Genomic DNA, 94,175 nt, shown 5'->3' on the forward strand with positions numbered 1-94,175 from the left:
TTCTTGCGGGTCAGTAGCTCCTGCGAATTGATGATGATCCGCCCCGCCGACGGTTGTTCCAGATGGTTGATACAGCGCAGAAAGGTACTTTTCCCGGACCCGGAAGAGCCGATGATGCTGATCACATCACCCGCTCTGGCCTTGAGCGAAACACCCTTGAGCACTTCGTGGCTGCCGTAGTTTTTATGGACATCTTCAACGATCAATTTATACATGCGTGCAAGTCCGATGATTCAGGGTGTGGTTCAGTGCGTGCGAGGATTAAGGTAGGCCAGCCAACGCAGTTCACCGCGCCGAAACAGCCAGATCAGGAAAAATGCGCTGACGGCATACAGCACCCCGGCAATGCCGAATGCGCTGAACGAGGCGTAGGTCGCCGAGTTCACGTCGCGGGCAATTTTCAATAAATCGGGCACCGTGGCGGTAAACGCCACCGAGGTTGAGTGCAACATCAGAATCACTTCATTGCTGAAAAACGGCAGTGCCCGGCGCAACGCCGACGGTAAGACAATTCGGCGATAGAGCGTAAACCGACTCATCCCATAGGCGCGGGCAGCCTCGATTTCGCCGTAGGGTGTCGCCCTGATCGAGCCGGCAAAAATCTCGGTCATGTAGGCACAGGTATTGAGACCGAACGCAAGCACCGTGCAGTTGAAGCCGTCGCGGAAAAATGCATTGAGAAAGTCCTGGGACCGAACCACGTGCAGGCTGTACACCCCGGTGTAGAAGAACAGCAGCTGGATGTACAACGGGGTTCCGCGAAACACATAGGTGTAACACCAGACCGGTAAACGGAGCAGCGGATTGCGGCTGACGCGGGCAATCGACAACGGCACCGCGAGCAGGAAGCCGATCACCACCGACAGAATCAACAGCCACAAGGTCACTGCCAACCCGGAAAAATGCGGTCCATCACTCCACAGGTAGGCCTGCCAGTAGTCTTCGAAAATGCTGGTCATGGCGCAACCTTCCTGACACCCACCGAATAACGGTGTTCAAGCCACAGCAACACCCCGTTGGACACCGTGGTGATAGCCAAGTAGATCAGGCCGCCCACCAGCGTGAAATAAAAGAACTGCATCGAACCCTTGCCCGCATCCTGGGTGGCCTTGACCACGTCGGTCAGGCCGATAATCGAGACCAGCGCCGTGGACTTGATCAACACCTGCCAGTTATTGCCTATACCCGGCAAGGCATGTCGCAGCATTTGCGGGAACAACACCTTGCGAAAGGTTTTCCCCCGGCTCATGCCGTAGGCCCGTGCCGCTTCCAGCTGGCCAGCCGGAACGGCCTGGAAGGCACCGCGAAACGTCTCGGTAAAGTACGCCCCGTAAATGAAGGACAAGGTCACGACACCGGCCAGAAACGGGTCGATGTCGATCTGACTGAACCCCAGCCAATCGGTCATTCGGTTGAGCAGCATCTGCAGACTGAAGAACAGCAGCAACATGATCACAAGGTCCGGCATGCTGCGGATCACCGTGGTGTAACCCGTGGCCAGAGCCCGCAGTAAACGGTTGGAGGACAATTTGGAACTGGCGCCAACCAGGCCCGCCAGGACCGCGATCAACAATGACCACAGCGCCAGTTTGATTGTGGCCAGAGTGCCCAGCAGGATTTGCGGGCCAAAGCCTTCCAGAAGCATTTCACTCTCCTTGTTCTTATTAGGTTGAGGTGAAGGGGTGGCTCAAACAGAGCGGTCTGGTCGACCACCCTGCCCAACGTTGTGAGGGGGCGTTATTTCGCGCCGTAGACGTCGAAATCGAAGTACTTTTTGTTGATTCGCGCGTAAGTGCCGTTGGCCAGAATGGTCGCCAGTGCCTTGTTCAAGTCGTCGCGCAACTCGACATCGCTCTTGCGCAAGCCGATGCCATCACCGACGCCGAAAAAGCGCGGGTCATCCAGGGTCGCGCCGGCAAACTCAAAATCCTTGCCCGGCACTGTGCCCAGGAAGCCGTAACTGGCTTGAATAGCACCCTGCAACGAGGCATCAAGTCGGCCCACCACCAGGTCGGCGTACACCTGGTCCTGATTCTGATAGGACAACACCTCCACTCCTTTCTTCCCCCAGACGGCTTTGGCATACGCTTCCTGGGTCGAGCCCTGCTCCACACCAATGCGTTTGCCCTTGAGCGATTCAAAGGTCGGCAATAGACCCGACCCACGCTTGACCACCAGCCGTGCCGGCGCATTGGAGACCTTGTCGGTAAACGCAATCTGCTCAAGACGCTTGGGCGTCACGGTCATCGACGACGCCACTGCGTCGAACTTGCGCGCCAGCAGTGCCGGGATCATCCCGTCCCAGCTGCTTTCAACCCAGACACAACGGGCTTTCAGTTCTGCGCACAGTGCTTCGGCGATGTCGACCCCGAAGCCGGTCAGGGTGCCGTCCTGATTTTTGTATTCCAGCGGCGGGTACGTAGGGTCGACCCCCAGCTTCAAAACTTTGCCAGACCAGTCGGCCGCGCCAACCAGACCGGATGCCGTCAAGCAAACCAGTGAAACAGCAGCAATCATCTTGTTCATTGTTATTTTCCTCTTCAGACCGCAGACGTTCTTTGTACAGACTGACGCTCGGCAATACGGCGTCTCAACTCAGAAAACGTTCGACCAGCTTGACCCAGTAACTCGCCCCGATCGGCAGGCAGGCATCATTGAAGTCATAACCGGGGTTGTGCAGCAGGCACCCGCTCTCCCCGTCGCCGTTGCCGATCACCAGATAGCTGCCGGGGCATTTCTCCAGGATGAAGGCGAAGTCTTCACTGGCAGTAAAGGGCCGCAGGTTATCGATCAGTTGCCCTTCCCCCAGCCACTCCCGTGCGACCTCCCGGGCGAATGCGGTGGACTCGGGATGGTTGATCAACACGGAATGACAATGCTGATAATCGATTTCGGCCCGGGCACCGAAACTGGCGGCCTGACCGTTGACCAACTCGGTGATTCTGACTTCGAGCAACTGGCGAATCTCGGGGGTCAATGCGCGAACGCTCAGGCTCATCTGTGCGCTGGACGGGATGACATTCGAGGCACTTCCAGCATGAATGGAACCCACCGTGATGATCGCCACGTCCTGCGGGTTGACGTTGCGCGAGACGATGCTTTGCAATGCAATGACGATCGACGAGCAAACCACCACCGGATCGACCGCTTTGTGCGGCACCGCCCCATGGCCGCCGTTACCGATGATGTTGATCGTCACGGTGTCGGCAGACGCCATGAACGGTCCGCTGTAAAAACCCAGGTGCCCGGCGGGGTAGCCCGGCACGTTATGCATGGCGAAGATCGCGTCACAGGGGAACCGTTCGAGCAGGCCTTCTTCCAGCATTTTCCTGGCGCCGCCCAGCCCTTCTTCGGCCGGTTGGAAAATCAGTTGCAAAGTACCCTTGAACGCCCGGGTCTGCGCCAGGTGCCTGGCGGCCGTCAACAGGGTGGCCGTATGACCGTCATGGCCGCAAGCATGCATGACGCCGTCGATCCGGCTGGCGTAGGGTAAACCGGTGGTCTCCTGAATCGGCAGTGCGTCCATGTCGGCGCGCAGACCGATGGACCGGCCCTCACCATTTTTCAAGGTGCCGACGACGCCTGTCTTGCCGACACCGGTGCTGACCTGGAAACCCCACTGGCTCAAACATGCGGCCACCCGCTCGCTGGTAGCGAACTCTTCAAAACCCAGTTCGGGATGTGCGTGAAGGCTGTGACGCAACGCGATCATTTCATCCTGCATCGCTGCAATACCAGGCAAGACATGGCCGGTGTTCATTATTGTATTCCCTCGAAATGACCTGAGCGGTCGCTGAGCAGGATCTTAGGGAACGGAGTCTGGGCTGGGGAGGCCCAGTTTGGTTATGATGACAACCATAAGTTGTCACCAAGGTGAGCAGATGAAACTGCATCAACTACAAGCACTGATTGCCAGCGCTGAAACCGGCAGTATCCGGGCGGCGGCGCGTTCGCTGGAGATTTCCCAGGCGGCCGTGACCAAAGCGCTGCGAGAATTGGAAACCGCTCAGCAGTTACCGCTGTTCACCCGAACGCCCAGCGGGCTGAATTTCACCGAATACGGAAAGGTATTGCTGACACACGCCCGCCTCGTGATCAAGCAACTCGAACATGCGCAAACCGAACTCGATCACATGCGCGGCAAGGCTCAGGGACGGCTCTGTGTAGGGATCACGCCCTGGATAGCCCTGACCTTCCTGCCTGAAGTGGTCCTGGCCTTTCGTGAGCGCATGCCGCAAATCCGCCTGGAGTTGTTCGAAAGCCTGATGGCCGTGGCCCAGCCGCTATTGCGCGACGGCAGCATGGATTTTGCGATCGGCCAACTTCACCCTGCGCAATCAACGCAGGAGTTCGCCTGCGAAACGCTGCTCGATTACCAGACCTCGGTGTTGGTGCGCCAGGGCCATGCCCGGCAGAGCGCTCGATCGATCCATGAACTGCTGGAGGAAAACTGGACGCTGAACTACGCACCCGACGGACACGACGGGCTGATGCAGGAGCTGTTCTGGCAACATGGCGCACAAATCAATGAAAACCGTATCGTTCGCGCCCACTCACTGGCGATTCTGCAGATGATGGTCGAGCAGGCCGACATGTGCACCTGGGGGCCGTCCATCGTCAGTATTGCCCCACCCTTCCTCGGTCGAGTGGTGTCCCTGGACCTGGCCGAGCAGTTCGAGCCCAGACATCTGAGCATCGTGACACGCCGCAATGGAGCGCTGAGCAACCCTGCGCTGTGCTTCACCGATTGCCTGTTGCAGGTGATTCGGCGCCATGCACGTTCGGCGAAGAAGGAAGATCGGCAACTGTTTGAAACGCTGCGGTTGCTGGTTTGATTAGCGCCTCGGCTGCGAAACCGCAGCCGGCGGCAGCTGTTTTTGCCGTGCTCATCTCTACAAAGGAGATGAATGCGGACATACAGGGGCTGCCGCCAGCTGCGATCTTTTTCGGTCAGCGATCCAAGCCGCCGATGGTTGCAAGGCAAGCGCTGCCACCCTGCCTGGGCAGGAACACCTCGGCCAGCATGCAGCGCGCGCTGCCGCCACCGATACGCTCGATGGTGTCGATGTTCACCGGCAACGGCGTAGTGTGAGCTTCGATCAAGCGACGCTGATTGGCGTCCAGTGATTGCCAGGCTGTGCGCGACATCACCAGCAGCGGCTCGCCCGCTGCGCTGTGCACTTCCAGCATGTTGCCGGCAAAGGACTCCAACTGCTCCCAGTTCAAGGCGATGACCTGTTTGCCGCTGGTTTCGAGCCGTTCACGCAGCGCCGTACGTTCACCCGAATGGGGCAAGGACGCCAGGCAAGCCACCGCCAGGCGGGTGCCAACACTCATCATCACATTGGTGTGATAAATCGCCACGCCCTGGCGATCCACCGCGTTGAACGCACAGAGTTCATAGCCCAAATGGGTGACCAACTGATCCAGGGCCTGGGTGTGGGTGCGTGTGGAATACCCGGCGTAGCAAATCCGCTGTTGCCGATCCAGGACCATGCTGCCGGTGCCCTCCAGGAAAACCTCCTGCTCTTCGAGGCTGGACAGGTCTAGCAACTGCTCGACCCGGTATTCGCCCAGCAGCCCGTCGAGTACACCTTTGTCCCGCTCCAGTCGCCGGTTGTGGCCCTGCATCGGATACAGCACCAGAGTGCCATCCGGGTGGCTGCTCCACCAGTTGTTGGGGAAGATCGAGTCCGGGGTATGGGGCGCTTCCCGATCGTTATGCACCAGGACTTCAACGCCGTGCCGACGCAACGCGGCGACATAGCCATCGAACTCGGCAAGGGCCTTGAGTTGAACGTCTTCAGCAACGGTTGCCGGACGCTGGAAGCGGTTGTTCGCCGCCGTGTCCTGATTGAAGGAGAAACGTGTCGGGCGAATCATTAAAACCGTATTGGTGGTTTGCATGGGCACAGACTCAATGAGGGTCGAGAGAGGCTCATTGTCTGTTTCGAGGTGGGAAAAACCCGGTTGATAACAGCTGTTGCGCTGATGAAAACGGCTGAAGATTCTGACCCCTTCAGCCGATTCGGTGAACAACACAAAGCAAGCCCGCTCCCACGGTTTTTATCCGTTTGATGCTTACTCCATCGTGGTCTTGACCATCGCCAGTTCCGGGTGGCTGACCAGTTTGTCGATGTGCAAATCCGGGTCGTCAAACCAGACTTCGGTCAACACCCGGTAATGTTCCATATCACGGCAGCGCATGCGCAGGCTGTAGTCGAACGCACCGCTGATCAGACGACATTCCAGCACCTGCGGGCAGGCGCGGACTTTGGCCTCGAAGGCCTTTTGCGCCGCGCGTCCGCTCTGGTTCGACAACGCCACCAACACGAGCAATGACAATCCCGGCGTCAGTTTCTTCTCGTCGAGAATCGCTCCATAACCGCGAATGACCCCAAGCTGTTCCAGCTTGCGCACCCGCTCCAGGCACGGCCTGGGGGTCAGGTGTACGCGCTCGGACAGCTTTTGATAGGTGATGCGCCCTTCGTGGCGCAACACTTCAATGATTGCCTGATCGATACGATCAAGCACGATCGACAGATCGCGGATATCCGCCATGTACGCCTTGCCTCACTTCAAACGACCCGATAGAAATTGCTGCAAACGTTCACTGTTTGGCCGGTCGAGTATCGTAGCATCCCCCTGCTCCTCCACACGCCCCTGATGCAGGAACAACACCTGGCTGGAGACCTGCCGGGCAAAGCCCATTTCGTGGGTCACCATCAACATGGTCCGGCCTTCTTCCGCCAGCGCCTGAATCACCTTCAGGACTTCACCGACCAGTTCTGGGTCGAGCGCCGAGGTGGGCTCGTCGAACAACAGGATTTCGGGTTCCACCGCCAGGGCCCGGGCAATCGCCACCCGCTGTTGCTGCCCGCCGGACAGAAACGCCGGGTACTGATCGGCCACCCGTTGCGGCAGGCCGACTTTGTCCAGATAGGCCCGAGCGCTCTCTTCGGCGGCCTTGCGACTCATGCCCAGGACTCGACACGGCGCCAGCACGATGTTCTCCAGTACGGTCAGGTGGCTCCACAGGTTGAAATGCTGGAAGACCATCGCCAGTCGCGTGCGCAAACGCTGCAACTGCTTCGGATTGGCAACACGCATGCCGCCAACGCCCTGACGGGTGAGGACTCGCTCGCCATCCAGAGCAATGGCGCCTTCGTCCGCCCGTTCCAGAAAGTTGATGCAGCGCAGCATGGTGCTTTTGCCCGATCCGCTGGCGCCGATCATGCTCACGACGTCCCCTGCCCTCGCGTTTAACGAGACGCCCTTGAGTACTTCGTTGTCACCAAAACGTTTATACAGATTTTCAACGGTGAGTTTGTACATGCGAATACTCCTGAAGCGGCACACTTATCGGCGCCACTCTGGATAAAGAATGGAAGTCAGTGGGCCGGGCCCAGAAAGCTCAGCCAGCGTTTCTCAGCCAGGCGGAACGCACCGACCAGCCCGAACGACAGCACGAGGTACAGCAGGCCCGCGATACCGAAAGCCTGAAACGTCATGAAAGTCGCGGCGTTGGCATCCCGGGCGATTTTCAGGATGTCCGGGATGGTTGCGGTGAACGCCACCGAAGTCGCGTGCAACATCAGGATCACTTCGTTGCTGTAGTACGGCAGCGCGCGGCGCAGCGCCGAGGGCAGGATCAGTTGCAGATACAGGCGCCAGCCACTCAGGCCATAGGCATGAGCCGCTTCGATTTCACCGTAGGGAATGCTGCGGATCGCGCCGGCGAAAATTTCCACGGTGTAGGCACAGGTGTTGAGCGTGAACGCCAGCAAGGTGCAATTCATGGCGTCGCGGAAAAACGCTTCGAGCAATGGCTGCGAACGAACCACCGCAATGCCGTAGATCCCGCTGTAGCAAATCAGCAACTGGATATACAACGGCGTGCCGCGAAAGATGTAGGTGAACAGCTGAACCGGCCAACGCAAGACGCCCCAGCGCGAGACGCGCAAGATCGCCAGGGGCAATGACAGGCAAAAACCCATGGCAATACTCGCCACCAGCAGCCACAGGGTCATCGCCAACCCGGTGAGGGTCTCACCGTCGCTGAACAGAAAGGGTTTCCAGTATTCGGCAATCAACTCGATCATCGCGCCATCCCCCGTACACCTTGGTTGTAGCGCCGTTCCAGCACACGCAAAACGTAGTTCGAAGCACTGGTGATCAGCAGGTAAAGCGCGGCGGCCAGCAGCAGGAAATCAAGCATATTGAACGTGCTTTTGCCGGCCTCCTGCGCGACTTTGACCAGGTCCGACAAACCGATGATCGATACCAGCGCCGTGGCCTTGAGCAGCACCAGCCAGTTGTTGCCAAGACTCGGCAAGGCAAAACGCATCATTTGCGGGAACACCACGAAACGAAAGCGCTGCCAACGGCTCAGGCCAAAGCACGCCGCGGCTTCCTGTTGACCGCGCGGCACACTCAGAATCGCCCCGCGAAAGGTCTCGGTGAAATACGCCCCATAGATAAAACCAAGGGTGATGATGCCGGCCACGAATGGGTCGATTTCCATGTAGGGCCAGCCCATGGCCTCGGTCAGGGCGCTGAGCCAGCCTTGCAAGCTGTAGAAAATCAGCAGCATCAACACCAGGTCGGGCACGCCACGGATCAGTGTCGTGTAAAAGGTCGCCGGGAGATTCAACAGCTTCAGCGGCGACAGTTTGGCCGCCGCGCCGAGCAGCCCCAGCGCCATGCTCACCAAAAGCGCGAGTGCCGACAATTTGAGGGTGACCCAGGTGCCGTGCAGCAACAAAGGGCCATAGCCTTGCAGGGCCGAAAGATCGAGCCCCAGAATATTCAGGAAGGAGTTCACGCCAGTCACCTGTCTTGATGCGCCCCGGTTGCTGCGATACAACGACTGGGGCACGAGGATCAGTTGTTGTAGAGGTCCAGATCACCGAAGTGTTTCTGCTGGATCTGCGCGTAGATGCCCTTGTCGTGCAGGGCCTTGATGGCGGCGTTGAGCATGCCTTTGAGTTCTTCGTTGTCCTTGCGCACACCAATGGCGATTTCCGACGGCACCAACGGGTCGCTGATGCCTTCACTGTTGTGGAAGTCCGCCCCTTGTGGCGAGATCAGGAAACTCATCTGTGCTTGCAGCTTGTCCTGGATCGACGCGTCGAGACGGCCAAATACCAGGTCGGCATAGACCTGATCCTGATTCTGATAGGCCCGCAGCTTCACCCCGCCTGGCCCCAGTTTGGCCTTGGCGTAGGTTTCCTGAATCGTGCCCTGCATGTAACCGATGGTTTTTCCACGCAGCGATTCGGCGGTAGGCAGCAGTCCGGAGTCTTTGCGGGTGACGATGGCGGTCGGACCTGCGTACAGGCGATCGGTAAAGTCGATCTGTTTTTTGCGCGCGTCGGTAACGGTCATCGAAGATTCGATGGCATCGAACTTACCGGCCTTGAGCCCCGGAATCAGCCCGTCGAAATCATTGCTGACCCACACGCAGGTCAGCTTCAGCTCGGCACATATCGCATTGCCCAGGTCCACGCCGAAGCCCTGAACCCCGCCATCGGCCGTGGTGGATTCAAAGGGTGGGTAGCTTGGGTTGACGCCAAATCGCAGCTCCTTCCATTCCTTGGCACTGGCGCCCGTGGTGCAGCAAAGCAACGCGAGTGCCGGCAAAGTCAGCCATTTGATGTTCATGTTCTAGAGTCCCGGATTATTTGGATTTATAGCGATCCGGCGCTTGCGTCGGTCCGCACGTTATTGACAGGGGCAGAGAGTCGATGCGGTCTTCACCGCAGCCGTTTTTGTTGTTGTTTTCGACTGGAAGGTGCCAGTCGTCGGAGTTGCACTCCATCTCAGACAGCGATCAACAAACGCTTGAAATGGACCGTCAGAATGCCAATTGCCGGGAGGGTGCTGGTGTCGTAACCCCACGTTCAAACAGCGTGCCTGTGCTGAACGAAGGGCTTTCACAGCCGATTCTGTCGCCCACTGTGTCCCCACATAAAAGGGAGCGGCACAAGACATGTGCTTGTCTTTGAGGCCTTCATTACCTGCATGACGATGCTTCGTAAAGCACATCGCGCTTGAGCCGTGCGAGCGAGATGCGAGTGGTCACGGTCACCCAGCCGATTCCGCTGTGCGCTCTGTGTTTTTCGACTTCTCTCGCTGTGTCCAGGGTCAGTATTGGCCGAAATCTTCTCTTCATTGCCTCGACAATAAGTCCGTTGCAAACACATGGACCGCCTCCTGAGTCTCAGCCACCAAAGCGAAAGGCAGTCCAGACCGGCACACAATAAAACGCCCAAAGGAACCCAATATGACCCGTTACATTGACGTCAATGATCTGAGCCGTCTCGTCCAGGAAAAAGGCTTGCCTCGTTGCCTGATCGAAATGGCCGAGTACATCCGTCAAGACTACGTACGCTGGCCGGATTTCGAAAAGTGCGCGCGCCTGGCGAACCACTCACCCGAGGGCGTCATTGAGCTTATGCCTGTGTCTGATGCCTCGCTCTATGCCTTCAAGTATGTCAACGGGCATCCGAAGAACACGCACAATGGCATGCTGACGGTCATGGCGTTTGGTGCACTGGGAGACGTCGATACCGGCAAGCCTGTTTTACTGAGTGAAATGACGCTGACTACCGCCATTCGCACCGCGGCCACTTCTGCACTCGCCGCCCGCTACCTCGCCCGACCGGACAGTCGCCGAATGGCACTTATCGGCAACGGTTCACAGAGCGAATTCCAGGCCCTGGCATTTCATACACTGCTTGGCATTACTGAAATCAGCCTCTACGACATTGATCCTGCCGCGACGGCGAAGCTGGTAGCCAACCTGCGGGCCTACCCCGCCATACAGGTGAGCGTTGCAAAAACTGTCGCAGAAGCGGTACGTGGCGCCGATATAGTGACCACGGTCACGGCTGACAAGGCCTACGCAACGATTTTGACGCCTGAGATGATCGAGCCCGGGATGCACCTCAATGCAGTGGGCGGCGACTGCCCCGGCAAGACCGAACTGCACCGGGACATCGTCGAGCGTGCGCGAGTCATGGTTGAGTACGAACCACAAAGCCGCATTGAAGGCGAAATTCAGCAGATGCCCGCCGACTCACCGGTTATCGAGTTCTGGAAAGTCATCAATGGTCAGACCCAAGGTCGCCAGCATGCCGAGGAAGTCACCTTGTTCGACTCGGTCGGTTTCGCCATCGAGGACTACTCCGCCTTGCGCTATGTGCTGGATGTAGCAAGAACGCTCAACATTGGCAGCGACATTCAGCTGGTACCAGAGCTGCAAGATCCCAAGAACCTGTTCTCGTTGCTGCAGCCTTCAGCAACTGACGATGTAAGGCTTCGCGCTTAACTGCACTCGACACTTCAAAGCGTTTACCTGGCGGCCCCCCTCGGCTGCCAGGCGGATCCCCGATTTTTAGTGTTTTTACAGCGCCATCCGCTGCGCGAGCCACCCGGTTCACTGCGGACTCGCCACCTGAGTGATCGTCAACAAACCGTTATTTCTCCGAAACTTCTCATAACCGTTAATCAGCTTTATCTGTTTTTTGACGCTTCCCCGATACGCGGTCACAACTTTTTCGCTCCGTTGGGTCATAGAACGGTAGCTGTCGATTGAATGTTGGCATCTACCAAGGTTTTCGCCTGATACGGAGATAAACTCATGATTTTCAATGTACAAAATTTTGGCGCCAAAGGAGATGGCGTCACCGACGATACGGCGGCGATACAAAATGCAATTGATGCGGCGGCCGCTGCAGGCGGGGGGCAGGTGTACATGCCGACCGGAACTTACATCGTTTCGGGAGGTGAGGAACCCTCCGACGGCTGCCTGATGCTCAAGAGCAATGTCTACTTGTACGGCGACGGCATGGGCGCAACCACCGTCAAGGTGGCTGACGGCTCCGACACCAAGATTACCGGAGTCATCCGCTCCGCCTATGGCGAGCAAACCCACGACTTCGGTGTCAGCAACCTCACCATCGACGGCAACCGTGACAACACCACGGGCAAGATCGACGGTTGGTTCAACGGCTACATTCCAGGTGAAACGGGCTACGACTCCAACGTCACCCTCGACAGCGTCGAGATCAAGGATTGCTCCGGGTACGGTTTCGACCCCCACGAGCAGACCGTGAACATGGTCATCAGGAACAGCGTGTCCCACGGCAACGGCCTGGACGGTTTCGTTGCCGACTTTCTCAGCGACAGCACCTTCGAAAACAACGTTGCCTACGACAACGACCGGCACGGTTTCAACATCGTTACCAGCACCCACGACTTCACGCTCACCAATAACGTTGCCTACAACAACGGCGGCACTGGCATCGTCGTGCAGCGCGGCAGCGAGGACATCCCCTCCCCCAGCAACATCACCATCACCGGTGGCGAGGTGTACGGCAACGGCGCCGAAGGGGTGCTGATCAAACTGTCCAGCGAGGTGATCGTCAGCAGCGTCGACATTCACGACAACGCCAGCGCCGGGATCCGCATCTACGGCAGCAACCACGTCGAGATCATCGACAACACGCTCAACAACAATTCCCTGGGCAGCCCCGTACCGGAGATCATCATCCAGTCCTACGACGACACCCTGGGCGTGTCCGGCAGGTACTTCAACGGCAGCGATAACACCATCCAGGGCAACCTCATCACCGGCAGCGACCTGTCGACCTATGGCGTTGCAGAGCGCAATGAAGACGGCACTGATCGTAACGCCATTATTGGCAACACCATCAGTCACACCAGCAACGGTGCCACGCTGGTCTATGGCGACGGCAGCTACGTCAGCGCCACGGTGCCGATGACCACCGTGCAAGGCACAGCTGGCAATGACACCTTGCTGGGCAGCGCCGCCAGCGAGATTTTCTACGGCGTTGCCGGCAACGACACCATCAATGGCGGGGCCGGTGGCGACATTCTGGTGGGTGGTGCAGGCATCGACAAACTTACCGGCGGTACCGGCGCCGATACGTTCCGTTTCGCCGCTCAGTCCGACAGCTACCGCAACGCAACCACAAGCTTTGATGACACCATCACCGACTTCGACGTCACCCAGGACAAGATCGACCTCGCCGGCCTCGGCTTCACAGGCATAGGCAATGGCCGTGACGGCACCCTGCAGGTCAGCTACAGCGCCAGCAACGACCGCACCTACATCAAGGACTACGATGCAGACGCCAGCGGCAATCGTTTCGAGTTGATCCTCTCGGGCAACCTCGCCAGCACCCTGACGGCCAATAACTTCATCTTTAATCGGGTAATCACCGGCACCAGCGGCAGCGACTCGCTGTTGGGCAGCGATTCGGCCGACACCGTCCTCGGCCTGGCGGGCAACGACAGCCTCAGTGGCGGCGCGGGCGACGACAAGCTCGACGGCGGTGCCGGCATGGACACCCTCACCGGCGGTGCCGGGGCAGACACGTTCGTGTTTTCCAATCGCCTGGACAGTTACCGCAACTACAACACCGGCGGTGTCAACTTTGGCGATCTGATCACCGATTTCGATTTCACCACCGACAAGATCGACCTCTCGGCCATGGGTTTCACCGGCCTGGGGGATGGCAAGAACAACACCGTGTACGTGGTGCTCAACAGTGCCGGCACCAAGACTTACATCAAGTCCCTGACTGCCGACGCCAATGGCAACCGCTTCGAGGTGGCACTGGACGGCAACTACCTCGACAAGCTGACCAGCGCCAACTTCGTCTTCGCCACATCGTCACCGACCAACCAGGCGCCGGTGCTGACCACGCCGCTGCTGGATCAGAACGCCACCGAAAACACCCTGTTCAGCTACGTGGTGCCGGCCACCAGCTTCACCGATCCGGACAATGACAGCCTGAGTTACACCGCCACCCTGGCCGACGGCAGCGCCCTGCCCGCGTGGCTGAGCTTCAACGACACCAACTTGACCTTCACCGGCACGCCGACCAGCACCGCGTCCGGCAATTACAACCTGCTGGTCAAGGCCACTGACCCGGCCGGTGCATCGGTCAGCGATAGCTTCGTCCTGGTAGTGGCCGATGCGCCCGCCAACACCGTCACCGGCACCAACAATGCCGAAACCCTCAACGGCACGGCGGGTCCCGACCTGATCCTCGGCCTCGGTGGCAACGACACGATCAAGGCCGGCACCGGCGCGGACATTGTCGACGGCGGCGCCGGACGCGACTCACTGTACGGCGGCGATGGTGCCGACACCTTTCGCTACACCAACGTGCTCGACAGCTACCGTGACTACGACACCGGCGGTGTTACGGCCACCGACACGATTTATGACTTCACCGTCGGCGTCGACAAGATCGATGTTTCGGGCCTGGGCTATTTCGGCCTCGGCGATGGCAGCAATGGCACGTTGTACATCACCCTTAACGCGGCCGGCGACAAGACCTACATCAAGTCCGCGGAAGCGGATGCCGATGGCAACCGTTTTGAAATCGCGCTCATCGGCAACTACCTCAACACCCTGACCGCCAGCGACTTCGTGTTCGGCGAGAGCACCCGGCAGGACATCCTCTATCTACCCACCCTCGGCCAATCCAATGCGCGCCTGTTGCGCATGACGGAGGACGACAATCAGTCCGGCACCTCGATGCTGGTCAACGACCTGAACCGCTACACCCCCTATGACGTGCGCAGCCAGTTCACCGATGCCGATGGCAACGGCATCGACATCGCGGTGGGCGGCAGCACGGTCACCGGCCTGTCGACGCTCAGCGCCGCGGAACTCGAGTTGTGCTGGTGGCTGACCGACACCAACCAACCCGGGGCTGCGCTGTTGCGCGCCGAGACGCTGCTGCGCGACCAACTCACAGAGCTGCAATCGATCAATAACGTCACCATGGGCATCATTTGGGGCCAGGGCGAGGAAGCTGCCCTGGAGATCGCCCGAGCCACGGACAAAGCTGCAGCATCAGCGGCGTACAAGGACGCGACCCTGAAGGTGTTTGATTACCTGCATGCCCAGTTGGGCAACTTCAACGTTTACATGTTGGAAACCGGTCACTACGAGCAGGACGCGGCGCGTGCCCGTGGTTATTCGCAAGAGAAGATTGCCTCCATCGTCGAGGGGGCTGGCTATGTCCGCGCCGCCCAGGAAGCCATCGCCGCCGAGCGGGCCGACGTCAAGCTAGCGGTGGACTACACCGACCTCCCCTTGCGCCACGAAGTCGATCCGCTGACGTATCCCGACGACGTCTGGCACCTGCACGAGGAGTCGGCGGAGATCGTCGGTCAGCGTTTGGCCGACTACATTGCCGGTGACCTTGGCTATCAGGGCAACCCCAACGACAACAACAGCGTGCAGGACATTTTCGACAACGCCCGGAACATGATTTCCGGTACCGACCAGGCGGATACCCTGGTAGGCAGTTCGGGCAACGACACACTGGATGGCGACCTGGGCGCCGACACCATGACCGGTGGCAATGGCAACGATATCTATGTGGTCGACAACGCGTTCGACCGCGTGGTGGAGACCAGCGCCTCGACCTCGCAGATCGATACGGTGCAGACCTCGCTCAGTTGGACCCTGGGTGCCAATCTCGAGAACCTGGTGCTCACCGGCGTGTCGGACATCAACGGTACCGGCAATGAGTGGCACAACTTCCTTACCGGTAATGCCGCCAATAACGTGCTCGACGGTGCCGCAGGGGCCGACAGCATGAGCGGCGGCGATGGCAACGACACCTATTATGTCGACAACGCCAATGACACCGTGATCGAGACCAACAGCAATGCGGCGCCTGGAGGAGTCGACAGCGTGCACAGCAGCCTGGCGGCCTTTACCCTCAGCAATAACGTTGAACATCTGTATGTCGATAGCACTGGCGCCGCCAATGGCACGGGCAACGCGTTGGACAACACGCTGTTCGCCGGAACCGGCAACAACGTGCTGGACGGACGCGATGGCAATGACACGGTGTCTTTTGAGCGCGCCCTGTCCGGCGTTACCGTAAACCTTTCGACGTCGGCGCAACAAAACACCACGGGTTCCGGGCTCGACACCTTGAAATTCTGCGAAAACCTGACGGGAAGCGCCTACGCCGACAGTCTCTCGGGCAACAACGCCGCGAACGTTCTGAACGGTGGTGCCGGCAACGATTCGTTGGTGGGCGGTTCGGGCGACGACCGGCTGATCGGCGGTACAGGCACCGATAACCTCATCGGAGGCACTGGCGCGGATACCTTCGCGTTCAGTGCGCTGTCGGACATGGGCGTCGGGGCTTTGCGCGATGTGGTCAACGGTTTCAAGAGCGCCGAGGGCGATCTTCTGGATTTCACCGGCCTGGACGCCAACCCGCTGACCGCAACCGTCGACGCCTTCACCTTCATCGGCAGCAATGCCTTCGACCCTGCTGACGCCACCGGTCAACTGCGCTTTGCCAATGGCATTCTCCAGGGCAGTGTCAACGCCGACGCTACCCCCGAGTTCGAAATCCAACTGGTGGGTGTTCAGGAACTGAACAGCAGCGATTTCACAGCCTTGGGTTAAGCCCACTCCCTGCAGGAGCGGGTTCGCCCTGATGCCGATCAGACGAGGGTGATACTGAACCTTCAGGCGTAAACGATCAGATGCGCAAGTGCCGGCGGACTGCTGCGCATCGATCAAGCTGTCGTACCCACCGGCTTCCCTGCTGCGACCATTTCACAGGCTGAGTTGCGTGCGCTACGGCGCATAAGCACTGTATGCGCCTGGGGTGGGTGTGATGCACATGCGCAGGCCAATTGCTGGCAACCCATGGATCTATACCTCTTGCGCACTTAAACTTTGAGCCTCTCGCCCTCCTCGCCGATTGTTGAACGGGTTTCATGACTGAGCAAGCCAAGTACCATCACGTGTCCGAAGTACCAGGCCTGGTGCTGGGGTCCGCACGTTTTGCGGATGTCGGCTTCGATCGCCATTACCACCTCGATTTCCACATTGGTTTTGTCACCGAAGGCATTCAGCGTCATCGTGCGAAAGGCGAGTCGTTTCTTTTGGGGCCGGGAAGTGTTGCCCTGATGCCGCCGGGTGAAATACACGACGGTGTATCCGAGGGCGGCGGCGCTTATACGCTCAAGACATTCCGTCTATCCCAGGCGCTGGTCGCGAGCCTGGCCGAGGAGATCAGCGGTCAACCGAAAGAGCTTGAATTGACCGGTGTGTTGCTCGAAGACACGGGGCTTGCCGGCAAGCTGCGCGGGTTGCACGATGCAATGCAGCAAGCCATTGGCCCCGGCAGCCTCGCGGTGCAGACGCAATGGTTCACCCTCCTTGAACACCTGTTGAGCCAGTCACGGGCGATCAAGCCCGAAACGATTACCGGCTCGCTATCACCCCTGCAATGGTCTCGCGTCAGGGACTATTGTTTCAGCCACATCGATGAGCGAATCACCCTCGATGATCTCGCCGGACTATGTGGGCTGGGGCGTTTCCCGTTTCTCAAGCAGTTCAAGCGGACCATCGGCATGACGCCCCACGCATGGCTGCTTCGCCTGCGTCTCGAACGGGCGTGTGGCCTGCTGTCTGGCAGCGCGCAACCGATCATCGATGTCGCCCACGCCGTCGGCTTCTACGATCAAAGCCATTTCAACCGCGCCTTTCGGCAAGCATTCGGCGTCGCGCCATCGCGCTACAGGACTTAGGCCGTCGACCATCGGCGAGCGTCAATTTTTTACAAGCGCAACAACCGTCCCCCTCCATAGGATGCGCCAATCCGGGCGAAACACCTTCGCCTGCGCAGCCGAGAACTGGATGATGAACGGTGAAACAAGCAGACCGCCCGCGCTGGGTTTTTCAAGTGACAACATCGCCGGTGCATCGCCGGAGGTGGCACAAGCCCTCGTCAACCACAGTTCGGGCCAGGCGGGTCCCTATGGCACCGACGAGTTGACGACACAGGTCAAGCGCAAGTTCTGCGAGATTTTCGAGCGCGACGTGGAGGTCTTTCTCGTGCCCACCGGCACCGCCGCCAACGCCCTGTGCCTGAGTGCGATGACACCACCCTGGGGCAACATCTACTGCCACCCGGCCAGCCATATCAACAACGATGAATGCGGCGCGCCCGAGTTCTTTTCCAACGGCGCGAAGCTGATGACCGTCGACGGCCCGGCGGCCAAGCTGGATATCGTCCGATTGCGCGAGCGGACTCGCGAAAAAGTCGGCGACGTACACACGACCCAGCCCGCCTGCGTCAGCATCACTCAGGCCACTGAAGTCGGCAGCATCTACACCCTGGATGAAATCGCAGCCATTGGTGACGTCTGCAAGTCCTCTTCCCTGGGATTGCATATGGATGGATCGCGCTTTGCCAACGCCCTGGTGTCGCTTGGCTGCTCCCCGGCCGAGATGACGTGGAAGGCCGGCGTGGATGCCCTGTCGTTCGGTGCCACCAAGAACGGCGTGCTGGCGGCGGAAGCGATCGTCCTGTTCAACACCTCCCACGCCACCGAGATGAGTTACCGCCGCAAGCGTGCAGGCCATCTCTCTTCCAAGATGCGTTTTCTGTCGGCGCAGATCGATGCGTACCTGAACGACGATCTCTGGCTGCGCAATGCACGCAAGGCCAACGCTGCCGCCCAGCGCCTGGCGCAAGGGCTTGATGGCCTGGCTGGTGTCGAGGTGCTCGGCGGCACCGAGGCGAATATCCTGTTCTGCCGGCTGGACTCGGCAATGATCGATGCGCTGCTGAAGGCCGGTTTCGGGTTCTACCATGATCGCTGGGGACCGAATGTCGTTCGCTTTGTCACCTCGTTCGCGACCACCGCCGAGGATGTCGATCACCTGTTGAACCAGGTAAGGCTAGCTGCTGACCGCACACAAGAACGATAGTCGATGGCGGGTGGCGGCTGTGCTCGCTCTGGTTTCAATGAGCAGCCGCCACTACAGCGCTCGGCTTCTACATCTGGCGAAAAAGAATCATGCCGGCGTGATAGAGAATCCCGTCACGGAACTCCCCATCAGCCGTGAAGCCGGTGTCATCGACGTACTCGATGTGGTCACCTTCCAGCCAATATCGACCCTGATAGGCACTCGCCTGCCGGCCCCGGGCCTCATCGTATCGACCACCCGGCAAAAGCTCATGGCGAATGAGCCCGTCAGCCGTGACCCACATACCGACGTACTTGTCCTGATCTGCGGATTTTTTAGCTGTCATGTTCAAGTCCTCGATTCAGAACGGGCTGGCCGTTGGACGGACAATCAGTTCACTGACATCCACATCAGCAGGCTGCTCGATGGCGTAAGCGATAGCGCGAGCAACGGCCATTGCAGGGATGGCGATCTTGCGGAACTCGCGCATCTCGGCCCGCCCGCCTTCATCGGAAATGCTCTCGGCCAACTCAGACTCGGTCACACCGGGCGAAATCACCGTGACACGAATGTTCCCGCCGACCTCCTGACGCAATCCTTCCGAGATGGCGCGCACTGCAAACTTGGTCGCGCAATAGACCGATGCCGTGGGGCTCACGGTGTAGGCGCCAATCGATGCGATATTGATGAACTGGCCTGATTGCTGTTTTTGCATCAGCGGTAAACCGGCCGCGATACCATGCAAGACACCGCGAATATTGACGTCGATCATCTGATCCCATTCGCAGACTTTCAGTGCCTCGAGTTTCGACAGTGGCATCACCCCGGCGTTATTGACCATCACATCGACCCGGCCATGCAGGTCCAGGGCAAAATCGACAAACCCTTGAACATCGGCTCGCCGGGTGACATCCAATGCCTGGAAATGGGCGCTTCCACCGCTGGCGTTGATCTCGGCGCAAAGTATTTCGAGACGCTCCGTACGACGTGCGCCGAGCACGACATGCGCGCCCTTGCTGGCTAGCAGACGCGCCGTCGCTTCGCCTATACCGCTGCTCGCGCCGGTGATCAGAACGACTTTTTTCGAGATGTTCGACATGACCCTGATTCCTCACTTGAGTGCCTGGTGACGCGAGAGCGGTGTCTCGCTGCCAGTCCAGAGTAGGGATAACGCCGGGCGGCCAGTTAGTCAGATCCTTCTGACAACTTGCCTGATCCTGTCGGGAATGACTGGCGACAACTTACTTCGCTGTATCGAGGACAAGCCTGCCCCGTAAGTGGCGGGCCATGCTTTTCTCGATCGCGACTTTCGCCTCGCTCAACGGGTAGGTTTCTACATCGACGGTAAGGTGTCCCTTGTCGAACAGTTCGGCGATGAGCGAGAGCTGCCGGCCATCCGAACGGGTGGCAAAGTTCGCGGGGGTCACGCCGTAGTCGTTGGCCAGCGACATGTTTGGGGCGCTCACCGGCGATACCAGCACACCGTTTCTTTTCAGTACCGCAAACGAACGGGATTGCGTTTCGCCGCCCACCAGGTCCAGTACCACATCGAGGCCGGACACCAACTCCTCGAAAGCCTGGGTCCTGTAGTCAATGGTGTAATCCGCACCGATTTCCTTCAGGTAGGCATGATGGTGTGCCGAGGCCGTTGCGTAGACTTCAGCGCCCAGGTACTTGGCAATCTGCACGGCCATGCTGCCCACGCCTCCGGCCGCGGCATGGATCAACACTTTCTGGCGACGTTGCACGCCAGCGTGTTCGGTCAGCGCCTGCCAGGCCGTCAGGGCCGTTGCCGGGACAGCGCCAGCCTGCAAGGCACTGAGGGATTTTGGTTTGATCGCCAGTTTGGAAACCTGGGCAACCGCTTTGGTCGCGTAACCGCCGACGATGTTGATGAAGCCAAACACTTCATCACCGATGTTGAATTCAGTGACGCCCTCCCCCAGAGCGACGACGGTGCCGGCCACCTCAACGCCCGGGGTAAAAGGCAGCGGCAACGGGATGAACGCTTTCATGGCGCCGGACAGGATCTTCCAGTCAATCGGGTTGACCCCGGCGCCAGCGACATCGATCAGCACCTCACCAACACCGGCGACAGGGTCTGCAATCTCTTCCAGGCGTAAAACTTCAGGACTGCCGTACTCGTACACGCGCAGGGCTTTCATGGAGGCCTCGATAATCGAATAGAAGGGACAAAACATTTGCGCTGCGAGGGCGCGGGCCCTGCGCAGCGCGGGGGATCAACGACGGCGAGCGTCGAGGCTGAAGCGACCGGCACCGAAGGCCACGACCTGCAACAGGCCACCGGCCATCGCGATGTTCTTGAAGAAGTGGATGAACTGGTTCTGATCGCCCAGTGCGTTATGGAACGCCAGTGCAGTGAACACGCTGAACACGGCCAGTACAGCGGCGACGGTGCGGGTACGGTAACCGGCGATCAATGCCAGGCCACCGCCGATCTCTACAATGATCGCCACCGCCAGCGCCAATTGTGGAAAGGGAAGCCCGACCGAACCGATGTAGCCGACCATCATTGCCGGAGCGGCGAGTTTCGAAAAACCGGAAAGGATGAAGATTGCGCTGAGCAGTACGCGGCCGATCAACGAGGCCGAGGCTTGGGTCACATCGGATCGGCTCTGTTCAGAGGTGCTTGTTTGAGCGATGTTTGCAGAGGTCGTCATGGGGTATTTCCTTCAGTTGGCTTCGATTCGACAGGAACCGCCTTGGTGAGGAAATGTTGCCCTGCATCAGCTAATCTGAATAGCCGACTAATTTAGATTATTAGATTCGATTTTTTAGAAAAGAATACCCACCCAACCGGTAAAGGAGAGATCAATCGTGCAATTATTCCGAGTGACGTCTGGATCAAGGAAACAGGCATGATCTCTGACCCGGGAACACCGACACTGGACCAACTGCGGGTGTTCCTGACGGTCGTGGAAGTCGGCAGTTTCGCGGCGGCCGCCAGAAAACTTCATCGCGCCACTTCGGTTGTCAGTTACTCGATCGCCAACCTTGAAATGCAGCTCGGGGTGTCGCTGTTCGATCGCCAGACGACCCGCAAACCCCAGCTCACCGATGCCGGCCGCACGGTGTTGGCCGAAGCCAGGACCATCGCCAACGGTGTTCATGGATTACGCGCCAAAGTGAAGGGCCTGCTCCAGGGGCTTGAAGCCGAAGTTCATGTGGTACTCGATGTCATGCTACCCCCCGAGCGCGTAGTCGATGCACTCAAGTCCTTTCGCGAAGAGTTCCCGACCGTTGCCCTGCACTTGCACATGGAAGCCCTCGGCGCCGTCACTGAACTGGTGATCAACCGTGGCGCGATCATCGGCGTCAGTGGTCCCATGAACGAGGGCATCGACGGTATTGAAAGGATGGGGGTCGGCAGCGTCGAGTTGATACCAGTGGCGGCCCCGAATCATCCGCTGGCTTCAAGCGACGCGAATGTTCCGGGTGCCGGACGAGAGCACACGCAACTGGTGCTGTCCGACCGTTCGGTGCTGACCAAGGACAAGGACTTCGCCGTGCTCAGTAACCGCACCTGGCGCCTGGCGGACCTGGGCGCCAAGCACATGCTGCTGCGTGAAGGCATCGGTTGGGGGAACATGCCAGCCCCGATGGTCCGGGAAGACCTGGAGAGCGGCCGACTCGTGCAACTGAACATACCGGAATATAAAAGCGGGATTTATACCTTCGACGTCATCTACCGCACGGATTTGCCGCCGGGGCCGGCTGCGAGGTGGTTGATTGACCGCTTCGTTCAACAATGCTCAGCACAGGAGACATCCGCTTGAACCTGGAACCAGAATGCATCTCGAGCCGCCCGCGATGAAAATCGGCGTCATCTCCGACACCCACGGCTTGCTCCGCCCCGAAGCCATTGCCGCCCTGCAAGGCTGTGATCGCATCCTTCACGCGGGTGACATCGGTAGCAAGGCGATCCTCGACCAATTGGCCACGATCGCGCCGGTGGATGCGGTGCGGGGCAACAATGACCTGGACGCATCCTGGGCGCGGGAGTTGCCCGATTGTCTGCGCCTGGAGTTCAACGGCTGGACGGTGCTGCTGGTGCATGACATCGCCGACGTGGCGGCCGATCTTGATAGCCGCATCAAGCTGGTGATCACCGGTCATTCGCACAAACCGTGCATCGACTGGCGCGGTGAACGGCTATTCCTGAATCCCGGCAGTGCCGGCCGCCGACGCTTCAAGTTGCCTGTCACCCTGGCGTTGCTTGAAGTGGTTGACCAGTCAATCGAACCGCGACTGGTATCGCTGCTCGACTGAGTCGCCCTCAACCGTTCGATTCACGACTTGCCGGCAACCACCCTCACTCTGTGGCAGTCGGACGGTCCAAGTTTTTGGCCGCTCGAGGAGCGAACTTCAATCGGCATCAGGGATTGGCCGTACTCATTGTCCAACAGCACTGAACGCGTCTCGTCCCCCGTGAACAGAAACCGTTCGCCCCACTGCCTCATACTGACCACCACAGGAAAGAACTCACGTCCTTTCTCCGTCAAGACGTATTCGTTGTAGGCACTTCCATCCGACGCCGGTTGAACCTCGAATACACCGACCTCAACCAACGTCTTCAGGCGCGATGCCAGAATGTTCCTGGCCACCCCCAGGCTTTTTTGAAATTCGCTGAATCGGCGAATGTCGTCAAACGCGTCGCGAATGATCATGAGCGACCAACGATCCCCGATGGCTTCCAGTGTTCGTGCTACCGGGCATTCGCTGCTTTGCGATAAAGGGTCTACGACCATCGTTTCTACCTTTTGGATAACGACTGCCAAGCCCGTCGACTGGTCTTGAGCAATGTGGTTGCAATATGAAACCTGATTCGATAACAATGAATCAAGTTGCTAATTGAAACCAGTTTAGCGCCACGGAGGCTCATGTGAAAGCAGATACCGATTCAGCCACCCATCCTTTCCTCGCGCAGGCTTCAGGGCTTTCTGCGCAACTCACGTTTTTATTTTCTGTCACCTGCGCGCTTGCCGTCGCCAACGTCTACTTCGCACAACCCTTACTCGATTCAATGGCCCGCAGCCTGGATGTTGCCCCATCAAAGATCGGGTTTGTGGTGACGGCGACTCAGGTCGGTTACGCGCTGGGGTTGCTGTTCATCGTCCCTTTGGGCGACTTGTTAAACCGTAAAGGGCTGATTCTGACGCAAATGCTGCTGTCTGCGATTGCGCTGGCGGGAGTCGGCGCCGCACAGCAATGGCTGACCCTGCTGGGGGCCATGATCGTTGTGGGTTTGCTGGCAGTGATGGTTCAAGTGCTGGTGGCCTGCACCGCTGCGCTGGCAACGCCGTCACAACGTGGTCAGGCCGTGGGAACCGTCACCAGTGGCATTGTCCTGGGCATTCTTCTGGCGCGCTTCACGTCCGGGCTGATCGCCGATCTGGCGGGTTGGCGCGCCGTGTATTTCGTTTCCTCGGGATTGATGCTCACCCTCGCGGCGGTGTTCTGGAAAGTATTGCCTGCGGCAGTGACGCCACGCAGTCGATACACCTATCCGACACTCATCTGCTCACTCTTCAAGCTATTGATGACCGAACCGGTATTGCGAATCAGGGGCCTGCTGGCCTTGCTGATCTTCGCCGTTTTTTCCGTATTTTGGACATCCATGGTGCTGCCGTTGAGCGCCCCACCGCTGTCGCTTTCGCACACGGTCATCGGCCTGTTTGGCCTGGCGGGCGTTGCCGGCGCCCTTGCAGCCAGAAGATCCGGGCGCTGGGCCGACCAGGGTTTGGGGCAACGCGTCACCGGTATTTCGCTGGCGATCCTGACGCTGTCCTGGCTGCCCATCGCCTTTGCACAGTCGTCACTGATCGCGCTGGCTTGTGGAGCGGTCTTGCTCGACTTCGCTGTGCAGGCCGTACACGTCACCAACCAGAGCCAGATTTTCGCCGCACGGCCCGATGCCCAAAGCCGCATGGTCGGCGCCTACATGTGCTTTTACTCGGTGGGCAGCGCGTTGGGTGCCGCCGCCGCGACGCAGGTTTATGCGCTATGGGGGTGGATTGCCGTCAGCTTGCTGGGCGCAACGATCAGTGTGACGGCCCTGGTGCTGTGGTTGTTCACCTTCCAACTGTCAACGGGTCCCAAAGCCGACCTCGCGCCTGAGTCAAGCATCGACCTGCAACTCACGCAGAAGAAACCCCAGTGAATCCGGGGCTGCGCAATGACTTTTTGCCGAGCGTTGTTCATCCCACGACATCGCATCATCGGTGCAGAAGTCTCCAACACACTCCATGCTCAACTCGCTATCGAGTAGTCCAAGCGGAATCCAGTAGTAAGGCGTTTCGCGAAGAACATTAGGCACGGTCGAGCCACATCGGGAGCAAAAGTCATTTCTGTACCCGCTGGGTTTGCGCCACCCCGTGATCGTCCCTTGCCCTTGCTCCCACCGAAAATCGCGAGCGTTGACCAGCGTGGCAAGATTATGGCCGACCCCGGTTTGCTTGCGGCACAGGGTGCAATGGCAGCGATAGAAAAATCGGGGTTCAACCGCCAGGGAAAAACGTACCGCCCCGCAAAGACATTGCCCTGATGTCATGAGTATCTCCCTTGAAAAATGCTTCATCCGTATTTGCCGGTCAACGGGTTGGTATTGGAAAAGGGGGGCCGTCCTGTTACTGGCCCCTTATTGCCATGTCGGCTTGGCAAAATGATAACTTTGGGCTTCTCCTGCCCCTATTTCACGCAGTTCCCCACTAGCCCCCCCTGCATTTCAATGACGTTGAACCTATCAGTCGTCGTTGTCATCGCGATCACGGTAGCGACGGTGATCGCGATCATAGTCCCTGCGATCATAACCACGACGATCATCGTCACGGTCATAACCTTGATCATCGTCCCCTCTCTGGTCGTAGCCACGTCGATGGTCATGATCGTGATATCGCCCGTACCGCTCTCCGTCATCCCAGTGCGGGCCGCACCCCCCCAACAAGACGGCGCTGGAAATGGCCACGATGAAGATTACTGCGCGATTCATATGAACGTCCTAAACGTCGGAAGTATGGAAGGGTCATGGCTGCTCGAAACCTTCGTCCGGGCAGTGTTCAGACATAACTATGACCATTCGGTAACCCAATGATTCCGCTGAAAAATGCAAACAAGTGATAGCCACTGCCCCATCGAATGCCCGCCGAGACAGCCCGGGCCTGTCATCAATAGCCAAGGGGCTGTCGTCGAATGAAAAGCGCCCCTGATAAGGGGGCTATCTAATGGCAGTACTGAAAAAGTCTCTGGTGATGAGTCGACGTAAGCGACTGCTGCGCCTGAGTCACGAGTTGCCTGGTACGCCAGGCAGGAGAATAACAATATGAAATTCGTGAAAAGTCTTCTGGCTGCTGTACCCCTCATGGCACTGGCCATCGATGCCCGTGCCTATGTATCGAGCCAGGAAGCCGCCCGGCTGGGCACCAGCCTGACGTGGGTGGGAGCCGAAAAGGCCGGTAATGCCGACGGTTCCATTCCGCCCTACAACGGTGGCCTGACCACTGCGCCGCCCGGTTTCAAGACCGGCGACAGCATGCGCCCGGACCCCTTCGCAGGTGAAAGACCGTTACTGGTGATCAACGGCAAGAACGTCGAAACTTACAAAGGCCTGCTGACCGCCACCACTGTAGCGTTGGCCAAGCGCTACCCCGACTTTCGCGTCGATGTCTATCCGACCCACCGCACGGCATCGCTGCCACAGGCGGTACTGGACAACAGCCGCCGAAATGCCACCAACGCCAGGTCCCTCAACGGCGGGATCGCCATCGACAATGTGATGCCCGGGGTGCCCTTCCCGATTCCGCAATCCGGTGCCGAAGCGATGTGGAATTTTCTCCTGCGCTACCAGGGCGTCAACATCCACTCCAAGTACGACTCGTGGAGCGTCGACACGGCGGGCGTACCGAGCCTGGCGGTCACCGGCGAGGCATTCGTCTCCTTCCCGATCTACGAGAACCTGTCGAAACCGTTCAACAGCTCCGACATCTACTATCAGTTGAAGCTGTCCTATACCGGACCTGCGCGCCGAGCCGGCGAGTCGATCATGCTCAAGAACGCGACCAACCCGGCGGAGTTCCCTGGCCGCGCCTGGCAGTACATGCCTGCCCAGCGCCGCGTCAAACAGATCTCGATCCTGGCCTACGACACCCCCAACCCCGGTACTGCCCGTGCGCTCGAACTGTACGACTGGACGCTGGTGGGCAAGCAGGAAATGATCGTGCCCTACAACACTTACAAACTCACCTACGCTCGCGCTGCCAAGTCGCTGACCACGCCTAACTTCATTTCCCCGGACTTCGTACGCTGGGAAAAGCACCGGGTCTACGTCGTGGAGGGCAACCTCAAGCCGGGGGCGAAGCACATCTATCAGAAGCGCCGCTTCTACCTGGATGAAGACACCTGGGCAGCGGTGGCCTCCGATCAGTACGACACCAGTGGCCAGCTATACCGCGGCTCCTTCGCGTTCTTCAGCCAGAGCTACGACCAGCAGGTCCCGGACGCCACCCCTTTCATGACTTACGACCTGTCCAAAGGCACCTACAACATCAATGGCGTGGTGGGCCCCCATGGCGGCATCCGCTACATCGAGCCGCTATCGACGGCGCAGTGGGTGCCAGAGTCCATGGCGGGTGCCGGTATCCGTTAGGTCCGCGGCGAAGCAACTCCCGATCATGCATGACCGATGAATAGCAAAGCCCCCAAGATTCAACGGAACCGAGGGCTTGAGATGTCGGGTGAATGTTTTTGTGCAGATTGCGAGGATTAGCCAGCGGCCAATTGTAATCGCTGGCGAGTGCTTGAAATGGATCGATTGCAGGCCAACTGAATCACTCCGGAAATTGCAGATGCAAATGACCGACTGCTTCACGCCTTTCGAGACGGCAGAAATCGTCCCGAAGTGGCCGGTCAAATGTAGCGAGGGGGATCTGGCCATTCAAAGCCGCGAAGCGGCTTCGACTTGAAGGAAGGGGGCGACCACGTCTACGCGGTCCGACCTGAATCAGCTCTCAGAGGCGATCGTTGACTCGTCACTGGTTTGCGCAGCCAGCTTCAATCGGTCCGCTTTACAAATGTATTTTGGCTTGCTCTTCGGTGCCAGTTTGGCACTGGCCTTTTTGGCCTTAGCCTTGAACAGTTGCTTTAGTTTCTTTTGACGGTTCATGTTGTTCTACTCAGCCTGTAATTCTTGAATGATATCAGCTTGAGACATTTAACCGATTCAACGTTGCTGTTCCACGATCCTGAGCCAGGGCCAGCGAGCCTGATAACTTCTCGCCTTCTGATCGAACAGCTCTGGCTTGAGATTCTTTGGGTTGATTCGAAGTAGTCCGAGCTCGGTGTCGGCCAGGCCGTTGGGCGCATAGACCTCGCCCGTTTCGATATCCAGACCAATGCAGGTGCCGGCAATCAGGTAGCGATCTATCCCGTCTTTAGCTGACTGAAGCCTTGGATAATCCCCGCCAAAGCGCTGGCGGTACCACAGGTGGACGCGAGCCTGATTCTTGATCTCAATGTTCACGTCGAGGTCCTGGAACAGACGCTGACCTGATTCGATGACCTCATTCTCAGCTTCCCATGACAGGTCATCATCGAAGTAAAAGACGTCGTAATCCTTCACGCCCCACTCCGGCGGGCGCTGTGCCTGTTGATTCCAGACGGCCTGGAACAGGCAGCCGGCCGTTAGCATGCATTGGTTCAAACCGAGCTCCGGCAAACGAGCGGAAATCTCTGCGTTTACCGGATTGGTCATTGCGATCCTGACCAGGCTTTCGACAGTCAATGTCATCTTCATCCCTTCTGATTCATCTAATCCCGGCGATCGACAATACCCTCAACGCTTTTCAAATTTGCAAAAAAGTCGCCCTTTTTTCTCCCTCTGCCAATCTGGCGCGAATCATGCCTGATGCAATGGCCTGAAGTCGGTACTGACTATGTGGGTGACACTTTTGAAGCGAACCACCTCAGTGCCTGCCCCGATAATCGATAGCTTACTGACGAACTGTCGAGGTCAAGCATGACGAACGCAACTACGGAACAAGTCAGCCCACAAACACTGAGAAGAGTGATTGTGGCTGCCGGCATCGGCAATTTCGTCGAGTGGTTCGACTTTGCCGTGTATGGCTTTTTGGCTACGACCATCGCCCAGCAATTCTTCCCCAGCGGCGATGCCAGTGCCGCGCTGCTCAAGACCTTTGCGGTATTCGCCGTGGCCTTTGCGTTTAGGCCCCTTGGAGGGATTTTCTTCGGCATGCTGGGCGACAGGATCGGCCGCAAGCGCACCCTCGCGATGACCATCCTGTTGATGGCCGGAGCAACGACCCTGATCGGTCTGCTGCCCACTTATGCGGCAATCGGGGTCATGGCGCCGATTCTTCTGTCCCTGATCCGTTGCGCCCAAGGCTTTTCCGCCGGGGGAGAATACGCAGGTGCCTGTGCCTACCTGATGGAACATGCGCCGAGTGACAAGCGCGCCTGGTACGGCAGCTTCATTCCGGTGTCGACATTTTCCGCCTTCGCCGCGGCCGCCGTGGTGGCCTACGCGCTCGAGGCGTCATTGTCGGCCGAAGCAATGGGAAGCTGGGGTTGGCGCCTGCCGTTCCTGATTGCCGCGCCCCTGGGCCTGGTGGGGCTTTACCTGCGTTGGAAGCTCGATGAGACACCGGCATTCCAGGCGGTGACTCAGGAACATGCGGTCGCACATTCTCCCCTCAAGGAAACCTTGCGCAACCATGGTGCGGCGATCTGTTGCCTGGGCGCTTTTGTGTCACTCACGGCACTTTCGTTTTATATGTTCACCACCTACTTCGCGACCTATCTGCAAGTCGCCGGAGGCCTGAGTCGCGCAACAGCCTTGCTGGTTTCACTGATTGCATTGCTGTTCGCTGCGGCGATCTGCCCGCTGGCCGGACTGTATTCGGACCGGGTCGGGCGTCGAGTCACGGTGATGACCGCATGCGCGCTGTTGATCCTGGTCGTGTATCCATCGTTTCTGATGGCCAGCTCCGGTTCGTTCGCCGCGTCCATCGTCGGCGTCATGCTTCTGGCGATTGGGGCGGTGTTGTGTGGCGTGGTAACCGCAGCCTTGCTCTCGGAAACCTTCCCTACCCGTACTCGGTACACCGCCTCGGCGATCACCTACAACATGGCGTACACCCTTTTCGGCGGCACCGCTCCGCTGGTGGCAACGTGGCTGATCAGCACCACCGGCAGCAACCTGTCGCCAGCGTTCTATCTGATTGCGATTGCATTGCTCGCATTGGCGGGCGGGCTGGCATTATCGGAGACTTCAAGGATTTCCCTGCATGACGTTGCGACGCAGGAGAAAGCCGAGGGCGTGGGCGCGTCCGCCTGAAAACACGAAACAAGCCGGCCAGCCGTCACGTGAGCGAGGTTTCCCCAAGCGGCCGTTGACTGGCCGTCAAAACCCTGCACAATTGCCGGCTTTTTTCGCGACAGGACGTCACTCATGCAACGGATTGTAATTCTAGGCAATGCCGGTAGCGGCAAATCCACCCTCGCCCGCGCCCTTGGCAAGCGTCTGGGCCTGCCCGTGGTGCACCTCGACACCTTGTTCTGGGAGCCCGGCTGGTTAGAACCCGACGCGGAGCAATTCCGCGCGCGGGTCAGCGCCGCGGTTGCAGAGGATACCTGGATTTGTGAAGGCAACTATGCCCGGCGCACCTTTGACCTTCGCCTGCCCCGGGCCGACCTGATCATCTGGCTCGATACGCCGCGACTGACCTGCTTCGCCCGAGTGATCATGCGCAGCGTCAGCAAGCGCCCTCGCCCTGACCTGGCAGCCGGTTGCCCAGAGAAGCTCGACCGGGCGTTCCTGACCTTTCTGAACTTTGTGTGGAATTTCGATCAGGGTTACCGCCCCGGTATCGAGGCGGTGCGCCTGACCACAGGCCCGCGGATTCCTGTGGTGCATTTGTGCAATAGCCAGCAGATTGCCGCCTTTCTCCATGGCTTGCCCGCAATGCCAGGCACCTGCCCTGTATAGAGGGCGCATGATTTCACATTGATATCGCCGACTTGTCATGAAATGAAAAGAAATTGTCGTCGAATGAATGGTCGATAGCCTCCCCCGTCCATAAATTCCTCTTCGGGCCCGCGCGTTGAATCCCCGATCTGACGCCTGGCCCGGCTGGCGCAATGCCTGGGCGCATTTCTGATTTATATGCTCAACATAATAATAATCCGAGGGGTCGCATTGTATGCGTGTGAATTTACCCGTAACCGAGCATGAAAGAGTTTTCCCCACCGAACAGCGATTGATCTCCACCACCGATCTGGATAGCCGAATCACATACTGCAACGACGCCTTTGTTGCCATCAGCGGTTTCACCTACGACGAACTGGTGGGTCAGACCCATAACCTGGTTCGACACCCCGATATGCCTCCCGGGGTATTCGTGCATATGTGGCACACCATCAAGCAAGGCAAACCCTGGATGGGTATTGTGAAAAACCGCTCGAAGAATGGTGATTTCTATTGGGTCAGTGCCTACGTCACGCCCATCTATGAAAACGGACGCATGAGTGGCTACGAGTCGGTCCGCTCGGTGCCCAGCCGTGACCAGGTCCGCCGAGCATCAGCGCTCTATTCCAGGATGCGGGCCGGCAAGCCGATCGTTGCGCGCAGCGCGCGGATTTTCCGGCCACTGCGACAGGGGTGGCCATTATTGATGGCTGGCGGGGTTTCACTGCTCGGTATTCAGTGGCTATCGACAACCGCGGCACAAGGGGTCCTGATCGCGAGCCTTGGAGTTGCCTGGTACCTGATCGAGTCCCGAAATCGCAAGGCCATCGAGCGTACGCTGGCCGAGCATCCGAAAGCCTTTTCCGATCCGTTGGTCGCCCTCACCTACAGCGATAACCACGGCCCCCAGGGGCAACTGGACATGGCCATGGTCAGTGAGGAAGCGCGCCTGCAGACAGCCCTGAGCCGGCTCGTCGATGCCGGGGTCAATGTCAAGGCCAAGGCGGCGCAATCATCCGAGCTCTCAGGTTCCCAGGCACAGTCGCTTGATCGTCAGCGCAGTGAAACCGATCAGTCTGCCGCCGCCATTTCACAGATGGCCGCCACCATTCAGGAAGTCACGCAGAACGTCATCAGCACCGCACATGCCGCGTCGGAGGCTGACCAGTTGACCCGTGACGGTAGTGAGTTGGCCCGGCAAAGCCTGAGCGCCATGAAAACCATGCATGAGGCGGTCAACGAGATTGGCCAGGCGGTCGATGCATTGGCGAGCGAAACGCAATCGATCGGCAGTGTCGTGGATGTCATCACCTCCATTGCCGAACAGACCAACCTGCTGGCGCTCAATGCGGCCATCGAGGCGGCCCGGGCAGGTGAGCAAGGTCGCGGTTTTGCAGTGGTTGCCGACGAGGTGCGCTCCCTTGCACAACGCACCCGCACCTCCACCGAACAGATCCACGGCATCATCGCTTCACTGTATGCCGGTGCCGATCGCGCCGTATCAACGGCCAATCGTGGCGAGCAGATTTCCCGCGAAAGCATGCAAAGTGTCGAGGCGGTGCAGTCGGCGTTGGTTGGCATCAGCCAGGCCGTCACCCGGATAACCGGCATGAGCCAGCAGATGGCCTCGGCGTCTGAAGAACAAAGTCATGTGGCTGAAGATATCAATCAGCAGATCACCCGTATTGCCCAACTGTGCGACCACAGTGCCGGGCAGGCCATGCAAGGCGCCGCGATCAGCCAGGATCTGGAAGTCATGGCCGATTATCTGCACAGCCTGGCCGAACGTTTCAGCCGATAGCCATCAGTGCCTGTTGACCATCTTGCATCCGGACAACAGGCAGCCATCGGCCAGAAGCACTCATTCAATATCGGACTCTGCTTTACCAGACTCGGTAAGGGCGATTTAGCGTGCCGTGACATTGCGCCCCCACAAAATCTTTCAGTGGAAAACAGCGACGCGTCCCTCAACGCCACTATCGCCATCACCTTTAACCTGGCTTGTGGCTCCTATGTCAGTAACAGGTCGAAAGACAAGGAAATGATGCAGGCCAGAGATGCCGCCGAACTATTCGGCCAGGAAGTAAACAGCTCCTCTGGCTCTGTAAAATGGACTTGGGTAATACAGCCGTTCGCGATCGTTTGGACTCGGCAGACAGAGTTGGAATCACTGATTCACCCTGCATGAAAATCCATCATGACATGTTATGACATCGTTCAAAAACGGACTTTGGTCAACAAATACGGGGTTAAAAGGACGAATGGTCGAAAGGCGTCAAGCGTGGGGAATTGCCGGGAGTTTGCAGCCACTACAGGCTTTTCAGGCAGGCGCGTTCGTCGCGCTAAGGTGAACTTCACTTACTCAACGTGTCACATTAGGTCCCCGTCCAGCGAACTTCAATGGAGGTACAGCCTTATGAGCATGGCCACAATTGTCAGTGCCGTGATTTCCAGTCTCGCACCCAGTGTCTTTGACCAGAACAACCTGCAAGAACCCGGCGCACATGTTTCAGCCGTCGATTACCACTACGGTATGGACATCGATGTGAAACAGGTACTGCAGCGTACCGATACATCCGACAAGACCGGCGTAGTACCAGTGACTGTGGTCTACCTGGACAGCCAGGGTGAGCTTCACAAGATCCGTTTCCTCGAATGGGGTGCAAGCCCTGCCAGCCCCACCAGCATTGCCTGATCCGCTCGTCGATCGGATTCCGGGCCTCACCGCCCCCCAGAAGCGGAAGTTAAACCTCCCATGCACTCAGTGCGATTGAGGTTTTTTGTTACTTGAAAATGGACATGATCGAATGACTAAAAAGTTCATTCGAGAAACTCACTTTTATCTTGGTGGCTTAATGTCGCAAGATTAATTGATAACAATTGCTGGATCTAAATGGCAGTCAGCAACGGTAAGTTTCAATCAAATCGTGCATAGAGCCAAGTTGATTCACTATTGAAACCAAGAGGTCACCATGGAACTTAGTATGTTCTCTTCGTCCACCGTGGAATACGTGCGTTTAGGCGTTGTATATTTTCATCTTATCGCCTGCTGTGTGGCAATCGGGCTGGTCTTGACCAGTGACATTGCGATGGTCAAGCAACTCCTGAAGGGAGATGCGTCAGGCCACCACGATGACGCACACATGGAAAGCCTTCAAAAAACCGTAGTGCTTGCACTTGTAGCGCTCTGGATTACGGGCATTGGTATTGTCGGGATCGATTATGCCGGCAAGGGGATGGAATATTTCCTCAATCCAAAATTGCAAGCCAAAATCGGCATAGTTGTGCTGTTGACCTTTAACGGTTTCCTGTTGCATAGCGCTGTATTGCCGGCGCTGAAAAAAGCCGGTTCGTTACTCAAACTCTCCTTCAGCTTGCGCATGCTGGCGCTGTTCTCCGGCGCCCTCTCTGGCGTGTCGTGGTTCTATGCCGCCATGCTGGGTGTTGGTCGTCCGCTGGCCTGGAAGTATTCGCTGGTGGAGTTGCTGGCAGCCTATCCGGTACTCATCGTCGGTGGTTTCGGGGCGATGGTACTGCTCACTACCTGGGCAAAAAGCAGAGACGCTGAAGCGCGTAGGGAGCAAGGCACCTGGTCACCAGGAAATGCCGCCCTGGCTGGATGGTGAGACAAGGAAGTTCAGCTTTAGCCAATAAAACCCATTTTTAGCAGTTCGTAAAATGTCACTTGAGGATACCCAAATGAAATCCATGAAAGCCCTTTTCGTAATCGCCGCTCTGACCGCTTCTTCTCTGGCGATGGCCACAGGTGGTGGTGACAAGACGTTCAATCGCATGGAGTCGGCCCGGAAAGTCTCGATGGAGGCCTTCCAGGTTGCACAGAAACAGAAGGCTGAAGCCGCTGTCGCTGAAAGCAAAGCCAAGGCTGCCAATCACACCAACAGCTGATCGATGTAGCCTGCCCCCCCGGCTGACAGAAATGTGCAGCCTCAAGCCTCGCCAGCAGCACCCAAGGTGCTGCTGGCGCCGGTTTAACCGAGATCCCTTGGACCCACGCTTATGCCAGCCTCGCAAACCCGCCCCTCACCCGCGCCGTTGCTCAAACCGGGAGAGACGGTGGTCTTGTTCGACGGTGTCTGCAAGCTATGCAATGGCTGGGTGAGATTCTTGATTCGCCATGACCGCCAGCGGCGCGTGCGGTTGGCGGCGGTTCAGTCACCCGAGGGGCAGGCTCTGCTCGCATGGGCAGGTTTGCCTCTGGATCAGTTCCACACCATGGCGGTGATCCGCGACCGACAGTACTGGGAGCGTTCGCAAGCATATTTCGAAGTCATTGCCCAGTTGCCCGCACGCTGGCACCCCGTGCTTCTGTTGCGAATCTTTCCTCGCACGCTTCTGGATTGGGCATACGACCGCATTGCGCTTAATCGTTATCGGCTCTTCGGGAAATACGACACATGCCTGTTGCCGGATCCTGATCATGAACAGCGCTTTTTGAAAGCCCCCCTATGAACGCCCTCACGCGCATGAACCGGAACCGGCCATCCCTTCAGAAAACCATCCCCTCAAACAAACGCCCGACAATGCCGGGCGCCTGTTCTTCAGGTCTGTACTCAGAAGCGATAGTTGGTGCTCAGTTCCAGCGTCCGTGGGGCGCCCGGTGTGATCAGATCCACTGAGCCATGCGCCGAAGCGTAATAGTCCTTGTCGAAAACGTTGCGCAGACGCAGGGCCATGTCCCATTTCGGCTCGTTGTACAGCAGCGCGGCGTCCACGGTTGTGTAAGCCGGCATGACCACATTGTTATCCAGCGCGGTATAGCGATCATCGACATAGTTGGCCCCCATGCCCACACGCCAGGTTTGCGTCAGCGAACGCACCAACCACAGGTTGGCGCTGTGGCGCGGCGTCAGGGTGGGCACCTGCCCTTCGTTGGCGACCCCGTTGGTAAAGCTGTTGGACTTGGTGATTTCGGCATCCAGAAAGGCGTAACCGGCATAGACCTGCCATTTGTCACTCAACTGCCCGCTGGCGGTCAGCTCAAGACCGTCGGTGCGCTGCTCACCCGCAAGCACCAGTTTGGTCGGGTTCGCCGGATCGCTGGTTTTCATATTGGTGCGTTCCAGACGGAACAGCGCCGCGGTCAACGCCAGGCGATTGTCGAGCAGGTCCCACTTGCCGCCGATCTCGAAGTTGGTGGTTTCCTCTGGCTCAAGATCCTGGTTCGTCGTGCTCAGGGCGAACATCTCGGCGGAGGGTTGGTAGGAACGGCTCACCGAGACGTAATAGGACTGCACTTGATCAGGCTGGTAGACCAGACCGACTCGCGGGCTCCAGGTCGTATCGGTGCGGGACAGCTCGCTGTGCGTCAGGTCATCGGCGTACTCCTGGTCGAACACGTCGTAACGTACACCCAGCAGTGCCTTCCACTGTGGCGCCAGTTCGATCAGGTCCTGTATGTAGAAGCCGGCGGTGTCCTGGGTGTTGGTACCCTTGGCGGTTTGCCGATTGGCCTGGAACGGCACGTCGACCAAGGCATCGCGGTACACCGGCACCCTGGCCACATTGGATTGGCTGAATACGGACTGGTCCTTGACCTGGCGCCCCAGTTCCACACCATAGAGCAGGTTATGGTTCATCCCGGCAAGCACGGTGCGCTGCTTGAGTTCGGTCTGGTTGAACCACCCGTCCTCCTTGCGCTGCACGTTGCCACGATTGAGTTTTACCAGCAGTTCACCATTGGGAGCAGTGACGAAACGTGTCGGGCTGGAGTCAGCGAGTGTGTTGTTGCGATCCAGGTCGTAGTGGTAGTAACGACTGGTATTGCTCAGGCTGAAATCGTCGTTGATCCGGTAGTCGACACCCGCCGTGAACGAAAACACTTCGCTGCGGGTGTAGTCATCATCCGGGTCGGCGGCACCGAAGCGCTTGTCGCGGTCCACATCGACCGGTCGATCGCCTCGTGCCGGGATGCCGAAGTCAATCAGGCGCTTGTCATACAGATAGGTAGCACCCAGGTCCAGTTCCAGATCATCCGAGAGCTTGAAGTAGGCCGAAGGCGCGATGGCCTTGCGGTCGATGTAGCCGTCATCCCGGTAGGTGTCACTGTTCTCCAGCGCGCCTGTCACACGAAAGGCTTTATTGCCTTGCTGCTGATCGGCCCAACCGGCATCGAACTGAGTGCGTTTTTCGCCCTCGCTGTCGACACTGACGCCGACCTCCTGCTTGGGTGCGAAGTTGGGTGTCTTGCTGATGCTGTTGATCAGCCCCCCCGAAGAGCCTCGGCCATAAAGCACCGCAGCCGGCCCCTTGATCACTTCCACCCGCTCGACGTTGGACAGATCCCGAAAGTACAGCGCATCGTCGCGGATGCCGTCGACATACATGTCGCCAATGGCACTGAAACCACGGATGGTGACCTGATCGCGCTGACCGTCACCATTGGACAGGCCGATACCAGGGACGTTCTTCAGCACGTCCTCCATCGACCGCGCCCCCTGATCCTTGATGACGCTCTGGGGAATCACATTGACGGTTTGCGGGATATCCCGTAGAGGGGCGTCGATCTTCAGCGCGCTCCTGCTCTCGGTCGACATGTAGTTCTGCTCGCTGTACTCACTGTTCACAGCAGTTGCCGGTAGGGTTAGAGCAGACTCCGTTTCTGCCTGTAAATCAGGTACAACCAGAACACCCAGCAACGACAGAGAGGCTGGGTAAATGCGCGATCGAGCCACTATGGACACCTTTGTTTAAATTATCGCGCGAATAATAACGATTATCCTTTGTAAGTAAATACATATCATTCCTATATACAGTTCAGAACGATCGTCTCAATTTCATGGTTGGTCGACAGAAGCGGTAGTGCAATGCCGTATTCGGCAGCCAGATTATTGTGACGCTGACGCCGCGGTGGATGACTTATCCGGCCCCCCTCGATACCCTTTCGCACCCCGGTGCCTGACGGTAATTCAGGCCAAACCACACTTCATCCAGACGAACCAAAAATGAAATCCTCCGCAGGTTTGCTGTTGTCAGGTATCGAGCTGGACCGTGCCAGTTCCATCCCCTTGTACCGCCAACTCTACTTGCAGATTCGCAAACAGATCCTCAGTGGCAGGATTCAGGGAGGCGTGCGCCTGCCCTCCACCCGGACCCTGAGCAAGGAACTGCAGTTGTCGCGAATCAGCATTCTCAATGCGTTCGATCAACTGATTGCCGAAGGTTTTCTGACGTCGAGGACCGGGGCCGGGACCTATGTCGGCCATGAATGGGAAAGCCGCGGTATTGAAGACGATGAACACAAGCGTCAGCCTCCGCGCCTGTCCGACCTGAGCCAGTCCATGCTGTCATTGCGCAGCGATCATTTTCGCGGCGTTTCCTATGCGGACTGGGCGACCGGGAGCCCGACCTCGTTCCTGCCCAGCCACAGCGCCTACGATGCATTCCCGCAATCGGTCTGGAAGCGGCTGTTGAACCGCCACCTGCACAAGCCGACCAAGGCCATGCTTGGTTATGGCGAACTCCAGGGATTGCTGGCCCTGCGCGAGGCGATTGCCGAGTACGTCTTCGATGCCCGTGGCATCGATTGCAGTGCCGATCAGGTGGTCATCGTGTCCGGCGCCCAGCAAGCCTTCAACCTGCTGGGCATGCTGTTGCTCAATCCGCAGGACAGTTTCTGGATGGAAGATCCGGGGCATATCGCGGCGCGCATTGCGCTCCAGGCCCAAGGTGGTCAGGTCGTGCCGTTGCGTATCGACGAACAGGGGATCGATGTCCGGCAAGGCCTGGCTTTGTGTCCTGACGCCCGCCTGGTGTTTACCACGCCTTCCCGTCAGCATCCCTTGGGCGTCACCATGAGTTATGGGCGACGCCAGGAACTCATCGACTGGGCCGCCCAGAATCAAAGCTGGATCATCGAGGACGACTGCGACAGTGAATTTCGCTACAACGGTCGCCCCCTGCCGGCACTCTATGCCATGGACCAATGGGCCCGGGTCATCTACGCCGGAACCTTCAGCAAAGTGCTCTTCCCCTCGCTGCGACTGGGTTACGTGATACTGCCGAACGCCTTGATCGAACCCTTCTGCACCCTGCGGGCGGTCATGGATCGCAGCCCGCCCACGCTGCTACAGGCCGCCACGGCGGACTTCATGCGCGAAGGCCACTTTCTCGGCCATATTCGTCGAATGCGCGCCCTGTACCAGGCTCGCCAGCAGGCACTGGTCGAACAACTCCAGAAACGGCTGGGCTCTTTCTTCAGGATCACGCCGGTGGAAGCCGGCATGCACCTGATCGCCTGGTTACCCGCGCATCTCGATGACGACGCCCTGGCCAGGGAACTCGGCCAGCATGACATTCATACCTATCCCCTGAGTGACTACTGCGTCGAACATGTCTTGCCACCGGCGCTGTTGATCGGCTTTGCCAGCACCCCCGAGGACCAGGCCCAGGCGCGCGTCGAAGCACTGGCCCAGGCCCTGGACAAAATGGGCTACCTGCAACCGGCCACTTGACCCAAGGCAAGTGGTCTTATGATTTAACTGATAATGGATCTATCGAGAGTTCCTGACTGGCGCGATAAAGGCTGCGCCGGTAGACCCGGTGTCTGAACCAGGAACGACTCGAATGAACAATAAGATCCAGGAACGATTCAACGCCTTGCTCAGCCATAAGGCTGTCGAGGCCGGAGCTCCCCCCGTACTGACTGAGGCACTGGCCCGCCAGTTGCTCGACCGACTGGCGCAATTGCGCCTGTTTGCCCACGCCTACCCCTTGCTGACCAACCTGACCCACGGCCGTGTCACCCCTGGCGACCTGCTGGATTTTGCCTATCGCCACGAACTGCAGGGCCTGAGCCTGCACCTGCTCGACGGTGAGGAAAACAGCCTCAGTCAAATGACCGCCGCGCAACTTCAGGCGTTTGCAGACAAGGCCAATGCGCTGGGGCTGGACGTGCATCTGGAAATCAGCAGCACGCTGAAAAAAGATGTCGATCAAGTGATCGCCATTGCCAAGGCGCTGGGTACCCGCAACATCCGTGTCTACTCACGCTACGAAGGGGCGCTGTCCCGGGTCATGGACGTGATCGAGTCAGACCTGCACTACCTCGCGCAACAGGCAGACGAGCACGATCTGTTCTTCGACTTCGAACAGCATGAAGAACTCAAGAGCGCCGAAATCGCGCAACTGCTGGACCGGCTGAACCACCCTCGCCTGCACGCGCTGTTCGACTTCGGCAACATGATCAATGCCTGCGAGCAGCCCCTGGCGGCACTGCGCACCCTGGCGCCGCACATACGCCAGACCCACCTCAAGGGTGTGCGCATCGTGCCTGAACAAAACGGCTTCGGGCATTACGGCGTGCTGCAAGGCTGTGACGAAGATGACCTGCCCAACGCACGCATGTTGTTCGAATTGCTGATGCTCGGCGAATCAACCCCGCAAGTGATCGCCTTCATTCTGGAGCAGGAAAACCACTACGTCGCCCCGTCGTTCCGCCAGCTCGACGAAGCCGCCGATCCGTTCATTGCATACAGGGAAATGAGTGAAACAGCGCTGCCGGAAGGCTTCTCGCTGGAGCGAATGCTGGTCGATGAGCACCGTTGGGCAAACAACCAGGTCGCCTACATACGGGGTCTGCTGGCCGAGTTCCGCACTCTGGCCGAGCTGACCCTGGCCCATTGCGCTAACGCCTGAACCTGACGTGCCGACCGGCACTGCCTACCCAATAACGCCTGGAGAACAATAATGACATCCCATGACAAGGCCAAATGGCTCAGATTCCTGATTCTCATCCTCGGTGGCGGCACCATCTACAAGCTGGCGAATCTCAAAGACGCCTTCTACATCCCCATGCAAGAATTCATGGGGCTGTCCCACACTGAAATCGGCGTGCTGCTGAGCGCCAACGCCATCATCGCCACCGCGCTGTTCGTGGTGGGCGGCATGCTTGCCGACCGGTACGACACGCGCAAGCTGATCCCTCTTGGCTTGATTGGTACCGGCGGCCTCGGGCTTTACCTGGCGACCTTCCCGCCCTTCAGCAATCTGCTGGTGGTGTTCTGCCTGCTGGCCGTGTGTGCCGACTGCCTCTTTTGGCCTTCGCTGCTCAAAGCCATCCGCAACCTGGGCGACGATAAGGAACAGGGTCGCCTGTTCGGCCTGCTCGAAGGCGGGCGTGGCGTCATCGATACCCTGGTCGCCTTCTCTGCGCTGGGCGTCTTCGTCGCCATGGGCTCCGGTGAAAACGGTCTGAAATCGGCGATCCTGTTCTACTCGGTCATCGACATTCTTGCCGGGACCCTGACCTGGCTGCTGCTCAAGAGCGGCAAGACCCAGTCTACCGCCAAGCCGAAAAACGGGTTGTCGAACCTGTTCGAGGCCATCAAGGTGCCAGGCATCTGGCTAGTCAGCCTCAACGTGTTCATGGTCTACATCGTGTACTGCGGCCTGACCTATTTCATTCCCTACCTCAAGGAAATGTACGAGCTGCCCGTGGCCCTGGTGGGCGCCTACGGCATCATCAACCAGTACTTCCTCAAGATCCTGGGCGGCCCTGCCGGTGGCTTCATTGCCGACAAACAGTTCAAGAGTTCCAGCCGCTATCTGAAGTGGGCATTCGTGGCGTTGTTGCCGCTGATGGGTGTCATCATGCTCATTCCGAAAAGCCCGGATTTCATCTACGCAGGCATGGCGGCCACCCTCTCCTTCGCGCTGATTGTCTTTTCCATGCGCGGCGTGTTCTGGGCCCCCATGGGTGAAGTCGGCATTCCCCAGCACATCACCGGTTCAGCCTTCGGGATCGGTTGCCTGATCGGCTACGCGCCCGGCATGTTCGCCTACGTCATCTATGGCGCCATCCTTGACCACTTCCCGGGTCAGCAGGGCTACAACTACGTGTTCTCGTTGATGAGCGTATTGGCCATTATCGGGTTCATGGTGTCCAGCCTGCTGTATCAAGCGGTCCGCAAAAACGCCACGATCACTGGCAAAGTCAGCGCCGCGCAAGCCTGAACATAGATGGTGCATGCAGCGCTGCCCAGGGCGGCGCTCTTGTCCGGTGCCACCACACCCTGCATGTTGATTTGCTGCACAGTTACCAGCCCCACTAGAGCCACTTGCTATAGCCCGAGTTACCGGAGGCAGTAGCTGTCCGTGAAGCGATACCTGTTCGACGGTGGTAATGACATGTTCATTTTTTGTAGTAAACGCTAGCGTCGTCGAGTTTCAAATTCGCGGGTACCGCCCGCTTCGCCGTATCGGATCCGGCTGGCAGGCTGATCGACAGGGGTACGCTTTGCGTGACATTGGCCATACGGGTGATTTCCACCTGCAGCTGATCCTTGCCGAGCAGGTAGTCGGCCAGCTTCTGGGAAAACGGCCAGTAGTTCAGATCGGCTGTCAGGGTCAGCGGCCCGACGGCGTCGGCCGGCACCAGAAAGGAGAACTCCCCGATATCGTAGCCCTTGGGCAGAATGCGGTTGTCCGAGAGAATTTGCGTGGCATTCCAGACCTCGACGTCCAACGGGTTGCCGTCCTTGTCGCCTATGTGCACTTTAAAGTTTCGCGTGTTGACCTCGGTCTTGCCGTCCTTGATCGAACCCAGGCGATAGACCTCGCGACCACTGGCATCCTGCACCCGGAAATCGATCCACATCTCCCGACCCTCGGGAAAGCCGGTCGGCAGTTTGTGCCCGGCGCCAACGTTGGTCACTTTGACGGCTACCGAGGTGTATTGCCCGGGGGGCACGGTTGCCGGTACTTGCTGGAACTTTATTTCCCCGGCGCGCGCGAGCATGTCGCGTGCGCGTTGCGCGCCCTCCTCTTGACCAAGATGCTTGAGCATCGTCGCGTTGGCTCCGCTGAACCAATGCGAGGCGACCTCCTTACGGTCCGGCCCCATGATCGCGGCCTTGCCCGCAAAGCCCGGCATGTGGCAACTCTGGCAGGTCACATTGTTAAGGCTGTAGGTGCTCTCCTGCCATTCGTCATAAGTGCGCTCCACCGCCACGCTGCTGAACGGGTGCGTGACGTTGTGGCAGGTGCCGCAAAAGTCCGAGCGCGTGTGCAGAGCGGAATACACGGTGTCGTGATAAGGCGAAACGGCATCCTTGCGCGGGCCGAACTTGGTCGGTTTGCCGTGCGCTCGCGGGCTCAGAACATAGGCGCCGTTATCGAGGCCCGTGCGGGCACTGATGTTGTGGCAGGTGTCACAATCGACCCCGGGCATCGGATGATTCTTCGCACTGTCTTCAATCGAGGAGCGGTTGACTTGCGAAGTGATCTGCCCGGTGGTCAGACCGATCGGGGTATGGCAGCCGGTGCAGAAGTTATCGACCTTGCCCTCGGTGGCCGCACTCGCACGCTTGAGCAAGGCCCGATAGATGGGCTCATCCCAGGCCTGGGACATCATCGACGAGCGCCACTGCCTGTAGATCTCCGTATGGCAAGCGCCACAGACCTGGGCATTGTCGAAGTCCTTCACATTCAAGACCAGGTTGCCGGTGGTATTGGCCCGATGCGGAAAGAACGGCATCGCGCCAATCACATGCATGAGCCTGGAGCGTGCCGGCTCCAGCCACTTCTCATTGTTTTGATTGTCATTGCCCAGAGGTTCGTCAGCCACCACCAGCGTTACCGTCAGCAGGCAGGTTAGAAAGCACAACCGGTGCAGCGCTACCTGCGAACACGTATGTCTGGAGTGGCTCATAAGCATTTCCCCTGGACGGTTGCAGAGGATGACCGCAGTACTTCTATTGAGTAAGCCCGGTATTGAGAAGCCAGGGCTACTTCGTGATGCAAACCGATGGCTACAGGCAATCACCCAATGGAGTACAGACAGCTCCACAGCATCCCGGCCCTGCACCTTGCATGAACGGGACAAGCTCACTCAGCAATTACTCTGCCAGCGTTGTATAAAATAGGCGCGGTGACCTGAAAGATCCGCAAACATTGGCCAGCGCTTGAAGTAACCGGCTAATGAAGATGCGAATACTACTGAGCAATAGCCCCCATTAGTGGGGGCTCACTCCGAATCGGGGGGGTGTCAGACGGGAGGGTCAGGGTTTCTCTGCGGGGTGCACCTCGCAAATCCGGGGCCACTCACTTTACGCGATACGAATTACTCTCTGTCCTTGGTCGACCGAATGAGATTGCCCCGTAACTTCACAATGGCCTTCTGCATCTGCACGAACTCGTCGGGATCAAGACCGGTTTGCGGGAAGCCGTCTTCGGTGAGACCTTCGCGCAGTGTTCGCCCCTCTTTGGTCAGATTGATCCGCACCTGGCGTTCGTCTTCCGGGTCGCGCTGGCGCACTAAATAACCCATCGCTTCCAACTTCTTCAGGATCGGCGTGAGGGTATTGGATTCGAGAAACAGCTTTTCGCCGAGGCTGCCAACGGTCTGGTTGTCTTCCTCCCACAGCGCAACGAGGGTGATGTATTGCGTATAGGTCAGGCCGAGCCGTTCGAGCATCGGCTTGTAGGCCTTGCCGAAGGCCAGGTTGGTGGAATAGACCGCAAAACACAGGAAGTCGGTGAGTTTGAGATCCAGGGCGGATGTCTTGTCGGTGTTTTTCATGGGCGTTCTCCTGGCTCAATCTTGCGAGACCGAAACTATACGTCGTACGCGATGGTATCGGAAGAACGTATAAACGCCGACGGCGAACACACCGGGAAATCCCCGGTGAGTTCGCCGTGTAGTGGGTTATGCCGTCAGGACGTTGATGTCGACGTCAATATTGCCGCGTGTGGCCTTGGAGTAAGGGCAGATTGCATCGGCGTTGTGGGCCAACTCGGTCGCCACCCCCTGGTCCAGCCCCGGCACTCGCAAGGTCAGTCGGGCCTGGAGGAAGTAAGCCGCGCCGGTCTGGCCCAAGTCCACTTCAATGTCGACGGCGGTGTCTGTCGGCAGTGTCACTTTCATCTGTTGGGCGACCAGCCCCACCGCTGCGATGTAGCAGGCCGACCACGCTCCGGCGAACAGTTGCTCGGCTTTCGGGTGCGGCTGGACGGCAGTGAGCACGTGTGCCGGTGTATCGCTGCCGGGGGACGACAGCACGATATCGAGGTCGCCGTTATGACCGCGCGAGGTGTTGCCCGCGCTGTTACGGATAGTGTGGGTCTTGCCGGTTACCAGTACTTTTTCGATCTTGCTCATGGGGACTTCCTCAGGATTTTCTATTTCATGCGATTAGATCGCATGCGATGCTAGATATTTAAAACACACAACGTTCATCAATTGACGTGTGCAATGATCCAGTTGTTGCCGTTTTGGCCATTGGAAGCGTGAGTGGTTGAGATAAACATTGTGCGGCGGCTTCCGGCGTTCATGGCTGAGTCTCCAAACGGCAGGGGTTGTTATCACATCTCATCGCTTTCGATCTGATCGCATGCGATGTATTGATACTCAACCAAAGCCCCAATGATGTCAAAGTTTATTTTGTGTCTTGGCGATGAGCGGTAGACGCAAGATCAATCTCGCTATCCTCTCCCTTGCGGAAAGGATGATGGGCTTCTTACCGTCCCGCCCTCCGGAGCCCCTGGTTACGCGCATCGGATCGCTTTCACGCATGACGATCAACGCTTTGGTGCTGAAATGAAATGGACGTTTTTCACTCGAAAAAAAACCGGCCATTCGAGCCGGTTCTTTGATTTCCTGAGCCCCACACGCAAAAAACCCCCTCACAAGGAGGGGGTCTGATGTTTGAAAGGTTCAGACGGGTTCACCCGTCTTTTCCTGGAATCTCGTCAGTTCAGCGCAGCGCAGGAATTCCCGCAAACATCCAGGTAGATTCCTGAACCGGCGTTGCTGCGTTGCGTTTACGCGCCCACTGAGTCAGCGCCACCATCATCGCGAAGCCGAGCACGATCAACACCGGATAGGCCATCAGCAACTCGGTGAGCGAATACTTCCAGGCCAGCGGTCGGCCGACACCGAGCATGGCGGCATACAACCAGGACACGCCCGACAGTGCACCAGAGAACAGAGCAAACATTCGTACATTGACCTGAAGATCAAGCAGCGAGCCGGCCTTCAACATTGCAGGCAATACATAGCGGTGCAACAGCATGCCGTTGAACGTCAGCAACAATACAATAATAACTTTTGCTTGAAGCTTTGGATTGGCAAAATAGGTCATGCCTTTTTCAAGGTAATCAATGCCTATTACCGCAGCTCCCGTGACCCACAAGAATATCAACGCATTGGCAACAGACTTCTGAAGACTGGCCATATGTTCATTATCGTGCCCCGACGACACACGACCTTTCAATAAGTCCTTTACCATTGCCGCATCGCTGGCAAACACCAGACCAATAGCTACGCAGCAAGCCAACAGGTGAATGTACACTACGCCTAAACGCAAAAACTCCATGGATTCTTTCTGGCCGATCAGGCCCATAATTGTACTAATATCCAAGATTACATCTCCACTTATTGCGGCAGTGCAAATTGACCATGCCCCAGGCATGCGAATTAATTAATTAATTAATTAATTGCGCCTGCACGATCAAGTTCGCATTGATTGAATCGGCTAAATAATTTGGTATTACAAGAGAGAGCGACTCGCCCAGCAAGTCAGTGATGACGGCATACTATCACTCCAGGTCTCAGGTAAAAAAATCCCCATGCGCATTCCATTCAATGCAGATGAGGTATACGTCCATTTTATTAGTGAGTGCAGCGCGAACTATCAAAGGATCCGCCTGCCGGTAGATCAGAGCGAAGCATATCAAAATCGTTCACTTTTTGAGCAGTACGCTCGACAAACGGTACTAAATCCAACACCTTGAGGTACCTGTCCTCCTGGCTGAAACCTGCATGGCTACAACGCTGAATCGATTCACTTGGCATGCCGAAAAAAAACCTCTATTGCGCTGAACTTTCGTCGCCAGACCCGACCAATGGCGAAAATTGCCTACTGGTCACCGGCAAGTTCGAGTCGCCTGAAGGGGCCGTCGACGCGTCTCGCTCGACTCAGCCACACCCACGCTGTATCGAGGTTCTTTTTGAGCGGTGCCCCGGGCTTGCTCAAGCCAGCAATTCGGTGATCCACCGGGCCTGCCGAGCGATATCCTGCACCGTCTCTTCGGGCACGGCGTGCTGCTCCAGGGCAAAGTGGCTCAGGGTCTTCTGTTTCTGGAGCAACTTGCGCTGCCACTTGACCAGGAACGCCGGGCTGCGGGCCTGCATCTGCAACGGGCCGAAGTACAGCTCCTGGGCGGTGTAGATCACCGGCCCTGCGCGTTCGGCGACGATGATTTCGTAGTCGAAACGATTTTCTCGCAGCACTTCCTCGCAGAGGATGCGATAGCCATTGTCCATCAGCCATTGGCGCAGTGGCTGCTCGCCGCCGTTGGGCTGCAGGATCAGGCGCTCCTGACCGCTCAGGTACGCCTTGCCACTGTCGAGGATGTCGCGGATGGTTTCGCCGCCCATACCGCAGATGCTGACCGCTGTAATCCCGTCTCCCGGCTCGATTGCCGCCAGGCCGTTGGCCAGGCGCACGGTGACTTGCGAGTCCAGGCCGTTCTCGCGCACGGTGCGGTTGGCCGCGTGGAACGGCGTCAACGCCACCTCGCCGGCCACCGCCGCCGCAATGGCGCCGCGGCGCATCAAGGCCACCGGCAGGTAGCCGTGATCCGAGCCGATATCGGCCAGGCGCGCACCGGCTGGCACATAGGCGGCAACGCGCTCCAGGCGCATGGACAATGTCTGTTCGTTCAACTGCGGCCCCTTTTCACCACTAACGTCCGGCGACTTGGGCCGGATCGGGGCGTGATTCTGTCGAGCAATGCCGTGCATTTCAAATTTATGTGACCAGGGTCATGGCCCTTTTCACGCAATCACTTGCGCATACACCGATCTGTCGACGTTGCCACCGGAGAGAATCACCCCCACCCTTCTTCCCGACATGGCTTCACGCTCCGAGATGAGCGCTGCCAACGCCGACGCACCGGCCCCTTCGGCAAGGTTATGGGTATCGGTGTAATACACGCGCATGGCTTCGGCGATCTGGTCATCGCTGACCGATACGATCCGCGCAGCACCTGCCGCGTAGACGGCAAAGGCTTCAGGAATCGGCTTGCGCACGGCAAGGCCGTCGGCAAAAGTGTTGGCCGAAGCGGTTTCACGAATTGCACCAGCGTCAAACGATAGCTGTGCAGCCGCCGCCTCAGTGGAAACCACGCCAACCACTTCAGTTTCCAGACCCAGCGCATCGCGGGCGGCGATCACCCCGCAAATCCCCGATCCACAGCCAATCGGTACATAAACGGTATCCAGGTCCGGCGCTGCGTTGAACAGCTCCAGCGCATAAGTGGCGACGCCTTTGACCAGCTCGGTGTGAAACGGCGGAACCAGGAACAGGTCCTGCGTGTGCGCCAGACGGGCCGCCTCTTCACGGGCATCATCGAAATCGCGGCCATATTCGACCACTTCAGCCCCAAAGCCGCGCATGGCGTTGTTCTTTTCTACCGAGTTACCTTCCGGCACGACGATCAACGCCTGCAAACCCAGTGTGCGAGCCGCCAGTGCCAGGCTCTGGCCATGGTTGCCGCGGGTAGCGCTGACAATGCCCTTCGCGCCCGGGTGCTCGCGCTTGAGCCAGTGCATGAACGTGATACCGCCACGCACTTTGAAGGCACCGGTAGGCGTGTGATTTTCGTGCTTGACCCACACCGTGCAACCCAACCGCTGAGCCAGCAAGGGCCAGGGGTACTGGGCTGTGGCGGGCATCACCTGGTAAACGTGGCGAGCGGCTTGTTCGATATCGTCGCGAGTCAGTGTGTGCATCGGTTATCTCCCGGGGATTTCGCCCAGTCTGCACACGGGTGCCGTATTGTGCCTTTCAAAAAACTGACCTGACTTTTGTCCCCCCTCTTCACTACTATGGTGTCCATGAGTCATCGAAATCGCCCGCCGCCACCACGCTTGTCCGAACCGGTCCGTCGTATCGTGGCCGGCCCTTGGGCGATCGAATTGCTCCCCGGCTGCGCCTACGCGACCCGCTATGTCGCGACCCAGGCGGGAATCGGCTTCGCCTTCGACAGCCAGCGAGGCCTGCACGCCATCGGCAGCGACCGAATACGCCCCTTCGATGCCGTGCCCAACGGCCTGGCGTTCGTCCCCGTCGGGTGTGACGTGTTGTCCGAATCCCCCCAGGGCGGCGAATACTTGCGGGTGATTCGCACCGATGGCATGGCGTTGATGGGGGATCGTGCCTTCAACAATCGCATCGACCGGCAGGCCACCGCTCTCGCGTGGCGTATGCGCGCCGCGCTGTTGCGGTCCTCTGTGGAGGACGATTGGGAGGCCTGGGCACTGGCATTGTCCGAACGGGTGACGGGTAGCGAAGCTGTGTCGACAACACCCAATGGCTCGATAACCGGCAGCCGAATGCGCTTGCTCGATGAGTTCATTGATGCAGGCCTCGAAGCCCCGTTGAGCGTACCGGCGATGGCGGACCTGCTTGGATTGTCCGAAGGGTACTTCATGCGGGCCTTCAAAAACGCCACCGGCAAAAGCCCGCACAGCTACCTTATCGACCGACGCGTCGCCAAGGCCCGTGCCCTGATGCGCGATTCGACCGTCACCCTGACGGAAATCGCCTATGCCTGTGGTTTCAATTCCCAGGCGCACATGGCGACCACCTTCAAGCAACGTCTTGGAGTGAGTCCGGCGCAGCTGCGTCAGTCTTTGGGGTTAGAGCAGATTGACAGCGAATCCCACGCCACAGCTGACCTGCTCGGCATGGCCAAAAGAAACTGAGGAACCCAGGGAATCGAACGGTGTCGCAGCGGTCCAACACGCGGCAGCACAATGGGCGCAAGACGCCCAACATATTGCCTGCCGACCGCCATTGCCCATGGGAGAACCCATTGCCAGCTATTTTTTTGCGTCAAGTTTTCCGGTTAGCGATCGTGCTCTTTTGCGCTGGCACCTCGTCCTCCGTTTTCGCCTGCCCGGCCGGGCAGTATCAGGTCTGCATGGTCGCTTGTTTTTGTGCTCCAGGTTCCGAAGAGGAAGCTGGAACGATCTTCGACGACATGAACCAGATGGCGGCCTCTGGATTGCAGAACTGGATTGTGCAATCGCGCAACACCGCGGCAACCGGCGATATCCAGCCAATCCCGCTGAATATCCGGGCCCAGCTCGAACCCTACTATGACATTCAAGTGCTCGATTCGGCTCGCTACAAGGTAGGCGATGATGTGGAGCTGAACGCCGCACACACCATGCTGCAGAATCCCGATGTACGTGCGGTCACCCTTATCGACATCATCGTCTTTCGAAATCCCGAAGATGCACTTAACGATGTCGCGCTGTGGGCGCATGAGTTGAAGCACGTGCAGCAGTACCAGCAATGGGGCGATCGCGAGTTCGCCACTCGTTATACCCGTGATTACGAAGCCGTCGAGGCGCCGGCCTACGAGATTCAAGCCCAGGTAGCCAGAACGCTACGAGCCAGCCAGGCTCGGGCAGAATCGCCTCGGCTTCCTTGAGTTCAAAAGGTCAAGCCTGGTCAGGTCAACATCGAAAGGTGGCACCGCCCCTTCTCATGCCGATTGTCTGCGCCAGGTGCCGGGGGATGTGCCGAATTGGCGCTTGAATGCGCGACTGAACGCGGCTTCGGAGTCGTAGCCAACGGCAAAGCCGATTTGCGCCACATTGCCGCGACCTTCGCGCAACTGTTGAGCCGCCACGTGCATGCGCCACAGCGTCAGGTATTGCATCGGCGGCTGTCCGACCAATACCGTGAAGCGCTCGGCGAACACCGAGCGCGACATGCCCACTTCAAGCGCCAGGGCTTCTGCCGTCCAGCCTTCGGTTGGACGGGCATGCAATAGCGCCAGTGCGCGCCCGATATGCGGGTCCCGCAACCCCGCCAGCCACCCACGCCGCTCAGCGGGAAGGCTGGCGACATACTGGCCGACGGCTTCGACAAATAGCAGCTCCGATAACTTGGCGATGACCGTTGTCGAGCCGACGCGGCCCGCCGCGATTTCACTGACAGCAAAACGAAAGGAGCTTTCGATCCAGGTACCCGAAGCCGTCGCGCGCAAATCCAGCTTCAATAAGGAAGGCAACGACGAAAGCAACGGACTGAAGGGTGTTTCTGAACCGAGGAACCCGCACAGCAACTGCGTGGCCTCGCCGCCCTCGCCGTACTTGATCCGTGATATGCCGCCGACTTCTGGCGGCTGGATGACTTCTCTGGCTGGCATGGGCGCAATGCTCAGGTCGCTGCCAAAAGAATGTGCGTCGTTGCGAGGAAGCAAAACGAGTTCGCCTGCCCCAACCTCGATGGCGGCACCACCGTCGATTTGAATTTGCATGCGCCCAGCGGCGACAAAGTGCGACGCAATGATGTGTCGAGGTGCCGCCAGGAACGGCTTGCAATCATCCGCCGAGACTCTGCCGTTGATGCACCAGGGCGCAGTGAGTTCCGCCTCGAGGAAGACCCCTCCAGACAGCCGAATCACACGCAACACATCAGAAAGCGCATCCAACACTTGACCGCCCTCCTTTCCGGAGTCCGGAGCAGGTTTTCAGGCGCACCGGTCATTCACCGCCTGAACTGCGACGCCTAGATTAGCACCAACGCGGAATCAGCGATCGAAACTGTCCCCAGAGGCTTCACCCAAGGTCATTGGCTCCGACGTCAACCGAAATTGCCCCATTCAAACGCCACCAGGGCAGCAGGAGATCCATATGAACAGCGTCGTTACCCTACCCGGCTCAGCGTCAGTCAACACCGCCCGTTATGCGCAAATGGTCAGGTCATCGAAAAAGTCCGAATGGCAGATCGATCGCGATCTGCTTCAGGACCGCAGTTTCGACTATTCGCGCAAATTCCTCCCCGACGGACTGTCGCAGGTCGACCGCCTGACCTTTCTCGATGCGGACCAGGCGCGCCTGCTCAGTCAGATACAGGGCCGGACCTATGCGTACATCTTTGGCCTGGTCGAGCGTTTTATCAGTGCCAAGATGCTCGATCAGGGGCGGGCCCATGTATTTGACGATCAACTGGCCCTTGAAGCGCTGGTGCGTTTTTCCAACGACGAGATCAAGCACCAGGAGTTGTTCCGGCGTATGGAGACGATGATGAGTTCGAAATTGCCAGCGGGATATCGTCAGGTTGCCGATCCAAACGAGGTGGCGCGCGCGGTACTAGCGGCCAGTACCTGGTCGGTGCTTGCACTGACCTGTCACATCGAGCTGTTTGTTCAGGCGCACTACGTGCAAAGCATCGCCCCGCGCGAGGAGCTGTGCCCGTTGTTCAAGGATGTCTTCAAATTCCACTGGAAGGATGAAAGCCGGCACGTCGTACTCGATGAACTGGAATGGCGGGACGAGCACGCGAAACTCTCGTCGGCCGAGCACGACCAGGCAGTGAATGACCTGATTGCGCTGGTAGCGGCCGTCGACGCAATCCTGCAGGCACAATCGGCAGCCGATGCCGATTACTTCATCAGTCATGCTTCACGATCGTTCAGTGTCGAAGAGACCGTGCAAATCAAGACCTGCGTGCTGAGCGCCTACCGCTGGCAATACATTATCTCGGGCGCACGGCATCCTCACTTCGGCCGACTGCTGACGCAAATGACAACGCCAGCACAGATGTCCAGGATTCAGACCGCTCTGGCCCCAATCATGAGCAATTGACCGACAGCGCGACTGACTGCTCGTCGGTCGCACTGCGCGATGACGTGCTGATAATGAACCATTGAGGAAGGCGACCATGACGATACCGATGTGGATGCTGCTGGGGTTTGCGACCTGGACCTTGCTGCTATTAATGGCAACCGTCGGGGTTTATCGCTGGGTCGCAATCCTGTTCTCGAGTGTTCCGATCGCCTCTTTCCGAAGCGATCGGCTCGAAGGCGAAGATTGGTATCGCCGCGGGACAAGGGCCCACGCCAACTGTGTGGAAAACCTGCCTGTGTTTGGCGTCATCGTGTTCGTGATTACAGCCCTTGATGTCAACGGCGCCGCAGTGAACTACTTGTCCACACTCGTCCTGATCGCCCGCGTGTGCCAGTCATTGGTTCACGTCTCCCATGAGCAAACCAATGCGTTCGTGGCAGTTCGGTTTGCCTTCTTTAGCGTTCAGTTGGTGTGTTTTCTCGCGCTCATTGTAATAGCCGCTTGTTATGGCAGATGACCAGTTGCCCGCTAATCCTCGAATCGCCCCGTGCCGTCTCGATCGCGCTCGTAGTGTCGGGTGAGTGCAAACGCCGGCAACCAGGCCTCGCGCCGCACAGTCCAGCTCTCGTAGGTTGGCGTCAACTGGTCAGGGGCATCCAGAGATCCGAGGTTCACCTCGACTTCGTCTGCGCTGCGTGAGAACACCGACGAACCGCACTGCGGACAGAAGTGCCGCCCGGCGTAATCACGCGTTTTGCCCTCGATTGTCACGGCATCCTGATGAAATATCGCGGACGCATGGAACAACGCCCCATGGTGCTTGCGGCAGTCGAGACAGTGACAAACACCAACCCGGAACGGGCGACCCGACGCGACAAAACGCACTTTTCCGCACAAACAACCGCCGGTGAACCGGTCCATGCGGTGCCTCCTTCAGACCGTCCGAAACGGCGTATCAGCGTGGAAACAGGAACGTCACGGCGGCACCAAAATCGGCGCTGCTAAAGGATCAGCGTAGGCAACTGTCATCGATGTGCAATTTTCCTGACCGTGTGTTTAACAGTTTTTGAGAGTTATTGATTCGGATTATCCCCCCGCTACAGGCAGCATTCGGCCCGCATTGACCGGCGTGCAAGCACCTGCTTTGCGTAACCGACTGGCAAATACCAGCGCCTGAAAACAAGGCGACCGGACCAATGCCCGGGGCCAGGTCGGAACCCGAATGACAACTTTCATCACTTGAGAACCAAACATATGGGCATGTCGAATAAATGGATTGCGGGTATTGCTTTGAGCTGTGTATTTCAGGTCGGCTGTGTCTCGAAAGTCGCGCAGCAAGAGCAATACTCGGGTTTCCTGGGCAATTACCAGGGCCTGGAGGAGCAAACTACGCCGAGTGAGCAGAAAGTATTGCGCTGGGTATCGCCAGGGTTCGATCCACGCGCGTATTCCACAGTAGTGTTCAGGCAGATGGAACTGTATCCATCGCCGCAGCCGACCGCGCGCGTCAGCCTGAAAACCCTGCAAGACCTGCAATTGATGGCCAGCAACAGCGTCAAGACCGCCGTTGCCCGCCGCTACGCGATCGTCCCTTATCCACAGTTGGCGCCAACCAATTCACGTTCGCTGATCCTGCAGGCGGCGATCACTCACGTCAGCGCCAACAACGAAGGCATGCACTGGTATGAAGTCGTACCAATCGGGGCCATTGTCGGAGCGACACAAGCAGCCACCGGGCACCGGGACCAGACCGCCGAGATGTACATCGAAGCCAACCTGATCGACGCCAAAACCGGTTTGCCGGTAGCGAAGATCGTGCGCAAGGTGTTCGGCGAGACCATCAAGAATGCCAAGCAGCCGATTGTTGCCAATGACTTCAAGGTTGCACTCAAAGGCATGTCAGACGATATGCAGGCCCTGCTCCTCAAGCACTGACGTTCAAGCGAACCCCATCGCAAGCGTGAAAGTGCCTGCTGTCCACCGGCATTGGATGGCATCACAAGCAGACCGGCATGGGGTTTCAACGTGGCGCCATGTCGCGTTTTCCCTCTGACAAACCGTTAGCCGTGCCGACGCCTGACGCGAGACTCGATGATGAAAATTCTGGCCCATATCCTGGCGATGCTGATGCTGTTGCTGAGCACCAGCGCCCTGGCGGCAACCGTGATTCCCCTCAAAGGTCAGACCTCCCAGACCATCCAGCAGGACACCAGTGCCTGCCAATCCCAGGCCAACGCGCAGCATCCGGTGCAAAGCACCGTACCCTCCGGTGGCCGGGCCAAGGGCGCCGCTACCGCTGCGGTAGCCGGTGCCACGGCGGCGGAAGTTCGGGGCCGCCAACATGAAAACGTCTATGACCAGATCGACGACGATACCCGCCAAGACTATCGCCAGAACCAGGCACGCAGTGCCGCGGCTGCCGGCGTTGTCGTAGGGGGCGCCAGGCAACGCCAGGCGCGTCGTGAGAATCTGAGTGAGAGCGAACAAAACGTCACCGCCAACAACTCCGTCTACAGCAGCTGCCTGCAACAACGTGGCTACGATGTTTTGCCTTGATCGTCGATGAAAACGGCGTGAAGAACCAAAAAAAACGCCCCGAGCCCTTCATGAAAGGACTCGGGGCAAAGTCGTAGAACGAGAGGTGAGGATCGTTGACGCCGCGACAAACAAACCGTGAACACGCAACGTTCCTCGAGATCCATTTAAATCGGTAACGTCCCCGGTTAAAAGCTAATAAGAATCAAAAATAATCTTTCACAAGCCAAGTGCACAAGAACACCATCATTGATTTGTATCCTGATTGTTCAGGCTCAAACAAAAGCCTGGCGGAGCAGCGAGGTTAGTTCATTGAGGTGTGCCCCCGCGCAACCCCCACCTGCCCTAGCTTGCAGTTTTCGGATAGCGCAGTTGATCCATTCCAAGCATTATTCATGGCGTCCAAATCGAAAACCATGGGTCATCCAGCAATGCTTTTCCTTTGTATGATTAAATGGATACCTCTGACAGACTGGGCTGTTTGCCGAACTGCACGCCTCTGAAACGAGCCAATCCAGCATCGTAAATGCAACACACAGTGCACCTTCCGCTGGGCCCTCATCTTCGTTCACTTCCCAGACCAGAATGTACCGAGCCAAATCCGGCCCCTATACTCAGGCCAGCATCGCCTGAACGGAAGATTTCTATGAGCTACACCTTCAAATTGAAAAATAGCGCCGTCGCGGTATTCGACCCGAACAGCGCCATGCTTTCCATTACAACCCCCCACGGAGATGTACAGAATTCCACGCTAGGTAGAGCTGAGTCGCGCCTGTTGGACCTGCTGCTCATGGAGCCAGGTGTCACTAAAAGCCGCGATGAAATCATCGACTACACCTGGAATGACCGCGTGGTTGCCTCCGGCAGTTTGAATCAAACAGTTTTCTCACTACGCAATATTCTCAACGACAGCCGAGATCACGAGATCTTGATGACTGTTCCTCGACGAGGATATTGCTTCAACCGGCAATGTGTCGTCGATGCAGAAGCAGATGTACCGGCAGCCCGGGAGGAAACAACGCAGCCCCCCGCCCCCATCCCTGGACAACTACCGCCGGCTGGTAGTGACGGGCTGCTTGAACCCTCAGGTAAAACCACTGAATCCGCGCGCATTACAAAAGCTCAACTGATCGCTTATATCGTTACCCTGGCAATCGTTGTCTTTACTATTTTTCAATTCGACTTCGACGCGCCAAAAATTGAAATTTCCAGTGTCGACAAGAATGGACTGGTCATACACGCCGTGGGCAGTGATCTTGCCGAGGCGCAAGCGCTTATGGAGTTGTCGGCCAAACAAACCGAGCAGCTGCCACCAAACCTGAAGGGCCAGGTCTGGATCAACCTGTATAAAGCCAATTATTCCGTTTCGTGCATCCGTCAGGATCTAAGCACTGCAAATCTACAATTGAACAGCAGCGAAAGGGACCTCGCCTTGATGATTCGTCAATGTTTGGAAGTCACTTTATGAAATTTGAAATTTCGCAAGCCGTTCACTGGCCTGTTATAGGCTTGATCAATGCACTGTGCATTTTCTCTTTCGTTTACTCTCCTTCGCACTACATGGAAAATATCAGTTACCAGACAAAATCCCGACAGTGGCTGGAAGATCTCAACCAACTCAACACTGAAGAATACCTCACTATCGGGCATGGCAGGCTCACAGGGACCACGCTGGAAAGCCTGAATGGGAAAATCCGCAACGCGACCATCTCAGCGAATATAATCGGAGAAAGCAATAAGCACGTCGAGATCAAAGTCAGCAACATCAAGCTCAGCCAGGATAATGAACTTTTCGCCATTGAAAAGACCCCTGACTTGTTCTTTAGACGTCAATACGTCTTGCAAGAAGGCGCCATTCTAAACTACGAGTTGATCCCGACCCCAGATAAAAATGCGGTGTGTTTTTACATTCATGAACTTGGCCGTTTGCGCTGCATGAGCCATTAATCGGCCTCCCGAACAGGCTCGACACCCGCCTGGCAAAGGTTCACATCAAAAAACCTCAAACAAAAATAATACTTATTGATTTGAATCAAACGTCTTCCCCGCCAAAAATCTCTCCTCGATAATCTTTGGAATCGAGCCCGCTTGATTCTCGTCCGGGACAATGCCCTACAGGGGGAATCAAGTGAACGCCATGCATTTTCTGCGAGCCCAGAAATCAACGACTTTCAGATTCATGGGGATCTTGTTTCTGTCTACCTTTCCACTTTATTCGTTGGCGCACGACGAGCACTCCGTCGAAAGCACGACCATTGAATATTATGAAGTTGAAACAAGCCCGGATGACAGCCAAAAACTATCGCATCTGAAAATTTACAGTGAGAATGAGTATCATACAGACGAGCAGAGCAGTGATTCTACTCTCCCCGGCCAACCACAAAGTGACACAGGCATGAGCTACGCCAGTTCGCTCATACTTCTTTGAGGAGCGTCGTATTCACCGGGGCAAGTTCTGACTGGCCTCTTCTGACGACCTGGAAAATATGAGTTATTGACTTTGGCAGGCACCATCGAAGTGAGATTATTTGCAGCCCAAGTCGTGGCAGAGATGCAGCTGACATTCTGCGCTGCCTGAATACACTGTTAATAAGGAATCGCCTCGATGCTACTGAAAAACTTCGTCACCGTGTCGTTTGGTTTATTGCTTTCTCTCAAGGCCATGGCCGACGACAAGGGTGTCTACAGTGCCAAATTGACGAGTGTCGAAACCAACAAAAAGGCCCCATCTACTGTGAAAACTGGCTATCAGGTAAAAAACGGTTATCGTGTCGACGACTTTTACGCCTTTACAGCAGCAGCCATTGACCCGATGAAACCCCAATCGCAGATCTTCAGTTCGAAAATCGATCCGCGCAAGGTTCAACACATGGACGACTCACCGCTGGACAGCAAGTACGCATTTTCGGCGGAACTGGAACTGATCCGGGGACTCTGACAATCCGTTCAAAGCCAATGGCAATGGGGTCGATCTCACCGACAGCAAGAACGCCTAATCGCGTATCTTCTCCATAACTGCCCGTCAGGCTTGATCCTTATCATTTAACAGATGAGCCTTCAATTTCATGAGTATCGCACCGCCCGACGAGATCTTTCATTTGTCCTCTGCCTTGCCGAGCCAACTGAACAGAACAATAGGCAAATGGGAAATCAGCCTTATTCCGACCGAGCATGAAGCGCGCATTCGGCAACACAAACTCTTTCACAGTCCGCAATTGCAGTGCAGTCGCCTTGAGTTCGACTCATCCGTGACGCTGGTCAGTTCTGTCCCTGCCGGATTCGTAACATTCGCCATCTCCCAGGCACCGATTGGCCGCCCCGTCGTAAACAACCAAAAACTACGGCCTGACGAAGTCATCGTACTGCACAGTGATGAATCGGTGCATTACACCTGCGAACCGAATGAAACACTTTTCACCATCACCACGACACTGGAAAACTATGAGCGGTGCCGTCAAAATCACTCTGTCATAGATATCCTTGCAAACAGAACACAACACAGCTTCCAAGCTGAAAACTTTCAATTCATACAATCGGCCATTCAAGCTATCAGCGCTTGCTGTGTCGACATCAACGACGCTGCTCCAACACAGCGTAGCGAATCAGAGGGTTCGGCGATTGAAAGTGCGGTACTCGCTTCTCTGTTACAGTCGTTGACGCCTGCTGGCCGCTTCATTCGCAAAGTCCCGACAAGAAGAAAGGTGGCGATACAAGCCATACAGTACATCCATGAAAACACAAAAAAAACGCTCACTATAAAGTCGCTGGTAAGGCAACTGGAAACCACCACACGCACTTTGCATTTTGGCTTTATTGAAACGTTCGGGATATCGCCAATCGCCTACATCAGAAACTTGAGACTCGCAAGCGCCCGTCGCGACCTGATCAATAAAACGTGGCCTACCGTCACAGAAACCGCGATGTTTTGGAACTTTCACCATCTGGGCCGGTTTTCCAAGGCGTATCAACTGGCTTACGGAGAGACACCGTCGGAAACGGCCAAGCGCAACTCAGCCAGGCCAAGGAACACGACCTCATCTGTTTACAACCAGGTCGTCGGGGATAGAAATTATCGTTAACAGGCGGTTATCAAAGCCGAGAAAATGATGATTAATGACTTTCCTTGATCAACCACAAGTACCCAAAATTGCTTATTTGCCTATACAAGGAGATAAGCATGCATCATCGAATAAACACACTGCCACTCAAGCAGAAAATCGCACTGTGTATTACCGTCTATGCCAGCGGCATCTTGTTGGCATGGGTAATTGATTGGTACTGAAGTTGCTTAATCCGTGACTACAGAAAGCACAGTGAATTAATGACACCTCGGAGTTTTTCGATGGTTGCCGCATATAAAGCGTTACTTGGAAGGTATACCGTCACTGTATGTCTGATTGCAGCAGCAGGTTGGGCCGCATGGTTCTGTGCTGGAGGGCTGGCGGATCAATTAGTAGCACGGAAGTTGAATAACGTTTATGCCGATCTGCGGGCTGCTCAAGTGGAGCCCAATGCGCAGATCGACAAAGTACTGGAAACCCTCGGCAATCTCGATCGCTCGGGTCAGGAATGCTCCGTAGAGCAATACTCACAGTTGGCTGATCTGGTCAAGAATCTGCGATTTGTTGATCAAGCGGCCATCCAGTTGCCCAATGGCAAGATCTGTTCCTCCTACGGACAAGCACCTCCACCGATACTGGCCGATAGCGACAAGCGCAAGTTTTCCGTTGGAAAGCGAACCTACTGGGTGGATGCTGGCCACACGGTTTCTGCGGACTCCGATTTTATCATTGTGTCGGAACAGTCGACCTACGTCTGGGCAAACAAGAAGATCCTGCTCGACAACTTGAAGTTTCCCAAGTCCATGCAACTGGACCTCATCGGCCCCGGCGGCGCAGTGCCCATTGCTTCTACGGGCCAAAAACCGCTGACGATGCAGAAACCGTTCCACCTGGAGGAACTGGTTACTTCGGCAGACAAGGTCCTCATCGCCTTTGCGGGCAACCGAAATGAACTGATCTCTGTCATTTCTCTTCCATTGAGCTACCTGACAAGTCTCAAATTCAAATTATTCATTGGCCTTGTGTGCGTGTTCGCAGCGCTGTCTTTGCTCGCATGGTGTGCCCAACGGCATTACACCTCTACCGCCGTACGGCTTCGCAATGCCCTGAAAGCCAACAGGCTGGATGTTCATTACCAGCCTATCGTCAACCTGACGACGGGCTATCTGGTGGGCGCTGAATCACTTTCTCGCTGGAACGACAACGGTACCCAAGTGCCTGCGGATGTTTTCATTGCGGTGGCGGAAAAATCTGACTTGATCCGCGTACTTACACGTTCGGTGATTCGACAAGTGGCAGAGGATTACAGCACCTACCTTTGGGCGTGCAAGGACTTCTACATTACGGTCAATCTTTGCTCCCAGGATATCCAGGACCCAAGTTTTCCAGACTACGTAGCCAGCGTGCTGGCAACCTACAACATGCCAGTGTCTGCCATGGCTTTTGAAATCACCGAAAGGACCCTGATCGATCAGAAGCCTGCCGCCCTGCAATTGCGAAGGCTTCGTGCGTGCGGACATCGCATTGCCGTGGACGACTTCGGTATCGGCTATTCCAACCTTTCGCTCCTCGATTCAGTGCCTTTCGACATTCTGAAATTAGATCGCTCATTCATCGCCGACGACAAGATCGCGGCCAAGGATGCCTTGTGGCGCCACATTGCCCGGTTGGCCAGGTCGTTGAGACTCAAAGTCGTGGCCGAAGGTGTCGAGACTCAGGAGCAACTGCCGCATCTGGTCTCGGAGGGGGTTCTATTGGCGCAAGGCTGGTTGTTCTCCAAAGCGCTGCCAATTCAAGCATTGGCAAGACGCTACTTTCAATGTCCGGAAAACGTCCCGCCCTACGACTCAAAAATATCAATCAATGATTTTTATTAACCCTTCATGGCCCCTCAAATGCTCGCCGAACCCTAACACCAGACAAACCTGAACAAGGACTCCACCACCCATGCTACTTCGAAACCTTGGCTTCGCTTCACTGCTATCGCTGCTGTCTTTTCAGGCGCTCGCTGATGACAAAGGTTTATATCTTGGAGCTGGCGTAAGCAGCATACAGACCGACGAATCCAGATTGGACGACGACGACACCAGCTACAAGGTTTATGCCGGGTATCGCGTCAATAGCTACCTGGCCTTCGAGGGGGCTTACGTCGACCTGGGTCAATTCAAGGACAAGAATGTCGATTTCGATGGTAAATCGGCTCAGGCTGCCGCCCATGTCGGCTTTCCGCTGGGCGATCGGTTGCGGGTATTCGGCAGTGTCGGTGCCCACGCCTGGGACGCCGACGGCAATGCCACCGACGACGATACCGGGGTTGACCTGACCTACGGCCTCGGCGTCGAGTTCGATGTCTTTCGCAACATCGGCCTGCGCGCTGAATACGAAGTCCTGGAGGTCGGAGAGATCGACCTGAATCAGACGACTGCATCCGCCTATATGCTTTTCTGACACCGCTACAACTGAGCGGCCTCCCCCGGGTCGCTCATCGCACCCTGCACAATGTTCGTCCTCGCACTACCTGCCCCCATCCCTGCCATTACTTCAAGGTTTCCTTCGATTCCTGCGCAGGTGCCATGTACCACTTGTCCCTGGGCACCCATTTCTCCTGTTGCGGATCGCCCAAATAGTGCGGCGACATGATCTGCACACCGTACTCGTTGAACACATCCTGGATGTTGGCGTGGAGCATGCTCAGCAGCACGGCGCGCGGTCGAGGCTGGCTGGGTATGGCCTGGGCCACCAACCGGTATTCCGGGTAGAAGTCCGACAATGCCGTCTGAAACACCTGCGGCGGTGGGGTTTCGAGGACGCCGGGCGTGCGTCTGGCGGCTTCCAGCAACATCCCTTCGACCTGCCGCCAAGGGGTGTCATAACCGATGGTGACTACGGTATCGACCACATAACCGGGGCCTTGTACGACCCGTGAGTAGTTCTTGGTGACCGTGCCGGTGATCATCGAGTTGGGCAGGGTCAGCACTTCGCCCAGGCCGGTACGAATGCTTGTGGTGAACATGCCCAGTTCAGTGACCGTCCCTTCGTGCTCGCCAATGCGCACGAACTCACCAGGACGCAGGGTTCGGGTGTACGTCAGGATCAATCCGGCCGCCGCCTGCCCGACGACGCTGGAAGCACCCAGGGAGATCATCAGGCCGACCAGCACCGACAAGCCTTTGAACGCATCGGTACCCGCACCCGGCAAGTAGGGATAAGCCATGGCCAGGGCAAACAACCAGATCGCCAGCGAAGTCAGGCGCTGAGTCGGTTTCAGGGTTTCGTGGTTCAGCCAGTTGAAGGTGCCGGGCGTGGCCATGCGGCGCAGTATCCGGCGAGAGAACGCTGTCGCGCCACGCGCAATGAAAAAGATCGCCAGCGCCACGCCGAGCCCGGGGATGGCCCCTAGAATCCCTTGCAGCAAATAGTCGGCGACTTCCAGCAGATAGTTGTTAAGGCTTTCACCCCAAGGCCGGGTATAGGGAAACCGCGACAGGACAAACCCCAACCACTCGTAAGAGAGCAGCAGCACGATGCCCCAGCGCAGCAACTCCAGCACGCGGCTGACCAATGGATAAAGGAAGTTGGCGTCGATCAGCGGAACCTTTCCGACTTTCAGCGCCTGGGTGTGCCGATGCATCAGTTCAGGCAGTTTCTGCAGCACTCTGCGCCGCAGGTACGACATGCCGAACAGCAGCGCGATATAGATGCCGGTGGCCAGCAACGCAGCGACGACGGCACGCAGGATCAACTGCAAGCTACGGGCTTCCCGGGTTTCGGCCACGACCTGGCGCAGCCTGTCGGCCGCGGCTTCGGCGGCCAGTTGCACCGAGTCGAATTCGGTCTCGTCGACATCCGTGGGCGAAACGATAAAAGCACGGCGAGCTCCCAGCAGCACCATGTAGCTTTTCATGATCGGGTCGAGGGTGACATTGAGGTCGTCGGCGTCATCCAGCGCCTCACCGATCACCGCTTTCGCCCGTTTGACCCGCGAGGCCGGGGCTTCACCGAGGATGGTCGCGCGAAACACCATGATGCTGCGGTTGGCCACTTTCAATTCAACGGGAGCATCGACCACTTTCGGTGCGTCTTCGGCCCACAGTTGCACCGACCAAAACATCCCGAAAACAGTAACCAATACAGCGAGCAGCCTGCTCCGCATGTGTCAGATCCTTACGTCACGAAATTCAAATCCAGAGTACGTAACGCAGCGTAGTTCACCGATGAACGGTTGTCAGATTGCAGCTACAGGCCGTTTCCTTATCCGTCCGTCTTCTTGAAACAGCAGCTCAATCCCCGGAAATTGTGCTCTTGACCGAATTCTCGAAACACTGAAAATCCCTCTGGAAGCGAGCCTGCTCGCGATAGCGGTGGGTCAGACACCGGGATGTCGAATGTACCGCCGCCATCGCGAGCAAGCTCACTCCCACAATGTGTTCCATACCTGATTCAAGGATTGACCTGATAACCCTTGCCCTGCAAACAGCTGGTGTAAGCCGTCGTGGTATTCGCCTGCGTGGTTTTCGATTGCTCCCGGCGTTCCTGACGCTGGCGTGAACCACCGACAACCATACCGGCCGCCGCCGTCTCCTTGGCGCGGTTCTGGCGATAGTCCTGTTTCCTGTCATCGTCGACACGATCATAAGCGTCGTCATGCTGATTACCGCGCACCTGGGCAGCCGTCGCGCCAGCGGCCGCCCCCACAGCAGCCCCCTTGATCCTCCCGCCGGAAGGCGTGGAAGCCGTCGAGGCGCTCTGGCTGGCGGCGATGCTGTTGCATTCGTTGATGTCGGCCTGGGTTTGTTGCGAACTTTGCCCTTTCATCGGCACCACCGATTGCGCCCAACCCGGGGCACTCAAAATCGACAATGCGATACATAGGCTGACCGGTGAAAATCGTTTCATGATGATCTCCGACAGGCTTGCCACAACGGGCAAGCCTTTGGGTCGACTGGCGGGCGGCAAGCGGCGCCATGCGTCGCCTGCCGATCGGGTGGAGTAACTGAAAAGTGTAGTTCAACGGCCCCGCACAGAAGGACTTCCGAACAAGCGGTGGTAGTTGTGTAGGAGCGAGCCTGCTCGCGATGGCGGTGTATCAGGCACATAAATGTCGAATGTACGGCCGATATCGCGAGCAGGCTCGCTCCTACAGGTCTATTGGTGATCTGCGGATGTGCGGTTACTCAGCCGGATCGAGCCGATCCAGCGCCCGATTCACTGCCAATACCAAACGAGGGGTGGTGGCCATACGCAGGTTGGTAGACCGGTCCAGGAACCCGGCGCATCCGAAGACGCCCTATGCATCGCCACCATTAAGCAGAGACAAAATACTCTGCAAAGCGTGGTGCTCTGCGCCTAGATAACCGGGCTACCAAACCCGATCGCTGTTGTTTTCCAGCGACCGGCAAACGATAGAACCCGGCTCCAAGACGCACAAGCCGGCGGATTCTGGCGTAGCTGTAGGCAATGACGCAAGCCGTCGTAGCTTGCTGGAAGTAACGCTGACAGCCGTTAAACAGATCCGGAACAGCAGGCTGCAGAATATCTGGCACACACCAAAAACCTGTGGGAGCGAGCTTGCTCGCGATGGCATAAGTGCAACCTACGCAATTTTCTGCCCCCTTCCTATCAGTTCTGCTAGTACCCACCGAAAGCAACTGAGCCCAAACTCAGGCATTCACGTCCCTGAGAGTAGGAGTCACCATGTCTTCCCCTCAAAAAGTCCTGAATTGCCGTTATCGCTATGATCCACTGGATCGCCTCACCAGCCACAATCTGTCCGATACCCCGGAACGTCATCGCTTCTACTGCAAAAGCCGTCTGGCCACCGAGGTACAGGGTGCCATCGGACACTCCATTGTCCAGCAGGGTGGCTGGCTGCTGGCGCAGCAACAGCGTCAGGACGGCGGGCTCGATACCACCCTGCTAGCCACGGACCTGCAACGCTCGGTGCTGAACACGCTCAAGAGCGGCCAACAACGACAACCCATCGCCTATTCCCCCTGCGGCCATCGCCCCGCCGAAAGCGGTTTGTCCAGTTTGCTGGGGTTCAATGGCGAACGGCCAGACCCGGTGACCGGGCATTATTTGTTGGGTAATGGGTATCGGGCTTTTAATCCGGTATTGATGCGATTCAATAGTCCGGATAGTTTTAGTCCATTTGGGAAGGGAGGATTGAATGCATATACATATTGTTTGGGAGATCCTGTAAATCAAGGCGACCCAGATGGACAATCGCCATCAGTTTTCTTCAAAGCATTATTCACACGAAAAATAAAAATAGGTGGCTACACAGAAAAGATACGACCAGAAATATCGATCTGGCAGGCAATGCGTGCTAAAAGGGAAATGAAATCAATAACAAAAAAACTCGACGCGAACAAAAAACTACTGAACAAAACCTTTAAAACTGATATGGATAATGCCTACGCTCCACCTCCAGAACCACGACAAAGATCCTTGCAAAGTATTGCGGCAGACGCTATCAATTCATATGACAAAATAGACTCCAACGAGATACCAAGCTCAATAAAGAAAATCATAGAGAGCGAAGCCAAATTTCAAAAATCAAAGACTGATACCATTCAACAATTCTATGAAGAAGTCAGTGATTTTCACGGCCACCTGGATTTAAGAACACTTGATTGGGCCGCTTCAAATGGGAGTTACGTTAATATAGGACGAGACCACAACCAACTCATAAAACTAGCGAAAAACTATCAGCAACGCATATCAGCCATACGACTAGAACAAACCACATTGGACAACAGGAAAGGATCGATTAGAGCTCAAAACTTCCGTTAATGGTACAGGTACGCCGGTCACTCCAGAGCCCATCGAATTGCTCTCACACAGAGGAACAATCGATGGGTATTGTTTTAATCAGACACTGGAAGTTGCTATCTACATTAGCGGATGGAGTTGTTCATCGAACTGCGACAGTTTCGGAAACACCAGCGGCTGATCATCGCTCAGATGCTGCAGTCGCTGCCCGTAATCCACCAGAAACTGCTGGCGCGCCTCGTCACTGATGTACGGCACATGCCAGGCCACGAACGGCTCCAGCACATCGAACCCGACGTAAGCCAGGGTGCCACGCAGAATCGGCCGCAGCATGTCCTCCAGCGGGCCGTGAATCGCGCCTTCGCCGAACATGTGTTCACGCCCGCCCAGGGTCACGGTTACCAGCGCTTTCTTGCCGGCCAGACCACCCTGATCGTAGAAACGCTTGCCGCCATAGCAGATGCCCGACACCAGCACCCGGTCGATCCAGCCCTTGAGCATGGCCGGGGTGGAGAACCAGAAGATCGGGAAGTTGAGGATCAGCAGGTCGGCCCACAGCAGTTTGTCCAGCTCAGCCTGGATATCCGCCGCCAGCGACTGGCTTTTCACGCCCAGGCGTTGCTCCAGGGCATAGACCAGGTATTCGGGGTTTTCCCGATTCGAGAAGTCCGCGTCGCTGGCCACCGGGTTCCAGTTCATTTTGTACAGGTCGCTGACCTGCACTTCGTGGCCCTGGGCTTCAAGCGTGGCGACAGCCTGGTCCCGCAGGGCGGCGGTGAAGGATTGCGGCTCCGGGTGAGCGTGGACGATCAGTACTTTCATGGTGGTTCCTTAGACTTGTTCCAGCGTATCGGTTGAAGGTGTGGAAGCGCGCGTGGCCAGCAACCGGTCGAGCCAGTCGGGATCCATTTGCGGTTCGGAAGAAAACAGCAGCCCGGTGTAGTCCTGATGCGGCGGGGTGAAGATCTGGCTGCGCGAGCCGTGGTCCACCACCCTGCCCCGTTGCATCACCAATACCTCATCGGCGATCGCCCGCACAGTAGCAACATCATGGGTGATGAACAGATAGCCGACACCCAGTTGCTGCTGGATGCGGTTGAGCAATTTCAGTACGCCTTCAGCCACCAGTTGGTCGAGGGCCGAGGTCACTTCATCGCAGATGATCAGTTGCGGCTCGGCCGCCAGGGCCCTGGCGATGCAGATGCGTTGCTTCTGCCCGCCGGACAGCTCCCGGGGCTGACGATCCATGAAGGTCGCGGGGTCGAGCTCGATCATCTCCAGCAGTTCGGCAACCCGGGCGCGCATGGCTTTACCCTTGAGGCCAAGATAAAACGTCAGCGGCCGGCCGATAATGTCGACGATGCGCTGGCGCGGATTCAGCGCGGTGTCGGGGATCTGGTAGATCATCTGGATGCGCCGCAGTTGCTCCTTGCTGCGTTGGCGAAAGTCCGCCGGCAAGGGTTCACCGTCGTACAGCACCTGGCCGTAGGTCGGTGGCAGCAAACCGGTGATCAACCGCGCGGTGGAGCTTTTGCCACTGCCAGACTCGCCGATCACCGCCAGGGTCTGACCACGGTAGAGCTTGAGGGAAACGTCGTGCAGCACCGGTTGCTGGCCATAACTGGCGCAACTGTTGCGCAGTTCCAACAGCGGTTGTTCCTGCTGCGGACAGGCCTTGGGTTCGGTGCGAAAACTGCGCACCGCCCACAACGACTTGGTGTAGTCCTCCTGCGGGTCACCGAGCATCTGCCGGGTTTCGGCCTCTTCCACCAGCTTGCCGTGACGCAGCACCATGATGCGGTCGGCCATCTGCGCCACCACCGCCAGGTCGTGGCTGATGTAGATCGCCGCGCTGCCATAGGTCGCGACCGCGTCACGAATGGCTGCCAGCACCTCGATCTGGGTGGTGACGTCCAGCGCGGTGGTCGGTTCGTCGAAGATGATCAGGTCCGGATGGCAGGCCATCGCCATGGCGGTCATGACCCGCTGCAACTGGCCGCCGGAGACCTGATGCGGATAGCGCTGGCCGATGGTTTCGGGATTGGGCAAGCGCAGTACCCGGTACAACTCCACCGCCTCGCGCATGGCCTGCTCGCGGCTCATGCCGCCGTTTTTCACAGCGGTTTCGACGTGCTGGTCGATCAGGCGATGGGCCGGGTTGAACGAGGCTGCCGCGCTCTGTGCCACATAGGCAATACGCAGCCCCCGCAGTTTACGCAGGGCCTCAGGCTTGGCGTTGAGCAAGTCGATGCCGTCGAAGTGCACCGAGCCGCCGGTGATCCGGCAGCCGTCGCGGGTGTAGCCCATGGCCGACAGGCCGAGGGTCGACTTGCCCGCGCCGGACTCGCCGATCAGCCCCAGCACCTCGCCCCGTTGCAGGGTCAGGTCGATGCCCTTGATCAGCGGATGCCAGGCATCTTCGTAATGCCCTTCGATGTGCAGGTTGCGGATTTCCAGCAGAGGTTTTGAGGTCGTCATGTTCAGCATTCCTTGAGGCCGCTGGATTTGTGCAGCATCCAGTCGACGACGAAATTGACGCTGACTGTGATCAAGGCCACGGCCAGGGCGGGCAGCAACGGGCTGATGTCGCCAAAGGTGATCAGCACCGCGTTGTCGCGCACCATGCTGCCCCAGTCGGCGGTGGGCGGCTGGATGCCCAGGCCGAGGAACGACAGCGCACTGATGAACAGGAACACGAAGCAGAAACGCAGGCCGAACTCGGCAATCAGCGGTGCCGCCGCGTTCGGCAACACCTCGCGGGTCACCAGCCACCACAGGCCTTCACCGCGCAGGCGTGCGGCTTCGACGAAATCCTGCACCACCACGTTCATCGCCACAGCACGAGACAGCCGAAACACCCGGGTCGCATCCAGCAGCGCAATCACCAGCACCAGCGACGTCGCCGTGGTGCCGACCACGCTGAGAATCAGCAAGGCAAAGATCAGTTGCGGAATGGCCATCAGGATGTCCACCACCCGGGACAATCCCTGGTCGACCCAACCACCCTTGATCGCCGCGATCAGGCCGCTCAAGCCGCCGAGCAGAAACGCCAGGACGGTGGTGAGGAAGGCTATGCCCAGGGTGTTGCGCGCGCCATAGACCAGGCGGCTGAACATGTCGCGCCCGAGGTTATCGGTGCCCAACAGGAACTGCCCGCCCCAGGGGGCAAAGCCCTCGCCCACCACCTGGGTTTCGCCGAACGGTGCCAGTACCGGCGCGAAGATGGCCACCAGCACGTACAGCAGGATCATCAACAAACCGAACTTGGCGCTCAGGGGCGCCTGCCACACTTGTTTTAACAGGCTCATAGTCTACCCCTTCGGATGCATCAAGCGTGGGTTGCTGGCAATCGACAGCACATCGGCACTGGTGTTGAGCAGGATGTAGGTCGCGGCGAAGATCAGGCTGCAGGCCTGCACCACCGGGATGTCACGCTTGGCCACCGAGTCCACCAGCAACTGGCCGAGCCCCGGATAGACAAACACCACTTCGACCACCACCACGCCAACCACCAGGTACGCGAGGTTCAGCGCCACCACGTTGACGATGGGGGCCAGGGCATTGGGCAAGGCGTGACGGAAGATGATCCGCGACTGGCTGATGCCCTTGAGTCGGGCCATTTCGATGTAGGGGCTGGCCAGCAGGTTGATCAAGGATGCACGGGTCATGCGCATCATCTGCGCGATGACCACCAGGCTCAGGGTCGCTACCGGCAACACCGAACGCTCCAGTACCGTGCCCAATGAGGCGTCCGGCGCGAGGTTGGAAATGCTCGGGAACCAGTTGAGCTTCACCGCGAACACCAGGATCAGGATGTAGGCGACGAAAAACTCGGGGAACGACACCGCGCTCAGCGCCGAGGTGTTGAGCAAACGGTCGAACCAGCTGTTGCGGTACAACGCCGCGAGCATCCCCAGCAGCAAAGCCAGCGGCACCGACACCAGTGCCGCCAGCAAGGCGAGGCTGAAGGTGTTGCCCAAACGCGTACCCACCAGTTCGGCGATCGGCCGCTGGTTGGCCAGCGACACGCCGAGATCACCTTGCAGCAGGTGCCAGATCCATTGGCCAAAGCGGGACAATGGCGGCAGGTCCAGCCCCAGTTGCGCGCGATACGCCGCCACGGTTTCCGGGGTAGCCGACTGGCCGAGCATGGCCTGGGCGATATCGCCCGGGAGCATGCCGACGGCCAGGAAAATAATCACTGATACCGCGAATAGCGATAACAGCCCCAATGCGAAACGCTGAAGTAGCAACCTGAAAATACTATTCACCGCGCAGTTCCTTACGAAGACCACAGTTTCCAACTGTAGGAGCGAGCTTGCTCGCGATGGACGTCAACAATGACGCGGGCTGTCTGAGTGCCCGCGTTGCCTTGGCGTTTTTCGCGAGCAAGCTCGCTCCTACAGTGGTTCTTCATCGTTGACGAATGCCTACGCCTGCCACCACCGCTCGATCACCCGCAGGCCATCCAGCTCGCCATAGGGTGCGGTCTGTGCGCCGTGAGCAACCTTGTTCGAACGCGCCGCCACGGAACTGGCGAACAACGGCACGATCGCCCCGCCCTCGTCCCGGCACAGCGCCTGCATTTCGTTGTACATCTCGCGGCGCAGCGGGTCGTTCATTTCGCCGCGAGCGGCGTTGAGCAGTTGATTGAAGCGCGGGTTGTCCCAGTGGGTTTCGTTCCACGCCGCGCCCTTGGCGTAACCGATGCTGAACATGCGGTCGGCGGTCAGGCTGCTGTACCAGAACGAAGTGGTGAATGGTTGCTTCATCCACACGTTGGAGAAGAAGCCGTCCGCCGGTTCGCGCACCACGTCGATGTCGATCCCGGCGGCGCGAGCCTGCTCCTTGAACAGCACCGAAGCATCCACGGCGCCGGTATAGGCTGCGTCGGAGGCTTGCAGGCGAACCTTGAGCGAATCCAGACCGGCCTTTTTCAGGTAGAAGCGCGACTTGTCCGGGTCGTAGGTGCGTTGCTCCAGCGCAGTGTTGATGAAGCGGCTGCCAGGCTGGATCGGATGGTCGTTACCCACCAGGCCATAGCCATGCAGCACCGAAGCCAGCAGGGTTTCGCGGTTGATCGCGTGCTTCATCGCCAGGCGCACGTCGTTGTTCTGGAACACCTGGCTGTCGGTGAGCATCGGGAAGGTGTAGTGCTGGGCGCCTTTGGTTTCTTCGATGACCAGGTTTGGATTGCGCTTGAGCAGCGCCACGGTTTTCAGATCGACCTTGTTGATCACGTCCACTTGCCCGGTGACCAGCGCATTGACCCGCGCCGCGCCGTCAGAGATGGCAATCAACTCGGCACTGGCGAAGTGTGCCCGGCCCGGTTTCCAGTAATCGGGGCTGCGCTCCAGGGTCATGCGCACGCCCGGCTCGAAGTCCTTGAGGCGATAGCCACCGGTGCCGGCGCCGGCCTGCCAGTCCGCCGCGCCATCCTTGCTCGGCATGATCGCCAGGTGGTAATCGGCGACTACATACGAGAAGTCGGCGTTACCCGAGTGCAATTCGAACACCACGCTGTCGATGCCGTTGGCGCTGACCTTGGCCACGTCACCCAGCACGGTCTTGGCCGCCGAGGTGGATTTCTCGCCGAGGTGATGCTGGATCGAAGCGACCACGTCGTCGGCGGTCAGGGTCTTGCCGTTGTGGAAGGTCACACCCTGACGAATCTTGAACGTCCAGATACGCGCGTCGGGGGTCGAGGTCCAGTTTTCGGCCAATTCGGGGATGGCCGTGCCGTCGACGGCGATTTCGGTCAGGGTGTTATAGACCGCCGAGAAGCCGACGAAGGTGAAGGTGTCGGACCAGGAGCCAGGGTCCCTGGAGTCGGTGGTGCTGCCACCGGCCAGGCCCAGACGCAGAACACCGCCGGGTTTTGGCGTGGCCTCCCCGGCAAAGGCGCCAAACGGCAGGCCCATGGAGAACGCCCCGGCCACCGCTGCGGCAGCGGCGCTGTACTTGAGGAAGTCTCTACGCGGAAAACTGAATTCATGGTTCGCTTGAGTAATCTTGTTTTTGTTATCGCTCATTGCATTGTCCCTGATCAAAAAGCTAATGAATTACCGGTTCAAAACCACGCAAGACACCGGGCCATGGCCCGGTGCATACAACGTTTGAATCGCCAACCGTCACACCTGGATCGCCTTCACTTCGACGAATTCGTTCAGCCCCTCCTCACCCCATTCGCGACCGTTACCCGACTGTTTGTAGCCACCGAACGGCGCCTGATAATTGAACGCCGCACCGTTGAGAAAGCACTGACCGGCGCGCAGCTGACGCCCCAGTTGCAAGGCACGCTCGGCACTGCCGGCCCAGACGCCGCTGGACAGGCCGAACGGCGAGTCGTTGGCGATCTGGATCGCTTGCGCCTCATCGGCGTAGGGAATCAGGCACAGCACCGGGCCGAAGATTTCTTCCTGGGCAATGCGCATGCGGTTGTCGACATCGGCGAACAGCGTCGGGCTGACATAGAAGCCGCGCTCGAACGTCGATGGCGTGTCACCGCCGCACAGCAGTCGTGCGCCTTCCTGTTGGCCGACCTTGATGTAATCGAGCACGGTGCGTTTTTGCCCGGCCGAGCACATCGGGCCGAGGAAGCTTTGCGGGTCGAGGGGATCGCCCATGCGCAGGCTCAACGTTTCCGCCAGCGCCAGTTCCACGGCCTCGGCGTAGCGGCTGGCCGGCAGCAGCATGCGGGTCAGCGCGGTGCAGGTCTGGCCGGAGTTGATCATCACGTCCTGCACGCCGTAGCGCACCGCCGCTGCCAGGTCGGCATCCTCGGCGATCAGCAACGGCGACTTGCCGCCCAGTTCCAGGCACACGCGTTTGACTGAAGGTGCCGCTGCTTGCGCGACCCGCACCCCGGCACCGGTGGAGCCGGTAAACGACACCATGTCCACGTCCGGGTGTTTGGCCAGCGCTTCGCCGACTTTCGAGCCCGGACCGCTGACCAGGTTGAACACCCCGGCAGGCAGGCCGATGTCCTCGATCATCTGCGCCAGCAGGAAGGCATGCAGCGGGGTTTCCTGACTCGGCTTGACCACCACCGTGCAACCGGCGGCCAGTGCCGGGGCGAGTTTGCCGATCAACTGGTGCAGCGGGTAATTCCACGGATTGATGAACGCGCAGACGCCCACCGCTTCGCGAATCACCAGCGAGTTGCCGACTTCGCGCACCTCGTCCATGAGATGCGCCAGTTCGACGTACTGCTCAAGGCCAGTGATCGGCCCGTCGACCTGCACCGAGCGGCACCATTGCACCGGCATGCCCAGTTCCGTAGTGATGACCGCGGCCATCTCATCGGCACGATTGCGCAGTTGATCGGCCAGTGCACGGATATAACCGGCACGCACGCTGGACGGCGTGCGCGACCATGAAGCGAAGGCCCGGCGAGCCGACGCCACGGCGTTTTCAACATCGAGTTCATCACCCAGCGGAACGCTGCCGCAGACTTCCTCGGTGGCCGGGTTGATCACCTCGGCGATGCCCCGCCCCGACGGGGTTTGCCAGCGGCCATCAATGAACAGTGTCTTGTGATTAAGCATGAACCTGGGCCTCCATCAATTCCTGGGCACAACGGGCAATGCGCTGGCAGGCATCGCGCAGCGGTTCGGCACCGACCACCAGACCGAGGCGAATGTGCCCCGCCGCGCTCGGACCAAAGGCCTCGCCCGCCAGGACCGACACGCCGTGGCGATCCAGCAGACGGTCGGCAAACGCCTGGGCGCTGAGCCCGGTCTGGCGGATGTCGAGCATCACGAACATCCCGCCATCGGGTTTCAACGCCCGCACGCCGGGGCAATCGGCCAGGCTGTCGCACACCAGATCGCGACGCTGGCGATAGGCTTCGCGCATGGCTTCGAGTTCCGGCAGGTCGCTTTCCAGGGCCACCACGGCGGCGTCCTGAATAAAATCCGGCGAGCCGTAGAGCATGCACAACGCGAGGTTTTCCAGGTGCGCGGCCAAAGATGGCGGCGCCACCACCCAGCCGACGCGCCAACCGGTCATGGCGTGGGATTTCGACAGGCTGTTGAGGGTCGCGGTGCGCTCGGCCATGCCCGGCAGGCTCGCCGGGCTGACGTGTTCGCCTTCGAACAGCAGTTCGCTGTAGACCTCATCGGAAATCAGCCACAGGTCGTGGCCGATGCACAATTCAGCCAAGGCGGCCCAGGTGCTGCGCGGCAGGCTCGCGCCCGACGGGTTGTGCGGGCTGTTCAGTGCCAGTGCCCGGGTGCGCGGAGTGATGCGCGCGGCGACATCTTCGGGCAACACGCGAAAGCCGTTTTCCGAGCGTACGGGCACCGGCACCACCACGGCACCGCAAGCACCGAATACCGCTTCGTAGGTGACGTACATGGGCTCGGCGACGATCACTTCGTCACCGGGATTGAGTACGCATTGGGCCACGCTGAACAGCGCACATTGCGCCCCGGCCAGTACGGTGACCTGATCGGCCGAAACGCTTTGGCCGCTGCGTTGTTGATGACGCCTGGCAATGGCCTCGCGCAGGGCACGCTTGCCGCGCACCTCGGCATAGTGCGTGTTGCCGTTCAGCAGGCTATCGATGGCACCCTGCACGATGGGCTGCGGCGTGTCGAAATCCGGGTCGCCCACGGACAACAGCAGAATGTCTTCGCCTTGCTCGCGCAGTGCAAGGGCGCGGTAGTGAATGTCCCACGCGGCGGCGCCGTCACCGGCGATACGTTGAGTCAGATCGGAAAAGCGCATGGCCTTCCTCCTATAAACATGATCCCTGTAGGAGCGAGCATGCTCGCGAAAAACGTTAGGGCAACCCGGTCATTCAGACAGCGCGCGTAATCGTTGACGTCCATCGCGAGCGTGCTCGCTCCTACAGTGAACTCAGCGAACGCAAGCATGCTTGAGCTCAATCAGGGTGACGCCGTTGCGAGTGAAGCCATGGCGCAGGTCGGTTTGCAGTTCCGCGAGGTTCTGCGGCTGGGTCACGGTGCAGCCGAACGCACGAGCGAGGGCGGCAAAATCCGGGTTGCGCGGCAATACGCCGATGGGCTCGATGTCCAGGCCGAGCATGTCGTCGCGGATCTGCCCCAGCGCGTCGTTGTTCCACAGCAACACCACCAGCGGGCTGTCCAGTTCTTCCACGGCAGTGGCCAGTTCCTGGGCGGTGTAGAGGAAACCACCGTCGCCCACCAGCACCAGCCCAGGCCGTTGCGGCGCACCGAATTTGGCGCCGATCCCGGCCGGCAGGCCATATCCCAAGGTGCCGTAGCCGGTCGGGTGCAACCAACTGCGAATGGCGAGGCTGTCGAAGGCATAGTTGCCGGTGTAAGCCAGTTGGGTCATGTCGGTGCTGATGAAGGCGTTGTCCGGCAGCTCCGCCGCAATGCGATCCAGAATCGCCTGATGGATTGACTGCAACGGGCCATGGCTGGCCTTGACCGCTTCACGCAGTGCGGCGACCGAGGCAATCGCAGCGCTGGCCTCGCGCACGTCGGTTTGCAGGCGCTCAAGCAAGCCACTGAGGGTTTGTTGTGCATCGCCATGCAACGCCACCGCGCAGGGGTAGAAGTCGTTGAATTTGCGTGGGTCGATGTCCACTCGCAGCAGTTCGCCATTGAGTGGCAGGCGTTCGCGCCAGAAGTCGGTGTCGGCCATTTCGGTGCCGACCGCCAGCACCACGTCGGCCTCGGCGATCAGGTTCCAGCCCGCCTCCACACACAGGGATGAGCCGGCGTTGAGCGGCGCGTCCGGCGGCAGCAGGCCTTTACCGGCGACGCTGGTGAACAGTGGCGCGGCCAGTCGGGTGCTGATTTCTTGCAGCTCAGAGATGGCATTCAAGGCGCCACCACCGGCAATGATCATTGGTCGCTTGGCAGCGTTGAGTTTGGCCACGGCTTGATCAATTGTGGTGGTCGACGCCGGGCCACGCCCCGGACGACGCACCACCTCATTGCTCCAGTCACGGGCAATCGGCGCCGACAGCACATCCAGCGGCACCGAGATGTGCACCGGGCGCGGGCGCTCGCTGTCGAACACCGCGTAGGCACGGGCGATCAGTTCCGGCAGGTCTTCGGCGGTCAATGCCACCGCGGAGAACGCGGTGATCGGCGCGGTCATTGCGCGCTGGTCCTGGCACTCGTGCAGGCTGCCCCAGCCCTTGCCCAGGCTGGCGCTGTGGTTGACGCTGGAAATCACCAGCATCGGAATCGAGTCGGCGTAGGCCTGGCCGATGCCGGTGGCGGCGTTGGTCACGCCGGGACCGGTGATGACAAAGCACACACCGGGTTTGCCGCTGACCCGGGCGTAGCCGTCGGCCATGAAACTGGCGCCCTGCTCATGACGAGTCAGCACATGGCGGATGCCACTGCCGGGCAAGCCGCGATACAGCTCCAGGGTGTGTACGCCGGGAATGCCGAACACGGTATCGACGCCGTAGTTGGCCAACAGGCGCACCAGGGCCTGGCCACCGGTCAATGTTTTGCTTTGCATGTTCATGTCCTCACTCGTGGCCGAAGCGAATCAACGCATCGACCGCAGTCGTGCCTTGGGCACCGACCAACAATGGGTTCACATCGAGTTCCAGCAACTGCGCGGCGTTTTCGCAGGCGTAATCGGCCACGGCGCGAATCGCAGCCACCAGGGCGTCGAGATCTGCGGACTCACGACCACGGAAACCTTGCAGTAGCGGTGCGCTGCGCAGACTGAGCAAGGCATTGCGGATCGCGCCGTCGGTAGTCGGCAGCAACAGACTGCGACTGTCCTTGAGCAACTCCACCAGAATGCCGCCGGCACCGATCACCAGGGCGAGGCCGAAATCGTTTTCGCGCTTGATGCCGACAATCAGCTCAGCCAGTGGCGGCTTGGCCATGGGTTCGAGCAACAGCTGATCGAACACGACGCCCGGGGCGTAAGCGGCAATGCTGGTGCGCATCTTCTCCAGTGCAGCGCTCAATGCCGCGCCATCCTTGAGGTTCAGCGCCACGGCACCGGCCTCGGTCTTGTGTGGCAGTTGAGCGCTGACCGCTTTGAGTACCAGCGGATAGCCCAGGGTTTCTGCGTCCTTCAGGGCCTTGTCCGGCGTGCTCAATACGCCGTTGGGCGTCGGCAGGCCAAAGGCTTTTAACGCCTGTTTGGAATCCCATTCATTGAGCAAGCGTCCCTCGCCTTCCAGCGCCTGCGGGCACAACGGCACCAGCGCCGATTCCCCCAGCGCCAGCAAGGCATGGCGATTGCGCTGATAACCGGCGATGCGGCCCCACGCGGCCAACCCGTCTTCAACGCCCTGCAAGGCTGCGACGCCTTGGGTGTGCAGACGTTCACGGGCATGGGCCGGCAGCAACTCGGGGAAGGCCGAGGTGACGAAGCCGGTCTTGCCGTGACGTTGCAGTGCCGCGCAGTACAACTCCAGAAGCAGGTCGCATTCCTTGCGCTCGCCGGTGAACTCCGACGGATAGTCGAGTACCAGCATCGCCGCGTCGGCTTCGGTGCGCAGCGCACTGTCGAGCATGCGGTTCAAGGCTTCGCCGTCGCCCCAGATCGCCGTGGTGAAATCCAGCGGGTTGACCAGGTTGGCGTAGGTCGGCAGCACTTGCGCGAGTTCGCCGACCTGCCCTTGGTCGAGTTTCGGCAGGCTCAGGTCGTTGCGTTCGGCGTAGTCGGCAATCAGCCCGGCGTCGCCACCGGAACAGGCCAGCGCAATCAGGCTGTTGCCCGCCGGCAGATTGCCGCAGGCCGCGGCTTTGAGGGTTTCGACAAAACTCACCGGGCCGCTGACGCGAATCACCCCGAGACGGTCGAACAGCGCGTCATACAGCGCATCGGAGCCGGACAGCGAACTGGTGTGACTCAAAGCCAGCTCGGCGCCGATCTGCGACACACCGGTTTTCAGGGCGATGATCGGGATGCCCTTCTCCAGCGCCTTGCGCGCGGCACGGGCGAAACCCGGCACGTTCTTCAGGCCTTCGAGGTGCAGGCCAATGGCGGTGACCCGAGGTTCGTCGAGCAACACGTCCATCAGTTCAGCCACGCCCAGTTGCGCCTGATTGCCCACCGAGGCCATGTAGGCCACCGGCAGCGAGCGGTCGCTCATGGACAGGTTGTAGGCGAAGTTGCCGCTCTGGGTCAGCACTGCCACGCCCTTCTCCACCGCTTTGCCGCCATGGGCCACCGGCCACAGAGCGGAGCTGTGCAGGTAGTCGAGCAGGCCGTAGCAGTTGGGGCCGAGCAAGGCCATGTCGCCAGCGGCCTTGAGCAGTTGCTGTTGCAGGGCCTGGCCTTCGGCACCGGTCTCGGCGAAGCCGGAGGCGTAGCAGATCGCGCCGCCTGCGCCGATGGCGGCCAGTTCGGCCACGCAAGTCAGGGTCAACTCACGGTTGGTCGCAATAAATACCGCGTCCGGGCCGCAAGGCAGCTCGGCAACGCTGCGCACGCAAGGAACGCCTTCGAGGCTGTCGTGCTGCGGATTGACCAGCCACATTTGCCCTTGGTAGCCACCCTCGGCACAGCGCTTGAGGGCGCGGGCCATGCTGCGGCCGCCGACGAACGCCACGTGTTGCGGCGCGAGCATGCGTTTGAGGTTGTCACGAATGGTGTGGGACATGGGAGTTCTCCGGGCCGATCAGCGCAGCAGCGGCCGCAGCAGCTCGCGGGAAATGATGTGGCGCTGGATTTCCGAAGTGCCTTCCCAGATCCGTTCGATCCGCGCGTTACGCCAGATGCGCTCCACCGGACCTTCGTCCATCAGGCCCATGCCACCGAAGATCTGCACCGCTTCATCGGCGGTACGGCCGAGCACTTCACTGGCGAACAGCTTGGCCATGCCGGCCTCGCCATCGGTCATGGTGCCCTGGTCCATTTTCCAGGCGGTATGCAGGGTCAGGAGTTCGGCGGCGCGGATTTGCGTGGCCATGTCGGCCAATTTGAACGACACGCCCTGGTAGGTGCCAATCGGCTGACCGAATTGCTTGCGGTCCGCCGCCCATTGCAAGGACAGGTCCAGTGCGCGCTGGGCCTGGCCGACGCAGTTGGCCGCGACCATCACGCGCCCGGCGGTCAGCCAGGCGTTGGCCACGTCCCAACCCTTGCCGACTTCGCCCAGCACTTTGCTGGCCGGTACGCGGCAGTCGTCGAAGAACATTTCGAAGGTGTGATAACCACGGTTGCTCACGCACTTCGGCCCACGGCGGATGGTCATGCCCGGGGTGTTGCGGTCGACCAGGAACGAAGTCACGGCGTTGCGCTTCTTGCCGTTGTGCTCGTAGGTGTCGGTCACGGCGAAGACGATGGCGAAATCGGCATGGCCGGCGTGGCTGATGAAGTGCTTGCTGCCGTTGAGAATGAAGTCGTCGCCTTCACGCACGGCGCGGGTCTTGATCGCATTGGCATCGGAGCCGGCACCCGGCTCGGTCAAGGCGAAGCAGTCGATTTTTTCGCCCTGGATGCACGGCAGCAGGTAGTCGTTGATCTGCTCGCCCTTACAGGCCATGAGGATTTTCGACGGCCGCGCGACGAACACGTGCAACGCCCAGGAGACCTTGGACAGCTCACGCTCGATCAGCGCCTGGGACAGGTAATCCAGGCCACCACCGCCCACTTCTTCCGGCATGTTGAAGGCGTAGAACCCGGCGGCAATCGCCTTGCCGCGAATCTGCGCTGCCAGTTCCGGGGAAACCTCGTCGGCGCGGTCGACTTGTTCTTCATAGGGCAGCAGTTCCTTCTCGACGAAGCTGCGTACCGAGTCCACCAACATTTCTTGTTCTTGGGTCAGTTGGAAATTCATGGTGCTACCTGTTGTTCGTGTTCTGGGAGATGGAGAGGAATCAACGACCGATGAAGCGTGCCGGGCGTTTTTCCATGGCGGCGCGCAGGGCTTCGTTGCCGTCTTCGCTGCGACCGCAGAGCAGGCCGGCGGCGAGTTCGGCTTGCAGTTGTTCGGCCAGGCTGCGTTCGGCGCCTTCACGCATGAGTTTCTTCGTCTGGGCGAAGGCAAAGGTCGGGCCGGCGGCCAGGCGTGCGGCCAGTTCGCTGGTAACCGTTAGCAGTTGCTCGTCGGCGCACACTTCGCCAACCAGCCCGGCGGCCAGGGCACGGTCGGCGCCCCACAATTCGTCCAGGAACAGCAGACGCTTGGCCTGTTCGCTGCCGATCAGGCGCGGCAAGTGCCAACTGGCGCCGGCGTCCGGCGAGTACGCCATGCTGGTGTAGCCGGCCTTGAAGCGTGCCGATTGCCCGGCGATGCGCAGGTCGCAGCACAGGGTCAGGTCCATCCCGGCGCCGACGGCGGTGCCGTTGATGGCGGCGATGGTCGGTTTTTCCAGGCTGTGCAGGCGGGTCATCAAGGCGTGGGCGGTTTCGGTCCAGCCGTAGGTTTCCAACGCCCCCCGGGCTTCGGCATCGGCCCATTCATCAAGGTCCGCGCCGGCGCAGAAACTGCGGCCGCTACCGGTGAGCACCACCACGCGCACCGCTGGATCGGCGTTGAAACCGTCGAGCAAGCCGTGCAGGTTTTTCAGCGTCGGAATGTCCAGCGCATTGCGCTGGGCCGTGCGATTGAGGGTGATCCAGGCAACGCCTGCTTCGACCTGACTGAGCAGCGACGATTGAGTGGTCATGGGAATCCTCGAATTATTGTGTTTGGTCTGAGGTGATGCGACTTGAGGCCATACTAAACGAGTGTTCAGTAAGGCGGCAATTGGGAAGGAAATGGGCTGTAACAAGCTCAATAGACACTTAAATAATTGTTTTTATTGAGTTATTTTCTGATTGGCGAGCGTGAGCCATTGGTACTGTTACAACTTCGAACAACTGGCGACAGGAGGCAGGTCGCAAATTTACCGAACACCGCAAACCCCTGTGGGAGCGAGCTTGCTCGCGATAGCGGTAGACCAGTCAACAGTGATGTTGAACCTAGTGCCGCCATCGCGAGCAAGCTCGCTCCCACAAGGGGAAGTGGTTATCTGGAGGTGTTATGCAGTCGGCAAGCTCGGCGCCAGCACCGCCCCGCGCTTGCGATGAATCAGGAAGTACGCGCCATAGCACAGCGCAATGAATCCAAAACCCCAATACAGCGACGGACGCTGGGTTTCATCCAGGGCCAGGAACACGAACAGCGAGCAGCACAACGTGATGCACATCAGCGGCAATACCGGGAACCACGGTGCGCGGTACTTCAGGTCGCTGAGTTTGCCGCCGTCACGCAAGTACGCCTTGCGGAACTTGTACTGCGCCAGAGCAATGACAATCCAGGTCACGGTGCCGGACATGCCGCTCACGGCCATCAACACCATGAACAAGGTATCGGCGGCGACGAAGCTGGTCATCAGCGACACCAGCGCGAAGCACAAGGTAATGCTCAAGGCACGCAGCGGCACCCCACGTTTGCTCAATGGCGAGAGGCTTTTCGGCGCCATACCGGTTTTCGACATCGCCCACAGGATGCGCGTCGAGGCATAGAGGCCGGAGTTGCCCACCGACAGGATCGCGGTAAGGATCACGAAGTTCATCAGGTCGGCCGCATAGGGAATGCCGACCATGTCGAACACCTGCACAAACGGGCTTTCCATCAGGCCGGCCTGCTGCCACGGCACGATGGCCGACAGCACGATGATCGCCAGCACGTAGAAGATCAGCACGCGGAACACCACGTTGCGCACGGCGCGGGGAATGCTTTTTTCCGGCTGATCGGTTTCACCGGCAGCCACGCCCATGATCTCGCAACCCTGGAACGCGTAGACCACGGTCATCATCACCGCGAACACGGCTGACAGGCCGTTGGGGAACAACGAATCGCCGATCAGGTTGGTCGCCATCGGCGCCGGTGCGCCGCTGCTCAGGGGCATCACGCCGAAGATCACCAGAACACCGACCACGATGAAACCGAGAATCGCCGCCACCTTGATCCCCGAAAACCAGTATTCGGCTTCACCAAAGGCGCGGGTCGCCATGGCATTGATACCGAACAGCACCACCACGAACAGCGCCGACCAGTACCAGATTGGCACCTGCGGGAACCAACGGGTCATCAGCATGCCGGCGGCGGTGAACTCCAGACCCACGGTGGTGGCCCAGCTCATCCAGTACACCCAGCCGATCATGAACCCGGTGGCCGGGCCGATGTATTTTGTGGCGTGGGTCTGGAACGAACCGGACACCGGCATCTGCACCGACAGCTCACCCAGGCAGACCATCACCAGGTACATCAGGAAGCCCGCGACCAGGTAAGCCAGGATCGCCCCCACCGGGCCGCCCTGGTTGATGGTCACGCCAGAGCCCATGAACAACCCGGTGCCGATGACGCCGCCCAGGGACAGCATGAAGATGTGCCGGCTCTTGAGAGCCCGGGTCAGCTGGATGCCTTTACGATCGGTGCTGCGATCAGTGTTTTCGTTCATGTCGGCACCTCAGCAGTCATAGAGGTGCGCAGCGCGCGACAGGACGTCACGGCGCAGGGAGGGATCAGCTTTACGGCAATTCATTATTATTATCTCCAATAAGCTTCGAAGACCGCGCTGCGGCGGTTGCGTCGATTATTGGAAAGCCATGTAAGTTCGCGTTGACCGTAAAGATCGAAGTTGTACAAAGTCGTAACAAACTTGTACGTCAGCTCTGCAACAGGCCTTTGAGGGTATCGAGCGAATGCTGCAAATGCTCATCAAGCGTGAGGCTCATGCGGCGGATAGCCGATTCATCGTTTGCCAGCGCCAAGGTCTCCAGCGCCCTTAACGTGCTGGCCAAACCCCGAAAACCAAGGGAATCGCAGCTACCGGCCAGGCGGTGAGCCAGTTGCGCGACCTCTGTGCAGTCATCGGCGGCCATGGCTTCATTCAGCGCGTCGCGGTGCTGCAGGATCGAGTCACGCAGAACCGCCAGCAGACCCTGAACCTTTTGCGCACCGAGCAGGCTGCGATGGGTCTGTAACAGCGGCCAGTCCATGGTGTCATCGCTGAGCAGCGATTCGACCACAGGCACATGCCCTTCCAGCACCTGGCGCAGGTTTTCCAGGTTCAAGGGCTTGGCCAGGACACCGTCCATGCCGGCCTCCAGATAACCGCGCACCAGTGCCGGTTGCACGCTGGCGGTCAGGGCGAAAATGCGGGTATGGCGGTTCGGCCCGTCGCTGTGGCGGATCTGGCGGCATAACTCGACACCACTAATGTCTGGCAGATGTACGTCCAGCAGGATCAGGTCGAACACCTGCGCCGCGCAGTGTTGCAACGCCTGATGCGCTTCTTCGGCGAGCCACACCCGGTGGCCGTCTCGTTGCAGCAAGCCCTGGACCACTTCGCGGTTGAGCGCCACGTCTTCGACCACCAGGATGTTCAGTGCCGGCCCCGCCGCCCGAACTGCAGGGGCCTCAGCCATGCCGCTGGCCGGCTGCAATGACAACTCGAACCAGAAGCAACTGCCGCGCCCCTCTTCACTGTCCACGCCGATGCAGCCCCCCATCTGCTCCACCAGGTGTTTGCAGATCGCCAACCCCAACCCCGTACCCCCAAAACGTTGCGCGACTTCTTCGCTGGCCTGGGTAAAGCGCTCGAAGATCTTTTCCTGCATCTGCGGGGCAATGCCGATGCCGTCATCCGTGACACAGACCCGCAGCCGCTGTCCCAACTGTTCGCCAGTTTCGCTGAGAAGCCCCACCTCGACGCTGACTTCGCCGCCTTCGGTGAACTTGATCGCGTTGGCCAGCAGGTTGCTCAGCACTTGGCGCAGGAACTGCTCGGCGCCGTGGTAATGCTCGGCAATCCGCTGATCGACGCGGCAACTGAGGATCGTGTCGTTGTTCAGCGCTCGCGGTTCCAACAGAGTCAGTACCTCGTCGAGCAACTGGCGCAGCGAGAAATCCACCGGTTCAGGATGGCTGACGCCCTCCTCCAGCTTGGCGAAATACAGCACTTCGTTGAGGATTGTCAGCAAGCCTTCGCCGGCCTTGTGCAAGGCATCCAGGCGTTTGCTGTCCTGGGCATCCAGCCGAGCACCGCGTAGCAATTCGGCCATGCCGAGAATGCCATTGAGCGGTGTGCGCAGTTCGTGGCTCATGGTCGCCAGGAATCGCGACTTGGCAAGGTTGGCCGCTTCCGCTTCGTCCTTGGCGCGCATCAGGCTCGCGGTGCGGCGCTCGACCATTTTCAGCAATTCGTCACGGTTGTCCTGCAAGGCCAGCCGATCGGTTTCCCGGCGCTCGATATCCCGCAGGATTGCCCGGCGCATGTCGTCCAGCGCATGGGCCACGGTGTCGATTTCGTCACTGCCGCGGCGCTTGTCCAGGTGCAAGGGTTCCTGCCACTCACCCGCAGCGATACGCCGGGCAAACTCGGCCATGACTTTCAGGTGCCGGGTCACCAGTCGATAAAACAAGCCCGACAAGGCAACGGCCAGACCGCAGAGAAACACTGCCATCCACAATAGGCTGGTCAAACCGGAGGCGTAGAGACGCTGGTACACCGCCCCCAGATCAGTGCTGACTTCCAGTTCACCCAAGTTGCGCAAAGGGCCGGATGGCGGCTGATAGTCCAGGGCAAAGCGCTCGATGCGCAGCGGTCCCGCAGGGTTCGGATTGCCCTGTACCAGGTCGAAATCGGCGCTGATCAAGTGCACCCGCGCGACGTCGGAGAAGTCCACCAGCCCGCGCAACTGGACATTCAACTGCTCCTGGTTCAAGTCCCAGAGGCTGCGTTCCAGGCTGGCCAGGTACCCGGCGCGGATCAGTTCCATGCGCGAATCGATGTCGCGCATTTCCCGTCGATACTCGATGTACAGTTGCACACTGCTGGCCAGCACGGTGAAGCACAGGCTGAACAACAGAATGAACAGCAACAGGCGTCGCAGCAGTCCACCGGGACGGGCGCGAATCATTGTGCATCCGCCGGCAGGTTGATCATGTCACGGTAGGTCACTTCGCTTTCGTTGAGCCAGCGCTCGATGTCACCGGCATCGACCATGCGCTGCAACTGCGCATTGATCTCGGGCATGCGAGTGGCCAAGGGCGAGCGCCGCGACACGGCAACCCGCAGGTAATCCACGCTCAATGCCTTGGGCAAGGCGACGATGTCCTGGCCGCCGGGCAGGTTTTCCACGTACAGCTGGCCGGTGCGCCGCTCCTGGGTGATGAAATCGATGCGCCCGCGAATCAGCTTGCCGAAGTTCTGGTGGCTGTCGGAAACCCATTCGATATTGTTGTTGCGCGCGACCATGCGATCGAACTCCACGCCGTAGCTCTCACCGAACAGCAGGCCGCCACGGTAACCGGCCAGGTCGTCCAGTTGTTCGAATTTCACCGGATGCTGGCGGTTGACGAACAACGCCACTTCTTCACGCAATACCGGCACCGTCGAGAACATCATGCTCTGCTCCCGTTGCGCGGAGCTGTAGGCCAGTACCACATCGACCCGGCCTTCGGCAGCGTCCAGCAGGCAGCGTTTCCAGTTACCCAGCACGACCATCTCGACTTCATATCCCAGTTGACCGAACAAGTGCTTCACCACGCTGGGCGCCAGGCCGCGCACCTGCTTGCCATCACTCCAGGAGATCGGCGGGTACACCGGGTAATCGCAATAGCGAACCTTATCCGCCGCGACGGCATGGCCGGCCACCAGTATCGCCAGCAGGCAAAGCCATCGTGTCATCAGGTTCAGGCCGCCACGCTGGCAGTAAACAGGTAACCGGCGCCGTGAATGGTGATGATCAACTGCGGTTCGGCCGGATCGTCATGTAACTTGCGGCGCAGGCGTCCGACCAGCACGTCGATGGAACGGTCGTTGGGCACCCATTCACGGTTGCGGATCTGGTCCATCAATTGATCGCGGCTGAGGGTGTGGCCGCTGTTGCGCAGGAACACGCTGAGCAGCTGGTATTCGCCGTGGGTCAGCAGCGTTTCGCTGCCGGACGGATCGATCAGGCGACGGCGGTCGGTGTCCAGCGCCCAGTCGGCAAACTGCTTGACCGGTTTGGCCGCCGCGATGGCGGGCGCTGGCGTTTGCGCATGACGTACCCGGCGAATCAGGTTTTTCGCCCGGGACACCAGCTCCCTTGGATTGAGGGGTTTGATCACGTAGTCATCGGCGCCGCATTCGAGGCCGACGATGCGATCGATTTCATCGTTGCGCCCGGTGATCAGGATGATCCCGACCTCCGAACGCACCCGCAGCTCGCGGGTCAGGGTCAGGCCGTCCTTGCCCGGCAGGCGGATGTCGAGCATCACCAGGTCGACGCTCTGGCTGGCCAGGAAGGTTTCCGCCAGTTCCGCCGTGGCGGCGCAATGGACGTCGTAGCCTTCCTGGGACAGGTAGGCGTGCAGCAGATCGCGAATCAGCGGATCGTCATCGACGATCAATACCCGAGGAGTCATCGCTTGGTGTCCGGCTCAGGCCCGAAGGCCAGTTTCTTATTAGAGTGTTTTCCTGCGTCGGCGCCAGAGAGTATCGATTGCTGAACGACTGATCAACAGTCGCTCGTCTGCACGCAAAAGCGCTGTCGTCCGCCGGCCTGCAAACCATCGACCCAGGCCTCGCAAATCTGGATGCCCTGCTCCGGGGTGAAGGTGCCGGGGTTCAACCCGGACTCCAGCCACAAGCCGTCTAGCAAGGCGCTGAGGCTGATGGCGGCCAGGTCGGCGTCGAAGTTTTCCCAGACCTCCTCCCGGGCCAGTTCCGCCAGCACCTTGCTCAGGATGCCGCGATACTCGCCATAGGAATGATCGTGGGCCTGGTTGATGGCCTCGGCGGTTTTCACTGCGCCCCAGAACGCCAGCCACGCATCGATCAGTTGCGGATCGAGCAGCTCGGCGGAAAACGATCCGCGAAAAAATGCCGACAAGCGTTCTCGGGCATTCGGCGCGGCTTGCTCCATGGCGTCGCGCAGCAAGGTCATGACTCGCCCGGTGATAGCCATGTAGGCCTCGGCCACCAGCTCATCCTTGCCGGAATAGTGATGGCTGATCAGCCCCACCGAGACCCCGGCCTCGGCGGAAATCTTGCGGATCGACGCGCCCTGGAAGCCATGACGCTTGAGGCACACCAGCGTCGCCTCGATCAGGTTGGCTTTGCGCAACTCCGGTTCCATGCGGGAAAAACGGGCTTCCTGATTCATGGGCGACACGCTCCTTGGTTCAATCGTTTAGGCCCGCGCGGGGTAGCGGCGGGCTGAACGAATGTACAGCAAGAGCGGGCAGTTTCTCTAGTCGGGCGTCAGTCCATACAACACAGGATCTGGATCAGTCGCGGTAACCTGGCGCCACTCGATCCAGCATTCTCAACAACGCAGCCCAGGCCAGTTGCATGGAATCCGGATCAGCCAACTGACCCTCCTCCAACGGCCGCCCCGGATCATTGAACTGCCGCTCGGTATGCGCGCAGACCTCGTCCGACGGCAGTACAACCTCACCGGCGGCCTGGGCGGCCAACTGGATTTCACAGGCCTTTTCCAGGTAGTACATGCGCAGGAATGCTTGGCTCACGGTCTCGCCAACAGTCAGCAAACCATGGTTGCGCAGCATCAGTACCGATTTGTCGCCCAGGTCCGCCACCAACCTTTCTTGCTCGCTCAAATCCAGCGCCACGCCCTCGTAGTCGTGGTAGGCAACACGGCCATAGAACTCCATGGAAATCTGGTTCACCGGCAACAGCCCGCACTTCAACGCCGCCACCGCGCAACCGGATTTGGTGTGGGTGTGCAGCACGCATAGCGCATCTTCACGGGCGCCGTGGATGGCGCTGTGAATCACGAAACCAGCCGGATTGACCGGGTACGGCGACGGTTCCACAGCGTGGCCATCAAGGTCGATCTTCACCAGATTGGACGCGGTGATCTCATCGAACATTAGCCCGTACGGGTTGATCAGAAAGTGATGCTCTGGCCCCGGAATGCGCACCGAGATGTGAGTGAAGATCAAATCGGTCATGCGAAAGTGCGCAATCAAGCGGTAACAGGCCGCCAGTTCCTCACGCAGGCACTGCTCGGTGGCGCTGCGCTCAAGCGCGGCAGTCAAATGGCTCGCGATCTCAATCATTTTTGTGGTTCTCCAGGTTGATTGGCTGGGGCCAGACAGTAGGCTTAGCATAAAGAGACGTCCAGCCGCTGGCGCTTACCTGCACTCACCGGCAAGACCTGCTTACATGGATTGAAACGACTGGATGCTGGAATCAACTTATTCTGGAAAATCCAGTATGCGGATAAACACCTCTATGATTGGCTCCCTTCGCTTGACTCGAACCCATTTCTTCGCATCGCTTGTCGCCATTTGTTTTCCAGTATTGGAGGCACATGCACAGCCAGTTAACACGTCAACCAACGACATTCTGATCATCCGCCCGGCACACCCCGTATGGCTGCTTGAGCAACCCTATGCCGATAGCCCCTTGTTGACTGCGCGTACATACGGCAACAGCACTTACGGCAATTATCAAGTCAATGCCGGCCTGCAAATCATTTGTCACCCGCGGAATCGAACGGCCGGATTGACACTGCAGATCACTCCGTCGCCACTGGGCTTTGATAGCGATCCATTTGAAGGCCCGGATGCCACCGCGGATGGGCCATTACACGTCATTACGGGTACACGCACTGCCTTCGAACACCGTGTATCTGGTATTTGGACTGACGGTGGGGCTTTTCAGGTTGGTAAAATCTTTGCGATCAACACATCCATCCCCCCTGAGGAATTGGCCTACTGGGCGAGCGATGCATCACGCGGCCACCCCCTAAAGCTTTCGTTAGCCCCGGCAAAGTCGGGCGGTAAGCCGTTGATAGCGACCTTCTCATTGCCCCAAAACAACGCGGGGTTAAAGAATGTCATCCAGCCTTGCCTTGGCACAGTTACGGCCACGCCTATTAAGCCCTAGCGCGGCTGTATCGAAGCCTGTGGGACAGAGTAGTCACCCACGTATAAATACCCCGCTTGAGCGTAACCGCTGGCCTGCGCCCGTGAGCGCCAATTCAGAAGCCCACCAAGTAAAAAAATAAGTTGATTTTTTACTGCCGGTAAATTTCTATAGATAAAAATAACAACACCGAAAACCTTATGCCACTGTAGGAGCGAGCTTGCTCGCGATGGACCTGAGGGCGACGCGTTCATCCAGACAACACGCGTTATCGTTAACGTCCATCGCGAGTAAGCTCGCTCCTACAGAGGTAGCCTGTCAGGAGTACCCGCCACATGACGACCTCGACACCCGCCTTCGCGCACCTGTTCGAACCCCTGGAGATCCGTGGCAAGCGTCTGAAGAACCGCATCATGTCCAGCGGACACGACACCTCGATGCCCACCGACAACCTGGTCAACGAACAATTGATCGCCTATCACCGGGCGCGCGCCGAGGGTGGAGCCGGGCTGATCGTACTGCAAGTGGCCGGCGTGCATGACAGTGCGCGCTACACCTCCCACGTGCTGATGGCCACCGACGATGCGTGCATCGAGGGCTACCGCAAACTGGCGCAAACCTGCCATGCCCACGGCACCCTGGTGTTGTCCCAGGTGTTCCATCCGGGGCGGGAGATCATGGAGTCCAGCGATGGCCTGCTGGCGGTGGCCTACTCCGCATCGTCGGTGCCCAACGAACGTTTCCGGGTGATGCCCCGCGCGCTGGACCAGGCAATGATCGACGAGATCGTCGCCGGTTATGCCGCTGCCGCCCGCCGTCTGCATCAGGCAGGCATTGATGGCGTCGAGGTCGTGGCCAGCCACGGTTACCTGCCGGCACAGTTCATCAATCCGCGGGTCAACCGGCGTACCGATGGCTACAACGGTGAACTGGACCAGCGCTTGCGTTTTCTGCGCGAGGTCATCGCCGCCGTGCGCGCGGCGACCGACCAGCAGTTCATCATCGGCCTGCGCATTTCCGCCGACGAGCGCGACCCGGAAGGCCTGACCGAGGACGAATCCCTGGCCGCCGTGCAGTCACTGCAAGCGCAGCTTGATTATGTGCATATCGTCGCCGGCACCTCGGCTTCCCTTGGCGGCGCGGTGCATATCGTGCCGCCCATGGCGATCGAAGCGGCGTACCTGGCCAGGGAAGCCGGAACGTTCAAGGCCAGTTTGAACATTCCGTTGTTCGTCACCGGGCGCATCAACCAGCCCCAGGAAGCCGAGCTGATCCTGGCTCGTGGCCAGGCCGATGTGTGCGGCATGACCCGGGCACTGATCTGCGATCCGCAAATGCCCAACAAGACCGACACCGGCCGCGTCGAAGACGTGCGGGCGTGCATTGCCTGCAATCAGGCGTGCATCGGCCACTTCCACAAGGGCTTGCCGATTTCCTGTATCCAGCACCCGGAAACCGGACGCGAACTGATCTTCGGCGAACGGCGACAAGCGCCACAGCGCAAACGCATCATGATCGCCGGCGGTGGCCCGGCCGGGATGAAAGCCGCCACCGTCGCGGCTCAACGCGGCCATGAGGTGACGTTGTACGAAGCCAATTCGCAACTGGGCGGTCAGGTGTTGCTCGCGCAATTGCTGCCCCGGCGCAGCGAGTTCGGCGGTGCCAGCACCAACCTGCAGCGGGAAATGGAACTGGCCGGCGTGCGCGTAGTGCGCAATACCCGAGTCGACCGGGCACTGGTGGAGCAGGAAAAACCGGACATGGTGATCGTCGCTACCGGTGCCGAGCCCTACTGGCCGCCCTTCGAGCGCGGTGGTGAGTTGCAGGTGGTGGACGCCTGGCAGGTATTGCGCGATGAAGTACGGATCGGCCGTTCGGTGGTGGTGGTCGACTGGCGCTGCGACTGGATCGGCCCCGGCATCGCCGAACGCCTGGTTCGCGCCGGGCACCAGGTACAGCTGGCGGTCAACGGCACCCATTGCGGGGAAAACCTGCCGCTGTACGTGCGCGATCAACTGGCCGGCGAGCTGCATAAACTGGGCGTGCCGATCACACCATATGCGCGGTTGTATGGCTGCGATGACAACACGGTTTACCTGCAACACACCGCCAGTGGCGAACCGATGCTGATGGAGAACATCGACACGCTGGTGCTGTGCCAGGGTCACCAGCCGGTGGATACCCTGGGTGCCGAGCTGCAAGGGCTGGTGGAGTTTCGCCGCATCGGCGACTGCCTGGCGCCGCGCACCGCCGAAGAAGCGATTTATGAAGGCCTTAAAGTCGCGTGGGAGCTTTAAGGCTGTTTATACTCCGGGGCTTAGACGGCTAACACCAACCCTGTAGGAGCGAGCTCTGCTCGCGATGGACCCGAGAACACCGTTGGGGGTCAGGCTTCCAGCGTTATCGTTGGCGACCATCGCGAGCAAGCTCGCTCCTACAGGGATTTGCGCCACTCCTCCCGGTTCGGATTTGACCATGAGCAACAGCAGCACCACACAGCCCGCACCCGGCAACGCCGAACCGCATTTTCTCGGCACGCGCATTCGCGGCCTGCGCAAGCGTCGGGGCATGACCCTGACGGAGCTGGCGCAACAGAGCGAACTCACCGCCGGCTACATCAGCCAGCTGGAACGCAACCTCGCCTACCCGTCGATTCCGGCGCTATTCAACATTGCCCGCAGCCTCGGCGTTACCATCCAGTGGTTCTTCGCCAGTGAAGCGGTCACCGCCCCCGAAGACGATGGCATCGTGGTGCGCAAGAACAGCCGCCTGAACGTGCATTACGAAGACGGCATCGTCGACCAGTTGCTGACACCTCAAGCCAACCGCCAACTGGAAATGCTCCACTCGCGTTTCCCGCCCGGCACCTACAGCCAGCAAAGCTACAGCCACGACGGTGAAGAAGCCGGCTACTTGCTCTCGGGGATTTTCGAGTTGTGGGTGGGCGAGCGCCATTTCCAGCTCAATGAAGGCGACAGCTTCAGCTTTTCCAGCCAGGAACCGCACCGCTATGGCAACCCTGGCGATGTCGATGCAGTGGTGATCTGGGTGATTACACCGCCGACGTTCTAACGTCGGCCGCGACCAGGGGCCGGCGTGACACTCGCACGCTTGAGGGTGTCGCTCGGCAACTCCTTGAACAGCGCACGATAGCTGCTGGAAAACCGCCCCAGATGCCAGAACGACCAACGCATCGCCACTTCAGCCACGGTGGTTTGCGTCGGCGTGCGACTCAGCAATTCGCGGTGGGCACTGTTGAGTCGGCGCAGGCGCAGCCACTGGGTCGGCGACATGCCGGTATAGGTCTTGAACGCATGCTGCAACTGACGCAGTGAAAACCCCGCGATCTGGGACAATTCCAGCAGATTGAGATGTTCTTCCGGGGTGTCCGCGGCCCATTCCCCTACCCGTTTCATGATCGAGCGCTCCCCGGCCCGACGCTGCAAGGCGCCCTGGTCGAGGCCGACGCACGCGTTGTCGAGGATGAACAGGCAATCTTCCAGCAGTTGCTGGGTCAGCACTTCGCGGCTCGGTGGATCGAAGGTCTGCGACAGCCGCGTCAAGGTTCCGCTGAGCCAACGGCAAAACAGCGCATTCTGCTGGGCGTTGAGCGGTGCCATGAACAACCCTTCAAGCCTGGCGATGTCCAGGCTGTGGCGCTTTACAAACTCCGGCCCGAACACCACGGCGATTTCCTGATAGTTCTCCGGGGTGATCCAGATGTTGCGGCTTTCGCCATTCAACACGTACAGCGCGTTGTCACCGCGATCGAAACAGAACGATAACGAACCCTGGGGCGCGCTGAAATTCTGCTCGACACGAGTGTTCATCGACTCTTCGTAAATCTCCACGCCCTGCAGATCCAGATAACGCACCCTACCCGCGAAGTGCCCCGGCGACATCTGCTGGTACTGCTGCACCCAGCCTGGAGTGGCGCGGATTTGCTCGGCGACATCGGCGGTGTTGAACGCTTGGACCTGGAGGGAACTGGAACCTGTCATGGGGCGACCTTACGCACTCTTTTGGTGCGTTTTGTGCTGCTTAAAGTGGATAGATGGAACCGCAAGGCTCGCACAAGATAGTCGTCAACGCGCTACAGGGGAAGTGTCCGGCGGATGAAACCGGTCTCTCCTGGCGTTAATAAAACCAATAACGAGGTCTTTATGAATGTCCCTTTCGATCAGCTGTTCACTTGGCTGAAAGATCACAAGATTACCGAAGTCGAGTGCGTCGTCAGCGATCTGACCGGCATTGCACGCGGCAAAATTGCACCGACCAACAAGTTCCTGCATGAGCGAGGCATGCGCCTGCCGGAAAGTGTCCTTCTGCAAACGGTAACCGGGGACTTTGTCGACGACGACATCTACTACGACCTGCTCGACCCGGCCGATATCGACATGGTCTGCAAGCCGGACGCCGACGCCGTCTACGTGGTGCCATGGGCCATCGAGCCGACCGCCATCGTGATCCACGACACCTTCGACAAGTTCGGCAACCCGATCGAACTGTCGCCGCGCAATGTGCTGAAGAAAGTCCTGCAGTTGTACACCGATAAAGGCTGGCGGCCGATTGTCGCGCCGGAAATGGAGTTCTACCTGACCCAGCGCTGCGAAGACCCGGATCTGCCGCTCAAGGCGCCGATGGGCCGTTCGGGGCGCGCTGAAAGCGGTCGTCAGTCATTCTCCATCGACGCGGCCAACGAATTCGACCCGCTGTTCGAAGATGTCTATGACTGGTGCGAACTGCAAGGTTTGGACCTCGACACGCTGATCCACGAAGACGGCCCGGCGCAGATGGAAATCAACTTCCGTCACGGCAACGCCCTGGACCTGGCGGACCAGATCACCGTGTTCAAGCGCACCATGCGTGAAGCGGCACTCAAGCACAACGTGGCGGCCACCTTCATGGCCAAGCCGGTCGGCGACGAGCCAGGCAGCGCCATGCACATTCACCAGAGCGTGGTGGACATTGCCACCGGCCAGCCGATCTTCGCCGATGCCGATGGCAACATGAGCGAGCTGTTCCTGCATCACATTGGCGGCTTGCAGAAGTACATCCCGAAAGTGCTGCCGATGTTCGCGCCGAACGTCAACTCGTTCCGCCGCTTCCTGCCGGACACCTCGGCACCGGTGAACGTCGAGTGGGGCGAAGAAAACCGCACCGTGGGCCTGCGCGTACCGACTTCAAGCCCGGATGCCATGCGCGTCGAGAACCGTCTGCCGGGCGCGGACGCCAACCCGTACCTGGCCATCGCCGCCAGCCTGCTGTGTGGTTACCTGGGCATGATCGAGCGCATCGAGCCGAGCGCTGCGGTACAGGGCCGCGCCTATGAGCGTCGCAACCTGCGCCTGCCGATCACCATCGAGGACGCCCTGACCCAGATGGAAGAATGCGACACCATCAGCCGCTACCTGGGCAGCAAGTTCGTGCGGGGCTATGTCGCGGTCAAACGCGCCGAGCACGAGAACTTCAAACGGGTGATCAGCTCCTGGGAGCGTGAGTTCCTGATGCTCAGTGTCTAAAAAACCCGCTCTCGCATGGGATCACACATCCCTTGTGGGGGGGGGGGGGGGGGGGGGGGGGGGGGGGGGGGGGGGGGGGGGGGGGGGGGGGGGGGGGGGAGAGGGGG

84 protein-coding genes and 2 pseudogenes (1 of these 86 only partly in view) are annotated in these 94,175 nt (G+C 58.8%); 37 read left to right on the forward strand and 49 right to left on the reverse strand.

What is annotated here, in order from left to right; translation table 11 throughout:
* The 5 genes from AC3WTM_RS14710 to AC3WTM_RS14730 form a co-directional block, all read right to left on the reverse strand.
* Positions 1-215, reverse strand: partial view of an ABC transporter ATP-binding protein gene (locus AC3WTM_RS14710; RefSeq protein ID WP_102669638.1) — the 5' portion only. 553 nt of this gene lie to the left of the window's left edge; only the first 215 of its 768 coding nucleotides appear in the window; the start codon lies at positions 213-215; its stop codon lies beyond the left edge, outside the window.
* A 30-nt stretch (positions 216-245) separates the two neighbouring features.
* Positions 246-959, reverse strand: coding sequence for an ABC transporter permease (locus AC3WTM_RS14715; RefSeq protein ID WP_090455213.1), 714 nt, complete (start codon positions 957-959; stop codon positions 246-248).
* Entirely contained in the window at positions 956-1,645 is a 690-nt protein-coding gene (locus AC3WTM_RS14720) for an ABC transporter permease (protein ID WP_102669637.1), read from the reverse strand. The genes AC3WTM_RS14715 and AC3WTM_RS14720 overlap by 4 nt, the downstream gene beginning before the upstream one ends.
* Before the next feature lie 92 nt (positions 1,646-1,737).
* Positions 1,738-2,517: an ABC transporter substrate-binding protein gene (locus AC3WTM_RS14725; RefSeq protein WP_371918575.1), complete on the reverse strand. Its 780-nt coding sequence runs from the start codon at positions 2,515-2,517 to the stop codon at positions 1,738-1,740.
* A 73-nt stretch (positions 2,518-2,590) separates the two neighbouring features.
* Complete coding sequence (locus AC3WTM_RS14730; protein ID WP_102669635.1) at positions 2,591-3,760, reverse strand: M20 aminoacylase family protein; 1,170 nt, start codon at positions 3,758-3,760, stop codon at positions 2,591-2,593.
* Between the two features lie 85 nt (positions 3,761-3,845).
* Here AC3WTM_RS14730 and AC3WTM_RS14735 point away from each other — a divergent pair, with 85 nt between their 5' ends.
* Complete coding sequence (locus AC3WTM_RS14735) at positions 3,846-4,835, forward strand: LysR family transcriptional regulator (RefSeq protein ID WP_173677905.1); 990 nt, start codon at positions 3,846-3,848, stop codon at positions 4,833-4,835.
* A 115-nt stretch (positions 4,836-4,950) separates the two neighbouring features.
* On the opposite strand, the gene ctlX is transcribed toward AC3WTM_RS14735, so the two are convergent.
* The 6 genes from ctlX to AC3WTM_RS14765 form a co-directional block, all read right to left on the reverse strand.
* On the reverse strand, positions 4,951-5,907 hold the full coding sequence (gene ctlX / locus AC3WTM_RS14740; protein WP_102669633.1) for a citrulline utilization hydrolase CtlX: 957 nt from the start codon (positions 5,905-5,907) through the stop codon (positions 4,951-4,953).
* 174 nt (positions 5,908-6,081) lie between these two features.
* Entirely contained in the window at positions 6,082-6,561 is a 480-nt protein-coding gene (locus AC3WTM_RS14745) for an Lrp/AsnC family transcriptional regulator (protein WP_007974731.1), read from the reverse strand.
* A gap of 12 nt (positions 6,562-6,573) precedes the next feature.
* The gene (locus AC3WTM_RS14750) at positions 6,574-7,335 is read right to left on the reverse strand and encodes an ABC transporter ATP-binding protein (RefSeq protein WP_007986657.1); all 762 of its coding nucleotides are present in this window, start codon (positions 7,333-7,335) and stop codon (positions 6,574-6,576) included.
* Between the two features lie 56 nt (positions 7,336-7,391).
* Positions 7,392-8,102, reverse strand: a complete 711-nt coding sequence (locus AC3WTM_RS14755) for an ABC transporter permease (protein WP_102669632.1) — start codon at positions 8,100-8,102, stop codon at positions 7,392-7,394.
* Positions 8,099-8,824 carry an ABC transporter permease gene (locus AC3WTM_RS14760; protein WP_102669631.1) on the reverse strand — a complete coding sequence of 242 codons (726 nt, stop codon included), beginning with the start codon at positions 8,822-8,824 and terminating at the stop codon, positions 8,099-8,101. The genes AC3WTM_RS14755 and AC3WTM_RS14760 overlap by 4 nt, the downstream gene beginning before the upstream one ends.
* Positions 8,825-8,883: 59 nt before the next feature.
* Positions 8,884-9,663 carry a transporter substrate-binding domain-containing protein gene (locus tag AC3WTM_RS14765; RefSeq protein WP_102669630.1) on the reverse strand — a complete coding sequence of 260 codons (780 nt, stop codon included), beginning with the start codon at positions 9,661-9,663 and terminating at the stop codon, positions 8,884-8,886.
* Positions 9,664-10,285: 622 nt separating this feature from the next.
* Here AC3WTM_RS14765 and ocd point away from each other — a divergent pair.
* From ocd to AC3WTM_RS14785, 4 genes are all read left to right on the forward strand, one after another.
* Positions 10,286-11,332 (forward strand): ornithine cyclodeaminase, encoded by a 1,047-nt coding sequence (ocd, locus tag AC3WTM_RS14770; protein WP_102669629.1) that lies wholly within the window; start codon positions 10,286-10,288, stop codon positions 11,330-11,332.
* 312 nt (positions 11,333-11,644) lie between these two features.
* Entirely contained in the window at positions 11,645-16,477 is a 4,833-nt protein-coding gene (locus AC3WTM_RS14775; protein ID WP_102669628.1) for a M10 family metallopeptidase C-terminal domain-containing protein, read from the forward strand.
* A gap of 317 nt (positions 16,478-16,794) precedes the next feature.
* The gene (locus AC3WTM_RS14780; protein ID WP_102685545.1) at positions 16,795-17,610 is read left to right on the forward strand and encodes an AraC family transcriptional regulator; all 816 of its coding nucleotides are present in this window, start codon (positions 16,795-16,797) and stop codon (positions 17,608-17,610) included.
* 109 nt (positions 17,611-17,719) lie between these two features.
* Positions 17,720-18,796 (forward strand): threonine aldolase family protein, encoded by a 1,077-nt coding sequence (locus AC3WTM_RS14785; protein WP_256586004.1) that lies wholly within the window; start codon positions 17,720-17,722, stop codon positions 18,794-18,796.
* Between the two features lie 67 nt (positions 18,797-18,863).
* Here the strand turns inward: AC3WTM_RS14785 and AC3WTM_RS14790 are convergent, their stop codons facing one another.
* From AC3WTM_RS14790 to AC3WTM_RS14805, 4 genes are all read right to left on the reverse strand, one after another.
* Positions 18,864-19,121 (reverse strand): Atu4866 domain-containing protein, encoded by a 258-nt coding sequence (locus tag AC3WTM_RS14790; protein WP_090455185.1) that lies wholly within the window; start codon positions 19,119-19,121, stop codon positions 18,864-18,866.
* Positions 19,122-19,136: 15 nt separating this feature from the next.
* On the reverse strand, positions 19,137-19,874 hold the full coding sequence (locus AC3WTM_RS14795; RefSeq protein ID WP_102669626.1) for an SDR family oxidoreductase: 738 nt from the start codon (positions 19,872-19,874) through the stop codon (positions 19,137-19,139).
* Positions 19,875-20,016: 142 nt separating this feature from the next.
* On the reverse strand, positions 20,017-20,940 hold the full coding sequence (locus AC3WTM_RS14800) for an NADP-dependent oxidoreductase (protein WP_102669625.1): 924 nt from the start codon (positions 20,938-20,940) through the stop codon (positions 20,017-20,019).
* Between the two features lie 75 nt (positions 20,941-21,015).
* A complete protein-coding gene (locus tag AC3WTM_RS14805; RefSeq protein WP_102669624.1) occupies positions 21,016-21,456 on the reverse strand; it encodes a DoxX family protein in 441 nt (146 codons plus the stop codon).
* A gap of 198 nt (positions 21,457-21,654) precedes the next feature.
* Here AC3WTM_RS14805 and AC3WTM_RS14810 point away from each other — a divergent pair, with 198 nt between their 5' ends.
* Both AC3WTM_RS14810 and AC3WTM_RS14815 read left to right on the forward strand, forming a co-directional pair.
* The gene (locus tag AC3WTM_RS14810; RefSeq protein ID WP_057714853.1) at positions 21,655-22,572 is read left to right on the forward strand and encodes a LysR family transcriptional regulator; all 918 of its coding nucleotides are present in this window, start codon (positions 21,655-21,657) and stop codon (positions 22,570-22,572) included.
* A 34-nt stretch (positions 22,573-22,606) separates the two neighbouring features.
* Positions 22,607-23,065, forward strand: coding sequence for a metallophosphoesterase family protein (locus AC3WTM_RS14815; RefSeq protein ID WP_102669677.1), 459 nt, complete (start codon positions 22,607-22,609; stop codon positions 23,063-23,065).
* 20 nt (positions 23,066-23,085) lie between these two features.
* Here AC3WTM_RS14815 and AC3WTM_RS14820 read toward each other — a convergent pair whose 3' ends face one another.
* Positions 23,086-23,544 (reverse strand): winged helix-turn-helix transcriptional regulator, encoded by a 459-nt coding sequence (locus AC3WTM_RS14820; RefSeq protein ID WP_102669623.1) that lies wholly within the window; start codon positions 23,542-23,544, stop codon positions 23,086-23,088.
* Between the two features lie 134 nt (positions 23,545-23,678).
* Here AC3WTM_RS14820 and AC3WTM_RS14825 point away from each other — a divergent pair, with 134 nt between their 5' ends.
* Positions 23,679-24,956 (forward strand): MFS transporter, encoded by a 1,278-nt coding sequence (locus AC3WTM_RS14825; protein ID WP_256586003.1) that lies wholly within the window; start codon positions 23,679-23,681, stop codon positions 24,954-24,956.
* Here AC3WTM_RS14825 and AC3WTM_RS14830 read toward each other — a convergent pair.
* Both AC3WTM_RS14830 and AC3WTM_RS14835 read right to left on the reverse strand, forming a co-directional pair.
* A complete protein-coding gene (locus AC3WTM_RS14830; RefSeq protein WP_102669622.1) occupies positions 24,915-25,346 on the reverse strand; it encodes a GFA family protein in 432 nt (143 codons plus the stop codon). The genes AC3WTM_RS14825 and AC3WTM_RS14830 overlap by 42 nt on opposite strands.
* Before the next feature lie 192 nt (positions 25,347-25,538).
* Entirely contained in the window at positions 25,539-25,784 is a 246-nt protein-coding gene (locus tag AC3WTM_RS14835) for a hypothetical protein (RefSeq protein ID WP_102669621.1), read from the reverse strand.
* Between the two features lie 330 nt (positions 25,785-26,114).
* On the opposite strand from AC3WTM_RS14835, the gene AC3WTM_RS14840 reads away from it, so the two are divergent.
* Complete coding sequence (locus AC3WTM_RS14840) at positions 26,115-27,437, forward strand: DUF1329 domain-containing protein (protein WP_102669620.1); 1,323 nt, start codon at positions 26,115-26,117, stop codon at positions 27,435-27,437.
* 354 nt (positions 27,438-27,791) lie between these two features.
* Here the strand turns inward: AC3WTM_RS14840 and AC3WTM_RS14845 are convergent, their stop codons facing one another.
* Together AC3WTM_RS14845 and AC3WTM_RS14850 are read right to left on the reverse strand one after the other, a co-directional pair.
* The gene (locus AC3WTM_RS14845) at positions 27,792-27,953 is read right to left on the reverse strand and encodes a DUF2986 domain-containing protein (RefSeq protein WP_008053384.1); all 162 of its coding nucleotides are present in this window, start codon (positions 27,951-27,953) and stop codon (positions 27,792-27,794) included.
* A 57-nt stretch (positions 27,954-28,010) separates the two neighbouring features.
* Positions 28,011-28,577: a nucleotidyltransferase family protein gene (locus tag AC3WTM_RS14850; RefSeq protein ID WP_173677907.1), complete on the reverse strand. Its 567-nt coding sequence runs from the start codon at positions 28,575-28,577 to the stop codon at positions 28,011-28,013.
* A 228-nt stretch (positions 28,578-28,805) separates the two neighbouring features.
* Between AC3WTM_RS14850 and AC3WTM_RS14855 the strand changes: the two genes are divergently transcribed.
* The 8 genes and pseudogenes from AC3WTM_RS14855 to AC3WTM_RS14890 all read left to right on the forward strand — a co-directional run bounded on the left by AC3WTM_RS14855 (position 28,806) and on the right by AC3WTM_RS14890 (position 35,243).
* On the forward strand, positions 28,806-30,143 hold the full coding sequence (locus AC3WTM_RS14855) for an MFS transporter (RefSeq protein ID WP_102669618.1): 1,338 nt from the start codon (positions 28,806-28,808) through the stop codon (positions 30,141-30,143).
* 114 nt (positions 30,144-30,257) lie between these two features.
* Positions 30,258-30,794 (forward strand): P-loop NTPase family protein, encoded by a 537-nt coding sequence (locus AC3WTM_RS14860; protein WP_102669617.1) that lies wholly within the window; start codon positions 30,258-30,260, stop codon positions 30,792-30,794.
* Between the two features lie 214 nt (positions 30,795-31,008).
* A pseudogene (locus tag AC3WTM_RS14865) lies at positions 31,009-31,317 on the forward strand (PAS domain-containing protein); the annotation flags it as partial.
* A 282-nt stretch (positions 31,318-31,599) separates the two neighbouring features.
* A pseudogene (locus AC3WTM_RS14870) lies at positions 31,600-32,574 on the forward strand (methyl-accepting chemotaxis protein); the annotation flags it as partial.
* A 615-nt stretch (positions 32,575-33,189) separates the two neighbouring features.
* Positions 33,190-33,468 (forward strand): DUF2790 domain-containing protein, encoded by a 279-nt coding sequence (locus AC3WTM_RS14875; RefSeq protein ID WP_102669614.1) that lies wholly within the window; start codon positions 33,190-33,192, stop codon positions 33,466-33,468.
* Positions 33,469-33,745: 277 nt separating this feature from the next.
* Positions 33,746-34,399, forward strand: coding sequence for a hypothetical protein (locus AC3WTM_RS14880; RefSeq protein WP_102669613.1), 654 nt, complete (start codon positions 33,746-33,748; stop codon positions 34,397-34,399).
* A 73-nt stretch (positions 34,400-34,472) separates the two neighbouring features.
* Positions 34,473-34,679: a co-regulatory protein PtrA N-terminal domain-containing protein gene (locus AC3WTM_RS14885; RefSeq protein ID WP_057714876.1), complete on the forward strand. Its 207-nt coding sequence runs from the start codon at positions 34,473-34,475 to the stop codon at positions 34,677-34,679.
* Positions 34,680-34,790: 111 nt separating this feature from the next.
* The gene (locus AC3WTM_RS14890) at positions 34,791-35,243 is read left to right on the forward strand and encodes a thiol-disulfide oxidoreductase DCC family protein (protein WP_102669612.1); all 453 of its coding nucleotides are present in this window, start codon (positions 34,791-34,793) and stop codon (positions 35,241-35,243) included.
* Positions 35,244-35,344: 101 nt separating this feature from the next.
* On the opposite strand, the gene AC3WTM_RS14895 is transcribed toward AC3WTM_RS14890, so the two are convergent.
* Entirely contained in the window at positions 35,345-37,468 is a 2,124-nt protein-coding gene (locus AC3WTM_RS14895; protein WP_102669675.1) for a TonB-dependent receptor, read from the reverse strand.
* Positions 37,469-37,735: 267 nt separating this feature from the next.
* On the opposite strand from AC3WTM_RS14895, the gene pdxR reads away from it, so the two are divergent.
* The 3 genes from pdxR (at position 37,736) to AC3WTM_RS14910 (ending at position 41,744) form a co-directional block, all read left to right on the forward strand.
* Positions 37,736-39,244 (forward strand): MocR-like pyridoxine biosynthesis transcription factor PdxR, encoded by a 1,509-nt coding sequence (pdxR, locus tag AC3WTM_RS14900; protein ID WP_102669611.1) that lies wholly within the window; start codon positions 37,736-37,738, stop codon positions 39,242-39,244.
* Positions 39,245-39,356: 112 nt separating this feature from the next.
* Positions 39,357-40,427 carry a sugar phosphate isomerase/epimerase family protein gene (locus AC3WTM_RS14905; RefSeq protein ID WP_102669610.1) on the forward strand — a complete coding sequence of 357 codons (1,071 nt, stop codon included), beginning with the start codon at positions 39,357-39,359 and terminating at the stop codon, positions 40,425-40,427.
* Positions 40,428-40,478: 51 nt separating this feature from the next.
* Positions 40,479-41,744, forward strand: a complete 1,266-nt coding sequence (locus AC3WTM_RS14910; protein WP_102669609.1) for an MFS transporter — start codon at positions 40,479-40,481, stop codon at positions 41,742-41,744.
* A 178-nt stretch (positions 41,745-41,922) separates the two neighbouring features.
* Here the strand turns inward: AC3WTM_RS14910 and AC3WTM_RS14915 are convergent, their stop codons facing one another.
* The 6 genes from AC3WTM_RS14915 to AC3WTM_RS14940 form a co-directional block, all read right to left on the reverse strand.
* Positions 41,923-43,440 (reverse strand): multiheme c-type cytochrome, encoded by a 1,518-nt coding sequence (locus AC3WTM_RS14915; RefSeq protein WP_102669608.1) that lies wholly within the window; start codon positions 43,438-43,440, stop codon positions 41,923-41,925.
* A gap of 411 nt (positions 43,441-43,851) precedes the next feature.
* On the reverse strand, positions 43,852-44,310 hold the full coding sequence (locus AC3WTM_RS14920) for a MarR family winged helix-turn-helix transcriptional regulator (RefSeq protein ID WP_102669607.1): 459 nt from the start codon (positions 44,308-44,310) through the stop codon (positions 43,852-43,854).
* A 126-nt stretch (positions 44,311-44,436) separates the two neighbouring features.
* On the reverse strand, positions 44,437-44,889 hold the full coding sequence (locus AC3WTM_RS14925; protein ID WP_102669606.1) for an Ohr family peroxiredoxin: 453 nt from the start codon (positions 44,887-44,889) through the stop codon (positions 44,437-44,439).
* Between the two features lie 595 nt (positions 44,890-45,484).
* Positions 45,485-46,105 (reverse strand): hypothetical protein, encoded by a 621-nt coding sequence (locus tag AC3WTM_RS14930; RefSeq protein WP_102669674.1) that lies wholly within the window; start codon positions 46,103-46,105, stop codon positions 45,485-45,487.
* 656 nt (positions 46,106-46,761) lie between these two features.
* Positions 46,762-47,457, reverse strand: coding sequence for a tRNA (adenine(22)-N(1))-methyltransferase (locus tag AC3WTM_RS14935; protein WP_305887823.1), 696 nt, complete (start codon positions 47,455-47,457; stop codon positions 46,762-46,764).
* A gap of 111 nt (positions 47,458-47,568) precedes the next feature.
* Positions 47,569-48,525, reverse strand: coding sequence for a threonine dehydratase (locus AC3WTM_RS14940; protein WP_102669603.1), 957 nt, complete (start codon positions 48,523-48,525; stop codon positions 47,569-47,571).
* 96 nt (positions 48,526-48,621) lie between these two features.
* Between AC3WTM_RS14940 and AC3WTM_RS14945 the strand changes: the two genes are divergently transcribed.
* Together AC3WTM_RS14945 and AC3WTM_RS14950 are read left to right on the forward strand one after the other, a co-directional pair.
* Positions 48,622-49,500 carry a helix-turn-helix transcriptional regulator gene (locus tag AC3WTM_RS14945; RefSeq protein ID WP_256586008.1) on the forward strand — a complete coding sequence of 293 codons (879 nt, stop codon included), beginning with the start codon at positions 48,622-48,624 and terminating at the stop codon, positions 49,498-49,500.
* A gap of 110 nt (positions 49,501-49,610) precedes the next feature.
* Positions 49,611-50,234: an eCIS core domain-containing protein gene (locus AC3WTM_RS14950; RefSeq protein WP_258537945.1), complete on the forward strand. Its 624-nt coding sequence runs from the start codon at positions 49,611-49,613 to the stop codon at positions 50,232-50,234.
* Between the two features lie 54 nt (positions 50,235-50,288).
* Here the strand turns inward: AC3WTM_RS14950 and AC3WTM_RS14955 are convergent, their stop codons facing one another.
* Entirely contained in the window at positions 50,289-51,245 is a 957-nt protein-coding gene (locus tag AC3WTM_RS14955; protein WP_102669601.1) for an AraC family transcriptional regulator, read from the reverse strand.
* Positions 51,246-51,444: 199 nt separating this feature from the next.
* Here AC3WTM_RS14955 and AC3WTM_RS14960 point away from each other — a divergent pair, with 199 nt between their 5' ends.
* Entirely contained in the window at positions 51,445-52,398 is a 954-nt protein-coding gene (locus tag AC3WTM_RS14960) for a diiron oxygenase (protein WP_102669600.1), read from the forward strand.
* Between the two features lie 76 nt (positions 52,399-52,474).
* Positions 52,475-52,897 (forward strand): MAPEG family protein, encoded by a 423-nt coding sequence (locus AC3WTM_RS14965; RefSeq protein ID WP_102669599.1) that lies wholly within the window; start codon positions 52,475-52,477, stop codon positions 52,895-52,897.
* A gap of 11 nt (positions 52,898-52,908) precedes the next feature.
* Here the strand turns inward: AC3WTM_RS14965 and AC3WTM_RS14970 are convergent, their stop codons facing one another.
* A complete protein-coding gene (locus AC3WTM_RS14970; RefSeq protein ID WP_102669598.1) occupies positions 52,909-53,301 on the reverse strand; it encodes a GFA family protein in 393 nt (130 codons plus the stop codon).
* A 333-nt stretch (positions 53,302-53,634) separates the two neighbouring features.
* Between AC3WTM_RS14970 and AC3WTM_RS14975 the strand changes: the two genes are divergently transcribed.
* The 8 genes from AC3WTM_RS14975 to AC3WTM_RS15010 all read left to right on the forward strand — a co-directional run bounded on the left by AC3WTM_RS14975 (position 53,635) and on the right by AC3WTM_RS15010 (position 61,424).
* On the forward strand, positions 53,635-54,315 hold the full coding sequence (locus tag AC3WTM_RS14975; RefSeq protein WP_102669597.1) for a DUF3313 domain-containing protein: 681 nt from the start codon (positions 53,635-53,637) through the stop codon (positions 54,313-54,315).
* Between the two features lie 159 nt (positions 54,316-54,474).
* A complete protein-coding gene (locus tag AC3WTM_RS14980) occupies positions 54,475-54,936 on the forward strand; it encodes a hypothetical protein (protein ID WP_102669596.1) in 462 nt (153 codons plus the stop codon).
* A 625-nt stretch (positions 54,937-55,561) separates the two neighbouring features.
* Positions 55,562-56,383, forward strand: coding sequence for a transcriptional regulator (locus AC3WTM_RS14985; RefSeq protein ID WP_102669595.1), 822 nt, complete (start codon positions 55,562-55,564; stop codon positions 56,381-56,383).
* On the forward strand, positions 56,380-56,862 hold the full coding sequence (locus AC3WTM_RS14990) for a hypothetical protein (RefSeq protein WP_102669594.1): 483 nt from the start codon (positions 56,380-56,382) through the stop codon (positions 56,860-56,862). The genes AC3WTM_RS14985 and AC3WTM_RS14990 overlap by 4 nt, the downstream gene beginning before the upstream one ends.
* A 658-nt stretch (positions 56,863-57,520) precedes the next feature.
* On the forward strand, positions 57,521-57,853 hold the full coding sequence (locus tag AC3WTM_RS14995; protein ID WP_102669593.1) for a hypothetical protein: 333 nt from the start codon (positions 57,521-57,523) through the stop codon (positions 57,851-57,853).
* A 127-nt stretch (positions 57,854-57,980) separates the two neighbouring features.
* On the forward strand, positions 57,981-58,994 hold the full coding sequence (locus AC3WTM_RS15000) for a helix-turn-helix domain-containing protein (RefSeq protein ID WP_102669592.1): 1,014 nt from the start codon (positions 57,981-57,983) through the stop codon (positions 58,992-58,994).
* 263 nt (positions 58,995-59,257) lie between these two features.
* A complete protein-coding gene (locus tag AC3WTM_RS15005; protein ID WP_102669591.1) occupies positions 59,258-60,853 on the forward strand; it encodes an EAL domain-containing protein in 1,596 nt (531 codons plus the stop codon).
* Positions 60,854-60,923: 70 nt separating this feature from the next.
* A complete protein-coding gene (locus AC3WTM_RS15010) occupies positions 60,924-61,424 on the forward strand; it encodes an outer membrane beta-barrel protein (protein ID WP_102669590.1) in 501 nt (166 codons plus the stop codon).
* 88 nt (positions 61,425-61,512) lie between these two features.
* Here AC3WTM_RS15010 and AC3WTM_RS15015 read toward each other — a convergent pair whose 3' ends face one another.
* Positions 61,513-63,129, reverse strand: coding sequence for a mechanosensitive ion channel family protein (locus tag AC3WTM_RS15015; protein ID WP_102669589.1), 1,617 nt, complete (start codon positions 63,127-63,129; stop codon positions 61,513-61,515).
* A 287-nt stretch (positions 63,130-63,416) separates the two neighbouring features.
* A complete protein-coding gene (locus AC3WTM_RS15020) occupies positions 63,417-63,872 on the reverse strand; it encodes a YMGG-like glycine zipper-containing protein (RefSeq protein WP_102669588.1) in 456 nt (151 codons plus the stop codon).
* Positions 63,873-64,670: 798 nt separating this feature from the next.
* On the opposite strand from AC3WTM_RS15020, the gene AC3WTM_RS15025 reads away from it, so the two are divergent.
* The gene (locus AC3WTM_RS15025) at positions 64,671-65,771 is read left to right on the forward strand and encodes an RHS repeat-associated core domain-containing protein (RefSeq protein WP_102669587.1); all 1,101 of its coding nucleotides are present in this window, start codon (positions 64,671-64,673) and stop codon (positions 65,769-65,771) included.
* 99 nt (positions 65,772-65,870) lie between these two features.
* Here the strand turns inward: AC3WTM_RS15025 and AC3WTM_RS15030 are convergent, their stop codons facing one another.
* The 17 genes from AC3WTM_RS15030 to AC3WTM_RS15110 form a co-directional block, all read right to left on the reverse strand.
* Positions 65,871-66,572, reverse strand: coding sequence for an NAD(P)H-dependent oxidoreductase (locus tag AC3WTM_RS15030; protein ID WP_102669586.1), 702 nt, complete (start codon positions 66,570-66,572; stop codon positions 65,871-65,873).
* A gap of 9 nt (positions 66,573-66,581) precedes the next feature.
* Positions 66,582-68,228: an ABC transporter ATP-binding protein gene (locus AC3WTM_RS15035; RefSeq protein WP_102669585.1), complete on the reverse strand. Its 1,647-nt coding sequence runs from the start codon at positions 68,226-68,228 to the stop codon at positions 66,582-66,584.
* Positions 68,229-68,230: 2 nt separating this feature from the next.
* Entirely contained in the window at positions 68,231-69,058 is an 828-nt protein-coding gene (locus AC3WTM_RS15040; RefSeq protein ID WP_102669584.1) for an ABC transporter permease, read from the reverse strand.
* A gap of 3 nt (positions 69,059-69,061) precedes the next feature.
* Entirely contained in the window at positions 69,062-70,021 is a 960-nt protein-coding gene (locus AC3WTM_RS15045) for an ABC transporter permease (protein ID WP_102669583.1), read from the reverse strand.
* 159 nt (positions 70,022-70,180) lie between these two features.
* The gene (locus AC3WTM_RS15050; protein ID WP_102669582.1) at positions 70,181-71,782 is read right to left on the reverse strand and encodes an ABC transporter substrate-binding protein; all 1,602 of its coding nucleotides are present in this window, start codon (positions 71,780-71,782) and stop codon (positions 70,181-70,183) included.
* Positions 71,783-71,881: 99 nt separating this feature from the next.
* Positions 71,882-73,297, reverse strand: a complete 1,416-nt coding sequence (locus tag AC3WTM_RS15055; RefSeq protein ID WP_102669581.1) for an aldehyde dehydrogenase family protein — start codon at positions 73,295-73,297, stop codon at positions 71,882-71,884.
* Complete coding sequence (locus AC3WTM_RS15060) at positions 73,290-74,480, reverse strand: pyridoxal phosphate-dependent aminotransferase (protein ID WP_102669580.1); 1,191 nt, start codon at positions 74,478-74,480, stop codon at positions 73,290-73,292. The genes AC3WTM_RS15055 and AC3WTM_RS15060 overlap by 8 nt, the downstream gene beginning before the upstream one ends.
* Positions 74,481-74,612: 132 nt before the next feature.
* Complete coding sequence (locus tag AC3WTM_RS15065) at positions 74,613-76,220, reverse strand: 5-guanidino-2-oxopentanoate decarboxylase (RefSeq protein WP_102669672.1); 1,608 nt, start codon at positions 76,218-76,220, stop codon at positions 74,613-74,615.
* A 10-nt stretch (positions 76,221-76,230) separates the two neighbouring features.
* On the reverse strand, positions 76,231-78,330 hold the full coding sequence (locus AC3WTM_RS15070) for an acetate--CoA ligase family protein (RefSeq protein ID WP_102669579.1): 2,100 nt from the start codon (positions 78,328-78,330) through the stop codon (positions 76,231-76,233).
* 18 nt (positions 78,331-78,348) lie between these two features.
* On the reverse strand, positions 78,349-79,509 hold the full coding sequence (locus AC3WTM_RS15075; RefSeq protein ID WP_102669578.1) for an acyl-CoA dehydrogenase family protein: 1,161 nt from the start codon (positions 79,507-79,509) through the stop codon (positions 78,349-78,351).
* Positions 79,510-79,549: 40 nt separating this feature from the next.
* Positions 79,550-80,341 (reverse strand): enoyl-CoA hydratase/isomerase family protein, encoded by a 792-nt coding sequence (locus tag AC3WTM_RS15080; protein WP_102669577.1) that lies wholly within the window; start codon positions 80,339-80,341, stop codon positions 79,550-79,552.
* A 354-nt stretch (positions 80,342-80,695) separates the two neighbouring features.
* The gene (locus AC3WTM_RS15085) at positions 80,696-82,120 is read right to left on the reverse strand and encodes an amino acid permease (protein WP_102669575.1); all 1,425 of its coding nucleotides are present in this window, start codon (positions 82,118-82,120) and stop codon (positions 80,696-80,698) included.
* Between the two features lie 208 nt (positions 82,121-82,328).
* Complete coding sequence (locus AC3WTM_RS15090; protein WP_102669574.1) at positions 82,329-84,584, reverse strand: ATP-binding protein; 2,256 nt, start codon at positions 84,582-84,584, stop codon at positions 82,329-82,331.
* Entirely contained in the window at positions 84,581-85,354 is a 774-nt protein-coding gene (locus tag AC3WTM_RS15095; RefSeq protein ID WP_102669573.1) for a substrate-binding periplasmic protein, read from the reverse strand. The genes AC3WTM_RS15090 and AC3WTM_RS15095 overlap by 4 nt, the downstream gene beginning before the upstream one ends.
* Positions 85,355-85,359: 5 nt before the next feature.
* The gene (locus tag AC3WTM_RS15100; RefSeq protein WP_090455091.1) at positions 85,360-86,076 is read right to left on the reverse strand and encodes a response regulator; all 717 of its coding nucleotides are present in this window, start codon (positions 86,074-86,076) and stop codon (positions 85,360-85,362) included.
* Between the two features lie 92 nt (positions 86,077-86,168).
* Entirely contained in the window at positions 86,169-86,816 is a 648-nt protein-coding gene (locus AC3WTM_RS15105; protein WP_102669572.1) for a TetR family transcriptional regulator C-terminal domain-containing protein, read from the reverse strand.
* 124 nt (positions 86,817-86,940) lie between these two features.
* Positions 86,941-87,735 (reverse strand): class II aldolase/adducin family protein, encoded by a 795-nt coding sequence (locus tag AC3WTM_RS15110; protein WP_102669571.1) that lies wholly within the window; start codon positions 87,733-87,735, stop codon positions 86,941-86,943.
* Between the two features lie 124 nt (positions 87,736-87,859).
* Here AC3WTM_RS15110 and AC3WTM_RS15115 point away from each other — a divergent pair, with 124 nt between their 5' ends.
* From AC3WTM_RS15115 to AC3WTM_RS15125, 3 genes are all read left to right on the forward strand, one after another.
* The gene (locus AC3WTM_RS15115; protein WP_146023692.1) at positions 87,860-88,567 is read left to right on the forward strand and encodes a hypothetical protein; all 708 of its coding nucleotides are present in this window, start codon (positions 87,860-87,862) and stop codon (positions 88,565-88,567) included.
* A gap of 314 nt (positions 88,568-88,881) precedes the next feature.
* Complete coding sequence (locus AC3WTM_RS15120; protein ID WP_102669569.1) at positions 88,882-90,843, forward strand: oxidoreductase; 1,962 nt, start codon at positions 88,882-88,884, stop codon at positions 90,841-90,843.
* Between the two features lie 178 nt (positions 90,844-91,021).
* Entirely contained in the window at positions 91,022-91,618 is a 597-nt protein-coding gene (locus AC3WTM_RS15125; protein WP_102669568.1) for a helix-turn-helix domain-containing protein, read from the forward strand.
* Here AC3WTM_RS15125 and AC3WTM_RS15130 read toward each other — a convergent pair.
* Positions 91,615-92,547, reverse strand: a complete 933-nt coding sequence (locus tag AC3WTM_RS15130; RefSeq protein ID WP_102669567.1) for a helix-turn-helix domain-containing protein — start codon at positions 92,545-92,547, stop codon at positions 91,615-91,617. The two genes, AC3WTM_RS15125 and AC3WTM_RS15130, sit on opposite strands and share 4 nt — an antisense overlap.
* Positions 92,548-92,709: 162 nt before the next feature.
* On the opposite strand from AC3WTM_RS15130, the gene AC3WTM_RS15135 reads away from it, so the two are divergent.
* The gene (locus AC3WTM_RS15135; protein WP_102669566.1) at positions 92,710-94,068 is read left to right on the forward strand and encodes a glutamine synthetase family protein; all 1,359 of its coding nucleotides are present in this window, start codon (positions 92,710-92,712) and stop codon (positions 94,066-94,068) included.
* The last annotated feature ends 107 nt before the right edge of the window (positions 94,069-94,175 follow it).

Source organism: Pseudomonas sp. EU05-FHT14B02 (assembly GCF_058791055.1).

Coding starts and splice junctions, on each gene's coding strand:
- AC3WTM_RS14715 (WP_090455213.1), bottom strand. CDS start 959: ATGACCAGCATTTTCGAAGACTACTGGCAGGCCTACCTGTGGAGTGAT.
- AC3WTM_RS14720 (WP_102669637.1), bottom strand. CDS start 1,645: ATGCTTCTGGAAGGCTTTGGCCCGCAAATCCTGCTGGGCACTCTGGCC.
- AC3WTM_RS14725 (WP_371918575.1), bottom strand. CDS start 2,517: ATGATTGCTGCTGTTTCACTGGTTTGCTTGACGGCATCCGGTCTGGTT.
- AC3WTM_RS14730 (WP_102669635.1), bottom strand. CDS start 3,760: ATGAACACCGGCCATGTCTTGCCTGGTATTGCAGCGATGCAGGATGAA.
- AC3WTM_RS14735 (WP_173677905.1), top strand. CDS start 3,846: ATGATGACAACCATAAGTTGTCACCAAGGTGAGCAGATGAAACTGCAT.
- ctlX (WP_102669633.1), bottom strand. CDS start 5,907: ATGCAAACCACCAATACGGTTTTAATGATTCGCCCGACACGTTTCTCC.
- AC3WTM_RS14745 (WP_007974731.1), bottom strand. CDS start 6,561: ATGGCGGATATCCGCGATCTGTCGATCGTGCTTGATCGTATCGATCAG.
- AC3WTM_RS14750 (WP_007986657.1), bottom strand. CDS start 7,335: ATGTACAAACTCACCGTTGAAAATCTGTATAAACGTTTTGGTGACAAC.
- AC3WTM_RS14755 (WP_102669632.1), bottom strand. CDS start 8,102: ATGATCGAGTTGATTGCCGAATACTGGAAACCCTTTCTGTTCAGCGAC.
- AC3WTM_RS14765 (WP_102669630.1), bottom strand. CDS start 9,663: ATGAACATCAAATGGCTGACTTTGCCGGCACTCGCGTTGCTTTGCTGC.
- ocd (WP_102669629.1), top strand. CDS start 10,286: ATGACCCGTTACATTGACGTCAATGATCTGAGCCGTCTCGTCCAGGAA.
- AC3WTM_RS14775 (WP_102669628.1), top strand. CDS start 11,645: ATGATTTTCAATGTACAAAATTTTGGCGCCAAAGGAGATGGCGTCACC.
- AC3WTM_RS14780 (WP_102685545.1), top strand. CDS start 16,795: ATGACTGAGCAAGCCAAGTACCATCACGTGTCCGAAGTACCAGGCCTG.
- AC3WTM_RS14785 (WP_256586004.1), top strand. CDS start 17,720: ATGATGAACGGTGAAACAAGCAGACCGCCCGCGCTGGGTTTTTCAAGT.
- AC3WTM_RS14790 (WP_090455185.1), bottom strand. CDS start 19,121: ATGACAGCTAAAAAATCCGCAGATCAGGACAAGTACGTCGGTATGTGG.
- AC3WTM_RS14795 (WP_102669626.1), bottom strand. CDS start 19,874: ATGTCGAACATCTCGAAAAAAGTCGTTCTGATCACCGGCGCGAGCAGC.
- AC3WTM_RS14800 (WP_102669625.1), bottom strand. CDS start 20,940: ATGAAAGCCCTGCGCGTGTACGAGTACGGCAGTCCTGAAGTTTTACGC.
- AC3WTM_RS14805 (WP_102669624.1), bottom strand. CDS start 21,456: ATGACGACCTCTGCAAACATCGCTCAAACAAGCACCTCTGAACAGAGC.
- AC3WTM_RS14810 (WP_057714853.1), top strand. CDS start 21,655: ATGATCTCTGACCCGGGAACACCGACACTGGACCAACTGCGGGTGTTC.
- AC3WTM_RS14815 (WP_102669677.1), top strand. CDS start 22,607: ATGAAAATCGGCGTCATCTCCGACACCCACGGCTTGCTCCGCCCCGAA.
- AC3WTM_RS14820 (WP_102669623.1), bottom strand. CDS start 23,544: ATGGTCGTAGACCCTTTATCGCAAAGCAGCGAATGCCCGGTAGCACGA.
- AC3WTM_RS14830 (WP_102669622.1), bottom strand. CDS start 25,346: ATGACATCAGGGCAATGTCTTTGCGGGGCGGTACGTTTTTCCCTGGCG.
- AC3WTM_RS14835 (WP_102669621.1), bottom strand. CDS start 25,784: ATGAATCGCGCAGTAATCTTCATCGTGGCCATTTCCAGCGCCGTCTTG.
- AC3WTM_RS14840 (WP_102669620.1), top strand. CDS start 26,115: ATGAAATTCGTGAAAAGTCTTCTGGCTGCTGTACCCCTCATGGCACTG.
- AC3WTM_RS14845 (WP_008053384.1), bottom strand. CDS start 27,953: ATGAACCGTCAAAAGAAACTAAAGCAACTGTTCAAGGCTAAGGCCAAA.
- AC3WTM_RS14850 (WP_173677907.1), bottom strand. CDS start 28,577: ATGACATTGACTGTCGAAAGCCTGGTCAGGATCGCAATGACCAATCCG.
- AC3WTM_RS14855 (WP_102669618.1), top strand. CDS start 28,806: ATGACGAACGCAACTACGGAACAAGTCAGCCCACAAACACTGAGAAGA.
- AC3WTM_RS14860 (WP_102669617.1), top strand. CDS start 30,258: ATGCAACGGATTGTAATTCTAGGCAATGCCGGTAGCGGCAAATCCACC.
- AC3WTM_RS14875 (WP_102669614.1), top strand. CDS start 33,190: ATGAGCATGGCCACAATTGTCAGTGCCGTGATTTCCAGTCTCGCACCC.
- AC3WTM_RS14880 (WP_102669613.1), top strand. CDS start 33,746: ATGGAACTTAGTATGTTCTCTTCGTCCACCGTGGAATACGTGCGTTTA.
- AC3WTM_RS14885 (WP_057714876.1), top strand. CDS start 34,473: ATGAAATCCATGAAAGCCCTTTTCGTAATCGCCGCTCTGACCGCTTCT.
- AC3WTM_RS14890 (WP_102669612.1), top strand. CDS start 34,791: ATGCCAGCCTCGCAAACCCGCCCCTCACCCGCGCCGTTGCTCAAACCG.
- pdxR (WP_102669611.1), top strand. CDS start 37,736: ATGAAATCCTCCGCAGGTTTGCTGTTGTCAGGTATCGAGCTGGACCGT.
- AC3WTM_RS14905 (WP_102669610.1), top strand. CDS start 39,357: ATGAACAATAAGATCCAGGAACGATTCAACGCCTTGCTCAGCCATAAG.
- AC3WTM_RS14910 (WP_102669609.1), top strand. CDS start 40,479: ATGACATCCCATGACAAGGCCAAATGGCTCAGATTCCTGATTCTCATC.
- AC3WTM_RS14915 (WP_102669608.1), bottom strand. CDS start 43,440: ATGAGCCACTCCAGACATACGTGTTCGCAGGTAGCGCTGCACCGGTTG.
- AC3WTM_RS14920 (WP_102669607.1), bottom strand. CDS start 44,310: ATGAAAAACACCGACAAGACATCCGCCCTGGATCTCAAACTCACCGAC.
- AC3WTM_RS14925 (WP_102669606.1), bottom strand. CDS start 44,889: ATGAGCAAGATCGAAAAAGTACTGGTAACCGGCAAGACCCACACTATC.
- AC3WTM_RS14930 (WP_102669674.1), bottom strand. CDS start 46,105: ATGGAGTTTTTGCGTTTAGGCGTAGTGTACATTCACCTGTTGGCTTGC.
- AC3WTM_RS14940 (WP_102669603.1), bottom strand. CDS start 48,525: ATGCACACACTGACTCGCGACGATATCGAACAAGCCGCTCGCCACGTT.
- AC3WTM_RS14945 (WP_256586008.1), top strand. CDS start 48,622: ATGGTGTCCATGAGTCATCGAAATCGCCCGCCGCCACCACGCTTGTCC.
- AC3WTM_RS14960 (WP_102669600.1), top strand. CDS start 51,445: ATGAACAGCGTCGTTACCCTACCCGGCTCAGCGTCAGTCAACACCGCC.
- AC3WTM_RS14965 (WP_102669599.1), top strand. CDS start 52,475: ATGACGATACCGATGTGGATGCTGCTGGGGTTTGCGACCTGGACCTTG.
- AC3WTM_RS14970 (WP_102669598.1), bottom strand. CDS start 53,301: ATGGACCGGTTCACCGGCGGTTGTTTGTGCGGAAAAGTGCGTTTTGTC.
- AC3WTM_RS14975 (WP_102669597.1), top strand. CDS start 53,635: ATGGGCATGTCGAATAAATGGATTGCGGGTATTGCTTTGAGCTGTGTA.
- AC3WTM_RS14980 (WP_102669596.1), top strand. CDS start 54,475: ATGAAAATTCTGGCCCATATCCTGGCGATGCTGATGCTGTTGCTGAGC.
- AC3WTM_RS14985 (WP_102669595.1), top strand. CDS start 55,562: ATGAGCTACACCTTCAAATTGAAAAATAGCGCCGTCGCGGTATTCGAC.
- AC3WTM_RS14990 (WP_102669594.1), top strand. CDS start 56,380: ATGAAATTTGAAATTTCGCAAGCCGTTCACTGGCCTGTTATAGGCTTG.
- AC3WTM_RS14995 (WP_102669593.1), top strand. CDS start 57,521: ATGCTACTGAAAAACTTCGTCACCGTGTCGTTTGGTTTATTGCTTTCT.
- AC3WTM_RS15000 (WP_102669592.1), top strand. CDS start 57,981: ATGAGTATCGCACCGCCCGACGAGATCTTTCATTTGTCCTCTGCCTTG.
- AC3WTM_RS15005 (WP_102669591.1), top strand. CDS start 59,258: ATGGTTGCCGCATATAAAGCGTTACTTGGAAGGTATACCGTCACTGTA.
- AC3WTM_RS15010 (WP_102669590.1), top strand. CDS start 60,924: ATGCTACTTCGAAACCTTGGCTTCGCTTCACTGCTATCGCTGCTGTCT.
- AC3WTM_RS15015 (WP_102669589.1), bottom strand. CDS start 63,129: ATGCGGAGCAGGCTGCTCGCTGTATTGGTTACTGTTTTCGGGATGTTT.
- AC3WTM_RS15020 (WP_102669588.1), bottom strand. CDS start 63,872: ATGAAACGATTTTCACCGGTCAGCCTATGTATCGCATTGTCGATTTTG.
- AC3WTM_RS15025 (WP_102669587.1), top strand. CDS start 64,671: ATGTCTTCCCCTCAAAAAGTCCTGAATTGCCGTTATCGCTATGATCCA.
- AC3WTM_RS15030 (WP_102669586.1), bottom strand. CDS start 66,572: ATGAAAGTACTGATCGTCCACGCTCACCCGGAGCCGCAATCCTTCACC.
- AC3WTM_RS15035 (WP_102669585.1), bottom strand. CDS start 68,228: ATGACGACCTCAAAACCTCTGCTGGAAATCCGCAACCTGCACATCGAA.
- AC3WTM_RS15040 (WP_102669584.1), bottom strand. CDS start 69,058: ATGAGCCTGTTAAAACAAGTGTGGCAGGCGCCCCTGAGCGCCAAGTTC.
- AC3WTM_RS15050 (WP_102669582.1), bottom strand. CDS start 71,782: ATGAGCGATAACAAAAACAAGATTACTCAAGCGAACCATGAATTCAGT.
- AC3WTM_RS15055 (WP_102669581.1), bottom strand. CDS start 73,297: ATGCTTAATCACAAGACACTGTTCATTGATGGCCGCTGGCAAACCCCG.
- AC3WTM_RS15060 (WP_102669580.1), bottom strand. CDS start 74,480: ATGCGCTTTTCCGATCTGACTCAACGTATCGCCGGTGACGGCGCCGCC.
- AC3WTM_RS15065 (WP_102669672.1), bottom strand. CDS start 76,220: ATGCAAAGCAAAACATTGACCGGTGGCCAGGCCCTGGTGCGCCTGTTG.
- AC3WTM_RS15070 (WP_102669579.1), bottom strand. CDS start 78,330: ATGTCCCACACCATTCGTGACAACCTCAAACGCATGCTCGCGCCGCAA.
- AC3WTM_RS15075 (WP_102669578.1), bottom strand. CDS start 79,509: ATGAATTTCCAACTGACCCAAGAACAAGAAATGTTGGTGGACTCGGTA.
- AC3WTM_RS15080 (WP_102669577.1), bottom strand. CDS start 80,341: ATGACCACTCAATCGTCGCTGCTCAGTCAGGTCGAAGCAGGCGTTGCC.
- AC3WTM_RS15085 (WP_102669575.1), bottom strand. CDS start 82,120: ATGAACGAAAACACTGATCGCAGCACCGATCGTAAAGGCATCCAGCTG.
- AC3WTM_RS15090 (WP_102669574.1), bottom strand. CDS start 84,584: ATGATTCGCGCCCGTCCCGGTGGACTGCTGCGACGCCTGTTGCTGTTC.
- AC3WTM_RS15095 (WP_102669573.1), bottom strand. CDS start 85,354: ATGACACGATGGCTTTGCCTGCTGGCGATACTGGTGGCCGGCCATGCC.
- AC3WTM_RS15100 (WP_090455091.1), bottom strand. CDS start 86,076: ATGACTCCTCGGGTATTGATCGTCGATGACGATCCGCTGATTCGCGAT.
- AC3WTM_RS15105 (WP_102669572.1), bottom strand. CDS start 86,816: ATGAATCAGGAAGCCCGTTTTTCCCGCATGGAACCGGAGTTGCGCAAA.
- AC3WTM_RS15110 (WP_102669571.1), bottom strand. CDS start 87,735: ATGATTGAGATCGCGAGCCATTTGACTGCCGCGCTTGAGCGCAGCGCC.
- AC3WTM_RS15115 (WP_146023692.1), top strand. CDS start 87,860: ATGCTGGAATCAACTTATTCTGGAAAATCCAGTATGCGGATAAACACC.
- AC3WTM_RS15120 (WP_102669569.1), top strand. CDS start 88,882: ATGACGACCTCGACACCCGCCTTCGCGCACCTGTTCGAACCCCTGGAG.
- AC3WTM_RS15125 (WP_102669568.1), top strand. CDS start 91,022: ATGAGCAACAGCAGCACCACACAGCCCGCACCCGGCAACGCCGAACCG.
- AC3WTM_RS15130 (WP_102669567.1), bottom strand. CDS start 92,547: ATGACAGGTTCCAGTTCCCTCCAGGTCCAAGCGTTCAACACCGCCGAT.
- AC3WTM_RS15135 (WP_102669566.1), top strand. CDS start 92,710: ATGAATGTCCCTTTCGATCAGCTGTTCACTTGGCTGAAAGATCACAAG.